The organism is Paraburkholderia sp. BGA-UO-ETr-F12, assembly GCF_059567945.1.
The window spans coordinates 1-110,078 of sequence record NZ_JCAQOZ010000060.1 but is presented as its reverse complement, the minus strand read 5'-3'; the positions used below and the strand labels follow the sequence as shown (position 1 = coordinate 110,078).

The 110,078-nt window shown below is 60.2% G+C and carries 107 protein-coding genes; 70 read left to right on the top strand and 37 right to left on the bottom strand.

What is annotated here, in order from left to right:
* Positions 1–396: 396 nt before the first annotated feature.
* The 12 genes from AC57B6_RS29175 to AC57B6_RS29120 form a co-directional block, all read right to left on the bottom strand.
* Positions 397–3,063 (bottom strand): type I restriction endonuclease, encoded by a 2,667-nt coding sequence (locus tag AC57B6_RS29175; protein WP_496422675.1) that lies wholly within the window; start codon positions 3,061–3,063, stop codon positions 397–399.
* Positions 3,064–3,403: 340 nt separating this feature from the next.
* A complete protein-coding gene (locus tag AC57B6_RS29170; RefSeq protein WP_496422674.1) occupies positions 3,404–5,344 on the bottom strand; it encodes a site-specific integrase in 1,941 nt (646 codons plus the stop codon).
* Positions 5,337–6,143, bottom strand: a complete 807-nt coding sequence (locus tag AC57B6_RS29165; RefSeq protein WP_496422673.1) for a DUF6710 family protein — start codon at positions 6,141–6,143, stop codon at positions 5,337–5,339. Before AC57B6_RS29165 ends, AC57B6_RS29170 begins: the two co-directional genes overlap by 8 nt.
* 66 nt (positions 6,144–6,209) lie before the next feature.
* Entirely contained in the window at positions 6,210–7,388 is a 1,179-nt protein-coding gene (locus tag AC57B6_RS29160; protein ID WP_496422672.1) for an AlbA family DNA-binding domain-containing protein, read from the bottom strand.
* Between the two features lie 193 nt (positions 7,389–7,581).
* The gene (locus tag AC57B6_RS29155; protein ID WP_496422671.1) at positions 7,582–7,902 is read right to left on the bottom strand and encodes a hypothetical protein; all 321 of its coding nucleotides are present in this window, start codon (positions 7,900–7,902) and stop codon (positions 7,582–7,584) included.
* Between the two features lie 112 nt (positions 7,903–8,014).
* The gene (locus AC57B6_RS29150) at positions 8,015–8,470 is read right to left on the bottom strand and encodes a hypothetical protein (protein ID WP_496422670.1); all 456 of its coding nucleotides are present in this window, start codon (positions 8,468–8,470) and stop codon (positions 8,015–8,017) included.
* 604 nt (positions 8,471–9,074) lie between these two features.
* On the bottom strand, positions 9,075–9,359 hold the full coding sequence (locus tag AC57B6_RS29145; RefSeq protein ID WP_007182872.1) for a type II toxin-antitoxin system RelE/ParE family toxin: 285 nt from the start codon (positions 9,357–9,359) through the stop codon (positions 9,075–9,077).
* Complete coding sequence (locus AC57B6_RS29140; RefSeq protein WP_007182873.1) at positions 9,356–9,634, bottom strand: hypothetical protein; 279 nt, start codon at positions 9,632–9,634, stop codon at positions 9,356–9,358. The genes AC57B6_RS29145 and AC57B6_RS29140 overlap by 4 nt, the downstream gene beginning before the upstream one ends.
* Before the next feature lie 486 nt (positions 9,635–10,120).
* Positions 10,121–11,392: a hypothetical protein gene (locus AC57B6_RS29135; RefSeq protein ID WP_496422669.1), complete on the bottom strand. Its 1,272-nt coding sequence runs from the start codon at positions 11,390–11,392 to the stop codon at positions 10,121–10,123.
* A 271-nt stretch (positions 11,393–11,663) separates the two neighbouring features.
* The gene (locus tag AC57B6_RS29130; RefSeq protein WP_496422668.1) at positions 11,664–12,692 is read right to left on the bottom strand and encodes a ParB/RepB/Spo0J family partition protein; all 1,029 of its coding nucleotides are present in this window, start codon (positions 12,690–12,692) and stop codon (positions 11,664–11,666) included.
* Entirely contained in the window at positions 12,682–13,920 is a 1,239-nt protein-coding gene (locus AC57B6_RS29125; protein WP_496422667.1) for a ParA family protein, read from the bottom strand. Before AC57B6_RS29125 ends, AC57B6_RS29130 begins: the two co-directional genes overlap by 11 nt.
* 651 nt (positions 13,921–14,571) lie before the next feature.
* Positions 14,572–14,997, bottom strand: a complete 426-nt coding sequence (locus AC57B6_RS29120) for a hypothetical protein (protein ID WP_496422666.1) — start codon at positions 14,995–14,997, stop codon at positions 14,572–14,574.
* Here AC57B6_RS29120 and AC57B6_RS29115 point away from each other — a divergent pair.
* The 8 genes from AC57B6_RS29115 (at position 14,977) to AC57B6_RS29080 (ending at position 21,090) form a co-directional block, all read left to right on the top strand.
* The gene (locus AC57B6_RS29115) at positions 14,977–15,546 is read left to right on the top strand and encodes a hypothetical protein (RefSeq protein WP_496422665.1); all 570 of its coding nucleotides are present in this window, start codon (positions 14,977–14,979) and stop codon (positions 15,544–15,546) included. The genes AC57B6_RS29120 and AC57B6_RS29115 overlap by 21 nt on opposite strands.
* 100 nt (positions 15,547–15,646) lie before the next feature.
* Positions 15,647–15,925 (top strand): ribbon-helix-helix domain-containing protein, encoded by a 279-nt coding sequence (locus tag AC57B6_RS29110; protein ID WP_007182877.1) that lies wholly within the window; start codon positions 15,647–15,649, stop codon positions 15,923–15,925.
* Entirely contained in the window at positions 15,925–16,242 is a 318-nt protein-coding gene (locus tag AC57B6_RS29105; RefSeq protein ID WP_496422664.1) for a type II toxin-antitoxin system RelE/ParE family toxin, read from the top strand. The genes AC57B6_RS29110 and AC57B6_RS29105 overlap by 1 nt, the downstream gene beginning before the upstream one ends.
* Before the next feature lie 236 nt (positions 16,243–16,478).
* On the top strand, positions 16,479–17,507 hold the full coding sequence (mnmH, locus tag AC57B6_RS29100) for a tRNA 2-selenouridine(34) synthase MnmH (RefSeq protein ID WP_007182879.1): 1,029 nt from the start codon (positions 16,479–16,481) through the stop codon (positions 17,505–17,507).
* 250 nt (positions 17,508–17,757) lie between these two features.
* Positions 17,758–18,807: a hypothetical protein gene (locus AC57B6_RS29095; RefSeq protein WP_496422663.1), complete on the top strand. Its 1,050-nt coding sequence runs from the start codon at positions 17,758–17,760 to the stop codon at positions 18,805–18,807.
* Between the two features lie 327 nt (positions 18,808–19,134).
* Entirely contained in the window at positions 19,135–19,398 is a 264-nt protein-coding gene (locus AC57B6_RS29090; protein ID WP_496422662.1) for a hypothetical protein, read from the top strand.
* A 14-nt stretch (positions 19,399–19,412) separates the two neighbouring features.
* Positions 19,413–20,132: a helix-turn-helix transcriptional regulator gene (locus AC57B6_RS29085; RefSeq protein ID WP_458038200.1), complete on the top strand. Its 720-nt coding sequence runs from the start codon at positions 19,413–19,415 to the stop codon at positions 20,130–20,132.
* Positions 20,110–21,090, top strand: coding sequence for a fatty acid desaturase (locus tag AC57B6_RS29080; protein WP_496422661.1), 981 nt, complete (start codon positions 20,110–20,112; stop codon positions 21,088–21,090). Before AC57B6_RS29085 ends, AC57B6_RS29080 begins: the two co-directional genes overlap by 23 nt.
* A 71-nt stretch (positions 21,091–21,161) precedes the next feature.
* Here the strand turns inward: AC57B6_RS29080 and AC57B6_RS29075 are convergent, their stop codons facing one another.
* Complete coding sequence (locus AC57B6_RS29075; RefSeq protein ID WP_007182883.1) at positions 21,162–21,452, bottom strand: Arc family DNA-binding protein; 291 nt, start codon at positions 21,450–21,452, stop codon at positions 21,162–21,164.
* 432 nt (positions 21,453–21,884) lie between these two features.
* Between AC57B6_RS29075 and AC57B6_RS29070 the strand changes: the two genes are divergently transcribed.
* The 11 genes from AC57B6_RS29070 (at position 21,885) to AC57B6_RS29020 (ending at position 30,955) form a co-directional block, all read left to right on the top strand.
* A complete protein-coding gene (locus tag AC57B6_RS29070; RefSeq protein ID WP_496422660.1) occupies positions 21,885–22,268 on the top strand; it encodes a mating pair formation protein in 384 nt (127 codons plus the stop codon).
* A gap of 9 nt (positions 22,269–22,277) precedes the next feature.
* Entirely contained in the window at positions 22,278–22,562 is a 285-nt protein-coding gene (locus tag AC57B6_RS29065) for a VirB3 family type IV secretion system protein (RefSeq protein ID WP_091810183.1), read from the top strand.
* Positions 22,549–25,068, top strand: a complete 2,520-nt coding sequence (locus AC57B6_RS29060; protein WP_496422659.1) for a VirB4 family type IV secretion/conjugal transfer ATPase — start codon at positions 22,549–22,551, stop codon at positions 25,066–25,068. The genes AC57B6_RS29065 and AC57B6_RS29060 overlap by 14 nt, the downstream gene beginning before the upstream one ends.
* Positions 25,069–25,324: 256 nt before the next feature.
* On the top strand, positions 25,325–25,561 hold the full coding sequence (locus tag AC57B6_RS29055) for a DUF3717 domain-containing protein (protein ID WP_496422658.1): 237 nt from the start codon (positions 25,325–25,327) through the stop codon (positions 25,559–25,561).
* A complete protein-coding gene (locus tag AC57B6_RS29050) occupies positions 25,558–26,208 on the top strand; it encodes a TrbJ/VirB5 family protein (RefSeq protein ID WP_496422657.1) in 651 nt (216 codons plus the stop codon). Before AC57B6_RS29055 ends, AC57B6_RS29050 begins: the two co-directional genes overlap by 4 nt.
* 188 nt (positions 26,209–26,396) lie before the next feature.
* Positions 26,397–26,705, top strand: a complete 309-nt coding sequence (locus AC57B6_RS29045; RefSeq protein ID WP_007182890.1) for an EexN family lipoprotein — start codon at positions 26,397–26,399, stop codon at positions 26,703–26,705.
* A gap of 118 nt (positions 26,706–26,823) precedes the next feature.
* Entirely contained in the window at positions 26,824–27,798 is a 975-nt protein-coding gene (locus AC57B6_RS29040; protein ID WP_496422656.1) for a TrbL/VirB6 family protein, read from the top strand.
* Entirely contained in the window at positions 27,792–28,499 is a 708-nt protein-coding gene (locus tag AC57B6_RS29035; protein ID WP_496422655.1) for a VirB8 family type IV secretion system protein, read from the top strand. Before AC57B6_RS29040 ends, AC57B6_RS29035 begins: the two co-directional genes overlap by 7 nt.
* A 1-nt stretch (position 28,500) precedes the next feature.
* A complete protein-coding gene (locus AC57B6_RS29030; RefSeq protein WP_496422654.1) occupies positions 28,501–28,911 on the top strand; it encodes a TrbG/VirB9 family P-type conjugative transfer protein in 411 nt (136 codons plus the stop codon).
* Between the two features lie 17 nt (positions 28,912–28,928).
* On the top strand, positions 28,929–29,705 hold the full coding sequence (locus AC57B6_RS29025; RefSeq protein ID WP_496422653.1) for a TrbG/VirB9 family P-type conjugative transfer protein: 777 nt from the start codon (positions 28,929–28,931) through the stop codon (positions 29,703–29,705).
* A complete protein-coding gene (locus AC57B6_RS29020) occupies positions 29,702–30,955 on the top strand; it encodes a TraB/TrbI/VirB10 family type IV secretion system protein (protein ID WP_496422652.1) in 1,254 nt (417 codons plus the stop codon). Before AC57B6_RS29025 ends, AC57B6_RS29020 begins: the two co-directional genes overlap by 4 nt.
* A gap of 14 nt (positions 30,956–30,969) precedes the next feature.
* Here the strand turns inward: AC57B6_RS29020 and AC57B6_RS29015 are convergent, their stop codons facing one another.
* The gene (locus AC57B6_RS29015) at positions 30,970–31,218 is read right to left on the bottom strand and encodes a hypothetical protein (protein WP_496422651.1); all 249 of its coding nucleotides are present in this window, start codon (positions 31,216–31,218) and stop codon (positions 30,970–30,972) included.
* On the opposite strand from AC57B6_RS29015, the gene virB11 reads away from it, so the two are divergent.
* The 10 genes from virB11 (at position 31,217) to AC57B6_RS28965 (ending at position 41,044) form a co-directional block, all read left to right on the top strand.
* On the top strand, positions 31,217–32,227 hold the full coding sequence (gene virB11 / locus AC57B6_RS29010) for a P-type DNA transfer ATPase VirB11 (protein WP_266261681.1): 1,011 nt from the start codon (positions 31,217–31,219) through the stop codon (positions 32,225–32,227). The genes AC57B6_RS29015 and virB11 overlap by 2 nt on opposite strands.
* A gap of 31 nt (positions 32,228–32,258) precedes the next feature.
* The gene (locus AC57B6_RS29005; protein WP_496422677.1) at positions 32,259–32,984 is read left to right on the top strand and encodes a lytic transglycosylase domain-containing protein; all 726 of its coding nucleotides are present in this window, start codon (positions 32,259–32,261) and stop codon (positions 32,982–32,984) included.
* Positions 32,974–33,321, top strand: coding sequence for a hypothetical protein (locus AC57B6_RS29000; protein ID WP_496422650.1), 348 nt, complete (start codon positions 32,974–32,976; stop codon positions 33,319–33,321). Before AC57B6_RS29005 ends, AC57B6_RS29000 begins: the two co-directional genes overlap by 11 nt.
* Positions 33,312–33,965, top strand: a complete 654-nt coding sequence (locus AC57B6_RS28995; RefSeq protein ID WP_496422649.1) for a hypothetical protein — start codon at positions 33,312–33,314, stop codon at positions 33,963–33,965. Before AC57B6_RS29000 ends, AC57B6_RS28995 begins: the two co-directional genes overlap by 10 nt.
* Before the next feature lie 222 nt (positions 33,966–34,187).
* Positions 34,188–34,787: a phospholipase D family nuclease gene (locus AC57B6_RS28990; RefSeq protein WP_496422648.1), complete on the top strand. Its 600-nt coding sequence runs from the start codon at positions 34,188–34,190 to the stop codon at positions 34,785–34,787.
* 11 nt (positions 34,788–34,798) lie between these two features.
* The gene (locus AC57B6_RS28985) at positions 34,799–36,271 is read left to right on the top strand and encodes a hypothetical protein (RefSeq protein WP_496422647.1); all 1,473 of its coding nucleotides are present in this window, start codon (positions 34,799–34,801) and stop codon (positions 36,269–36,271) included.
* A gap of 2 nt (positions 36,272–36,273) precedes the next feature.
* A complete protein-coding gene (locus tag AC57B6_RS28980) occupies positions 36,274–37,929 on the top strand; it encodes a type IV secretion system DNA-binding domain-containing protein (RefSeq protein ID WP_496422646.1) in 1,656 nt (551 codons plus the stop codon).
* Positions 37,926–38,456, top strand: coding sequence for a PH domain-containing protein (locus tag AC57B6_RS28975; RefSeq protein ID WP_496422645.1), 531 nt, complete (start codon positions 37,926–37,928; stop codon positions 38,454–38,456). The genes AC57B6_RS28980 and AC57B6_RS28975 overlap by 4 nt, the downstream gene beginning before the upstream one ends.
* 15 nt (positions 38,457–38,471) lie before the next feature.
* Positions 38,472–39,782, top strand: coding sequence for a DUF1173 domain-containing protein (locus tag AC57B6_RS28970; protein ID WP_496422644.1), 1,311 nt, complete (start codon positions 38,472–38,474; stop codon positions 39,780–39,782).
* 524 nt (positions 39,783–40,306) lie between these two features.
* Positions 40,307–41,044, top strand: a complete 738-nt coding sequence (locus AC57B6_RS28965) for a hypothetical protein (RefSeq protein WP_496422643.1) — start codon at positions 40,307–40,309, stop codon at positions 41,042–41,044.
* Between the two features lie 758 nt (positions 41,045–41,802).
* Here AC57B6_RS28965 and AC57B6_RS28960 read toward each other — a convergent pair.
* Positions 41,803–44,631: an AAA family ATPase gene (locus AC57B6_RS28960; RefSeq protein WP_496422642.1), complete on the bottom strand. Its 2,829-nt coding sequence runs from the start codon at positions 44,629–44,631 to the stop codon at positions 41,803–41,805.
* Between the two features lie 218 nt (positions 44,632–44,849).
* Between AC57B6_RS28960 and AC57B6_RS28955 the strand changes: the two genes are divergently transcribed.
* A complete protein-coding gene (locus AC57B6_RS28955; RefSeq protein ID WP_252889378.1) occupies positions 44,850–45,323 on the top strand; it encodes a conjugal transfer protein TraD in 474 nt (157 codons plus the stop codon).
* Between the two features lie 269 nt (positions 45,324–45,592).
* Here AC57B6_RS28955 and AC57B6_RS28950 read toward each other — a convergent pair whose 3' ends face one another.
* Complete coding sequence (locus AC57B6_RS28950) at positions 45,593–47,575, bottom strand: ParB/RepB/Spo0J family partition protein (protein WP_496422641.1); 1,983 nt, start codon at positions 47,573–47,575, stop codon at positions 45,593–45,595.
* Positions 47,576–47,796: 221 nt separating this feature from the next.
* Here AC57B6_RS28950 and AC57B6_RS28945 point away from each other — a divergent pair, with 221 nt between their 5' ends.
* From AC57B6_RS28945 to arsC, 9 genes are all read left to right on the top strand, one after another.
* Complete coding sequence (locus tag AC57B6_RS28945) at positions 47,797–48,210, top strand: antirestriction protein (protein WP_496422640.1); 414 nt, start codon at positions 47,797–47,799, stop codon at positions 48,208–48,210.
* A 62-nt stretch (positions 48,211–48,272) separates the two neighbouring features.
* Positions 48,273–48,593, top strand: a complete 321-nt coding sequence (locus tag AC57B6_RS28940; RefSeq protein WP_496422639.1) for a hypothetical protein — start codon at positions 48,273–48,275, stop codon at positions 48,591–48,593.
* Entirely contained in the window at positions 48,590–48,784 is a 195-nt protein-coding gene (locus AC57B6_RS28935) for a hypothetical protein (protein WP_496422638.1), read from the top strand. Before AC57B6_RS28940 ends, AC57B6_RS28935 begins: the two co-directional genes overlap by 4 nt.
* A gap of 62 nt (positions 48,785–48,846) precedes the next feature.
* Positions 48,847–49,071, top strand: coding sequence for a DUF3717 domain-containing protein (locus AC57B6_RS28930; protein ID WP_496422637.1), 225 nt, complete (start codon positions 48,847–48,849; stop codon positions 49,069–49,071).
* Positions 49,068–49,478, top strand: coding sequence for a hypothetical protein (locus tag AC57B6_RS28925; RefSeq protein WP_496422636.1), 411 nt, complete (start codon positions 49,068–49,070; stop codon positions 49,476–49,478). The genes AC57B6_RS28930 and AC57B6_RS28925 overlap by 4 nt, the downstream gene beginning before the upstream one ends.
* Before the next feature lie 346 nt (positions 49,479–49,824).
* A complete protein-coding gene (locus tag AC57B6_RS28920) occupies positions 49,825–50,364 on the top strand; it encodes a hypothetical protein (protein ID WP_496422635.1) in 540 nt (179 codons plus the stop codon).
* Positions 50,365–51,197: 833 nt separating this feature from the next.
* The gene (locus AC57B6_RS28915; protein WP_496422634.1) at positions 51,198–51,464 is read left to right on the top strand and encodes a DUF1488 family protein; all 267 of its coding nucleotides are present in this window, start codon (positions 51,198–51,200) and stop codon (positions 51,462–51,464) included.
* A 659-nt stretch (positions 51,465–52,123) separates the two neighbouring features.
* Positions 52,124–53,218 carry an ArsO family NAD(P)H-dependent flavin-containing monooxygenase gene (locus tag AC57B6_RS28910; protein WP_496422633.1) on the top strand — a complete coding sequence of 365 codons (1,095 nt, stop codon included), beginning with the start codon at positions 52,124–52,126 and terminating at the stop codon, positions 53,216–53,218.
* Entirely contained in the window at positions 53,215–53,637 is a 423-nt protein-coding gene (arsC, locus tag AC57B6_RS28905; RefSeq protein WP_496422632.1) for an arsenate reductase (glutaredoxin), read from the top strand. The genes AC57B6_RS28910 and arsC overlap by 4 nt, the downstream gene beginning before the upstream one ends.
* 92 nt (positions 53,638–53,729) lie before the next feature.
* Here arsC and moaA (AC57B6_RS28900) read toward each other — a convergent pair whose 3' ends face one another.
* The 3 genes from moaA (AC57B6_RS28900) to AC57B6_RS28890 all read right to left on the bottom strand — a co-directional run bounded on the left by moaA (AC57B6_RS28900) (position 53,730) and on the right by AC57B6_RS28890 (position 57,955).
* Entirely contained in the window at positions 53,730–54,857 is a 1,128-nt protein-coding gene (gene moaA / locus AC57B6_RS28900) for a GTP 3',8-cyclase MoaA (RefSeq protein WP_496422631.1), read from the bottom strand.
* A gap of 79 nt (positions 54,858–54,936) precedes the next feature.
* On the bottom strand, positions 54,937–57,414 hold the full coding sequence (locus AC57B6_RS28895; protein WP_496422630.1) for an arsenate reductase (azurin) large subunit: 2,478 nt from the start codon (positions 57,412–57,414) through the stop codon (positions 54,937–54,939).
* 16 nt (positions 57,415–57,430) lie between these two features.
* Positions 57,431–57,955 (bottom strand): arsenate reductase (azurin) small subunit, encoded by a 525-nt coding sequence (locus AC57B6_RS28890; protein WP_496422629.1) that lies wholly within the window; start codon positions 57,953–57,955, stop codon positions 57,431–57,433.
* Positions 57,956–58,131: 176 nt separating this feature from the next.
* Here AC57B6_RS28890 and AC57B6_RS28885 point away from each other — a divergent pair, with 176 nt between their 5' ends.
* Genes AC57B6_RS28885 through AC57B6_RS28875 form a run of 3 tightly spaced genes read left to right on the top strand, consistent with a single transcriptional unit; the run spans position 58,132 to position 61,830 of the window.
* Entirely contained in the window at positions 58,132–59,010 is an 879-nt protein-coding gene (locus tag AC57B6_RS28885) for a substrate-binding domain-containing protein (RefSeq protein ID WP_496422628.1), read from the top strand.
* A 10-nt stretch (positions 59,011–59,020) separates the two neighbouring features.
* Positions 59,021–60,478 carry a sensor histidine kinase gene (locus AC57B6_RS28880; protein WP_496422627.1) on the top strand — a complete coding sequence of 486 codons (1,458 nt, stop codon included), beginning with the start codon at positions 59,021–59,023 and terminating at the stop codon, positions 60,476–60,478.
* 14 nt (positions 60,479–60,492) lie between these two features.
* Positions 60,493–61,830, top strand: coding sequence for a sigma-54-dependent transcriptional regulator (locus tag AC57B6_RS28875; protein ID WP_496422626.1), 1,338 nt, complete (start codon positions 60,493–60,495; stop codon positions 61,828–61,830).
* Between the two features lie 613 nt (positions 61,831–62,443).
* Here AC57B6_RS28875 and pstS (AC57B6_RS28870) read toward each other — a convergent pair.
* The 4 genes from pstS (AC57B6_RS28870) to AC57B6_RS28855 all read right to left on the bottom strand — a co-directional run bounded on the left by pstS (AC57B6_RS28870) (position 62,444) and on the right by AC57B6_RS28855 (position 67,002).
* Complete coding sequence (gene pstS, locus AC57B6_RS28870; protein WP_496422625.1) at positions 62,444–63,535, bottom strand: phosphate ABC transporter substrate-binding protein PstS; 1,092 nt, start codon at positions 63,533–63,535, stop codon at positions 62,444–62,446.
* Between the two features lie 69 nt (positions 63,536–63,604).
* Positions 63,605–65,092: an MFS transporter gene (locus tag AC57B6_RS28865; RefSeq protein ID WP_496422624.1), complete on the bottom strand. Its 1,488-nt coding sequence runs from the start codon at positions 65,090–65,092 to the stop codon at positions 63,605–63,607.
* Between the two features lie 422 nt (positions 65,093–65,514).
* Positions 65,515–66,234, bottom strand: a complete 720-nt coding sequence (locus AC57B6_RS28860) for a winged helix-turn-helix domain-containing protein (protein ID WP_496422623.1) — start codon at positions 66,232–66,234, stop codon at positions 65,515–65,517.
* Between the two features lie 252 nt (positions 66,235–66,486).
* Positions 66,487–67,002, bottom strand: a complete 516-nt coding sequence (locus AC57B6_RS28855) for an arsenate reductase ArsC (protein ID WP_496422622.1) — start codon at positions 67,000–67,002, stop codon at positions 66,487–66,489.
* A 235-nt stretch (positions 67,003–67,237) separates the two neighbouring features.
* Between AC57B6_RS28855 and pstS (AC57B6_RS28850) the strand changes: the two genes are divergently transcribed.
* The 8 genes from pstS (AC57B6_RS28850) (at position 67,238) to AC57B6_RS28815 (ending at position 73,302) form a co-directional block, all read left to right on the top strand.
* Positions 67,238–68,257 carry a phosphate ABC transporter substrate-binding protein PstS gene (gene pstS, locus AC57B6_RS28850; RefSeq protein WP_496422621.1) on the top strand — a complete coding sequence of 340 codons (1,020 nt, stop codon included), beginning with the start codon at positions 67,238–67,240 and terminating at the stop codon, positions 68,255–68,257.
* A gap of 61 nt (positions 68,258–68,318) precedes the next feature.
* The gene (pstC, locus tag AC57B6_RS28845; protein ID WP_496422620.1) at positions 68,319–69,350 is read left to right on the top strand and encodes a phosphate ABC transporter permease subunit PstC; all 1,032 of its coding nucleotides are present in this window, start codon (positions 68,319–68,321) and stop codon (positions 69,348–69,350) included.
* The gene (pstA, locus tag AC57B6_RS28840) at positions 69,350–70,207 is read left to right on the top strand and encodes a phosphate ABC transporter permease PstA (RefSeq protein WP_496422619.1); all 858 of its coding nucleotides are present in this window, start codon (positions 69,350–69,352) and stop codon (positions 70,205–70,207) included. Before pstC ends, pstA begins: the two co-directional genes overlap by 1 nt.
* A gap of 1 nt (position 70,208) precedes the next feature.
* A complete protein-coding gene (gene pstB, locus AC57B6_RS28835; RefSeq protein WP_496422618.1) occupies positions 70,209–70,982 on the top strand; it encodes a phosphate ABC transporter ATP-binding protein PstB in 774 nt (257 codons plus the stop codon).
* Positions 70,983–70,992: 10 nt separating this feature from the next.
* Positions 70,993–71,706, top strand: a complete 714-nt coding sequence (gene phoU, locus AC57B6_RS28830) for a phosphate signaling complex protein PhoU (protein WP_496422617.1) — start codon at positions 70,993–70,995, stop codon at positions 71,704–71,706.
* Between the two features lie 13 nt (positions 71,707–71,719).
* Positions 71,720–72,451: a phosphate regulon transcriptional regulator PhoB gene (phoB, locus tag AC57B6_RS28825; RefSeq protein WP_496422616.1), complete on the top strand. Its 732-nt coding sequence runs from the start codon at positions 71,720–71,722 to the stop codon at positions 72,449–72,451.
* Positions 72,452–72,527: 76 nt separating this feature from the next.
* On the top strand, positions 72,528–72,818 hold the full coding sequence (locus tag AC57B6_RS28820) for a hypothetical protein (protein ID WP_496422615.1): 291 nt from the start codon (positions 72,528–72,530) through the stop codon (positions 72,816–72,818).
* An 85-nt stretch (positions 72,819–72,903) separates the two neighbouring features.
* Positions 72,904–73,302: an ArsR/SmtB family transcription factor gene (locus AC57B6_RS28815; protein WP_496422614.1), complete on the top strand. Its 399-nt coding sequence runs from the start codon at positions 72,904–72,906 to the stop codon at positions 73,300–73,302.
* Between the two features lie 155 nt (positions 73,303–73,457).
* Here the strand turns inward: AC57B6_RS28815 and AC57B6_RS28810 are convergent, their stop codons facing one another.
* Entirely contained in the window at positions 73,458–74,723 is a 1,266-nt protein-coding gene (locus AC57B6_RS28810) for a cytochrome-c peroxidase (protein ID WP_496422613.1), read from the bottom strand.
* Positions 74,724–74,997: 274 nt separating this feature from the next.
* Between AC57B6_RS28810 and AC57B6_RS28805 the strand changes: the two genes are divergently transcribed.
* On the top strand, positions 74,998–76,560 hold the full coding sequence (locus tag AC57B6_RS28805) for an acid phosphatase (RefSeq protein WP_496422612.1): 1,563 nt from the start codon (positions 74,998–75,000) through the stop codon (positions 76,558–76,560).
* 270 nt (positions 76,561–76,830) lie between these two features.
* Here the strand turns inward: AC57B6_RS28805 and AC57B6_RS28800 are convergent, their stop codons facing one another.
* The 6 genes from AC57B6_RS28800 to AC57B6_RS28775 all read right to left on the bottom strand — a co-directional run bounded on the left by AC57B6_RS28800 (position 76,831) and on the right by AC57B6_RS28775 (position 84,366).
* Positions 76,831–77,142 (bottom strand): high-potential iron-sulfur protein, encoded by a 312-nt coding sequence (locus AC57B6_RS28800; RefSeq protein WP_496422611.1) that lies wholly within the window; start codon positions 77,140–77,142, stop codon positions 76,831–76,833.
* 110 nt (positions 77,143–77,252) lie between these two features.
* Positions 77,253–78,974 carry a methyl-accepting chemotaxis protein gene (locus tag AC57B6_RS28795; protein ID WP_496422610.1) on the bottom strand — a complete coding sequence of 574 codons (1,722 nt, stop codon included), beginning with the start codon at positions 78,972–78,974 and terminating at the stop codon, positions 77,253–77,255.
* Positions 78,975–79,828: 854 nt separating this feature from the next.
* Positions 79,829–80,938 carry a GTP 3',8-cyclase MoaA gene (gene moaA / locus AC57B6_RS28790; protein WP_496422609.1) on the bottom strand — a complete coding sequence of 370 codons (1,110 nt, stop codon included), beginning with the start codon at positions 80,936–80,938 and terminating at the stop codon, positions 79,829–79,831.
* A gap of 19 nt (positions 80,939–80,957) precedes the next feature.
* On the bottom strand, positions 80,958–81,287 hold the full coding sequence (locus AC57B6_RS28785; RefSeq protein ID WP_496422608.1) for a c-type cytochrome: 330 nt from the start codon (positions 81,285–81,287) through the stop codon (positions 80,958–80,960).
* 55 nt (positions 81,288–81,342) lie between these two features.
* Positions 81,343–83,820 (bottom strand): arsenate reductase (azurin) large subunit, encoded by a 2,478-nt coding sequence (locus AC57B6_RS28780; protein ID WP_496422607.1) that lies wholly within the window; start codon positions 83,818–83,820, stop codon positions 81,343–81,345.
* Between the two features lie 12 nt (positions 83,821–83,832).
* A complete protein-coding gene (locus tag AC57B6_RS28775) occupies positions 83,833–84,366 on the bottom strand; it encodes an arsenate reductase (azurin) small subunit (RefSeq protein ID WP_496422606.1) in 534 nt (177 codons plus the stop codon).
* A 166-nt stretch (positions 84,367–84,532) separates the two neighbouring features.
* Between AC57B6_RS28775 and AC57B6_RS28770 the strand changes: the two genes are divergently transcribed.
* The 3 genes from AC57B6_RS28770 to AC57B6_RS28760 are packed head-to-tail and all read left to right on the top strand — an operon-like array spanning position 84,533 to position 88,238.
* A complete protein-coding gene (locus AC57B6_RS28770; RefSeq protein WP_496422605.1) occupies positions 84,533–85,423 on the top strand; it encodes a substrate-binding domain-containing protein in 891 nt (296 codons plus the stop codon).
* 8 nt (positions 85,424–85,431) lie between these two features.
* Complete coding sequence (locus tag AC57B6_RS28765; RefSeq protein WP_496422604.1) at positions 85,432–86,895, top strand: sensor histidine kinase; 1,464 nt, start codon at positions 85,432–85,434, stop codon at positions 86,893–86,895.
* Positions 86,892–88,238, top strand: a complete 1,347-nt coding sequence (locus AC57B6_RS28760; protein WP_496422603.1) for a sigma-54-dependent transcriptional regulator — start codon at positions 86,892–86,894, stop codon at positions 88,236–88,238. The genes AC57B6_RS28765 and AC57B6_RS28760 overlap by 4 nt, the downstream gene beginning before the upstream one ends.
* A 501-nt stretch (positions 88,239–88,739) precedes the next feature.
* On the opposite strand, the gene arsB is transcribed toward AC57B6_RS28760, so the two are convergent.
* Positions 88,740–89,813 (bottom strand): ACR3 family arsenite efflux transporter, encoded by a 1,074-nt coding sequence (gene arsB / locus AC57B6_RS28755; RefSeq protein WP_496422602.1) that lies wholly within the window; start codon positions 89,811–89,813, stop codon positions 88,740–88,742.
* Positions 89,814–89,815: 2 nt separating this feature from the next.
* The gene (locus tag AC57B6_RS28750; protein WP_496422601.1) at positions 89,816–90,331 is read right to left on the bottom strand and encodes an arsenate reductase ArsC; all 516 of its coding nucleotides are present in this window, start codon (positions 90,329–90,331) and stop codon (positions 89,816–89,818) included.
* A 239-nt stretch (positions 90,332–90,570) separates the two neighbouring features.
* Between AC57B6_RS28750 and AC57B6_RS28745 the strand changes: the two genes are divergently transcribed.
* Complete coding sequence (locus AC57B6_RS28745) at positions 90,571–90,954, top strand: ArsR/SmtB family transcription factor (protein ID WP_496422600.1); 384 nt, start codon at positions 90,571–90,573, stop codon at positions 90,952–90,954.
* Between the two features lie 166 nt (positions 90,955–91,120).
* Here the strand turns inward: AC57B6_RS28745 and AC57B6_RS28740 are convergent, their stop codons facing one another.
* The 3 genes from AC57B6_RS28740 to arsH are packed head-to-tail and all read right to left on the bottom strand — an operon-like array spanning position 91,121 to position 92,719.
* Positions 91,121–91,594, bottom strand: a complete 474-nt coding sequence (locus tag AC57B6_RS28740; RefSeq protein ID WP_496422599.1) for an ArsI/CadI family heavy metal resistance metalloenzyme — start codon at positions 91,592–91,594, stop codon at positions 91,121–91,123.
* Entirely contained in the window at positions 91,595–91,933 is a 339-nt protein-coding gene (locus tag AC57B6_RS28735) for an ArsR/SmtB family transcription factor (protein ID WP_087645399.1), read from the bottom strand.
* 9 nt (positions 91,934–91,942) lie between these two features.
* Complete coding sequence (gene arsH / locus AC57B6_RS28730) at positions 91,943–92,719, bottom strand: arsenical resistance protein ArsH (RefSeq protein ID WP_496422598.1); 777 nt, start codon at positions 92,717–92,719, stop codon at positions 91,943–91,945.
* A 155-nt stretch (positions 92,720–92,874) separates the two neighbouring features.
* Here arsH and AC57B6_RS28725 point away from each other — a divergent pair, with 155 nt between their 5' ends.
* Genes AC57B6_RS28725 through arsN2 form a run of 3 tightly spaced genes read left to right on the top strand, consistent with a single transcriptional unit; the run spans position 92,875 to position 95,311 of the window.
* Positions 92,875–93,570 carry a hypothetical protein gene (locus AC57B6_RS28725; RefSeq protein ID WP_496422597.1) on the top strand — a complete coding sequence of 232 codons (696 nt, stop codon included), beginning with the start codon at positions 92,875–92,877 and terminating at the stop codon, positions 93,568–93,570.
* A gap of 14 nt (positions 93,571–93,584) precedes the next feature.
* Positions 93,585–94,838, top strand: coding sequence for an MFS transporter (locus AC57B6_RS28720; protein WP_496422676.1), 1,254 nt, complete (start codon positions 93,585–93,587; stop codon positions 94,836–94,838).
* Between the two features lie 38 nt (positions 94,839–94,876).
* Positions 94,877–95,311 carry an arsenic resistance N-acetyltransferase ArsN2 gene (arsN2, locus tag AC57B6_RS28715; RefSeq protein ID WP_496422596.1) on the top strand — a complete coding sequence of 145 codons (435 nt, stop codon included), beginning with the start codon at positions 94,877–94,879 and terminating at the stop codon, positions 95,309–95,311.
* A gap of 454 nt (positions 95,312–95,765) precedes the next feature.
* Here arsN2 and merR read toward each other — a convergent pair whose 3' ends face one another.
* Complete coding sequence (merR, locus tag AC57B6_RS28710; RefSeq protein ID WP_496422595.1) at positions 95,766–96,200, bottom strand: mercury resistance transcriptional regulator MerR; 435 nt, start codon at positions 96,198–96,200, stop codon at positions 95,766–95,768.
* Between the two features lie 71 nt (positions 96,201–96,271).
* Here merR and merT point away from each other — a divergent pair, with 71 nt between their 5' ends.
* Genes merT through merE form a run of 6 tightly spaced genes read left to right on the top strand, consistent with a single transcriptional unit; the run spans position 96,272 to position 99,991 of the window.
* Positions 96,272–96,622 (top strand): mercuric ion transporter MerT, encoded by a 351-nt coding sequence (merT, locus tag AC57B6_RS28705; protein WP_496422594.1) that lies wholly within the window; start codon positions 96,272–96,274, stop codon positions 96,620–96,622.
* Positions 96,623–96,635: 13 nt separating this feature from the next.
* Positions 96,636–96,911 carry a mercury resistance system periplasmic binding protein MerP gene (gene merP / locus AC57B6_RS28700; protein WP_496422593.1) on the top strand — a complete coding sequence of 92 codons (276 nt, stop codon included), beginning with the start codon at positions 96,636–96,638 and terminating at the stop codon, positions 96,909–96,911.
* Positions 96,912–96,929: 18 nt separating this feature from the next.
* The gene (gene merC, locus AC57B6_RS28695) at positions 96,930–97,364 is read left to right on the top strand and encodes an organomercurial transporter MerC (RefSeq protein ID WP_496422592.1); all 435 of its coding nucleotides are present in this window, start codon (positions 96,930–96,932) and stop codon (positions 97,362–97,364) included.
* Between the two features lie 45 nt (positions 97,365–97,409).
* Positions 97,410–99,089: a mercury(II) reductase gene (merA, locus tag AC57B6_RS28690; protein ID WP_496422591.1), complete on the top strand. Its 1,680-nt coding sequence runs from the start codon at positions 97,410–97,412 to the stop codon at positions 99,087–99,089.
* A complete protein-coding gene (gene merB / locus AC57B6_RS28685; RefSeq protein ID WP_496422590.1) occupies positions 99,079–99,762 on the top strand; it encodes an organomercurial lyase MerB in 684 nt (227 codons plus the stop codon). Before merA ends, merB begins: the two co-directional genes overlap by 11 nt.
* A gap of 7 nt (positions 99,763–99,769) precedes the next feature.
* Positions 99,770–99,991: a broad-spectrum mercury transporter MerE gene (merE, locus tag AC57B6_RS28680; RefSeq protein WP_496422589.1), complete on the top strand. Its 222-nt coding sequence runs from the start codon at positions 99,770–99,772 to the stop codon at positions 99,989–99,991.
* Between the two features lie 628 nt (positions 99,992–100,619).
* Here merE and AC57B6_RS28675 read toward each other — a convergent pair.
* Complete coding sequence (locus tag AC57B6_RS28675) at positions 100,620–100,934, bottom strand: hypothetical protein (protein ID WP_496422588.1); 315 nt, start codon at positions 100,932–100,934, stop codon at positions 100,620–100,622.
* Positions 100,935–101,021: 87 nt separating this feature from the next.
* On the opposite strand from AC57B6_RS28675, the gene imuA reads away from it, so the two are divergent.
* The 6 genes from imuA (at position 101,022) to AC57B6_RS28645 (ending at position 110,031) form a co-directional block, all read left to right on the top strand.
* The gene (gene imuA, locus AC57B6_RS28670; protein ID WP_496422587.1) at positions 101,022–101,729 is read left to right on the top strand and encodes a translesion DNA synthesis-associated protein ImuA; all 708 of its coding nucleotides are present in this window, start codon (positions 101,022–101,024) and stop codon (positions 101,727–101,729) included.
* On the top strand, positions 101,659–103,128 hold the full coding sequence (locus tag AC57B6_RS28665; protein ID WP_436197485.1) for a Y-family DNA polymerase: 1,470 nt from the start codon (positions 101,659–101,661) through the stop codon (positions 103,126–103,128). Before imuA ends, AC57B6_RS28665 begins: the two co-directional genes overlap by 71 nt.
* A 6-nt stretch (positions 103,129–103,134) precedes the next feature.
* Positions 103,135–106,284 (top strand): error-prone DNA polymerase, encoded by a 3,150-nt coding sequence (locus tag AC57B6_RS28660; RefSeq protein ID WP_496422586.1) that lies wholly within the window; start codon positions 103,135–103,137, stop codon positions 106,282–106,284.
* Positions 106,285–106,330: 46 nt separating this feature from the next.
* Positions 106,331–107,290 (top strand): SOS response-associated peptidase family protein, encoded by a 960-nt coding sequence (locus AC57B6_RS28655; RefSeq protein ID WP_496422585.1) that lies wholly within the window; start codon positions 106,331–106,333, stop codon positions 107,288–107,290.
* Positions 107,291–107,853: 563 nt separating this feature from the next.
* Entirely contained in the window at positions 107,854–109,116 is a 1,263-nt protein-coding gene (locus AC57B6_RS28650) for an RES family NAD+ phosphorylase (protein WP_496422584.1), read from the top strand.
* Positions 109,117–109,323: 207 nt separating this feature from the next.
* Complete coding sequence (locus AC57B6_RS28645) at positions 109,324–110,031, top strand: hypothetical protein (protein ID WP_496422583.1); 708 nt, start codon at positions 109,324–109,326, stop codon at positions 110,029–110,031.
* The last annotated feature ends 47 nt before the right edge of the window (positions 110,032–110,078 follow it).

Genomic DNA, 110,078 nt, shown 5'->3' with positions numbered 1-110,078 from the left:
GCATTCTGCCGCAACCAGCCCTCTCTCAGCTTACTTCTTCAAGGCACGTCAAGTATTCGCTTCGCCGGGCTGGCGCCCGTACTTGACCCGCCAACCCACCCACTGAGAATTGAAAAGAGGCGGTAACAGCAGGCAGAACATCCTTCGCCGCAGGCTTTAGGAACGGTGCTCATGCGCTGGTCCAGGTCGTCCTGTGCCTTCTTCGCCTGGGGCTTCGTGTAGAGCTTGATGCTCTTGACGTCAGTGAGTTTGGGTATTTTCATGGCCGGTAACTGTGGGCAAGGTGAACACTCAAAGGAATTTCGATATCCCGGTCCATTCGTCGACGTTTGGCGGTCGCCGGGGCGAGGACTTGCCTTCTCCACCGGCAACAATTGCCCTCCGCAATCCGGTACCTTAATCGTCTGCGATATGGTCAACATAGGAGAGCGCCATCCGTCTGCGAATTGCGTCGATGCTTGTGACGGTTGCCAGGATCTTGTCCCCCACCTGCAGCAGATATTTTCTGTTGGAACCGGGCGGGTAGGTATCGTAGCGGATCAACCCCCAGACACCGGGTTCAAGTTCCACGATGACGCCATAGTCCCTGGTGCTGGTCACGATGCACTCCTGCTCTGAACCGATCGTATACTTCTGCTTTGCAGAGATCCACGGTGCCGGGACTAGCCCCTTTTCCCGCTCGTCGGTCGCAGCCCTGGCCGCAGTCAGATCGGTGAGTTCAAAGAAAGGGCTGCTGCTCAGATACGCATGGGGCAGCTGGTTGTACTTCGAGCGCATGTCCTCGAAATATTTCAGAACTTCCTGCGCGTTCTCCAGCATCGCCTCGTCCGAATACTGTGACGCGACATTGTTGATGCGGCCTGCGACCCTGCGTGCAACATCCTCGGTATCGAAGTAGGTATCCTCAGCAATCGCAGCCAGGTATGAAGTGTTCTCCAGCATCTCCAGATGCACGAACCCTGCTGGCGCCAGACGTATCAACATGTCGTCGCTGACCGAACTGATGCTGAAGTCTTCAGTCGTGATGCATTGTGCGGCAACCAGGTACTCGATTTCGCGCGTCAGCGCCTCGACCTTGATACCGAGCGGGGCCAGCGTCTCCTTCACCGTGGAAACGGGGAAATAACCGGGATGATTCGACGGACCGCTGTCGCTGAAATGTTTGTGCAACCAGCGAAGAATCGCAAGTCGCGTGAAGTAAAACGGCCGATCATCGCGCGTATCGGCCGCCAGAAGATTTTTCAGGTAGGAGAAGTCGCTATCGTAGTGTCGCCGATTCATCCTCAGCAGGACGCGACTCACGATGTCAAGCGGCAGCGTGTGCACGCCCTTTTTCTGCGTGATCTTGAAGATCTCGTCTTCACGGATGTGACCACTGGTACAGAACTCGACGAAGATTTCCAGCGCCTTCCGGATGTTTCGGCCGGTCAGCCCGACAAGCATGCGTCTGACGTATTTGTCGTGCTCGAAGATCGACGACAGGATGCTGGTGAGGTAGTAGGAAAGCTCGGACGCGCCATATTGCACCCGCATCCCGTTGGGCAGGTCATAGTCCAGAGTCCGGTTACCCTTGGATAGCTGGTTGAGCGCAAGCTGCACGCGTGTCGTCAGCACCTGGTGAAAAAGTGGCGGTTCGATGCGGAAAACAAAGTCCTTCAGCGCGGTATCGAGCGGAGGGGTGTCCCGGTAGTTATCGAACGTCTCGTCACGAAGCGGCAGCATGACCAGCGTACGGAATTCCTTCTGCATCCACTGGGCGACCTCGAACATCAGCAACTGGACTTCGCGGGTGCGCTTGTCACAGTTGTCGAGCACGGTGACGACGAGCTTGCCGCGCTCGGTGCCGCAGAATCGCGTGTACGCCTGTGCCGTCTTCTGCAAGTCGCCCTGTAGCGCAACCAGTGTTTCAGCGAGCTTCTGGTTGTAAAGCGGGGTATCGAGTCCGTACAGCTGGCCAATCCCTTTATTGAAGGCGTTGACCTCGACGGCATACAGCTTCCTGAGTGCGTCGAGGTTTTCGAAGTCGATGTCCCCGTAAGCAGTCTGGCACTCGGCAATGATCTGCTGGCGGACCCAGTTGAAGATCTCATCCTTGTTGGCCGGCGCGACGTTCATGTTGAGCCTCAGCCAGAGCGTCGTGTCCCTGAGCTCGTCCGACAGGGCAACCTCGCGCAGATGATCGATGAAGGTCGTCTTGCCGGATCCAACACTGCCGACGATGAGCAGTACCTTCTTGTCCAGATCCGTCGAATTGGCGAGCTTGCCGAGCAGTTCGGCCGGTCGGGCGGTATCGTTCAAGTCGTGCGCGTGGATCTCACTCGGCGGGCGGCTTGCCCGGATCACGCGATCGATTGGATCGACATAGCGCTCCCGGCGGCGGGAGGGCACGTACCCGTGTCGCGCGATGTAGGCTCGCTCTTCATAGGTCGAGGGATTGAAGATGTGGGAGAACTCGCTCTGAATCGCCGCGCCGAAGGAATTGTGGCCGATTTCCTCGTTCTGGACTGAGCCACCACCGAGGAGCCGGCGAGGCTTGCGAAGAACAGGGGGTCTGATGATTGCCAGCAGCTGGCGGTTGCGCTCGCTGACGGCCGTCTTTCCGGCCAGCCGCAGGATTTCTGCCAGCGCCGGCGAGTACACCGTAATATCTGCGAGCTGCGCCTTGACCTGCGGTTCAGCCTGATCAACCGGCCCGGCCCAGATCTCGGCTGCGTTGATGGCAATTACCACCTGGACGGGGTTGACGTTGGTGGGCAGCGCAGCGTTCAGTTCATTGGCGTACAATCGCGCTTCGCGGAATGCCTCGTCCAGTTCGACGCCAGGCGCCTTTGCTTCGATGACAACGTGCGGTAGACCACCAAGCACGGCCAGATAATCGGGAAAATAAAGCTTGGCGGTCGTACCCTTCCCGATCATGAAGCTTCTGATGTTTGCCTTGGTGGGCAACTCGGCGACGCTGTAGCCGAATCCATAGGGCTCGGGTGCGGTAAGCAGCGGCATGACCACTTTCTGTTCGACGTCACTCTCGTTGACCAGTGTGGCGAGATCCGGCAGTTTCAGCATGGGCTTTCCGTGTTTTCAGTGGTTAGGCACCGCTGGCCGGGGCGATCGGATAGTTGATGCGCCCCCAATACACGCAGTCTGCAGACAAGCTACTGGACAAACAAGTCCCTTGCGCAAATCTGGTCAGCGGATGTATAATCCAACGGCATACTATCTTTTCGCTCCTCACGTGTGTCTGATGTCCGTGAGGGATCCCATGAACATCCGAGGATTGACCCGTGAGCATTTAATCATGTGGCTTCGCTTAGATCAGGTGGTCTTGTCTGCACATCATTAAATAGCTAAGCGTTCCAGTTTTTCTAGAAGCCAGTCGCAATGACTGGCTTTTTTACATCTGGAGCTAGCCGGAACACGTTCCCTCGCCGTCATTGCCTGCGTAAAAGCGGGCCGCCGCCTCGAGCATGCGCTGCTGGCCAGCGCGCACGTAGATCGAAGTGGTCTGCAGCGAGGCGTGCCCAAGGATCTGCTGCACGACGTCGACCGGCATGTCGCGGGCGACGGCGCCGGTGCCGAAGGTGTGGCGGAACGCGTGCGCGGACGTGGCGGTGAGCCGCGCGATCTCCTCCGCCGGCAGGGCGCCGGCGGTTGCAAGGGTATCCGCGAGCCGGCGCAGTGCGCTGCGCACCAGCCGCGCGAGTGCATCGGCCGCGTACGGGGCCCCCTCCCCGTTGGCGCCGCCATGCCGGTCCTGTGCCGCCGGCGTGCCAGGAATCACCACAGGTGCGACCAGCGGTCCGCCCGCTCCCGCCATGTCGAAATCCCGCCCGCGATCGGTCCAGTGCACGCGCAGCGCGCGTACCGTCGCCGCGCTCACCGGCACGGTGCGCTGCCGGCGGCGCTTGCCGATCACGGTCAGGGCCCACACCGGTGCGGTCGCGGTCGAATACGGCGAGAGTCGCAGATCTTCGCGGCGGGCCGCCGCCGCTTCGGCGCGGCGCAGGCCGGAATCTCCCATCAGCAGGATGGCCGCGCGGGCGACGCGCCACTGGCGGGCCTCGTCGTTCCGCCGGTCCGCTGCATCGTCCGCCTCATGGTTTACTTCGGCCGCCCGGCAACGGACATCGAGCGCGATACGCACCGTAGTCCACAGCGGCGCCGGCAGCGCGCGTTCGACCTGCACCGCGACTTCGCGCGTCACGGTCGCCGGATCGGTCACCGCGGCCCACGGATTGCCAGCCAGATAGCGCACGTCCGTGAGCCACGCGAACGCAGCCCGCAACGTTCGCACCGCATACGCCTGGCTGCCGGCCGACAGCACACCGGTGAACGGCCGCCAGCGGCCACTCACGCGCGGACGCTTCGGGCCGGTGAACGCCGGTGCCGGATTCGCGAGGAAATCCTTGTACGCCTCGCAGTCTTCGACCGTGGTCGACGACACGGCGACACCGCGCACGATCACGGCCCACAGCACGAAGCGCTCGAGCTCACGGGTGTACGCGCGACAGGTCACCGGCCGGTCGCGATAGCGGTGCAGGTAGGCGTGGATCGCGGCGAGGTCGTGGGGCGCACGGATGAACGCAAACGCGCCCGCGCGGTTGGCGCCGCGGTTGACCGTCCCATGCGGCCCCTCTCCGCCCGACAGTTCGGCCGGCACCGCGAGCCGCTCGAACGGCGCGAGTCTCGGCGTCTCCGGCGGCCCGCCGATCACGATCGCACCGCCCGGTCCTTCGCCCCGCCCTGTACCGGGCTCCGGGACCAGCGGCCGGACGTCGACGTCGGCGTCGACGCGTGCGCCGAGGGTCATCTCGTGCCGACGTAGCCAGGCAACGATCGCACGGGCACGCAGCGGGCCGATGCGCGGCACCGAGCGCCACCAGCTGCCGCCGTGGCGGTTGCAGTAGCCGATCAGCTCACCGAGCGTCCCGATGCCCTCGGCCGTCAGGCGTTGCGCGACCAGCGGCCGGAACCACAGGCCCACGCCATGCGTCGGCGCGGGAGTGGCCACCGCCAGCTGCGCGGCCTGCTCGACCATGCGCAGCGACACGGCGGTCAGCTTCGCGCTGCCGTGCTTGCGGATGGAGGTTTTCAGGTGGTCGGCAAGCACACTGGAGCCGTTGATCAACGCGAGCCGCACCAGCTCGTCGCGCATCGTGCTCAGGTAGCGCGCCATCGCCTCGGGGGTCGCCGCGTGCGGGGCCTGCTGCGGATCGTCCGGGTCGTAATAGCGGCGCGCGATCACCACCGGTTCGATGCGCTGCACGAACGCGCGCAACGCCGCGAAGTCGGTGCGCGTATAGGTGCGCGGCGGCGCAACGGTCAGGGTCTGGAGCTGGTTAGCCATGGCCTGATGTCTCCAGCGTTTCGTCCAGTTGTTGAGCCACGTTGTGAAACGCAGGAAATCCCACCCGGATCATCAGCCGGCCAATCTCGAACACCGCTGCCGCACGTGGATCCCCGACCTCGCCGATCTTCCGGCCTGAGGCCGTCTCGAACCACGCGATGCCATCCGAGCGCACGTCCTCGAGCACGCAGCGCATGTCGCGGACCGCATTCGGCACGATCACGCCTTCGCCGGCCAGAATGCCCGCCATGATCGAATGATTGCCGCCGCCAACGGTGGCAAGGCCCCACGGCAACCAGAGGGTGACGGAATGGTTGCTGTCCTGCCGCCAGGCGCCAGTGTGGTGGCGGCCCCAAGGATCCGCGGGGTCGACTTTCGCGGCGCCGATACCGGCCACCGCGTCGACGTAGCGCCCATGATTCCATGGCCAGGGCAACACGGCGTGCCGGCCGAGATGCAGCTGGAACCGGCCGGGTGGCGTCTTCGCGCCGCGCAGGTAGCCATCCGCATAGAAGCGGTTGAGAACCGCTTCCCCAAAAAACGTTTCCAGGTTGATGTCAGGAATGGCATCAGTGCCGCGCTCGGCGACCGCCAGCAACGCTTCCGACTGGAAGGGCCGCACGATCGCATGGACCAGGTCCGCGAGGCCGCGGGGATTCTCGGCGGCGATCGCCTCGGCCGTCGCCAGCAGCTGCCGGAACCGCGCACCCGCATCGTGGCGTGAGTCAGCCTCCTGCCCTGCGGCAGTCGCTTCCTTGGGCCGGCGGATATCGACCAGCTTCCTGATCCACTTTCGCATGCAAGTCCTCGGGTGTTGACATCAAAGTCTTGTGTTTCGCGTCACAGGTGACGACCTGAAGGCGCGTCAGTCCGCCGTCGCAAAATCCGTCAGCGTGTGCGCGACACCAACCGCATTCCACAGCACGTCGAACGCGGGTCGCAGGACCGTCAGCGGATCCGCACCGAAGTCTTCAAGGTAGAGAGGCGGCGCTTCAATCGCGCCCAAGCCATGCAACGGAGCAACAAAATCTGCCCGCGTTGGCGATCGCTCGATGACGACGGTCGGTGAAACCATGCCGAAAACCCAGCTCAACATTACGTACACGGGCGGCACGACATCGAGCGTCGCGAGGGTCCGCATGATCGCCGGCAGACCCCGGCGCACAAGGGGGAGCTCATATACTTCGGGAAATAGCACCTCGCCCTGTTCGCGGTACAGGGGCGAATGCCTGAGAAGGTCCGTGTAGACCAGTTCTACCGCACCGTTGCGGAAGAGTTGCGCGAAGTCCTGACTCGCGGCCTCACGGTGCGGCAGGCAGATGAGGCCGTCGAGGTTGATCTGGACGCGGGACATGTGCGTCGTGAACCCGTCGCGCAAGGCGGGCGCGGCTTCGGCCAGCGCGTCGATGCCGTGCGTTTCGAGGCGCGTAAAGGCGGACACCGGCACGACGTGACAGACGCAGGCGGGCAGCTTGAGGCCGGCTGCAGGCTCCTGGGAGCGGACCAGGCGCGCGAGCGCATCATCCCGGAAGGCCAGCACCTGCTGGGCCAGCGACGCGCTGGCCGCGAACGCGTTGCGGATACCGTGCATGTCCAGGGGTTCCTTGCCGACCGAGGTGCGGGCGTAGAAGTGGTTGTCTTTCGTCACGCGGTGCGGCGCGCCGGGGCTAGGCGCGACGCGCAGCACCACCACATGGCCCCCATTCGCCAGTGGCACCGGGTGCGCGTGCAGACCGCCGCTCACGCGCGGCTCGAGCAGGTCGCGCAGCGCATTGGTCAGCGTAAGCAGTTCCGCGTCGAGGTTCGCGAACTGGAGCGGCACGATCCCCGCCGCGGCGCCGCCCTCCTCCAGCATACCGAGGACGAGGTCGCCGCCTAGCGAGTTCGCGAAGGCGCACACGTCCTTCGCGAGCTCGATGCGGGCGTCGCGGTCGGCGGGCCAGTTGCCCTTGTAGTCGAGCGTGCGGCTTTCGCGCACGCCGTGGTCGATCAGATCCAGGAGATCGGCTTCGGTGACGGCGTCGAGGCGGACACGTGGGATCACGGCATGGTTCCTTTGGGAGGGCAATCTCTTATTACAGGGTGCGCGTCACGTGGGGGCAACGTGAGCACCGGCACTTTCGGCTGATTCAGGCTATCGGCTACTTCGACAAGCTGTGGGGCGATCAGACGGTCGGCTGTCGTCAACGTTTGCTGGCGACCGCAGTCCGCACACGGCTTGCCGCAATCTTTCTTACTCATGGCTGTCGCGTCGCGGGTTGGAGCATGCCGGCGTCGACCAGATCATCGCGCACGGCATGCACAAATTCCGCAAAGGGCCGGTCGCCCTCGTAAAGCGCTGGCGCGTCAAACGCTGCTTCGACCTTCTTGATAGTCCACGCCTTCTGGAAGCCATCCCGCTCGCGTTCAAAGTCCTCGATCAAGGCATCGAGCTCCCGAATGATCACATCATAGGCATCAAAAGAAGGGTCGAGGTCCGCCCGGGCATTGAGCAGTCTTTCCCGGGCGCCACGGAGCGCATCGATCTTCCGCTGCGCGCGATCAGACAACCGCTTCATTGCCTCGCGCCTTCGATTGGGCCCGATCGGTCGCCAACGACCCGGCCGCCCCATACCGCTGACCGACCCATTGCCGCACCTGGTGGTGTGGAAGGCCGGTTCGTCGTGACCTTCATGGCAGGAGCCCTTGTTCTGTCAGCAACGCGTCCCAGTCCCTGACCGCCTCGTGGACGAGCGATGTTGCCGATCTTGCTGAGCCATCAGCGAGCGTGACGGTGTAGTCGACGTCAATCGGGCGGGGTTGACCGAGATGCACCGTGACATTCGTGGACGTCACATGGGCGCCAGTCCTGTCACGCTTGGTCCGGGTTAGATGCTTGGAGGCGTTGGCGAGGTCCGCGACGATGCGAAGGGACGGGTAAGCATCAACCAGCGCCGCGATCAACCTGCCGACGCCCGCGCCCGGATCGTTCTGGATCCAGTCCTTCAGGTGCCAGCAGTCCTGCATGAAGTGGTGAAGGTCATCGTCATATGCCACGGAGCTCGCGTACGGACCCGTCACGCGGGCGTATGACCGTTGCATGCGGTCATATTGGGCACGCCAGCCGGTGAGCGAAGGTGTGAGCATGGTCAGGGTTCTCCGAACGGCTAACAGTGCCGGCTGCGGTGGTATGCGCGCCCTTTCCGTTTTCCACTGGGGCCAGACCAAGGGTAAACCCTTGATAAACTGGACTGGCAGCACGACGTAACCGGCATTCCGCAGATTATAGGCATTAAACACCTGTCTGCTAATAACAATTAGCAGACAAGGCCTGCGATGGCAGAACGCCCGTTCCCGGCCGTGACGCCACCGCGACGCCCTCCCGGCGCCTCGCCCGGCTGACGTTGACCCCGCCCGGCGTGGCTGTCCCCGGCCAGCGACCGTGACGGCAGCGCGGTGTCCCTGCCTGCGGCGTCGATGCTGTGCCGCTAACCGGAGTTAGCGGCATTAACAGCGGACAGAAAAACGGTCCGCCTCAGTGGTATGAGCGCGGACCGGAGCGGAGCGGAGACGGCGGCCAGTCTGCCCGCCAGCTCCGCCCGGCGCATTGGTGCGGGAAACGCTCACACAACTAAAGTTGTGGCCAGATTTCGACAAATGTGGTGTTCATCCGCTGTCGACCGCGCGTGCGCCACCTTCGACGTTGGTTTCCGGCGCGATGGCGGTGATCGGCTCATCCGGGTCGCCCTAGCTAATCACGGATTGGCGGCCACCGGCGCGCGGTGTGAACCAGTGCCAGCACCCAGATTGTTTCGCCTTCGACCTCATACACCAGGCGATAGCTTTCGTGCAGTATCAGCTCACGCGTGCCGGCGATTTTTCCGGCGCGACCCATCAGGGGGAAGTCGGCCAGCTGCGCGACAACATCGCTGAATAGCTCGTCCATCCGGGCAGCAGCGCCCACGTTGTCGGTCGCGATGTAGTCCCACACGTCATCGCGGTCCTGTTCCGCTTCTGGCGTCCAGACGACCCTCACGCCTTGCCTGCCGCACTGGCGCGCCGGGCGGCGAACCTCGCTTCAACCTCATCATCCGGGCGGCCGCGGCCGGCACGCATCGAGGCGCGGCCGGCTTCGACCTTGCCACGCAGGAACTCATCATATTCGCGCGCCTCGCGCTGGCGCTGCACGAAATCGCGCATCAGCTCGCGCAGAACCTGCGACGCCGGCCGATGCGCGGCTTCGGCTTCGGCCATGAACTCGGCTCGTAGCTCCGGTTCGAGCTTCATGGTGAATACGGCTTCTTTCGACATGGGACAATCTCCATCAATAAATACTGACCAAGTATATACGTTTTAATTACCAGGTGCGGTCGCTGCCCTGCATGGTGTTTGACTGTTGGGCTCGTTTGCCCACGCGGATAGCCATGTCGGAATTGCCGGGCCAATCCAGATCGCTGTCAGGGTTTTCGCCACCTCTGTCAGGCGTGGCCAAATTGGCTATAACCCAAACAGCGACTATGACCCGCGACGTCGTGAGGAAGATCCGCCGCGCGACGTGGTTATGCCACAGCTGCACGAAGCCGCTGTCGGCGGCCCTGTTGCGTCAGGGCGTGGCAGGCAAAGGATGCGAGCCGGGGTTATCGTCCTTTCCGTGCGAATTCCGGCGGCGTCGCGTGCGCCGCGGCTCGCAACAAGGTTCGGCGACGAAACGGTTTCGTGTAATCGAAGGATGCGTAAATCGGCGATCGTCAAAGACTTTTTGGGGCGAACCGCCAGTTTTCAAACGATTAGCCCTACTCACACTGCACGTGCCAGCGCCGGGGAGAACCTACGCAACGCTCCTTTTAAAAGGGCCAGGTTCTCCGTGACAGCCTCGGTGGCGATGCGCGGAGCATCGACAGCCGGGAGAACCGACGAGGTCGCCCGACAGCGCGCTTGGGCAAATGCTTCGAGATCATCCGGCTGTGCTGGTCGGATCTGACCGTTCTGGAGTGCCTTCGCGAATCGCAGTTGCCATTGACCCGCCTCGCGACGTGCGACGCCCTCCTCCACGTTGTAGACCAACAGCGACAGTCCGTCAGCATCGACGACGAGCTTGCGCTCACCGACAGCGTCGACGAATGACTGACCCGCGACCTCGCGAACCAGCGACTCGGCTGCCTCTTGGTCCTCGACCGCAGCACGCGCGGCGATTTGCTCTGCGTAGCGGGTGCGGATCTGGAATGAGAAATCGGCGGTGCTGGTCAGGAGGGCGCGCAGATAGCAGATGGGCCGCTTGGCTTTCTTGAGATGCTCCCACGTTGCTTCGACAACATCAGACAGACGCTTGCCCTGCTCACGTGCTTCGCGCATCAGTTTGAAAATCAGGAAATCCCGAAAACCCAGGGACTGCAGACGCTGAAGGTCCACAGGCACCTGCCCCGGTTGTCTCTTTTGTAAAGAGGTGGGGAAAAGATTCTTATATATACCACCGTCTGCCACCTTGGCAGACCGATAGGAAAATGCTTCAGCCGCTGCAGTACCGGCTTGCTGAGCTCTGACATTGGTGCTGGATGAATCCACCGAATCAGCCTTTTTTGCTTCGACTGGCTGAACAGCCGGGATTGGCTCTGCTGCCAGCCCGAGAATGATGGCGGCACGTTCGGTCAGGTGAAGATAGGCGCGACCAAAGAGACCCGCCTGCACGTATCGGCGTTGCGGTGGCCGGTCGATCAGACCTGCGGTTTCTAGATCATCGAGGCTTCGGTAGAACGTCCGTTCCGACTGCATCGACCGTTCCGTCAGCAACTCACGTCGGGCGTAAATATGACCGTAGGGGTTAGAGGCGTCAACGGTGCGTGCAAGTGCAGCCAACACGGAGCGCGCCCGGGCAGGGATCCCATCGAGGCGCGAAGCGCGATGGACGGCCCGCAGGATGGCCCAAGGCAGGTTGACGGAATCGGAACTCAGAGCGATCGCGTTGCTGTCCTCGGTTGCCTGAGGAGCAGGGGAGGCATCGCCGTTTTCGGTTTCGGGCAAGTCCGGGCGTAACCCTACCTCGCCAGCAACGAAGTGTTGCGCGATAGACATATCCAGCGTCCATTTCGTGAAAAATGGATGGAGTACGCTTGACTGTCTGATTCGATCGGCTACACTTCGAGGTGTCAACGCTCAACCCGATTTGCCGTCGGGAAGTGCAGCCGGGCGAGTGAACAGCAAGCCCGTATTCAAAAGCCTCCAGCGCCAACTGGAGGCTTTTGTCTTTTATGCCCTGCGATCAATTCATCTTGCGATCCCTTTTTGCGTCGAGCTGAAGCCGTTCGCGAAAGATTCAAAGTTCAAAGTCATTGATTTTAAACAACTATTTTTCGGCGACCTCTGTCTGCTCCGTCTGAGTCGCCGCTGCGCGCTGCTCTAGAACTTCCTTTAGCGCCGACTGGACCGCTTGAGCTTCAGCCTCCGACTGGAACTCCAACCGCACCACATTCTTGGCCTGACGCACATCACAGTACGTGCCCCGCCCTGCCTTGATCTTGAAAGACGTCGCCGCAGGCGTCGCCTTCTGCTTCGCGGGGTCCGCGCTTGCGAACTTCACCGCCTGTGTTTCATCCAGTTCTTTGTTCGCCAGCCGCCGGGCTGCGAGCACAACCCGATCTGCCTTTCCGCTTCTGACCAAGCGCGCCAGCGCATAGCCAGAAGTCGCGCCCATGAGGGCAGGCTTCTCGTTCAGAAGGGCCAGAACTTCGGCCGGGAGATCGTCAAACGCCATCAGTGCGGAAACCATCGATTCGTTCACCCCGGCCTGCTCTGCCATCTTGGCCTGGGTCATGTCCGGGAAGCGTTGGCGGATGTCCTTGAAGCCGAGGTACTTCTCGTAGTCGGTCAGGTCCGACTGCAACAGATTCGCGTAGAACGCAGCGAGCGCTGCTTCGTCCTCGCTCGAATCGTCGTCCAGTACGCAGTCGATTTCTAGCCGACCTAGCTCCCGATAGGAGTCCGTGCGCCAGTGTCCCGAGACGATTTCAAAGCCGCCTTCGACGCGAGGCCGGATGCCAACAGGCGTGGCCAACTTGTTGTGCCGGAGGTTCTCGCGCAGTTCGACGAACGCCTCTGGCGACTTGTAACGCCGCCGGCCCGGGACTTCGTGTAGGTCGGTCAAGGGCACTTTCATCGAGCCCTTGCCACTGCGCTTGGCCGCTTCCAGTTCTGTTTGCAGTTGCTGGATCCGCTCCTGATACTCACGTGCTTCGAGACGGAAGGCGCCCAATTGCGCCGGCATGGTCGCCGCGCGCAGCGCTGCCTCGGGAGGGCGCGCCGCAGCCGCAGACTCTGCTCTGTCAGCGACCCCAGCCGTGCGCGCCATCAGGCGTTCCTTCAACTTACTCGACATTCGCTTTCTCCTTCTCCTTCAGCAACTGCGCGGCCCACGCACCTTGAATATGTCCTTCGATCTCGTCGACCATGGCATCGAACGAATCAATGGCGCGGGTGTACTGTCCCAAGGCCTGAACGTCGTAGATGGTCTTGAACTCAGCTGCTGCGTTCTTGACCACGTCCGAATCCTGAATCTCTGCCCGACCCAGCAACTCCGGGTAGGTCTGCTGAATCCATGACCGAACGACGTCGGTGGCGTCAACCCGCGGCTTCACCTTCGAGAGGAAGATGCTGATAAATGCAAATTCCTTCTGCACGTCGCGGTCGTCGGCCAAGGCTTTGAACAGATCTGCAAACTGCCGGAAAAACGACGCGCTCGAGGCGTAGTCGAGAGTCTCGGGCGGCAGCGGAACAATCAGGCCGTCGCTCGACATGAAACAGCTAGTCGCGAGGTAGGCAAGGCTCGGAGGTGTATCGATCACGATCACGTCGTACTTCTCGCGGATCGGACCCATCGCCCGTTCCAGAACCTGCCAGAACTGGTAGTTCGGATCCTTCGACTGCCGGTTCGGCAGGTAGAAATCCGCGCCAAACAGAGCAGGGCAAGCCGGGATGAAATCCAGGTTGTCCCAGTAGCTCGGAAGGATGGCGTAGTTCAGGTCCGGCTGTTCCTCGTAGACGAGCGGCATCACCGTCATTTCTTCGGTGACTTCCGGCGTCGGAACGTAGCCCATGAGCGTTGTCGACGAAGCCTGTGGATCGAGGTCGATCAGCAGGACTTTGTGACCATGAAGGGTCAGGCCCTGAGCGATTGCCACAGCGCTGGTCGTTTTGCCAACGCCGCCCTTGAAATTCCCGATGGCCATCGCGAGGCCGAGCGCCCCTTCCGGACGGCGCTTGTACGGCGCCGCGAGACGAATGAACTGCTGTGCTTCCGCGAGCGTGAACTCACGATTGCGTCCATTGCCGGTAAGGGTGCCCGTGGGATACTCTCCCTTCTTGTTACCCCGTGTACACAGGTACTGGATCTGGGTGCGCTCGATCTTGCAAAGCTTGGCCACGCGCGACGCCGTGAGCATGGGCGCCATCTTTCTGGGCCAAGGCTCTAGGAGATCGTCGCGTAGCTGCGCGAGCGTCGCCTCTGCCCGGTCAGCAATGGCGATCAGTTGGTCGATACCAATTGCCTTGCGAGGCGGCGGTAGTTCCTTAGTAACCATGAGGTACCTGCGAATTGGTGTTGTCATCGAAAACCGCGAAAATCACCAAAGTTCGATGACGCGCGATTTCGGCGAATAATAGCCGGTAAACTCGTAAACTTGAAGGTTTACTTTAGGTATTTGTTGCGAAACCAGTCACACAAGGATTCCGAGTCTCCGCGCGGGAAAGTTGGCCGAGGTTGGAAATCGCCGAACCGAAGTAATAAAAATGTAAGAAAACCGCGCGCAAGACTGGAACGTGCGCTCGCCCGATCGGATTCAAAGTTCAAAGTCGTTGATTTATTTGGGACTATTTTTTCGGAAACACCTGTCTTTAGCCGCGTTCGGTGTGCTTTCCTTGGCTCCCGCACGGGCGACTTTATGGCCGCGTCCGTCACTCTGCACTCGTCGTTCAGCTTCTCGCTCGCCCACACCATGCCGAAACACACCGGGGGCGACGCAATCACTCCTCGTTCGTGTCGTCGGTTCCCATCCGCTCGGCTTTGCAACCCCGTCAGTCGAGTTCTTACGTTTTCAATCACAAAACCCGCAACCAGTAGCTATGCATTAGCCGAATTCACCTGGCCACCGCCAATCTCCCCTTGGATCATCTTTCGCGCTGCACATTTGCACGGCGTCCCCGCGCCTGCTCTCCGTCCCCGCCCGCACTGCCGACGCTCATCACCCTTACGCTGCGGTTTACGCGCGCCGCGAACTGCTAACCGGCCGCGACGTAATCCATGCGCGTTCTATCGTAGCCTCGATGATCTCGAAGCCGCCGGCCTGATCGTCCGCCCTCCACAGAGACGCTATGGCGAGGCAGGCCTGTTTGGTCGCGCTTACCTCCACCGCACTGAACAGATTGCCCAGCTGCTCGGTCTCGTCAACGCGCCGGCCATCGCCAGCGCCCCCGAACCTGATCACCATGACGCAGTCACCCCCGAGGTCCTTTCCTTGCAGCAGCCGTCTGCCAGCGAGGCAGACGGTGCTATATATAAGCATCTTTACCCTGCTTCTTCTCAGAAGAGACAACCGGGCCAGCTCCCCAGCGACCTCGAGCGCCTTCGCCGCCTGGGATTTCATGAATTCCTGATCTTCAAACTCATGCGCGAAGCCCGCGAGCATCAGAAGCTACTTTCCGATGTGGTTGACGTTGCCTGGGACCACCTCCGCAAAGCCCAGCGTCCCATCAACTACCTGCGCGCGCTGCTGCGCTCGACCGCTGATTTCGCCTGGCAGGCTCGCAACAAACGGCAGGCTGCGGCCCGACGCCACGAAGCCGACCAGGAAGCGCTCCGGGTCGCCACCGTGGTCCAGCAGAATGCCGGCGGGATCTTCTTCGACTGTAATTCCTCGCGACGGATCAGCGTCGCCAGCGACGCCAGCATGGTCACCGCCCACGAATGCGGGGAGGCCGCACCACGCGTTAGCGCCGGAAACTGGCAGGTCAATTTCGTTGCCGCGATCGAAAGCGGACACCTCGTTCCGGCTACGACGGAGCGGGAGGCGGCATTCGAAAGCAAGCGGCAGCGGGGCAGAGAAGACCGGCAGGCGGCACCGCGTCTTCAACCCACCCACGCGATGCCGCGGATTCTCACCGAGGAGGCAGGCGAACGGCTTGCCCAGATGAAGAACTTGCTGCCTGCAACCGTTGCCGGAATTCGTGCACACTGACGCCGTGAGGGTGTGTGGGTACTTGTCGACATGCAGACGCCTTGCAGGTGTGGAAGGCAAAGTGTAGGATTAAATCCTACTCTCAGAAGGGAGACTTCCCGTGCGATCAACCCAACAATTCAGCATCACGCTGCCCAACGAAATGGCCGAGGCAGTCAGGTCCAAGGTGGCGGCTGGCGAATACGCGACGGAGAGCGAAGTGATCCGCGATGGACTCCGGGCGCTGCTCGCGCGTGACCGTGCAGTGGAAAGCTGGCTGCGCGAGCAAGTCGCGCCCGCCTACGATGCGCTAAAGGCTGACCCGTCTCGCGCCATCGGCGTCGACCAGCTGCGCGCATCGCTTGCCGCTGAACACCGCAAGGCCATCGAAAAAGCGTAATGTCCTATACCGTCGTCTTTACACCGGAAGCGCAGGAACAGCTGCTCGAGCTCTATCGCTACATTGCGGCCGCAGCCTCGCCGGTGACCGCGGAACGCTATATCAGCGCAATCATTACGTACTGCGAAGAGTTGCGGACATTTCCGCATCGGGGCAATCGCCGGGATGACATTCGCGAGGGCCTGCGCGTCACGAATTACCGCAAGAGGGTAGTCATAGCTTTCGACGTCGACGCGGAGCAGGTCTCTGTGATCGGCATTTTCTACGGCGGACAGGACTACGAGACGGTCTTGCAGGATGACACCGACGACTCCTGACTCAGCCTGCAAGGTTTTCCGCCCACGCTCCACAACAACTATATCGGCGAAGCCACTCCCGCTGTTTGTTTGAGCCGTCGAGGTGATCTAAAGAATCCTTGAAGCCACCCGATATTCGCGAGAGGCATTCAGTACACGCACATCGTCGCGGGTGCTCAATCGCTCGACGCCTTGGATCTTAACCGGTTGGCATAGAGCACATTAGTTGTACGCCAAAAACTACAGGGTAGGTGGGCATGTACCGATTCGAAGATTACGACCTTATCATCGACGCGCGCAGCGAACGCGAATACGCCGTGGATCACATCCCCGGGGCGATCAACCTACCCGTGGTCAGCAATGACGAATACGCCGAGGTCGGCACCCTGCATCGGACCGACAAAATGCGGGCCTATCTGATCGGTGTTTCCTATTCGCTGAAAAACATTTCACGTCACCTTGACACCGTAATTGCGGCCCGCCCACGTCATGGCAGGGTGCTTGTGTATTGCTTTCGCGGCGGAAAGCGCAGTCGCCTTTGGTTTGATGCTCTCGATACGATCGGCTATAAGGTGGACCGCTTGCCGGGTGGCTGGAAGGGCTATCGACGTTGGGTCAACGAGCAACTGGCAACGCAGCCACGCGAGTTCTCGTATGTGGTCCTGTCAGGTTCGACTGGTTGTGGAAAGACTCGATTGCTCGATCAACTCGAAGCCGTCGGTGCGCAGGTGTTGAATCTGGAGGCGCTCGCGTCTCACCGGGGTTCGGTCATTGGTGCGATACCTGGTACGCCGCAGCCGACGCAGAAATACTTTGATAGCCTGCTGCAACAGAAGCTTAGTACCTTCTCGCCCGGCCGCCCGGTGTGGGTGGAAGCAGAGAGCAAGAAGATTGGCAATGTACAGTTACCGCCGGCGCTGCTCGAAACAATGCATATGAAGGGCAAGCTTGTCTGCGTGAATACGCCGATGGCCCAGCGAGTCATATTGTGGCGCGAGGATTATCATCATTTCGAGCAAGATCCGGACGCCTTTGTATCGAAGCTCGCCTCTCTACGGAGCCATGTCGGAGGCAAAGAGTTTGCGATGTGGCAGGAAATGGCCAGATCACGGCAAATACCCGAGTTGTTCGAGCGGATCATGGTCGCGCACTACGATCCCGCCTATGCGCGGTCGACGCGGCGCAGTTATTCCGAACTTGCAGATGCACCAGTCATTGACTTGCAGGAACTGTCGCCTGACAGTCTCCGCGCCGTGGCGCTTGCGCTCATTCAGCGCTTCGGCTAACCGGCCCGTTCGCTGAAACTGTTTCATCGCCAATTACGCCAGCGATACGGGTGGGATAGGGCATATTTGCCACATCACTTATGCAATAAACATAGGTGTGCAGAGAAATTTCCGCCTTATAGCAGTAGGCACCTTTCTTCGTGTTTCCGTTTGTAACTGAATTGGCGGAGGCAAAGGAAGGGCGCGTATGGTCATATCTTATGAATTGATCTAATCGGGACAGATTGACTGATTGGGATTTCTTCGGAATATGACCACGACAATCGAAGACCGCATGATCTTGCTCCTGAATGAGCAGGCGCGCCTCGCGCCAGGTGAAGACGAAAGGCCAGAGGGGGCGTTGCGCAGGGCATTCGGTACTCTGCTCCCGAGGCCCGAGCCTGGCCGGGGTTACTTGGAACGGCTGACGGAATACACTCGTATTTCCGTTCAGCGCTGGCGTAAGGTGTTTCATCGTCGACAACGACCCACGCCAGACATGATCGAGGCGCTGGCACGTCTTTTCCCGCACTATGCTTTTTGGCTTGTTACGGGCATTACAGACGCGGCTAATGGCCATGTTGCACCGGATAACGCGCAAACATTTCCGGAGCGCCTGTATGCGCAGTCAGATGGCGCATCCCAGTATTTCCGCAAATCACTGGTTCTATTTCGCAGACTGTTCGAGGAGTCGGGCGTCAATCTGGAAGATGACCATCAGCGCATGTATGCGGCGGAGCGCACCAGGCCGCTCGCTCACTGGCACGACAGCCCGCTTGTCGATGCGGCTTACCGGATCTCTCAATCGAGGGAGTACTGCGAACTGCGTGAGATCTGGGAGTCCCGCGAGAAGTACCGGGCTGATGACCTGAAACGCATTTGGCCAACATCCCCTGACGATCGGCCGTGGGTTCAGCGCGCCAAGGATGCAAAGGAACAGGGGCTTTCGTTTCCCATACTCGGCGTCGATCCCCGCACAGCGCACCAGGACCACTGCGATCTTTACTACGTTCCGCGAGCGCCTTGCCCAACGCGCTTCGCATTGAGCGTTCTAAACACATCGCCGGCGGAGTTGACTGGCGAGGAGTTGGAGTGTCTGCGCACGTGGCTGAAGAAGCTGCAGGACGATGACCTGTCCGTGTTCTTTCAGTATCTCGAGCATCATGGCATCGACCGCGAGTTGATTTTCCCGTGGGAGCCCGGAACCATACGATTCGCGTGGCTCGGGATGGCCGAGTCCGAGATAGACCGGTTCGTCAATTACGTGCAAAGACTTCGTTCGAGTCGACCGCGCGATACGTATCCAGCACGGGCTGGATGAAGGCTGGCGCTGCGCTTGGGTGCATGAGGTGGCCCGGCGATTCGCCGGAGCGAAGGTGATTTCTTGGATTGGGAACTATGAGCGACTGTATTAGCATTGTGTGCCCTTCTTGTGGGGCCGATCACGGTGATGATGGATGGGAAGTTTTGCAGGAAAACGAAGTCCATCGGATGAGGTGCGAAGTCTGCCGCGCGGAATTTTTCGTCTCGATCTTCGAGTGCGAAAGATGTGTGGCAGACAATGTGATTTCGGCTCTGTCCGATCATGAAGTCAAGAATAGGACGTGTCGTGCGTGTGGACATCGCCCCGAGATCGAAGGCGAGGATTATGAAGAACCTTGTCTATGAGCGAGCTGTTAGCGCCGATGCCGAGAAGGTGGGCATTCGCCTCTATCAGGTGCCAAGCGGTTTCATTGCGGAAAGGTATCTGATTCAGGGTGACGAACTGATGCTGGTTCAGATTTTGCCGGTTTCATCAAAAGGCGAGTTTGAAAAGTTCGTGCTTTCGGACCCGCATCATTCGGTGATGCGGGCAATTTATATGGAAGTGCGAAACATTGTCTGGGCGGATGGGGTTGGTGAAGTAATCTAGACGGATCGATCGTAATGGAACTGAGCTTTGATGCCGTTATAAACGCAGCGGATGAATTGGAGTTGATACCGCTTGTTAGGGACGCGATTCGTTCGAAGGGGGCCGAATGGTTTGTGTTCGTTTCGTTGCATCCTACCGATCATTCAGCCAGCCGTTCCACCCATCGATTCTTGATCGGTTGTCGCCCTGAATGGTGTCAACTGTACAACGCGAACAGATGGTATCTGACGGACCCTTGTCTCGATTACGCACGATCGAACACGGCGCCAGTGTTGGGTTCGGAGTTGCCAGTCCGGACCGTTGGGCAAAAGCGGATGCTTGAGGTGGCCGCGGAACACGGGTTTTTCAGCACATTCCTCATTCCTGCGCACGCTAGCGAGAAAGGGCGGATTGGAGCTCTCTACCTCGGCTCGAGCACGAAGCCCGAGGAAGGTGAGCCGAAACTCAGGGAGGGGAGAGCATTTTTCCGGGCCCTGGCACTGGAGCTTCTCGATTGGTCATCGCGAGCAGTGCGAGAAGATGCGATCAGGAAATGCGGCCTTTCGCACCAGGACGTGCAGTTGATTGGATTCGTCAGATCTGGCTTCAACGCGGGTGCGATCGCCGACGAGCTGAAGGTGTCTTCCACAACTGTCTATAGGCAGTTCCAACGGATCAACGAAAAGATTGGCGTTTCGCACATTACCGCGGCGGTGCGGTTTGCAGAAGAAAATGACATCTTTACGCACCAGTAAGGGCGGGTTCTGGCTATCGACGCTATTACCAGCGACTGCGGCGGCATTGTTCTTTTACCGGCATCCCTGGCTGTTTTTGCTGCTCCTGGTTGCGGTGGTTCCGGCCGCTGACGCGCTTATCGGGCAGGACGTGGGGGGCAGAAACCAGAGGGCGAGCCAGGCGCCGATCGGGGCTGTGGTTCCGGTCACTTACATTTGCGTGTGGGGCGTCGCGGTGCTTGCTGCCGTCGAAAGAGCGATGAGCGCGAGACCGCTGGAGTTTGCCGGACTGGTGATTGCCTCCGGAGTGGTGAGTGCTTTTGCGATGGCGCACATTCATGAGGTAATGCACCGGGGCGGGCGCCGGTCCAAGTTGATCTCCGACGTAGCGCTAGCTGTCGCCGGATACCCTCACTACCGAGTCGTACATCAACTCCACCATGGTCACGTCGGAGATCCGCGATACGGCTCAACGGCCCATGTTGGCCTGTCGGTTTGGTGTCACGTCGGCCGCTCCTTTTTCTCAGCGCTGAGATCCGCTATCGCTTACGAGCTGGGCCCGGCCCGCAGTTGGAGGGAAAGCCGGCTCCTGCAGATCGTCTTGGTCAGCGTAGCGGTAGTGGCTCTTTTCGCGTGGTTTGGTGGCTGGCATGGGGCCGCCTTCTACGTCGGGCAAGGCGTAGTCTCCGTTTTCGTCGTAGAAACGGTTGGCTATCTGCAGCACTATGGCCTGTGCGGCAGTCCTGATCAATTGGAAAATCAGGTCGCGTGGGATGTTAATTTCTGGCTGTCCAACCGGTTATTCGTAAATAACGGTCTTCACACTCACCACCATCTAGAGCAGACGCGTACCTATGATCGCCTGGTTCACGCCGGGAGAGCGCTTCCTGGCGGCTATCTGCACATGTTCGGCCTGGCGTTAATTCCACCGCTCTGGTTCTCGGTCATGAACCAGAGGCTGCCAAACGCAAATGACTAGCATAAAACGCTGCCGGTAGCAAGGCTAAGTGGGCCTCTTGAATTCGTCACACCATCTGCCGGAAAGTGTCACTACGGTGTTGTCTTGGTAGTGCGCTTGCGTGCGGCAATAGCGAGCATGCGTTCGGCGAACATCGTTATCTCGTCTGGGGTCATGAGTTCGGCGAGAGACATGGTCGTGACGGTTTCACGCATTTCGTCGACATCGGTATCGTCGCGGAGGACGCTGAGCCCGGGATAGGTCGACTCCAAACGAGCGACCAGCTCAGCGTTGAGTGGGCGCCGATTCTTCGTGGCGGATTCCTTCAACTGGTAGTAGAGGGACCACGGTAGCCGGAATTGTGAGCGGTAGCTGTCTTTCATAGTGACATTTGACACTATGGTGGCGCTGGAATATAGTGACACGGTGTCACTATATAGTAGTGACAAAAAGCACTAGAGGAGAGGGAATGGGTGACATCGTTCGCTCGCAGTGTCGACTCCCCCGAGAGCTAAATGAGTGGCTCATCGAGCGGGCAAAGCAGGAGGCGCGGTCGAAAAATGCGCAGCTGGTTGTTGAGCTTCGTACTCGTCGGGCCGAACTGGAAGATGAGGCGGTCTGCAAGGGATGCGCATCGGATGCGCCGGCGTCGCCAACGTCGCGACAGGAGGAGGTGTCAGAAGGAGATTAATTTGGCTCGCATCGCGATCCGGCCAGGTTGTTGATGGCACCCGGAGAGCGATAAGAGCGGTTGATGTCGGTGCTACCAACACTGACACCAACCTAACCATTTCGCAACCCTGTGAGGACTAACTATGGCTACCGCCATTATAGGCGCGGTCACGCTCGCCCCTGCAATTCAGCACTTCTTGTTTAGCAAGTCACCCTCGCGGATGCGCTCGCAAACAAAGTCGGTGGCCACGCTGGCCCTGTTGTTCGTTGCTGCGGTGTTCCCCGAATACGCCTATGCGATGGATTACAGCACAGGCACTGGCCTGGTTCGCGATTTCGTTAGCTGGCTGTTCGTCGGCGCGGGTCCCTATGTCTTCATGGCGATTCTCGGCATCTGTGTGCTCGGGGTGCCGAAGGGTTGGATTCCGATGAAGGGTGCCGTGATCGCAGTTATCTGCTCATTTGTGTTCTTTGCGGTCCCTTCCATCGTCCGCTATGCGGCGTCGGTCGCTTCCTCGCAGATCTGAGGTGAGGTCATGCGTGAAGTACACGAAATCCCGAAAGGTATGGTGCAACCCTGGATGATATGGGGCTGCCTGGCTGAGCTGTTCCTCGGTTCGTTCGTATTGCCCGCGGTTGTCTTCATGTTCCTCAAATGGTGGCCGGTGATGCTCGCCGTGCCCTTCCTGGTCATCGGCGCCTATCTGATCACCGCGAAAGACATGTTCGCGTTCTCGGTCGCGTATCAGAGTTTTGGCGCGACGGCGAAGCCACGCAGCCTCAAATACTGGGGCGGAGCGAAGACCTATGCCCCTCGGTGACTTTCTTGATCATCATTTCGGCGCGTCGCCATTCGTTCAGCGGAGCGAGGCAGACAAAGATGATGCGGCCGATCTGCACGCATCGCGCGAACTTCCGTTCGGCCTGAACGCGTACTACAACGGTCATACGTTGCGCACGCTCGACAGCGGACTGGTGCAGATTGTGCGTCTCCAGGGGCTCTACGCTGAAATGCTGGATGACACCGGCGTCGATGCGTACAAGCATCAGCGGAACACCGCGCTGGAGTCGATCGCTGACAGCAACGTGGGCATCTACGTGTACGAGATCCGGCGCAAGGCCAACCGGTGGCCCGCCGGCAAGTATTCGAACTGGTTTCCGAATCTCCTCAATGAAAAGCTGAAGGCGCGTTTCCGGACGCGGTCGCTGTATCAGCACGAAATCTATATTGCCATCGTGCGCTACCGGCACTACAGCGGGGTAGTGGGCCGGCTCGATCGCGTATTCAATGCGTTCAATCCCTCCGGCGCCAACGACAAGCTTGAAACGGAGTCGAGGCAGGTGCGTGACCTTGAAGAGAAGGTCAACTCGCTGATGAAATCGTTGACGCACTACGCGCCTCGCCGGCTTGGTCGCGTTGAAACGGAAATCGGACCATGTTGTGAGATGGCGCGTTTCCTGCGCTATCTGCTCACCCAGGAAGACGGCCCGGTGCTGGCTGACTCATACAACCTGGCCCAGGCGATCGCGAGCTCGTATCTGCATTTCGGCCGCAACCCGATCCTGGGGAAAGATGTTTTTGAGGTCAACGGGCTCAACCATCGCCGCATCGGACAGGTGCTCGCCATGTCGCGCTGGCCCGATGGCGCTGTCGCGGGGATGGCAGACCGGTTCCAGCGGCTGCACGCCGAACTGATCGTTACGCAGAAGTTTTTCCCGATCGACAAGCTTGACGCAAGCATGGCGACGTCGACCAGCGAAGCCCGGCTGTCGCACGACCGGACGACAGCCGGCATGTCGGCGGAAATCACCGCTCTACGCATGCGGCAAGCGGCCAACAAGGCCGTGCTCGGCACGCATCACATGAGTGTCCTCGTTCACGTGCCGGTAGAAGGGCGCTCGCAGGAAGCTGCTTTGAAGGCGCTTGAGGCGCTGGACGATGCCGTGGGAAAGACGGGCGAGTGTTTCAAGAGCTGGGGCGTGAAACCTGTTGTAGAGACGACCGGAATGGAGCGCGCCGTCTGGTCTCAGATACCGGGCGCCACGAAGCGGCACAACGGCCGGGTCGGCAAGGTCGAGACGATCCAGTTTGCCGCCTTTGCATCGCTGCACAGCTTTCCACAGGGACGCTTCGACGGGAACCTTTGGGGGGAATGCCTCATCGTTTTGCCGACAGAAGGTCAGACCGGCTACTACCTCAACCTGCATGAGGAGCGTGCGGGGATGGTGCCCGCACACGGCAATTTCGGGGCGAAAACGGGGGTGGGCAAGACGTTGCTTGTTGCGATGATCACCAGCCAGGCCGATAAGTTCGAGCCCCGGGTGCACTGGTTCGACCGGGAGAACGGGAGCACCGTGTTCATGCAGGCTATGGGCGGAGCCGACATCGTACTCAGCCTGTCACGGTCCCTTGGCAATCCCTGCAAGATGCCAGACACAGAACAGAATCGCGCGATGTTACGCGAGCTGCTGCAGATGATGGCGACGTGTTACGGCTATGTGCTCACCGTCGACGACATCGAACGCATAGCAATAGCGGTCAATGACAACTTCGATAACAGCAAGACCCGGTTCGAGGACCGTCGCCTGCGCAATCTCGCGTGGCGCTTCGGAGGGAAGAATTCGGATCTGTATCGGGCGATTGCCGTGTGGCACGGCGATGGCGCGAATGCAGCGGTTTTCGATAACGAACATGACACGCTCGATGTGGCAACACACCGTCACTACCGCTATGAGATGCGGGAGCTGATGAAGGACAAGGAAGCGAAGCCGGAGCTTCCTGTCCTGCTCAACTATCTGACGCATCGTATCGAACAATCGCTCGACGGATCACCCGCAATCATCGTGTGGGATGAAGCCCAGATGCTGATCCGCAATCCGTTCTGGCAACAGAAGATCGAAACATATCGAGAGACATTCCGCCGCCGTAACTGCGCGACGCTCTTCATCACGCCGGAGCCTAGCGCGCTCTATCGACCTGTGGTGGCCGTCAAGAATCAGGCGGTGACGAGCTTCTATCTCGCCAACGACAAGGCCGATCGACGGGACTACGTCGATAACCTGGACTTTTCTCAGAGCGAGTTCGAGTTTATCGAACGTGCGGTGCCAGAGGACTACAAGGTGCTCATCAAGAAGGGCAGTGGAGTCAGTGTGCGCGCCTCGTTTGATATGTCGGACATGCCTGAGCTCGTGGCCGTGCTGTCGTCGAATGACAAGTCGGTTGAGTTGATGAATCGTGTTCGCGCCGAGTTGGACACAACGGACCCGAGCCGGTGGGTCCCGGTGTTCATGGCGCGTGCGCTATCTGAACGGACGCACAACGTTTGACTTGAGACGTGGGGTGAACCTGTGATCGGACAGATTGCAATCGGTGTACTTGGTGCTGCGAGCGTTTTCCTGTCGCAGGACCGACGCGAACACTGGCGGAGGTGGGCCTGCATCTGTGGGCTTGCAGGGCAACCTTTCTGGTTCTGGATGGCGTGGGAATCGCAGCAGTACGGCGTGCTCGCGCTTTGTTTTGTGTATGCGTGGTCGTGGGCGCGAGGCTTCAGGGTGTACTGGATGGCCAACCAAGAGCGGCGGCATGCAGTTCACGCTCGGTGAGATAGAAGGGGCGATCCGCTGGTGGCGTGTGCGCGCGTCATCGGATGCCGGGTTTGCCGGCAGCGTCGTGGGATGCGCGCTGGCGCGACTTTATGGCGAGACGATCGCTGACCATCGCGTGGTGGCGGATAACGAACTCGACGACGTGCAGCGCGATGCTTTGCGCGTCTTCGTCCGGATGTCAACCGTGCAACAGGAAGCGGAGGTGCAGAAATGAAAGGTATATCCGTAGCGGCCATCGCAATGATGGTCATGTCGACGACAGCTTTCGCAACGGGCGTCCCGGTTGGCGATGCCGGGACCTGGACAGCGCTGGCCGCGCAACTCGCTCAGCTCAAGCAGGAATACGACACGCTCAAGCAGCAATACGGCGCGGTAACCGGGTCGTACGGGCGGGGTGGGCAGGGGCTGACCGATGCAATTGACGCGTCGTCCATTGTGCCGGGCAGCTGGCAGGACGTTGTATCGCAGCAGAAGAGCGGTATCTACGGCAGCCGACAGGCGACGTACGAAAAGGTGATGAACACGATGTCACCCGATGACTTCGCGGACAAGGGTGCGGGCGCGAACTACAAGATGAGTACCGACTCGGTTCGCTCGGCACTGGCCGGCGGAGAGTCGCTGTACGACGAGGCCCAAACCCACCTGCAGAACTTCCAAAGCCTTTCGCAGCAGGTCGACACGACCCAGAACGTTAAGGACGCCGCGGATCTGCAGAACCGCATGTCGGCCGAGCTGGGGATGGCCCAGTCCGCGCAAACGAAATTGCAGGCCATCAATGCGAATCTGACCGCGAACCAGGTGAATGAAAGTAATCAGGCGACGGCGGCTCGCACGAAGTTTTTTCAGAACCTATCGAAGTGAGGGACAACATGCGACGCATCGCTTTTTACCTACTGATCGCCGGGGCCACGTGTCTCGCCGGTTGTGCGCATTCCGGCGCGATATCGAAATCGCCGTGCGCATGCGATTTTCATCTGATCGGGCAGCAGGCGTAACAGGAGCACCGTGGGCCTGCCGGCGCACGGGTGACTGAAACTGGAGACAGGCATATGACTTGGACAAGCAAACTCACTTGGTTCCTTCTTGCGGTCGCAGTCGTTGGATGCGGCGGCTTGATCGTTTACGTCGTGCATACCAGTGGCACGGGTGGCAGCACTATCGAACCCCCCGCCCAGATTGTGCCGGCGTTCGAGCCGAAGACCGAAGGTTATTACCTCGCGCATCAGGGCGAGATGAAGCAACGACTGGCTGAATGCAAGAACCACGGTATCGGGGTCGGCGCCGACACGCCGGAAGCAAGGGATTGCACGGCGGCGGCCGCAGCGCTTAACGATAGGTTCTTCGGCGCGAGTAAGTGACATGGCCGATCCGGTAGATCAATTCATCCAGACGCTGTTCGACAGCATCCCCTCGCGGACGGAAGCGTTTCTGTCGACCAACTACCCGGTGCTTGGGCACGCGGTCACGCAACCCGCGTTGTACCTCGCGATGATCTGGGTGGCGGTGAAGGTGATGCGGGTTCATTCCGGGCGCGATCCAGCGGACGTATGGCCTTTGGTGAGGATGCTGCTCACGATCATGTTCGTGTTTGCAGCATTGAACTGGGGCGGGCTGGCCGGACAAATCTTTCACTCATTCCAGGAGCTGCGTGACGACACCGTAAGTTCGCTGATGGGTGGGCAGTCGATGACGCAATATCTGGAGAACGACTACAACAAGTTTTCAGACGCATCGGGCCAGATGATGAAGCAGTCGATGCTCAATATTGGCATCGTTCTTCTCGGATTGGCTTTGCAGATCGTCAATTCAGCAATGGTCCTGATCGCACTGGTCCTGAAGGTTGGGTCCGACATGGGCTTTGCGGTCACGATGCTGCTGTTCCCATTGTTCGTGCCGACGTTGATGTGGAACAGCACGCGCGGATTCGGCATGAGCTGGTTCGCGGCAATGGCGAAGTTCGCTCTGGTCGGAATCCTGCTCGGCGTCATCGTGAAGTTCAGCTTCGATATCACCGACCAGTTTGTCTCGAAGATGGATCCCAATGCGATGACGGCCCAGGATGCCTTCGCCGCAATCATTATCGCGGGCGCGATAGCGCTTTTCATGGCCTTTACCATTCGCCCCCTGGCGTCCGCCCTGACATCGAGCGGCGCCGCCGGCAGCGGCATGGCGGACATGATCGGCGGCTTCATGATGTCCCAGATCATGTCGAAGTTTTCCGGCGGTGGGCGAGGCGGCGCCGGCGCAAATCCTGGCGCGGCGACTGCGCTGAACAGTATCAGCAACACCCAAACTGCTCACGGCAATCAGCTTGCCCGGATCGAGCGGGCTCTTTCCTCGGGCGGCGCTACGAACCCTTCAAGCATGTCGAGCCCATCGGGTGCCGGTCAGCCGGGCGGCCCAGGCGGCACAGCGCCGTCGAGCGGCACATCTGATGGAGGTCAATGGTGAACGCGATTTTCCAGAAATCTTCCAAGGTGCGTCGGGCGGCAGCGCCGGACGCACCGCTAGCCGAATCCTTTGAGGCGATTCGCTTATCCCGGAATCGCGCATATCTGCTCGCGTTGGCAGCGTGGCCGATCGCGGGTCTCGCACTGGCTTCAATGGCCTATGACAAGGCCAATCAGGAGTATGTGCCACCTGTGGTGCTGACCCTTGACAGAAACAATCACGTCGCAAAAAGCGAGATCGGCACACCTGCGGTGCTCAGCTCGAAAGATGCCGTGATCGAGAGCGAACTTGCCCGTTACGTGACGGAACGCTACACGCTCGATCGCGCGTTTCGCCAGGACCATATTGATTACGTCAGGCTGCATTCAGCATCGGACGTGGCGGACCGCTTCAATCACGAGATGGACGCGAAGAACAAGGACAACCCGTACTACGCGATCGCGGAGACGACGGTTCGCCGCGTGAAGGATCAGCGCATCCGCATTCTCGATCGTGACGACCACAAGGCGGAAGCAACTTTCACGACCTACAACGACGGGAACGGTGACACCAAGACGGTGTACTGGCATGTGCTGTTCCGCTATGACTTCGTGAAGCAGGCGCTAACGCCACAGAACCGCTACATCAACGGTACGGGTTTCATGGTAACTGGCTTCGAGCCGAACACAGAGCCGGGTGCGCCGGCTCCATCTGGAGGTTGAGATGCGAACAGCCGGGAGCGCCTTGACGGCAGTAGCGATAGCAGTTGCGTTGTCGGCCGTGGCTCACGCAGTAACAGCTGCTGATCCAGTCCTGCGGGGCACGGAAGGCAATGTGCAGCGCCTGCCGTACATGCCGGACCAGATCTACGACCTGACGGTTGCCGACAGGACCTTGCTCGCGATTGACTTTCCGCGCGACGAACACATCAAGGCCATCGCGCAGAGCACGGCACCGGTCTTTCATGTTCAACGAACGGGCGACACGCTGCAGGTGACGGCCGACAAGCCGGGCGAAAAGATGGGGCTGAATGTCACGACGACGCGCGGCACTTACCACCTGCAGATAGCGTCGATTGACGATGCACTGCAGGCCGCGCACATCGTGCATTTCGTGACGCCCTCGGCGTACTAACCAGAAGAGGGAACGACATGAAAACGATTCGCCACGGCATGCTGGCATGGTCAGTGGGTATTGCGTGCGCCTTTATGGGCGTGAATGCACAAGCCGCCAAAAATCCACGCTGCGTGATCACGGACAACCGGGTATGCCAGCTTCAGTTCGATCCGAATCAGGTCTACGAAATCACGGGCGTCTATGGTTACGCGACGACGATCGAATTCGCGCCAGGGGAAAAAATCCTCAACAGGGCGATCGGTGATTCGATCGGCTGGCAGGTCCTGAAGTTTCGCAATCATCTTGTGCTCAAGCCGGTCGAGCCTGATGCGAGAACCAATCTGACGGTCACGACCAGCAACCACGTCTATTACTTCCGCCTGTCCAGTTCGAAGAATCCGGAACGCGCGACCTATGCGGTGCGCTTCCTGTATCCGGCTGACGGAAACGATGGATGGGGCGACGATTCGGGCGGCGTCTCTGACGCATCGTATTCGCAGCCGCGCATGGTCAACAAGAATTATCAGGTGTCGGGTGACGAAAATTCGTTCGGTCTGCAGCGCGTTTTTGACGACGGGCAGTTCACTTACTTTCTGACCACGATCGGCAAGCCCAAGCCGAGCATTTATGTCGTTGACCGGGACGGCACCGAGGCGCTTGCGCCCATGCGCAGGGAAGGGCCATACCTGGTGATCGAGCAGATGGCTGACCGCTTTACGCTGCGCGATGGCGATCGCACCTTGTGTGTGAGCCGGTCGCAACAGGGTGCGGCGACACAGGCGCAGCGCTCACCCTGGGGAGGCGGAAATTGAATACGCCTGATAACCCGAATGATCTGCCTCATGACGGCGGGCAGCCAGGGGGCGAGCCGGGCGATGCAGGCGACAGCCTGAACGAGCGCCGGCGCGCAGCTGATGCGCTGCGTCAGACGTCGCTCGCGGCCGATCCGGGGCGCGGCCGGCGTCAAACCTTTTTCACGGTCGCCGGCGCGATTCTGTTCCTGCTGTGTGCCGGTGGATTCTACGCGATGAAGCATGATGCGCCGGTGCCATCGGGCAGTTCCGACAAGCCGAAGATCGACGAAGACACGGCGAAGGCGGCGCCGCTGGATGCTGGCCGGCAGAAACTTCCGGCGTCGATGGCGGCAGCTGCGTCGGCACCAGCTGCAAGCTCGGGCGTCGATCCGGACGAAGCGCGACGGGCTGCGGAGCGTCAACGTCAGGCGGCCGCAGCAGCTGAGCAGGCACGCAGAAAAGCCGAGGCAATGCACGAGGCGCGGATGAAATCAGGCATCTTTGGTTCTGACACGGGAGCGGATGGCTCAGACGATGCAGGTGCCGCTTCCGCTGATGCGCAGCAGGGTGAGGCAGGCCTGGGCCGCCGTTCTGGCGGCGACCGTCCGAATGATCCGAATTCGGCCTTTGCGCGTAGCGTTGCGAGCGCCGACGACTCCACGTCCATGGCGCAAAAGATCGACAACCTGCAATGCAAGATGGAGCCGGGGGCAATCCTCGAGGGCCACCTGGTGCCGCGCATTATCTCGGACCTGCCTGGTTCAATCACGATCATGCTGGATCGGGATGCTTATGGGGAGCAGGGCAGGATTGCGCTGCTGCCGTGGGGCACGCGCATTACAGGCAAACCGAATTCGTCTGTGCGCAAGGGGCAGGAACGAACCTTCATTGCAAGCGCCGTCGCCTTGCGTCCGGATGGCGTCAAGATCCATGTCGACTCACCGGTTGCCGATCAGCTCGGATCGGCGGGCATCGACGCCGAAGTTGATAACCACGTTGGCCAGATCCTCGGCATGAGCGCGGCGCTGTCGCTGCTCGGCGCGGGTTCGTCGACCTACGGCGTGTCGTCGTCAGACCAGAACAATTCGATGGCGATGTACCGCGCGGGGGTGCAGCAGTCGATGGCGCAGTCTTCGCAGCAGCTGCTGGGCGGCTACGTCAACATCCCGCCGACACTCAAAAACGACCAGGGCACGCGCGTGCGCATTCAGGTCGAACACGAGCTGGACTTCTCCGACTACTGCAAATCGGGCGACGGGGAGGAATGATGACAACGGATATCTCACACGTTCAATGCGAAGTCGCCGCAGGCGAACTGCGCCGCCAGCTGGACGACGCAGTTGCCGACGCGTTGCGGGCACAGATATTCAGGGACTTCGCCCGGGATGACGGACGGTATCTGATGCTCGCGCAGGCAAAGCTTAAGGCCGTTGCCCGCCAGTGTTTCGATGCGCAAGTGTGCCTCGATCGGCCGTCCGTGCAGCAGGCCGGCGCGGTGGCTCGCGCCGAACGCATCCGGGGGCGCTGACATGTCGATCGTGCCGGCATTCTTCAACCGCACCGAGTCCATCCGTCCGCTCTTTGACGACGTCGATGTCTCGGAGATCGCTGTAAATGGTCCAGGCGTTGTATGGGCCGGCCGGAAGGGTATGCGCTTCATGGAGCGGGTGGATACGCCAGTATTGACCGAAAGCACGTTACGGGACTTTGCCGAACTGGTAGCGCATCACTCCGACCAGGAGACGGATGCGAAGCGCCCGCTTCTCGCGGCCTCGATTCCCTCGGAACTGACGGGGCCGGGGAATCGCGATTTCCGTATTCAGGTTGTCCAACCCCCTGCGGTGCCGCCCGGCACGATCGCGATTGCGATCCGCAAACCGTCAACGCTTGATTTGACGATGCAGTACTACGAGGAGAGCGGTGCTTTCAGGCGAGTCAATGAACCATTGCCCGATGCGGAAGACACTGGCAGGAAGCTGGCGATGCTATACCGCGACGGCAACTGGCCAGCCTTCCTGCGGCTCGCCGTCAAGGCGAAAAAGAACATCGTTGTGAGTGCACCGACTTTTGCTGGCAAGACGGAGTTCATCAACATGCTCTTGAAAGAGATATCGCCGGCTGAGCGGATCGTGACGATTGAAGACGCGCGCGAGCTGCGCCCGCCGCAGGCCAATACGGTGAACCTGCTGTATTCGCGGGGCAATCAGGGCACGGCAAATGTGACGCCAGTTGAACTGATGGAAGCGTCGTTGCGGTTGTCGCCTGATCGCGTGATTCCGGGCGAGCTGCGTGGCGCTGAAGCATACGTCGCGCTCGAAATGCTCAATTCCGGTCACGGCGGCTGGATGACGACTCTGCACGCAACCAGCCCCGAACACATGTTCGAACGGCTTGCGCAGATGGTCATGCGCTTCGGTTCGACCTTGCAGCGTGCCGAGATTATCGACTATGCCCGCAGTCTCATCGATGTCGTGGTGCAGATGCATCGCTATGACGATGGGGTGCGGGGAATCAGCAAGGTGCTCTATGTCTCCCATTAAATCGCTCGTCGCGCCTCTGGCGCTGGGTGTGATGCTGCTGTCCGCTCAAGCGTCACAAGCGGATATGCAGGTCGCTTCCCCGCCGGTTGCAGCCTCCTTTGTCTCGCTGGCCCAGGAGTGCGCCCCTGATGTTCATCACGCGCTGTTGGGGCGCGTGGCGACAGTCGAGAGCAGCGGCAATCCGTTCGCGATCGGCGTCGTCGGCGGTCATCTTGCGCGACAGCCAAAGAACCTTCCGGAAGCGCTGGCCACCGTCAAGGCGCTCGACGCCGGCGGCTGGAATTACAGCATGGGACTGGTGCAGGTCAACGTACACAATCTGGCGCGTTACGGACAGACCACAGAGAGCATTTTCGAGCCCTGCACGAACCTAAAGACCGGTGCCGCGATTCTTAAAGCGTGCTACGCCCGCGCGAAACCGCAATTTGCGCAGGCTGATGACGCGGTACGTGCGGCGCTCTCCTGCTATTACAGCGGCGATCTGACTCGAGGCGCCGCTTATGCCCAAAAAGTTGCGGCTGCCGTCCCGGCGTCCGGTGTGCAGGGAGCGCAGCCAATCGATGTTGTTCCGGACGTTCGCCCTGCAGGTGGACCCGCGCGACGCGCGGTGGCACGGCCGGAGCGCGCCGCAAAGTCTGCGGCCAAAGACGACTGGTTCACGACCTATGGGGACGACGACGAAGACGGTCAGGCCAACGGGCAGGTGAGCGATACGCGCAAGGCAGTAAAGGCGTCTGGAGCCGTCGATGACCAGTAACCAGTTTCGCATGCTTGCTGCCGCCCTGGTGCTGGACGGCTATGCCGTCACGGCGGGCGTGGCGGCGTCGCAATGGCGGCATCACCAGCCTGGGGCCGGCGCGCAATTCGCGGCGCTCATGGTGCCTATGTCCTTTTATCTGATGGCCCGGCTGGTGCGGGAGAGCGGCGGCTGGGTCCTGCTGCCGCCCGTGCTTGCCTTGATGTGGTTGGGTGCGGTGGCTGCGTCGCCGTTCTGTTTGCTGGGTCTGGCCGTGCGCAACACGTGGAGTGCCTGGCGAACCATCAGGGTCGGGCGCAGGGCGCCTATTTTGGAAGGGGGTGGGGTATGGCGATGAAAAATGGAATCAGGCTGATGCTGGTGATGTCGGTGCTCGCTGCTGGCGGTCACGCCGGCATGGCCCGTGCCGATGACGACTACGGATGCCGCATTGTGATCTGTCTGGGCAACCCCTCATCGAATGGCGGGCCGTGGGCGCCGTCTACCTGCGGACCGGCAATGGATCATCTGATGGACGATCTCCGCCACGGCCGCGGTTGGCCGCAATGTAAGGACTCAGACATGACCGTCCGCCAGAACAACACGCCTTACGATGCGTGCCCTGCTGACACGACGGCCGCGGCGGCTGGCGCCTGGGTAGCCGAAGGACAACGCAAGGCCGGTGCCCGTCCGTACAGCGGCACGAGCGGTTTCGCACTGGTCGGAACGCCGAAGCCTTCCGTGGCGGATCTCACAAGCGGTTACGCGTATTACGGGCCGCAGGCCTGTGTAGGCAGCCAGGTCGGCGCGTATCAGGTATACGGCGATCCATCGGGCGATACGTCGGCTGTGAGCTGGCGAAACGGGCGGGACGGTGGTGAATACGACGGCGATCCAGTCACCGTCACCGTGTATGACCACATCGTCTGGCAACAGCCGCAATCGCCGAATGCGGTCGACGTGTACGAGGCCGGCCAGTTCCAGACACGAATTCATTACTAACAGGGTGGCGGGGATGACTTACGCGGCGGCGCATGGTTGGACAAAGGTTGGTCCGTATGAACTGGTTCATCCGACTGGATGGCGAATTGCCAGCTGCATTATTCAGGGTAAGCCTAGACACATTCTCTGGCACGGTGGCGAGACACAAGGAAATTTTTCTAGTGTTGACGTCGCCGTCGCGAAGCACATCGAATTATTGGGTCAGGGCCGGTGAGGGTAAAGATGCACAGACTCAATTGCCCTCTCGTATCTGCGGTCGTCACGGTGGCGCTGACGGTCACTGGCTTTCCCCTTCTGACGTACTCGAACAGTGTCCACGCTGCATGCGTAGCCCCCGACGGTCCCGCGATCGACACTGGATTTTCGCCGGAAGGTTCTGCCGAACGTCTCGTACTTAAAGCCATCTGCACGGCGCGTCATTCGATTCACCTGTCGGCGTACAGCTTCACGTCGCCAGCGATCGTCGAGGCGTTGATCGACGCGCATCGGCGCGGCGTTGACGTTGCAGTGGTTGCCGATCGGAAGAGCAACCTGGTCGAGGACCGCAGTGGTAAAGGCCGCATCGCGCTCGACCTGCTGTCGGGCGCGGGCGTCGGTGTCCGGACGATCGACGTGTATCCGATCCATCACGACAAATTCATGGTGATCGACAGTGAATCGGTCGAAACGGGCAGCTTCAATTACACGACGTCGGCGGCCAGGTACAACAGCGAAAACGCCGTTGTGATGTGGCATGTGCCGGTCGTCGCGCAGGCGTATCAGCAGCACTTTCAAAGCCGGTTTAACCAAGGGCGCCCCTGGTCCGGGCAGGCGTCGAACTGACGGAGGTTTTTATGTTTGAAGACACCGTATTGCGGTTTAGCGACAAGGAACGTCAGCAACAGCTCGCGGAGCAGGAACAGGCGCTTGCGCAGCGTCGCGCGAGCCTTGAGGCACGTCAGAAGAATCTTGCATACCGGCAGGACTGGCTTAAAAGGGAGCCGCACGCAGTTGCGCAGGCGGTCGAGCGCGGGGACCAGCAGCGCCGTGAAGACAAGCAGCTCGCGATCGATGCCAAGGCGCTCAAGACACGCTTCGGCCTGAAAGAGGGTGAACTGATCGACACGGCCGCGATGCGGGGTGCGCTCGAGCAGGCGTTAGCCGAAAAAGAAGTCGAGCAGGCACAGCGGGCCGAGCAGATTACCGATCGGGCGTCGCTTCTGTCGGGTCTGAACAAGCTGGCGTTGATCGACGCGAAGAAGACCGCCGAGATCCTGCATGCGAACAAGGATCTGAATGTGCAGCGTGAGTGGAGCCGGCAGGAAGTTGCCGACATGTTCGCGAAAGCGCAGGCGCGCGTCGACGACAAGGGCGCCACGCACACCTATCCCAAGACGCTCGATGGTTGGGCGAAATCGCTGGAATCCCGCAATCGCGAGCTGGAGCTTGCCGAGATCAAGCTCGATGCGCAGGAGCTGGCATTGCGGGCGCAGGTGCGCCGGGCGATCGAGGGGCCGGAGAAGACCTCAGCGCAGCCCGTCGCGGAGCTCGTGCAGAAGGGCGCGGAACGCTCGGTAGAGGTAGCAGCGGCCAAGGGTGCGGTAACGCCCGCGAAAGAGAGCGTCAGTATTGATACGTCTCTGGAGACATTGAAAGATCCGGCCAAATTTGCGGCGACGGTCGATACGGTCGCGAAGAGGACGGGGGTCAGTGCGGAACAGGCCAAAGCCACACTCGAAATGCTGCGTGAAACAAAAGAGGCCAACGCGGGCAGAGCGCCTGCAGCGGGGACACCTGACAAGGCCGCGATCGAAGCTGCGCGCAATGCGTTCTTCTCGCGCGGCAGTGGGAAGAGCACGGCGCCGGTCGAGAAGGTAGCAGAGAAGGCCGCGGAGAAACCGGCGGCGCAAAAGTCGAATGTCATCGAAATGGGAACCGGCAAGCGAACGCCGTCAGCTGCGCCAGTTGAGAACAGCGGCCAGACGCCGGAGGCAAAGAAGTCCGTCGACGGGGTTGCGGGTTTCAAGAAACTTGGTCGGAACAAAACGAAGGATGCCGCCGACCGGGGCGTTCCAGATGCCGGCAAGTCGGCTGATTCGGCCAAGACACAGCAGGTGGAAGGTGCCAGCGTCGTGCGCGCAGAGGCGGGACCACGTAGGAAATTTGCAGAGCTGAATGCGCATGAAAAGCTTGAGCGTCGCGCCGAGTTCTTCGGGAACCTGCGCGAGTCGGCCGGCTTTACGCGCGATGGCAAGCAGGCAGTCTCGGAGCGGGCCAAGGAGGCCGTCCGGCCGGGAAAGCAACGTGAAGGGCACGGGATCGGCTGATCATGCAAAAGCACGAAATCGTGACGATGCAGTGGACGGGCGCGGTGCTCGCGCTCGCTCTTGGCCTTTGCGTGTCCTTCACTTTGGCAGGGTATCCGCCGCTGCCGTTTCCTGCGGGGATCATTCACGGCTTCATGGCCGCCGTGCATGATCCCTTGCTTTTCTGGGGCGCGGTGCCGGGTGCGGCGCTTGCAACGGGGGCCGCATGGGCTTGCCACGAATACCTGTTCAGTGGTTTCGAGGGTTACCGGTATGCCAGGTTTATCCGTGGCACGAAGATGGAGAACCGGCACCAGCTGAGCAACCGGATCACGCGGCATAACAACCAGTACCGCAAACAGGCCGTGAAGCATGGCGATGCTCCACGCTCGCCGGTCGCGGTATGTGGCGTCGAGATGCCGACGGATCTCGAAACGCAGAACCTGATAGTCGTGGGCGCGCCAGGCTCCGGCAAGAGTCAGGCGATTAATGGATTGATCGCATCGGCACTGCGCCGCGATGACCGCATGGTGGTGGTCGATCCTAATGGGTCGCTTATGGCGCGCTTCTATTTGCCTGGCGATATCGTGATCAACCCGTACGACGCCCGGTGCGTCGGCTGGTCGCTGTTCAACGAGGTCGATCACGGCTTCGACTTCGAACGGCTCGCACATTCGGCGATTCCACCGCAGAACGGCGATCAGGCCGAAGAGTGGGCGGGCTATGCACGCGCGCTGCTCGCGGACACGATGAACAAGCTCGCCGGCGACGACATGCGCGACATGGTGACGCTCACTGATTTGCTGGTGCGCGAGCAGCGCCCAGTGTTGCAAAAGTACCTTGAGGATACGGATTCGGTGGGCTTCTTCGCGAAGGATGCGGATAGGGCGACGGCCAGCATCATCTTTACACTGAACAAGTACATCAGGCCGCTGCGTCGCATTCCTGATGGCGATTTCTCGATCCGGCGCTGGATGGGCGACGAAAACGCAGGGAACATCTGGATTACGTGGCGCGAAGATCAACGCACGGCTCTGGGCCCGACGATCCCCGTCTGGCTCGACCTGATCTACGCGATGATTCTGAGTGAGGCGCCGACGTTCGACCGGCGGCTGTGGGTGTTCAAGAACGAACTGGCATCCCTTGGCCGCCTCTACAGTTTCGAGGCTGCGGTATCGAAGGGCCGCAAGCATGGCCTGTGTGTCGTGGGGGACCTGCAGGATCTGGTTCAGTTGCATCAGCAACTGGGAGATCTACCTGCGAAAGCGACGCTCTCGTGTTTTCGCAGTCTGCTTGCGTTGGGAGGGGCCAACGCACTGACAACCAAAAACGTTGCGGAGATGATCGGCTGGCACGAAGTAGAGCGCCACCCGATCGGCGTGCAGGGCCAGTGGCGTATCAACACACGCGAGCGCAAGCGCGATCCGGAGCTCGTCGTCACGTCGTCGCAACTCTCGAATCTGCCCGACCTGAACGGTTATCTGAAATACGGCAAGGACTGGCCGCTCGCGAAAATCAGGTTCGGTGCGCGTGACTATCCGGTGCGCGTGCCTGCATACATCGAAGCGCCGCCGCTAGAGACGCAGCTGTCGATCGCGATCCCCGCGCCGGTCAATCCAGCGCCTGCGCCGGAGGGTGGCGGAACAGCCGCAATCATTATCGGCGCCATTAGATCATGACCGGGCGCACGACCAATCTCATACCGACATCTGCCCAGCCCACCGAGATTTTTCACGGCACGCCGTCGCAGGTTATCAACGTGCCGGACCTGTTTGGCACCAGCGTCGCGATCGGCGGGCTGGCCGTCGTCTTTTCATGGGCAGCCTCGAGATGGACCGTGTCTCCCGTCGTAGTTGTTGCGCCTGTGTTGGTCTGCCTGGCGCGGCTCGCGCTTGTATTCGTCGAAACGGCGCTCACGGAAATTGTGATCGACATGGAGCGGATTACTTGCCGACAGGGAATTCTGAGCCGGAAGGTTTCGAGCCTCGAGCTGTTCCGCATTCAGGATGTGATCTCGCTTCATCCGTGGTGGCAGCGCGTGTTTAACGTGGGGACGGTCGTCATCCTGACGAGCGATTCGAACAACCCGCGCTGGTGTCTGCCGGGCATGGTCAACGCGGAACAGGTGCGTAACGCGCTCAACCGCGCTGCGATCGCGCTGCGCGACTACAAGGGTATTCGGGAAGTGAATATGGGGCGGGTCTGACACGTGGAGAGCATCATGCATGAGTATCGATTTGACGATGTAATCGTCGCGGCTAATGCCGATGACCTGCAGACGTACTTGGCCGATGCGCACGGCGAGAAGATTCGCCCGCTGTGCATGTGTACGCCGGTTGGTGTCCCGATGTACGTTGCGAAGGTAGGCGAGCACTACGCGATCAAGCGCATGCCGAACACCGGTAGCGCGCACTCGCCGGATCCAGGCCGTTGTTCGTCCTACGAGCCGCCGGCGGAGCTGTCAGGCCTCGGCGAGGTCAAAGGTGAGGCTATTCAGGAGAACATCGAGGATGGCATCACGACACTCAGGCTCGATTTCAGCCTCTCGAAGACGGGTGGACGTACAGCGCCTGCACCGTCGGGCGGGGCGGCCGACACGGTGAGAACGGATGGCGCGAAGCTGACGTTGCGCGGCACGCTGCATTACCTGTGGGAAGAGGCAGCACTGAACCGCTGGTATCCGGCGATGGCCGGCAAGCGCAGCTGGTACGTGGTGCGTAAATTCCTCCTGCAGGCCGCGGCCGGCAAGGTGTCGAAAGGCGAGCCGCTTGGCAGATCGTTGTACGTGCCCGAGTCGTTTTCGACGGAACACGCAGGGGGCATCACGCAACGGCGCATCGCGCACATGGCCGAGCTGGCCACCAGCAAAAAGACGCGCAAGCTCATGATTGCGATCGGCGAGGTAAAGGAAATCACCGAGTCGCGCTACGGCTTCAAGATCGTCGCAAAGCACCTGCCGGATTTTCCGCTGATGCTTAGTGAAGATCTGCACCGCCGCCTGCAGAAGCGCTTTGTGAACGAGCTGGCGCTGTGGGACAGCATTGAAGACTCGCACCTCGTCTTCATCGCGACGTTCGGCCTGTCTTCTACCGGTATCGCGACAATCGAAACGCTGGCCGTCATGGTGGTGTCGGGCAACTGGATCCCGTTCGAGCATGCATACGACAAGCTGATGCTCGATGCGCTCACAGCACAGAAGCGCCGCTTCGTGAAGGGGCTGCGCTACAACCTGGCGGAGAACAAGCCGCTCGCGTGCGTGGTGCTGGCTGACGTGTCGCCGAAGCCTGTTGCGTTGTATGTGCAGCCGCCGGGTGTTGAGCAGGAAGACGAGGATGCGCTGTCGAGCATGATCGAGGAAAGCGACATGCCGTCGTGGATCTGGCGTGCGGGTGAGGAGATGCCAGAGCTGCCAGCGCCGACGTTGGCCCGTGCGGCAAAACCATCGACGCGCGCCGGCAATACGTTGGACGAAGTCAATGCAGCTGCGGCGGATGCATCCGGATCATCAGCGGCACAGGAGTCTGCATGGTGAGGCGAGGGTTACTGAGTCGGCTCACCGTTTTTGTTGCAACCAAAAGTCATGAGCCGCTTCGGTCGGAAGATTTCTATTTCTGTTCAGCAGGACTGCGTAGCACACGACAAAACCGAACCTACAAAAGAAAAACCCCCGCCTGGCAGCGAGGGTAGTTCTTGACGACAGCCAGCACAGGGAGAAGTGCTAGAGACATCGAATTCAGCGCGTTTCGATTCTAGCAACTCCTCACTCTGTGTCAAGCGTCGCCCGTGGGCGTCCGATCGTAAAAAATGAGTGACTGCATGAATCGACGACTAGCCAACTGGGCTGGACGGCCCATCCCCGTTCCATTCGCAATATCTGCGCCGCCCTGCCTGACAGGGCGATGCAGGCGAAAGCCGTTTCTACCCTCGGTGATCCTGATGCCACGTTAAACCCGGACCAGTTCCGGCATGTCTGGCCGATCGCACGCGCGTCGCGTTGCGGCACTCCCGCCAGGGTTGCCGAACCCGCCCCGAACCGGAGCGGGCGGACACCCGCGCGTGCTGACCGAACTGATGCACCGCCTCGGGCGCTATCTCGATGCGCCCGACGAGTGGTTGCCGAGCCTGAACCGCGCGAACGGTTCGACGCGTCAGCAACGCACCGAACGCAGCGTCGCGTGCATGCAGTTGCTGCGCGCAAGCCTCAAATACCTCGATCTGTTGACCTTGCGCGTGGGTATTCCGTCGACGGACGGTAGCATGCAGAACCTCACGCTGCCGTTCCTGGCCGAGCAGGCTGGACTTGATCAGCGGCGCGCGGAGCGTGCAATGCACGACCTGCAGAAGGCCGGGCTGACCTCGGTGCGGCCGCGCTGTGAGCGCATCAATGATGGTAACTACAGAGGACTGGCTGCGATCAAGTATTTGCCGCCGGCGCTATTCGGCGCGTTTGGCCTCGCGAAATGGCTGCGGCACGAGCGTAGCAAGGCGGCACTGCGTCAGCAGATGCGGGCGGCCGCCGACGTCAAACAGCGCCGGCGCGATGCACGTGACGAGCGCGAGCGCGCCCGTGGCCAGCTCTGGCTAGCAGGCTTGAAAAACGGCGCGGCGGAACGCGCCGACCGCTCACGGGCCGCGCCATCCGGGGCGTCCCGCGGCATGGCCGTCGATGCTGAAGCCGAGTTCGAGCGGCAGATCCAGATCCGCGCCGGCCAGATCAAACAGGCCGATCCTTCCTTGGACCACGAAACCTGTTTCAGGCTCGCGCGACAGCAGCTCGCGCCTCCGCGCCGCTAGCCCTCTCGCACGACCAGCCTAACGCGCCGCGCGAGGCACCGGCTCGTCCGGATTTCGCTGGTCAGCGGCCGCCGTGCGTCCCCTAGACTATTTCCGGCGGATTCGCGTACGCACCGCACCGCCTGAAAGGCAATTTCGCAACCCACCCGCAGAGTTATCCACAGTTGATGCAATGCCCAATCAAATAAGTGTCGGGAAAGCCGCGATTTAACTGTCGGTTCTTAATCACGGTCTCTTTTCACTACCGGCCGGTGAAAAAGCGCCTACCCTCCGGACCTACGGTCCTCCGCCCCGACGCTCCACGTCGGCCTGCGCGTGCTACGCACGCTTCTATCCAGTCCTCAGAGAGGACGGACGGAACCAAAACCGTTTATCAGGACTTCTGCGGGGCAGGCACTAAGGGCTACGCCGACCTACGGCCGCCGAATCCCTAAGTGCGCGATAAAAGATTTACGGGCGTGCCTGCGGCACACCCGTAAATCAACGCGCTCGCGTGCTCGCCTGGTTGCCCTGCAAACGTTATTGCTCACCAGGGCCCAAGAAAGTCTGCAGAACAGGAAATAATCCACCATCGCCGAAATATCCAGCGGTATTGGATATTTTTACGCCGAAGACGGCAATAAAAAAGCCCGCACCTGATTAAGTGCGGGCTATAAAACAACGCCATTCCGAGGCGGCGAAGGGGCAACGCCCAAACATAGGGCTGTGTTCAGATCAATTGGTTCATTCAACGTTGGCCGATTATCCCGATAACCAGATTAATCACCGATTTCTGGCCCGCCACGTCCGCGCGATGCCGTGCGCTCTCGCGGTGGCTTATCTCGCTCGACCGCCTGGCCAGCCGCTTCGCGCAGTTGAGCCTTGAACTCGTTGCGTCGGTCCTGACGTTCTTCTGGCGTCAGGTCGGCGAAACGCCGGGACGCGGTGGCTGGCGTCGGCGGTTGCGGGTGTCCGGCAGCTGCCGTGTCGATGCCGGCGCGTTGCGCCCGGGCCTGCGCTACTTCGTTGACAAGCGCTGCCGCCCGCTCGGCGCCGCTGAGTTCAACGAGCGCGCGCCAGGCGCGGTCATCCCGCTCGACTACGTGGCGGATCTCGCTGCGCATTCCCGGATCGAGCCGGTTCAGTCCAACACTCGCCCGCTTCAGCGCCGCGCGGTCCTTTGCGGGCACCGGCTTGCCTGCCCGGTTTGCGGCCGCCGCAGCGGAGAGGGCATCGGCATACTGCTCGACTGTACGATCGAGGGTCTTTTCGGCCCGTTGCGGCCGGGGTGCATTCGAGAATTCGACACGGCGCCGGTTCAGCGTGTGCCGGTAGCCCAGTTCCGGCCGGCGATCACGCTCCGGCTGCAGCTCATGTTGCGCGCTGAACGATTTTTCGTCGGCACGCGACAGGCTGCGCATCAGCGCTGCGCCGTCCGCGAACTCATCCCGGCCGGCCGCCACAATCAGATTTTCCTTGTGCCGGGTCATCGCGACGTAGGCCAGCTCGGCATGCATGCTCTTCGTCGCCAGCACATACGCGCGATCGACTGTCACACCCTGGCTCTTGTGGACTGTGAGCGCGTAACCGTGATCGAAGTGGCCATATCGCGCCGTGTCGACCGCGAGTCGCCGGCCGTCATCGAGGCGCACATGCAGCACGGCGCCGCCCGCTTTCCTGTCAGCCGGTGCATCGATCCGTTCGACGGTGGCCAGTGTTCCGTTCTTCACCTGCATCACGTACTCGTTCTGCAGGAACATGATGCGCTCGCCGGCGGCGATCGCGATCTGCCGGTCTTCGGCTCGCACGGTCTGTTCGGCACCCAGCTCGCCGGCGGCCCGCCGCAATTCGCGCACGCGCGCATTCAGCGCGCAACGCTCTTCGTTGGTGTGAGTCAGCAGCAGCTGGGTCTTGCCGGGACTGGCCCGGCGATCATCCTGCCACTGCGCAATCAGCTGTTCGCGCGCGTCGGCGACGGTCGAATACAGTTGTACGCCACCGCGCTCTGCATACGCGGACACGGCCGTTGGCACATCGTGCCGGGCCAGCGCCGACGTTGCTTCGCGCTGCCAGGGCTCGTCCTGCCGCTTGATCTCGGTCAGGCTTTCGAGGCGGTTTGCGGCGGCCGCCTCGCGCGACACGGCGCGGAAAGCATCGCCGGCGTCGACCGCATGCAGCTGCCACGCGTCGCCCACCAGGCGTACGCGCGCACCGGCCACCTGCGCGTGACCAAGCAGTTTTTCCATCTGCCGGGAGCCGACCATCCCGGCCTCGTCGATCACCAGAACCGTTTTTGCATCGAGCGTCACTGTGCCGCGCTCGATGCCCGAAAGCAGACTGTGCAGCGTCCGGCTCGCGATGCCCGCGTCGCGTTGCATGTCGTCGGCCGTCTTGCCCTGTAGCGCTGCGCCGATCACGCGCAGTCCGTCCGCCTCGAGCGCTTCGCGTGCGGCCGCGAGCACATAGCTTTTGCCGGTACCCGCTGCGCCATTCACGACCACCAGCTGGCCGCCACCCGCGAGCGCGACAAAAGCCGCATCCTGCCCCGCATTGAACTTTCGGGTCGCACGGAGCATTTCACGCACGGCGGCATCGCCAGCTGCTTCAGCTTCGGCGCGACTCATTGCGCGAGCACGATCGACCAGGCGCACTTCGATCGCACGCAGATCCGCCGACGTGAACCATTCGCCGTTGCGACCGGAATCCTTCAGCGCGAGCAGCTCCTTCGAATTCATCAGCCGGGCGTACACCTGCCGGAACTGCTCCGCACCATCGGTGTTGCGAAAGACGAACTGTTCGACGTCGCGCCGCGAGAAGATTGACTGATTGATGGTCAGCGCGGCGACGCCGATCGCCGGATTGATGAGCAGCCGCTGGCCATTGCGGTACGCGCGCTGTCGATTCTCTTCGAGCAATCCGGCCATCACACCACGCTCGCCCGCGTAGCGCGCGACGCCTACTTTCACGGACGGCTCCAGGTCGATACCCAGCGTCCGGTAGCTGCGATGGTCGATGCGGGCCTCGATGCCCGCCCGTGCCATAAAGTGATTGGCCGTGACGGCCCATTCTTCCCGCACGTCGCGAACAAACTGCCGGCTGCTCAGATAGCGGTCTTTTCCGGCACCGCCTTTTTCCGGTTCCTGCGCATTCCAGCGCCTGAAATATTGCCCTGGATCGCGGGCGATGCCATCGTTCACCCGTTCCGTGAACATGATGTGCGCGTGCGGCTGTTCCAGTCCGTCGCTTGCCGCCGGATTGTGGATCGCCCACGTGTACGCATGCCGCTCGCCGAGTGTGTGTTCAACGAACTCGCGCACGAGCGCGACGCGCTGTTCATCGTCCAGTTCGCGCGGAATCGAAACCTCAATTTCCGTGTACGGCCGCCCGTTTGCCCGCTCGTAGGTGTCCGCGGCCTGCCAGAAAATGCTCGCGTCGTGCGCGGCCCATGCTGGCATGTTGCCGCTCTCGGTCATCTTCAGGTCGCCGCGTTCCTCGTACCGGCCGCCGCGGGAAATGTAGGCGTAGTGATCCTCCCGCGCAATGTACTTTGCGTGTTCCCCTGCGGCGGCTTTCCCACCTGCTTTCACGCTCAAATGGTACGTTGGCATTGGCGGCCCGGCTTTCGTCTTATCATAAGCTGTTTCTATGCTAGCATAGAAACGCGGAAGCGCGCTTTGACTCGCTTTGCTCGCCAGATACTGCCGGGTCGCGCCTCCCTACTAGCTTGCTTTTGTGATTTTCATAATCCGGAATAGCCTGCAGGAAGGGGCCGAATGATCGGTCTGTGCTGTCGCTCGATGCAACGTGAATTTGATCCAGGAGAAAAATGATGGCAAAGGCCGAATGGCTCACGGAACACGTCCAGTACATCAAGGGTTTGAAGTCGCCCACCGCCACCCAATCGCTGCTGGTCGAACTGGCCGCGATTCCCAATCCGTCCGCACAGGAGTCCCGCCAGCTAGACAAGCTGGTCCGACTGGAGAAAATTAACCAGAAGGCTGACGCGATGAAGGCCGAAGCAGCCCGCATGCTGAGCGCGCGGCGCGAGGATCAGCGCAAGGCCCGCACGCGCGAACTGATCGAACTCGGCGGCATCGTTTCGATGGTTGATTTTCCGGTGGATCGCGGCACACTGACCGGCGCGCTACTGTGGGCGCTCGATCAGTTCAAGACTGAGGATGACTTGCAGCACACGCTCAAGAAACGTGGCGATGCTTTCATCGCTGAGCGCGAAAATGAGAAGAAGGCAGAGTCGCAGGCCAGCGCGGAAAGGGCTGCTGCGGAGCAAACCCCGGCGTAGTATGCGGGTGCCCAGCCGGATCGTCCCTGCGCTGCGCTCCGGGTCGGCGCTCTCCCCGCACCTGTCGGCGCGGGTCCCCGTGCGCCTCGATCGGGGCGCGCAGGCGCGCGCGATATCGCAGCGGTCTGCGTGGCTTCGGGCTTGCAGGAAAATAAAAAGCGCGTCGTGGGGAACGACGCGCCGGAGGCCTAAAAAGGGATTCTGGAAAATGAGCCGGTATCGATCAGCGCCCCGGTACAGCTTCTTCCGGGGCGCGGCGCTCGGCTCGCTCAGGCGGCTTCCTCCTCGTCTTCGTCGTCATCCCATACGACCGGCGTTTCCCGGTTCACCAGCACCTCGGGCAACCAGCGTGCATCGGCCAGCAACCGTTCTGCTGTCTCTGCCGCTGCGTCTTTCTTCAATTTCTCCAGCGGTGCCGCAGCTTCGGGGGAGAGCGCTTGCGCTACCACGTCAACGATGCGTGCTTTCGAAACGTGGTTCAGATAGCTCGTTCGCGTCGCCTTCCAGTACTGCGTCATATCGACGTTCAGCAGATTCATCAGCACGTTCACCTGGTGTGCGCCATCCGATTCGCTCACGCCGTTGACGGTCGCGGCCACGCAGAAGGCGAACAGGTTGCTCAGCACGTCTTCGCTCTGCGTCAACAGCCAGGGCAGCACATCACTGAAACGCGTCGGCAGCAGCGCGGCCCACTTTTCGCGTTCGGCCGAAATCTCTTTCCATGCCGCGCTGGCTTCCATGTCGTCCGCTGCCTGCAACAGGCGGCTGTGTGAGCATGTGGCCCGCACGTCGGCGGCATGCTGGTCGTAGACGCAGACATAGCGGTCATCGAACACAACCGGGATCAGGCGGTGCATCAGTACCGCCAGTGCGGCCACCGGGTTCCGCGCAAGTTCGATCTGGACGGCGGCGGTGCGGTGTGCCGTCAAACGCCTGCTGAGGTCTTTGCCGTGCAGCGGCTTTTCTGCTGGCGCTGGCAGTTCGTCAGCGCCCGTCAGACCTTCGCGGTGCACGCTGGTCCGGTCCTCGGGTTTGACCAGTCCGCGCTCGATTACGGCCTTGCCGTCATGGTCGAGAGTCACGAATGCACCGGCACGCGCCTTCTGGTCGTCGCTCCAGATTTCGAGGCGTTCAGCAAAGTCGTCCAGCGTCTGGGAAGCGGCGTCCGCAGCGGTTTCCAGTACGTCGCGGCGGGCGTCGTCCTCGGCTTCGTCTTCGGCGTCGTAGTACGCGTTCAGTTCCGCTGCGGCCTGTTCGCTCGCCTTCTTCAGCGCGCGAAGCTCGGTCTTTTCCTTCTTCGTGTACTCGCGCGACGCCGACGGCAACCGGCCAAAGCGGGCCATTTCGCCAAAGTCACGGCGCACGCGTGTTTCGACCCAACTCCAGCCCTCGTTGCTCAAGGTCTGCGCGACAGAAACCAGCTTTTCTGCGACCAGACGGTGCAAAAGTTCTGCGTCGGTCACATACCCGGCGTTCTGCTCGTCGCTAAAGAGGTCCCGGCGAACGTGACCGCCTGCCGCCTCATACGCGTCGAGCGTAACGAACGCAACCAGGTTGCTGTCGGACACATCGATCTCGCTGTTCGTGATCGCGTCGCGCAGCTGCGCCGGGTTGCGTTGCCACGCCTGGGCGGCGTCAAACCACAGGCGTTCCTGCAGTTCGTGATCGTCCGTCAGTGCAAGCGTGCGGATCTGTTCCAGCGTCATGCCGTCATCGCGAAAGACGTCGATCAGGCGGGGCGACACGTTCGCCAGTTTCAGGTGCCTTTGCACCTGGATTTCAGACAGCGAGAAAAGAGCCGCAATGTAGTCCACCGTACGGCCTTCATTGACCAGCAGGCGGAATGCTTCGCAGGCGTCCGCCGGATGCATCGGCTCGCGCTGCTGGTTCTCGATCAGCGACACGGCGACGGCATCGGCTTCACTAACAACCTTGACCGGTACGGGGTAGCTGTCATCGATCCTGCCAGTCGTGCGCAGCAGTTCCAGTGCGAGCAGGCGACGCTGGCCCGCACATACGCCCAGCTTGCGCTGCTTGCCGCGCGTCTTCATCTCGTGGGTGACGAGGTTTTGCATGACGCCCGCTGCGGCGATGTTCCCGGCCAGCGCCTCGATGCCGGTAGGCGCTTTGCGGCGCACGTTGTGCGGCGACTTGCATAGCAGACCGAGCGGCACGTACTCGATCTGGGTGTCGTTGCCGAAACGGCTTTCGACAACGGTTTCGGTTGCACGATTTTCAACGATTTGATCCACGGTTATCTCCGGTTATGGCCATCGCTACATGCGAGGCACACAGCCATTATACGGACAAAATGCCCTAAGTAAAGATTATATGAGTGGATGTCATTTGGAATTTTTAATTGAATAATAAAAGTGATTTAAAATGAAAATTAAAATAATCTTTTGTTAGGGCAAAATGTCACTACAATTAAGTTGTGCCTCGCATGTAGCGATGGCCATAACCGGAGATAACCGTGATTGATAATGAAACCAGAATCTCGTCAAACGTTGTTGTTGACGAGTTGCGCCTGAATTTCCTTCCTCACTACCTGGGCGCGCAATACCTCCAGGGCGAGGGGTTGGTGTACGACTGGGCCGCGCGCCTTTCGAGTGCCTACAACGGCGGTTCGTGGGACTTCTTCCAGTTGTCGAACGGCGGCTTCTATATGGCCCCTTCGAACTGCGGACGGGTGCATGTGCGGTGGCATATGAACGGCTACAGCGACATGATGGGCGCGGACGCCTTCGGCATCGTCGTCACGCTGTTTGCCCTGTGCCATCTGGCGGAAAAGTGCGGCGATGACAGCATTATCGAGCACTACCACGAACTGCGCGCCTACGCGACGCAGCACGTAGAGGCCGCGAACATTCTCCGCGCTATCGACTAATCAACCAGCCCCGGCCTGCGGGCTGGGGTCTTTCGGCCTATCTGAAAATCAGTGAGGAAGAAATGGACCTGACGCAAATTCGCCCAACCTGGCTGACCGCACTTCTGCCTTTGCTGGCCGTCTACCAGTACGGGGACCGTGAAATCGTGCGTGCTGAACTGTTCCGTATGGCGCTGTCGGCGGATGCGGCGGCGAAGACCGCCGACGCGCTGCACCGCATCGCCAACATGCTCGACCGGGATGGTCATGCGATCGACATGCACCGCGAAGAGCTTCGCGCGATCGCGCGTGCCGCGCTTTCGGAGTTTGACCGCGTACCGCCCCGGGCGCCTCTGGTAGCGGTTCACGAAGCAGTCCGCCGCGCTCGTGAGCGTGCCGCATGACGACAGAACTGAAACGGGGTTGCGAACTGAAGCGAGGCGACGTGATGCACACATGGTTCGGCAATCAGACGATTCTTGAAATGCTGCCGTACAGCGGCCCGTTCGACTTCATCTGCGGTGTGGCGAAGTTGCCGGATGCCGAAATGTCGATCGACCGGGGCGGACTCTACGAAGTGTTGTTCGCCCAATAACCTGAACCCTGAACCGCCCGCGTGCGTATGGACGCATTTGCGCGCGGGCTTCGAAGCCTGCCATGCCAACCTTTACAATTGCCGAGATTGAACAGGCGATCAATATATGGCGCAACCGCCAGACGTCAGGAGAAGACGCGGCGCTGTGTCCGAAAACGCGTCACCTTGCCGATATCTATGGCGGGATGATCTACGCACATGCAACAGCCATCGACGTGTCTTCGCTGTCTGCCGAGCAGGTGGAAGCTGTGACCACTGCCCTTTATCAACAGGAATTGCCGCTATGACCGACGAATCGAAGTTTCCCCCCGAAGTGCTCGGAGAGTTTCGCCGCGAGATGGAGGAAAGCGACGCCCACTTTAGTACCGCGCCTGCGCGGTTTTTTGAGGCATGGAAACAGGCTGTCATGCTGGCCGGTCCGGTGTATTTCGGCGATGGCACCAGAGAGGCCGTTGAGAAGGCGGAAGACAAGTGGACGCTCGCGCCCAATGGGGCGGTCATTCTCGACGCCTTCGGTGTTCTCAGCAGCGGCGAGCGCACTTTCCTTGCCGCGCTGTATTCGTTCTACAACTCGGACGATAGCGTTGTTCTGTGGGAGAAAGCAGGCATCAGGGGCTTCGCCGACCTGTCGGGGCTGGACCTTGTTCGTCGCAAGCTGATCGCGGAGCTTTTGCTGAACTACGTTGGCTGGTAACGGGCAGGCGTGTCTGTGTCCGAGGCTGACAGGCTCCGGCTCGCCAGCCCGATCGTAGACACCGGTGCCAGGGAACCCCCTTCCTGCTAAACCAGAACTTGTATTGGCCGGGAGTGTACCGCGCGCGCCTGCGCGCCCGGATCGAGGCGCACGGGGACCCGCGCCGGCAGGCGTGGGGAGAGCGCCGGCCCGTAGCGGCAGCGGAGGGACGATCCGGTGAGGCGCCGTGCGACTGTGGCCGGGGTCGTCAAGCAGCCGCAGGCTGCGTGTTTCCACCGCGGCGAAGCCGTGGGGGCTGGATCGAGGACAGAGGCACCAATGAATCGTTCAGGATCAGGAGGGCACCATGTTTCGAGTGCAGGTCTGGGATGACGACGCGAACCGCTACGTCGATGTAGTACTCAGTTTTGACCAGTGGGGGGCGGTCGGATTCAGGCACGCGCAGCCTGGCGATACGCCGGCGGAATACGACGATTCAGGGAAGGCATGGCGAGATGCAGTTGACCTGCAGGAACGATTAGGCGACGCGATCGTTACGCTGCTCGACACGTCGACGGGAGAGCGACACTTTGATGAGCGCAACCTGCCGGAGGTTGACGCTGATGCCATTGAAGCCTCGGCGGCCCCCGAAATCTGGACGGACGACTGGATCATCCAGCGTGCCGTCCGTATACGGGTGGCGAGTGCAGGCGGCGACGTGTACGAACCATGGCCGGGGTACACGCACCCGATGACTCGCGATCAGGCAGTCAAGGCGCTCGAGGAGTGCGAAGCGCGGTGGCCGGAACATGAGTTCCGCGCGCATAGATTACGGCTGGAGGAAAAGGTCGCGGCGGACGCGATCGACCGGGCGCGAAGATCCGTCCAATCCAGGAAGTACGACTAAGAGAAAAGGCGATAAAAATGACGGTTGATATTCATACACCTATTCGGGCCGAGTGCTTGCTTCCGGCGGATGAGGGCTGGGAGCGGCCCCGGGGCGCTGAAGTTCAGGAAGCGGTGCGACGTATCGGCTTGTCAGGTCGAGCGCTTGCCCGGGTGCTCGGGCTGAGTGAGCATGGCGGCCGCCAGGTCAGACGCTGGATCAGCGGAGAAACGCCCGTCCCCTATATAGCGTGGGCACTTCTCTGTGATATGGCGGGGTTGGGCACAATCTGGCGTGGCAAAACCCTTGAATTGGGGTTGAGTGGCATGGCTGAATCAGCGCCCGATGACGAATGACCGGGCGTTACGTTTTGCTGTCACCACATTGCGCGGCAAAAGAAAAGCCGGCGCACGGAAGCGCGCCGGCTGAATGTCCTGGCTACATTTCGAGGCTGGCCAGAACCTGAGAGGCTTTCAGGATACTCGAACATGCTGTCGATGCGATGCGCTGAACAGGACCGGAAAGGCACCAGATTTCCTACGTTGAACCGGTCAGTTGTTCTTATTTCGTCTGATGCATTCGCATGGCGTTGCCGTTTGGTTCGCCGGGCAGCGATCCTCATCCGCTCGCCAGACAGTTTAGGCTGGCATTCCGCAGCTGAACGCTCGTCATCAGCCGATTTCTCCGTTCTCGACTTGCCGGCCTGTTTCTTCCGGCAGGGTGATGTCGATATCCACTCCCGGGACGCTCAATGTTGGCCAGAAGCGACGAGCGCTATACAGATTTGTTGAAATTTCCGCCGGCTCGCCCTTACGATAAGGCGATACTTGGAAACAATCTGTCGAGCGTCTATCGTGGAAGCCCTTGAACTTGAACCCAGTGTTTCAACAGAAGGTGTCGTTTTTGCGCTATCACTTCGTGGTCGCGACATCGCGTGCCTCGTCACGCGTGAGACACTCGAACAGCATTTCTGGGTACAACCTGGAGCAAACGATGCACGCGTTCTCAAGGTGTTCTCCGAAGGCCGCAGGCGCATCGTGGCTTTGGCGGAACGAAAGGCACGTGCACGGCCACGCGAGTGTATCGTGTTGACCGTTGATGACTTCGACCCGAGGAAATAGCGCGCCCTGACAAGTGCGGGCGTCCAAGCGGAAAGAAGTCGAGCGACAGTGATCTCCAATCACCATGACTGTGCGGCAGCAGCATCGGCGATGACCGGGACATGACGGCGGACATCGTGGCGTCGCCGAAGGCCGCGCCACCTGACGACTTGCTCAGGTACTACGGGGAGTGCCTGCAGCACTTCGCTCCGGCGGCCCCGATACCCGGTAAGTGCGTAGTGCTTCAACGCGCTGAGAGCCAGCATTTCCCAGCCATGCGCCTAGATTTCCAATAACGCAAGTGTGACAGGCTGACACCGCGCAGCTTTCGTACGGCGTTGACGTCCATGCCTTGGTCGTATTGCCGTTGCAGCGCCGGGAGAGCTCACCGTCAAGGCCACCGCGTACCTCTATCCCATCCGCCGTTTCGTGTGGGGCATGCATCTATCTGATGCAACAACTCCATGAGCTCCTGCAACGCAACGTGCTGTTCGGCGCATGACATGCCGGTTATACGGTCACAAGGTTCTAACGCCCACTCTATCAATAGCCGTAGACGTGCGGCGGACGGCCGAGGCCGTGAGTAATGTCCGGCATGTCAGAAATCTCTGCGCATCTCGCGTACTCGTATAGAACGCGACCTATCCGGTATTATCGAAGTATTACCAGGACAGGTCTCTATGTCTAACAGCAACGCTTCAGCAGTTAATCAAATCGATGTCGCCATCATCGGCGGCGGTCAATCCGCCTTGGCTGTCGCCTATTTCCTGCGTCGCGTTGGTGTCGGCTATATCGTGCTTGACAACCAGCCAGGTCCGGGCGGCGCATGGCAGCATGCGTGGGATTCGCTCCACCTCTTCTCTCCAACGCAGTGGAGTTCGCTGCCGGGCTGGCTGATGCCGGCGACCTCAGAACAATATCCGTCGCGTGAACATGTCATCCGCTATCTCACTGAATATGAGACGCGCTACGAGATTCCGGCGCAGCGCCCAGTGCAGGTGGCGTCAGTGTCTAATCGGGGGAATGGGCTGCTGCTATCGACGGACCACGGTGAATGGCTCGCAAAAACGGTCGTCAGTGCAACGGGCACATGGGGCGCCCCTTACGTTCCAGACTACCCAGGGCGTGCGGACTTCGACGGTGAACAGGTGCACTCAGCACATTACAGGAATCCGGACGCGTTCCGTGGCAAGCGGGTTCTGGTCGTTGGAGGAGGCAACTCCGGCGCACAGCTACTCGCGGAACTGTCGCAGGTTTCTCATGTGACCTGGGTTACGTTGGAAGAGCCGACGTTTCTGCCAGACGATGTCGACGGACGCGTGCTGTTTGAGCGCGCAACGGAACGCTGGAAGGCGCGTTCGGAGGGCCGCCCGGATCCCGCGCCTACCGGTGGCCTCGGCGACGTCGTCATGGTGCCGCCCGTTCGCGAGGCACGAGAGCGCGGTGTGCTGAAGTCGGTTCGTCCTTTCGCCCGCTTCGTCAATGACGGGGTCGTCTGGGCGGATGAGACCCGCTCGCAGGTCGACGCAGTTATATGGTGCACCGGGTTCCGGCCGGCACTCGCACATCTGCGGAGCTTGGACGTCGTCAACGCCGCAGGCAAAGTCGACGTGCTAGAAGGCCGCTCAGTTGTTGAGCCCAGATTGTGGCTTGTTGGCTACGGTGAATGGTGCGGCTTCGCGTCAGCCACGCTCATTGGCGTGATGCGTAGCGCACGGTCCACCGTGACACAGATTAACGAATACCTATCTTCCCTTGCGGAGCAAACAGCATGACTGTCACGATTTACCACAATCCCGACTGCGGAACCTCGCGCAACACCCTTGCGATGATTCGCAATGCGGGCATCGAACCGACTGTTATCGAGTATCTGAAAACGCCGCCGTCTCGCGAAACGCTTGTGGACCTTATCGAGCGGTCGGGACTTAGCGTGCGTGATGTAGTGCGCCAGAAGGGCACCCCGTATGCGGACTTGGGGCTGGATGACCCACTGGTCAACGACGACCAGCTCATTGACGCTATGCTGGAGCACCCCATTCTCATCAACCGGCCGCTTGTGGTGACCGACCACGGTGTGCGGCTGTGCCGCCCCTCTGAAGTTATTCTCGACATCCTGCCCGAAGCCCGCACAGTGCCGTTCGTGAAAGAGGACGGTGAGGTTGTCGTCGACGAACATGGACATCGTGTGAAGTAGTTTGCCCATCCAGCGAAGTGGCTAACGGATGGGTCGACTGAATCATCACGTTCCACCGCTGTGATGAATGGCAGCAGAGCGGCCGTCTGCCATCAGCCGCCGATGAACGACATTTCGACTTTGGACCGGTCGTCTGCGGTGCTACTCTCACCACGTTGCTCTGAGTAGCGGTCGGCCCTCCGCTTCCATAGGTCTGCGACCAGTTGGCACAACGCTTCGTCCGTGTGGCCGTTTCGCATTGGCGCACGTATGTCCAGGCCGCGAGAGGCGAACAAACAGGTGAAGAGCCGACCGTCCGCAGACAACCGCAGCCGCGTGCAGTCGCTGCAGAACGGCTGTGAGACGCTCGAGATGACGCCGATGTTTCCTTGACCATCGGCGTAACGAAATCGAGCCGACGTGTCTGAGGGCTTGGCACGGCCAACCGGTACGAGCGGGAATACCGCGCCAATGCTGCGAACAACCTCGTACGATGGCACCACCGACTCCATGTTCCAGCCGTTGCTTGCGCCCACATCCATGAACTCGATGAAACGGACTTCCACGCCAGTTCCCCGGAAATGGCGTGCCATCGGCAGAATCTGCGTGTCGTTCACGCCGCGCTTCACCACCATGTTGACCTTGACCGGAGCGAGGCCGACACGTAGTGCAGCGTCGATTCCCTCCAGTACCGAGGCAGCAGGGAAGCCCACGCCATTCATTCGTTGAAACACAGCCTCATCTATCGAGTCGAGACTGACGGTGATGCGCTTCAATCCCGCGTCCCGCAGCGACTGCGCCTTGCGACTGAGCAGCGAACCGTTAGTCGTCAGCGTCAGGTCGACATCCTCGCCGCGAGGCGTTCGCAACGAGGCGAGTCGCTCGACAAGGAATTCAAGGTCTTTTCGCAGCAGCGGTTCCCCGCCCGTGAGTCGAATCTTTTCAACACCTAGACCAACGAACACGCGCGCAATGCGCTCGATTTCCTCGAAGCTGAGCAGTTCGCACCGGGGCAGAAACGCATAGTCCTTGCCGAACACCTCCTTCGGCATGCAGTAGACGCAACGGAAGTTGCAGCGGTCCGTAACCGAAATGCGCAGGTCTCGCAACGGGCGATGGCGTGTGTCCCGAAGTGGCAACTCAACTATCGCGGAGTCTGACGCAAACAAATCTCGCTCAGCCGGGTCAGCGGCGCTGACCTCCACGAGCGGAATGACTCGCCCCAGCGTAAATGCCTTCATCGCAGCTCCATTCCAACGTGCGGATAGCCGCCGGCTCAGAAAAAGAGAATACGGCCGGCAATGCGCCGGCCGTCGTCACCTATGTATAACGGCGACTCTTGAAGCTGACTTTTTGCTTGTAATCCTCCATCGACCCGACGCGCCGGATGTTCGCCCACGTGCCCTTGTAGTACGGAATGATATTGCGGTCCGTCCATGTGGTCGTGACGTTGTCCTGGATGCCGTTGATGTGGCCGAACACCATGAAGGTCTGGTCATGCTTCAGTTCGGCCGCCGGATAGGCCATTGCGTACGTGGACCCAAAGTCGTTGAAGACTTCGACGATATCGCCCGCGCCAATTCCGAGCCCCTGTGCATCGTCCGGGTTGATTTCGATATAGGCCATCGGGTCTCGGTCACGAACGAATTCGTTGTATTGGTCGTGGTAAACCGTTTGCCACACTTCGTTCGTACGACCGTTGTTAATCCAGAAGCGGTATTTCCCTTTCTGGTCTGCAACCAGCTTTGGCAGCCCTGGCCACGGGGAGGGCTTGAACTGCGCCTTGCCGTCTGGCGTATCGAATTTGCCGTCCATATACATCATTTCGGTGCCGACGAGCTTCCCTCCTTCCCACGCCTTCGCTGGCAACTGCACCCCGTTGTTGGCCATGACGCGCAGACGTTCGTAAGTGACCAGGTTACCGGTACTGCCACCCTGGCTATCTATCTTTTCGACGCCTGGCTGCCCGGCACGACGGAATCCATCGTTGAACGCGTCCTCTTCGGTCTTCCAGTCGAAACCGTCAAACCTTGAGGCCATCTTCGTGTTGCCGTCTTTCTGATACATGGCGCGAAGCGTGTTAGCGACGCGCGCGGCGATGAGGCAGTCTGGCATCGCGCTTCCGGGTGGGTCCATGAACCGTTCGGACAGGCGCATGCGGCGCTCACCGTTCATAGATGTCAGATTCATCTCACCCGGGTGCGTTGCGGGCAGCATGAGGTGCGCGGCCTCCTGGAGCTTCGTCGGATAGATGTTGATGCTCGTCACGAACAGACCACCTTTGCTGGTCGCGTCGTAAATCACATCGACCAGCTGCTCTGTGCTCGCACCACGTGCACCCTGCATCGCGTCTTTCACGATTTGCGAGCGACGCAGGACCACCTCGCGCAGTCCTTGCGCATTGTTGCTCGTCTGGAAGTTATTGCACGCCCACCACGTCATCATCCGTCCCTTGCCGTGGATGAGTTCCTGGTCGATGTATATCTTTGTATTGCCGGGATACGGCGGCCTCGTGTATCCCTCCTGGTGTCCGCCCATTCGCACGCAGCCCGTGCCTCGCCGTCCGACATTGTGAGTGGCCAGCGCAACGTCCAGCAGCGACGACTGAATCAGATAGTTGTCGTTGCCCCAGATGATGCCCTTTTCGTAGGTATGCATCGTTCTCGGAAGCTGGCCAGGCCCCTTCGGCTTGTACGACCATTCCGCTGCGGTCTGAATTTTCTCAACGGGTACACCTGTGATTTTGCTGCACTCGTCGAGTGACAGCTTATTGGCCTGGACAGCGGCGTCGAACCCGTTCGTATGCGCAGCAATGAAATCTTTGTCAATCCATCCCTGCTGGACCACGTAGGTAAAAATCCCGTTGAACAATGCGATGTCAGTGCCCGGCTGGATATCCAGATGCAGCACGTTGTCCTTTCCGGCTACCTGCTCGGCAATGGCAACAGTTGGCGTGCGTCGCGGGTCCACAAATACGACCTTTGTTTTCGGGAACGTCTCGCCTGCAAAGCGTTGTTTTTTCTTGTCGAGCGTCCCGCCCTGCAGGTTAGGCACCCAATGATTCAGGAAGTAGTTCGTCTGCGTTTCGTAGGAGTTCGCGCCAATTGACCAGATGACATCGGCCAGTTCGGCATCCTCATACGAATTGTTCAGCTCACCAATGCCCATCTCACGGGTAGCGTGGCACTCCGAGTTGTACGCGGGACGGTTGTGAATGCGGACCATCGGCGTCTGCAGCGCGGTGAACATCAGCTTGCCAGAACCCCACGTGTTCTCGAATCCGCCGCCCGCACCACCATGGTCGAAAGCGGAGAAGACAATACCGCTCGGGCCATCCTTGTCGAGGACCTTCTTCATTAACCCGGCATAGAGCGCCATCGCCTGGTCCCAGGTCGTATCCACCCACTGGTCGCTTAGATAGATGCGCGGTTGTCTCAGGCGCTCCTGGGTTATCCCGTCAGCCGCGTACATGTACATCGCCATCTTGCCGCCGCGCGTCGAACTCAAGCCGCTGTTCACGACGCAGCTCTTGTCCGGAACAATCATGATGGTGTGGCGCGAGCCGTCGCGGTCGGTGACCACGTTTTCCATGGCTGGCGTCATGATGAGCGAGAGTGGCGGCACCTGTTTGCGGAAATCAACACCAAGCGCATTCTGGTTGGGCGCGCGACCACCTTCCTGATTTTCTGGCCATTTGTAGACGTGGTACCCGCATCCGACGATGCAGAAATGGCAGGTCATATTGGTTCGCTGGGCCGTGACCGGCGGTAGCGCAATGCGGTCCTTATCGGTAGGCATTTTCAGCTCCTCGAACTCAAAGAACGTTGGCCTGGCGGCCGTATATCAACCCTTCCACGCCGACTGCCGACACGGTGCCTGTCTTCTCGTCATATTGAAGTCGCACGCGCGGCAGATTTTCGGTGGCCTGGCCGGCAATCATCTGTCCGGCTTTCTCTGCATCGAACATGCTGAAGTGGCAAGGGCATTTGAAAACCTTCGTCGTGGGCTCGTATATGACCGGACAGCCCATGTGGGTGCACATGGCGCTGTAGGCGACGATGTCGCCATCCGGTCCAACGCCGCCCGGTACCCGGCTGCCTAGCTTGAGTGCTGTGCAGGGCGACGCGGCATCGGGATAGGCGAACGAGACTGGCGCGTTGAGCGCCATGCCAGCGACACGGGCTACGGGTTTTCTCGGATACGGAAGTTTTGTCCTGCTTGTATCCGGTGTGTTCGCAGCAGAAACCACGTTCGGAGCAAGCGCTGACGCGGCAGTAGCCGCAATCGAGCCGCCACTGATCTTCAGAAATGTACGGCGTGCGACTTTTAAGTCTGACATGGTCTTCTCCTCGCTTGAATCTTGCTCGGGTAGTCGTTAGCATCGACTTAATGGCAAGACGTATGCCATGCGGTCAATCGTCTGCCGAGAGCCTTGCGCACTGCGGGTAGGAATTCAGCAGACCTGATGGATGCCATTACCGTCCGGTAACGGTTCGTGTTCGGGAGTGAGCCGTTATGTCACCAGTTCGTAACATCCGGCGGCGGCAGATTCTGCGGGTTGCGGTAAGCATGCCGTTCCTGTCGGCCTTCAGGTTCACTGGTGCCAGCGATAATTCAGCGGTTGCGTTTGGCACTACCGCTGTGTTTCTTGATAACGAAATCAGCCTGCTCAATCGCTGGAGTCAGGAACTCGGGAATGTGTGCAGCGCGGACGTCCGGTTTGTGCAGCGTAATAGCTATCGTGAGATTGACGACCTGCTCGCTGAAGGCCGACTTGATGTCGCCTGGGTGTGTGGCTTCCCCTACGTCACACACCTTCAGACAATGCGGTTGATGGCAATACCAGACTACGGCGGGCAGCCGCTCTATCGTTCATACCTGATTGTCCCGAGAAGCGACACACATACGACCCACATCACGCAGCTCCGCGACCGCGTATTCGCTTTCAGCGACCCCGAGTCCAACTCGGGTTTCCTCGTCCCCACGACGGAACTGATACGGGCAGGTATTCGCCCGACGCGCTTTTTCAAGAAATCGTTCTTCACGTATGCACACCGGAAGGTGGTCGACGCGGTGACCTCAGGACTTGCCGATGCCGGCGAGATTGACGGGTACGTCTACGACACCATCGAGAAGCAGTACCCGGAGCGCACGCGTGACGTGCGGGTAGCGTGGCGCTCTCCCCAGTATGGCTTTCCGCCGATTGTGGCGCGCCGGTCTCTCGACGAGGAATCGTTTCTGCGCCTCCAGCGCGCATTGGTCGGCATGAAAGAGCATCCCGACGGTCGAGCCATGCTTGGGCGATTGAACCTCGACGGCTTTGTACCTGATGATGACAAGGTGTTCGACGGCATCCGGCGTCTGGTCGCCATCCTGAATGCCGGACCGCTGTAAGGCCGCCTTTATGCTGTCCCATCTCAGCTACCGCTACAAGATTCCGCTCGCGCTGAGCGCAGTTATCCTGTTGACGGAATTGCTCGTAACGGTCGCCCTCGTGAGCGTCGCCGTTTCCGATGCCAGAAATGACCTGGAAAGCAGTGCGGAGAATCTTTGCCGCGTGCTCACGCTATCGGTTCGCGACCCCATCGTGAAGGACGACCTGTGGCGTGCTTTCGAAGTGATTCGAACGCCGGTGGCGGTCAGAGAGCCCACGAATCCGCTGAAGGAAATTGTTGTCTTTGATGCCAGGGCTCGCGTGTACGCGTCGACGTCGCCCCGGAAAGAACCAATCCAGAGCCCGCTGACGACGCTTCCGGCTCAGTTTGGGATGGTCATTTCCCACCTCCGCGGCTCTGGCGTCCCGTTCTTCTTCGACTTCCCGGGATTGTTCGCGAGCCGTGACGTTACCGCTGGTATGCCGGTGAATTCCGACGATGGGAGTCGCCTTGGCTATGTGGTGCTTGTCTATGACGCCAACACGTTCTACGACCGCGTGCGGCGGACGCTACTCAAGCTCGCGATGGCGACGGTGCCGGCATTGCTACTGCTCATACCACTGGGGTGGGTCTGGGGCGACCGGATGGCCAAGCCGCTACTTCGCCTCGCAGCGGCCATGGCTCGTGTCGGAAAGGAGCACCCGGAAAAAGTGGGGGCGGGCATTACCGCGCAAAGCAACGACGAAATAGGACAGCTGGAGCAGCAGTTTCAGACAATGCTCGGCGAACTTGCGCAAAAGCAGTCGCTGGAGCGTGAAGTCGTTGTCTCAGAAAGGCTCGCTGCCGTGGGCCGCGTTGCCGCCGGTATTGCGCATGAAATCAACAACCCGCTGGGCGGAATGCTCAACGCCATCGACACGCTGAACACGCATGGCGAACCGGATGCGCAGACCAGGAAAACGCTCGGCCTTCTGGAGCGCGGTCTTGCCCAGATCCGCGCGACTGTCGGCGCGTTGCTCTTTGAGGCGCGTCTCGACTCGCCAGCAATGAGTCTGTCGGACTGGCAGGATTTGAAGCTGTTAATAGCACCCCAGATACAGGCGAAGCAGGCCGACTTCGATTGGGAAGTCGAACTGGATGAGGCTGTGGCACTACCTGCTCACCTGGTGCGCCAGCTCGTTCTCAACCTGCTGCTCAACGCCGTGAAGGCGGTTGAGATCGGCGGGCGCGTTTCCTGTCTAGTTGTAGTCAATGGATCAGGGCTGCAAGTAACGGTATCGAACACCGGTCAGCACATATCGGGCGTCGCGATGGAGCACCTGTTCGAGCCGTTTGGGTCGGTTGCCGTGGCCGGAGGTCGGCGGTCGTACAGCCTGGGCCTGTGGGTGAGTTACCAAATCGCAACACAGCTCGGTGGCACAATTTCAGTCGACAGCGCACCGGGCCAAACGTGCTTTGCCGTGCTGTTGCCGGTTATTGCTCCGTGAATCAGGAGAACTCCATGTCGAATACGCTCATCTGTGTCGTCGAAGACGACCCCATCATGGGCGAGTCCCTAGCCGACCGCTTCCGTCTGGAAGGTTTCGACGTGGACTGGCATACGGACTGCGAATCCGCCCTGGACGCCCTGCAGCACCGGCCCTATCAGGCCGTCATCAGCGATATCCGGCTACCCGACATTTCAGGCGAAGACCTGTTTTCACGTTCAATGGCCAAGCACTCATCCATGCCGCCATTTGTGTTCATTACCGCCTACGCTTCGGTAGACATGGCGGTCTCTCTCCTGAAGAGCGGCGCTGCCGACTACATCACGAAGCCATTCGACATTGGCGCGCTTGTCGACAAGGTCAGACTCCTCACTGGAACAGGCATACCTGACCGGGCCATGCCTGCACAGAGCGAGCTGGGTGTGTCCGAAGCGATGCGGCGCCTTGCTGAACTTGTCCCGAGAGTCGCGGGTCGAGCCAGATCGATTCTGATTACTGGTGAGTCCGGTGTCGGCAAGGAAGTGCTCGCGCGGTTCATTCATCGCCATGCACCTGGCGACGCGTTCCCCTTCGTTGGCGTCAATTGCGGCGCTGTCCCCGAAACGCTTCTGGAGTCTGAGTTTTTCGGGCACGAGAGGGGCGCGTTCACCGGTGCAGAACGACAAAAGAAAGGATATTTCGAGCAGGCGGAAGGTGGCACGCTCTTTCTCGATGAGATAGGAGATTTGCCCTTGTCAATGCAGGTGAAGCTGTTGCGCGTTCTTCAGGAGCGCCGCCTCACCAGGGTCGGCGGCGAGAAGGGCTTTGAAACCACCTTCCAACTTATCTGCGCGACCAATCGGGACCTCGCCGAACTGGTCCGGGTGGGGAAGTTTCGGGAAGACCTGTTTTACCGCATCAACATCCTGCAGTTACGTGTGCCGGCGCTTCGCGACAGGCCCGACGATGTCCTGTGGCTTGCACACCGCTTCGTACGCGATATCGCCGGCCGGCTCGGCGAGCCGACGAAGCTGTTTCATCCGTCTGCCGAGGCACGACTCGCGACATATGGCTGGCCCGGGAATGTACGGGAGTTGCAGAATCGGCTTGAACGGGCCTGCATCGTCTGCTCCCGCAACATGCTTTTCTCCTCCGATATTTTCGAGGAAGACGGGTCTCAGGCCGCAGCAGCGCTGGACATGGACGCTCCACTGGACGGCTACATGACTGCATGCGAAAACGCGTTCATTCGCGCTGCGCTGCTGCAGCATCAGGGGCACATTTCCGAGACCGCCCACGCCCTCGGCATTTCGAGGAAGAGCCTGTGGGAAAAGATGCGCAAGCATGCGATTGCAGCCGAGCCCCTTCATTGAAACGCCGCGAAGAGGCGTTGCCGGGCAACGGGAATACATCGATGGAATCTGTGGTTTGAGGCGCAGTGGAAAGGATATACAAAAAAATCGAACCATTCCACTGCGCCTCAAACTTCACGACCTGCGTCACATCATGACGACCCCGCCGAAAAGCGTGGCGATTCACAAGCGAAGTACCAGGCGACCATTGCGCGGCCTTCCACCGACGCCCTTGCGAACGGTTTCATCGCCGTCTGGGAGGCAAAAACAATCTGGTTAGAGGCCGGTCGCCGTTTGCGGGGTCCGCCGGACGGACGGCTCACGCGAGCCGTCGACGACAAGCCTGGCCGTTCCCAGACAAGGCGCCACCACGAAGTACGCTTCGCCGAGCGGCGGGTCATGCGCACTGCGGCAAGCAATGGCATCAAGCTTACGGAGCAGGTATCCGGCGACTTCGAGGTCTTTCTCCAAACAGGCCTGTTCAAAGGCCTGTCGCGCGTCCTCGTGAAGCGCGGATTGGATGGTGCCTGCGTTACGGGAAACGGATAGCTCGGCGATGCCGTCCGGATGCCATCCACCTTGACCGCGACGCAGCGACGTATCCGGGTTGTCGTGCCACGCCGCAAAGAGTCGGCTATCTGATCGACTGAATTTGCGCCTGGCTCAGCTCCCACGTATGCGGCGGCAGCGGAATGAAGTGCACCGCATCGAGGTACGCTTCGTTGGTCTCCGACGGCACGATCGACCAGAGCAGGAATCTGCGTAGTGCGGCAGCGGTCGTGGCATCAGGCTGCTTTGTCGACACCACCGCATACTCGTAATTGACAAGTGGATAGGCACCTGACGCCGGCGCGAAAACGAGGCTCAGACGTTCGTCCGATGGCGTGCGGGGACCGAGGGAAGCGGCGCCGGCGGTGATTGTATCCTTGGTGGGCAGCACAAATTCACCGGCTCCATTCCTGAGCGCCGCGGTGCCGAGTTGCGCGGCGCTCAGTTTGTCGGCGAAGCTCACGCCGACGTAGCCGATCGACCACGGCGTCGTCTGCAACGCCTGCACCACGCCCGCGTTGCCCACGGCGGACACGCTAGCCGGCACGCTGGGCCATGCGATGGTCGAGCCGTATCCCCTGTCGCTTTCCCAGTTGGGTGTTGAGAACGACAGGAACTGGGTGAACACGAAAGTATCGCCAGAGCCTTCGGCCCGACGGATTGGTACGATCGCATGATGCGGCAATGCCACGCCAGGGTTGAGCACCGCGATCTGCGGCGCGTCCCAGTTGCGAATCACGCCCTTGTAGATTCCGGCCAGCGCCGGGCCGTCCAGCTTGAGATGCATCGCATTGAGGCCGGGCAGATTGTAATTGACCGTCAGCGCCGCGATGGCGAGCGGTACATTGATGATCTGCGGGTGTTGTGCCATCTCTGCATCGGACATATAGGCGTCAGACGCGCCGATCCGCACCTTGCCCGCCAGCACTTGCTGGATGCCTGCCCCCGAGCCGGTCGCGGCCACGGTAATCCGTACGCCGGGGTGCGACTTGGTATAGGCATCGACCCAGGTCGTGAATAGCGGATAGAGCAGGGTCGAGCCGGTTTCGTTCAAGGTGAGATCTTGCGCATAGGTCAATGTGCTCGTCATCAAGGTGAGCGCGGCAATGCACAGCGGCGCGGCCACGCGTTGTCCCCATCTCGCGAGCAATACGTAAGTTTTACGGCGAGCAGTCATGCATGTCTCCATCACGGTAAGCGGATGCCATCTCTGGAGCGAGGGCAACAGGGTGGTGTCTCAATACGTTTAGCGTCCAATCTCGTCAAGGCTCACCCCCGTCGTCTCGATGCGGAATAGCCACGTCACCACTGCGCCGAGAATCGATGTGGCCACGAGGATGTAGAGCAGCGGGCCGGTACCGATACCTGTCAGCAGAATCGGGAACAGGAAGGCAGTCGCCACCGCGCCGATCTTGCCGACCGCGGCGGCAAACCCCGCACCTGTGCCGCGAATAGCGGTCGGGAACACTTCACCAGCGAGCAGATAGGTCTGCGCGTTGGGCCCCAGGTTGGTCATGAAGTTGAACAGCATGAAGCCCGCGAAGATGATGACGGTCTTGGCGGAGCCTTCGACGCCAACAGAGAACGAAGCGAGCAGCAAGCCCGCCGCGCAGCCGATAAAGCCGACCACTTGCAGCCAGATCCGTCCGACCCGGTCCGCGAGGATGACCGCGAAAATGATGCCGACGATCAGCAGCATCGTGATCAGGGCCGCACCTTTGGCGGCGAGGATGTCGTTGAGGATCAGATCGCTGACGCTGCGCACATGATCAGGCTTGCTGCCGAATGCCGCGGCGAGGATCGTGGGCGTGAAAATACCAATCCCATAGGTGCCGAGATCCTGCAGGAACCACGGGATCGAGGCAAGAATCGTGGCGCGCAGGTTGCGCTTTGCGAACAGCGCAAAAAAACTTTTCTTGCCGCCATGGCCGCTGGCGGCACTGTCGATTTCACGCGACAGCGCGATGCTGGTCGGATACTGCGGCGTACGAACCAGCAGGCGTTTCGCGGCGGCTTCCGCGCGATCCACCGCGCCGCGAATGTGCAGCCAGCTCGGGCTTTCAGTAATGAAGAAGCGGCCGATCGTTACTGCCAGTGCGGGGATGATCGCCGTGCCGTACATCCAGCGCCACGCGTCGAGAGTCGGGACCGTCGACAGGACGAAGAAGCCCACCGCCGTACCGCCCAGAGCACCCAGCGCCTGGAAGCCGAACGCTGCCAGCACCAGTTTGCCGCGGGCGCTACTCGGAATGCTTTCGGAGATGATCATGTGCGCGGTCGGGTAGTCGCAGCCGAGCGCCACGCCGAGTCCGAACAGGCAGATCACGAGTGAGGTGAAGTTGGTGCAAAGTACCAGCAGCACCAGAAACGCGACGAAGATGATCATCTCGACAATGAACATCCGCTTGCGCCCGAAGTAGTCCGACATGCCGCCCAGACCCACCGCGCCGACAAGAATGCCCATCAGGCTGGCGGCGCTGATGAGGCCGTTCTGTGCCGCACCGATACCGAAATCACGCGAGATCAGCGGAAGCGCCACCCCCGTCATGAATACGACGAATCCTTCGAAGAACTTTCCGGCTGCCGCCAGCGACCAGATGCGCCATTGCATGGCAGTCATCGGCACCGACGGAAGATGCGTTCCGTCGGGCCACATGGGGCGTTCGTCAATGTACTGCTGGACTGACTTCACATCGGCGCGCCGCAAACCCTCGGAATCGGCCACATCATGCATAACTTGCTCCTTGTGGAACTGCCACTAGTGCACCGGCGATGGAGAGCAGCTCGTCATCAGGCTATACAGGCGTGTGTCGCCACGCGTCATGCGTCAACAGGCAGCGCACGAATCTGGAATCTGGCTAATGCAATGCCGGCAGGCCGGTGACTAAATCGATGCCTTGGCATGGAGTTGCCTAGCCAGACCGGCATGGTGCCGCATGCGGGTGTCACTCGGATGAAACAAACCGGTAGCAGTCGCCCACTGGCCTGTCCTGGTGAATCTGCTCGCCGATAGTGTTCTCAGCGCATGGCGGGGCGCAGGCTCGGCAATGCGGACGCGTCCCCAAGAGGGCGCCTGCTTGCTCGCCGCGACTGCGGTGATCCTGCTGTTCGGTCATGCGTGCTCGATGACAATATTGATCAGCGACAACGGCGATATCAGCCGCTCAGGACATATCGATTAGCTACAAAGCGATATCCGAAGCCTCGGACTACCTCAATCATGGCTTCACAGCCAACTGGAGTGAGGGATTTTCGAAGCCGTTTAATGTAGGTGTTTAACGATTTCTCGGTGACGAAAGCCCGGCCATTCAACGCCTGCTCGATCAACTCCGCCCTGGTAAAGGCACGATCCGGATGGGTCATCAGAAAATACAACAGGCTCAACTCGGTTGGGCCGACCGCCAGACGGACTTTCTCGCCACCGCGGATCGCGAAGACTTGCCGTGCAGCCGGCTCGACGCTCAGGCTACCGAAGCTGACAGCATTGTCGGTTAGCCGCGGCAGTTGCTGCAGGCGCAATATGGCACCAACCCCAGCGAGCAGCGCGTCGCGTTCGCGCGGCCTTGTTACGTATCCGCAGGCACCGTCGATCGGGTCCGTCAGTCGACGGTGATTTTCATCGAAGTTTCCCAACATGATCAGAGGAATGTCTCTGGCATTGCGATGCACGCGCAACTGGTTGGCAAGCACAGCGCCCGACTGAGCTGAAAGCATCCAGTTCAGCAAAATGAGATCAGGCAGCAGGGTCGACATCAATCGATTCGCGTCGTATACGTCATACGCTATCGTCGGACAATGTCCCGCTCGCCTCAGGTGCGTCGCGATCATTTCAGCGGTCGTTGGGTCACTTTCGACGACGAGGATATTCGAAGGCATCGAGCAGTCGTGGTAGAAATCGTTACACAGGTGCGCGGAGCACTCACCTCAAAATCGGGCAAAGGCGTTGCCCTTGACCGCCAGGCTAGAGCCACCCTTGCAGCTTTTGTATATCCGCAGATCGCAGAAGCGGTTCATCTCCGATCTGCAGGGCCAGATGTCGTGTTTCGGCGAACACATTCAACTTGCTCAAGCCGATGCCACCGGGCTCGCGCCGGGCCCCCTTCGCGACCGCTTGACTGCCTGCCATCGTTACTCTCCTTTGTCGCGCAGCGCGGTGCCAATGCTCTGCATTTCCCGCTGCACAGCGAGGCGGTCGAGCTTCTCGAACGGCAGGTTGACGAACAGCTCGATGCGCTTGCGCATCTGCACGAATGCCTCCAGAAACGCCCTCCGTTTCTCCTCGTCCGTGCCCTCTACGGAACCCGGGTCTGGCACACCCCAATGAGCATTTGCCGGATGGCCGGGCCAGATCGGGCAGACCTCTCCAGCCGCGTTGTCGCAGACCGTGAAAATGAAGTCGATCTGCGGCGACCCGTCTTCGGCAAATTCGTCCCAGCTCTTGCTGCGTAACCCGCCTATGGGGATGCTGTTTGAGCGCAGCAGGTCGAGCGCTAACGGATTGGGCGCCGCTCCAGGGGCACTGCCGGCGCTGTGGGCAATAAAACGGTCGCCTGCCATTGCATTCAACATGGCCTCGGCAAGGATCGAGCGCGCGGAATTGTGTGTGCAAAGGAAAAGCACGTTGTATTTACGATGGTCACCCACGAAACCCTCCTATGTGCCGTTGCAGAGATGACGCCTGTTATATCCATATCTCCAATATAATGAAGACGTTTAACACTGACAAGCCTTCATTCCGGAGCACAACGCCAAGCGTCACAAAAATTTCACGAACGCCAACTCTTGTCACCGGATTGTCACGAACTATACTTAGCATCCCGACAGTCGTAACGCATCTAGTTTCATAGAGATGATCTTTAATCTACTGAGGATGACCAAGATGAACAAGCGGTTCGTGCAACGTCTGACGGGTGCTGTGGTTGCTGCAACCTTCGTGGTTGCCGCGCACGCGGCAGAGATTACGGGCGCAGGCTCCACCTTCGTGTATCCCATTCTGTCGAAGTGGTCTTCTGACTACAACCAGGCGTCGGGTAACAAGGTCAACTACCAGTCCATCGGCTCCGGCGGCGGAATTGCGCAGATCAAGGCCGCAACGGTGGATTTTGGTGCGAGTGACATGCCGATGTCCGTGGAAGACCTGAATGCCAAGGGCATGGGGCAATTCCCGTCAGTCGTTGGTGGTGTTGTGCCGGTTGTGAACATCGAAGGCGTGGCCCCGGGCAAGATTCGCTTTACTGGCCCGCTCCTTGCCGACATTTATCTGGGCAAAATCAAGAAGTGGAATGACCCGGCCATCGTTAAGGTCAACCCGGGCCTGAAGCTGCCTGACGCGAGCATCACGGTGGTGCATCGCTCCGATGGCTCGGGCACCACGTTCAACTGGGTCAATTACCTGTCGAAGGTCAGCCCGGAATGGAAAAGCAAGGTCGGCGAAGGTACCTCCGTTGCGTGGCCGACCGGTGTGGGTGGAAAGGGTAACGAAGGTGTTGCCGCATACGTAAACCGTCTGAAGAATTCCGTCGGTTACGTTGAGTACGCGTATGTGCTGCAAAACAAGATGACGTACGGCTCAATCCAGAACAAGGCAGGCAACTTCGTGGAGCCGAACGCCAAATCGTTCCAGGCCGCTGCCGCGACTGCTGACTGGACCAAGGCGCAGGACTTCGATCTCGTCATGACCGATGCCGCCGGGCCGGATGCGTATCCGGTCACCGCCACGACGTTCATCATCATGTACAAGCAGCCGAAGAATGCCGCCCAGTCGAAGGCGACCGTCGACTTCTTCAAGTGGGCGCTGGAAAAGGGCCAATCGCAAGCTCAGTCGCTTGATTATGTCCCCTTGCCGGATGCCCTGGTCAAGCAGATCGAGTCCTACTGGTCGAACAATTTCAAGTTCTGATTGTCCGCAATCCACAGCGGTGCGGCGACTGTTCGCCGCACCGCCATCGCGAGAGAAGCATATGCCAACCACGGCTGAAGACCTGGCGAAAGGAGTATCCGGCGAGCGCCGCAAGGGTGCCACGCTCGGGACAGAACTGACATTCCGGGAGCGCAGGCGGTGGCTACCGGACGAACTGGCCGACCGGATGTTCTGGTTTGCTTCCGCCGGCGCCGCTATCGTTGTTCTGATCATTCTGTCAGGTGCCGCACTGTCCATGTTGTGGGGTGGACGCCTGGCATTTCAGACGTTCGGCTGGCACTTCCTGGTCAGCACCGATTGGGACGCGGTGGCTCACAAGTTTGGCGCGTTGATTCCAATTTACGGCACGCTGGTAAGTTCATTTCTTGCGTTGCTGGTTGCCGTACCCATCAGCTTTGGCATCGCAATGTTCCTCACGGAGATCGCGCCACGCTGGATGAAAGGCCCGGTCAGCACAGCGATCGAATTGCTCGCTGCTATCCCGAGCATCATCTACGGCATGTGGGGGCTGTTCGTTTTTGCCCCCGTGTTGGCCGACCACGTCGAGCCGTGGCTTATCGATAACCTCGGTAACGCGTGGCTCATTGGCCCGCTGTTTTCTGGCGCACCCATAGGGTTGGGGATGCTGCCCGCTGGCCTCATCCTCGGCATCATGATTATTCCGTTCATCACGGCAGTGATGCGCGACGTATTCTCGGCCACGCCACAGATGCTCAAGGAGTCGGCTTTCGCACTCGGTGCGACGCGATGGGAGGTAATTCGCAAGGTCGTTCTGCCCTACACCCGGTCCGCCGTCATCGGTGCCATCTTCCTGGGACTGGGGCGCGCGCTCGGCGAAACGATGGCAGTGACCTTTGTGCTAGGCAATGCGCATGACCTGAGCGTTTCGTTGCTCGACCCGAGCAACTCGATCGCGGCAACGCTTGCCAACGAATTCACGGAAGCCGACTCGTCCATCTACCTGTCCTCGCTGATCGCCCTCGGCTTTGTCCTCTTCGTTGTCACGTTCATCGTGCTCGCATTCGCGAAGCTGCTGCTGTTGCGACTCAACCGCATGGAAGGAGCAAAGTAATGGAAGGCTTCGATATGGGGAAGTTCAGGCGCCGCCGCATGGCGAATAACGTCGTGTTTGTGCTGTCGGTGTTGTCGACACTTTTTGGTCTGTTCTGGCTGTTCTGGATTCTCGCTACCACTGTTATCAACGGTTTTGGGGCGTTAGGCCCCAGCCTCTTCACCCAGATGACGCCTCCGCCTGGACAGCAAGGTGGCCTGCTAAACGCCCTATATGGCAGTTTCCTGATGATTGGCATTGCCTCGGTCATCGGGGTGCCCCTGGGTCTGCTCGCCGGCGTCTACCTGGCCGAATATGCGCGAAAAACCCGCCTGGGTGCAGTCGTCCGCTTCGTCAACGACATCCTGCTGAGCGCCCCCTCGATCGTCATTGGTCTGTTCACCTACGAGCTCATCGTCCGGCCGATGGGACACTTTTCCGGCTGGGCCGGTGCGGTTGCATTGGCCATCATCATGCTGCCTGTTGTCATCCGCACCACTGACGAGATGCTTCAGCTCATCCCGGACAGCATGAGAGAGGCCGCATTGTCGCTCGGCATTCCTCGGTGGAAAATCAGTTCCCGCATCCTGCTGAAAGCCGCGAGCGCCGGCATCGTGACAGGTGCCCTGCTTGCGGTCGCGCGTATTAGTGGAGAAACGGCACCGCTGCTGTTCACGGCACTGAATAACCAGTACTGGTCGACCACGCCGACTGGACCTCTCGCCAACATCCCGGTTGTCATCTTCCAGTATGCGATGAGCCCGTACGAAGCCTGGCACACGCTCGCGTGGGCAGGTGCGTTCCTGATGACTGTCTTCGTGCTGGCATTGGCCATCCTGTCCCGCAGCTTCTTCAATCGCGCTCATGCCTCCAGTTAAGATGCCATCCGCCCGAACGACCAAAGCGCGCATCAGTGTGCGCGGACTGAACTTCCACTACGGCCGCCGTCAGGCACTGTACGACGTCAATGTCGATTTTCCGGACCGCGAAGTGACTGCCATCATCGGCGGATCCGGTTGTGGCAAGTCGACCCTGCTGCGTGTACTGAACCGGATGTACTCGATATATCCGGATCAGACTGCGACCGGTACCGTTGAACTCGACGGAAAGAACATTCTGGAGCCGCGCTTTAAACTGAACGAATTACGGTTGAAGGTCGGGATGGTCTTTCAGAAGCCGACGCCTTTCACAATGTCGATTTACGACAACGTCGCACTGGCCATCACACATCACGAAGATCTGTCTCGCAGTGAACTCGACGAACGGGTTGAGTTTGCCCTGCGCCAGGCGGCGCTCTGGGACGAGGTCAGGGACAAGCTCGACCAGAGCGCGCTTGCGCTCTCGGGCGGACAGCAGCAGCGCCTGTGCATTGCCCGCGCGCTTGCCATCGATCCTGAAGTGTTGCTGCTGGATGAGCCAACATCCGCGCTGGACCCGATTGCCACAGGCAAGATTGAGGATCTCCTGCACACATTGCGCAAGCACTACACGGTGGTTATCGTGACGCACAACATGCAGCAGGCGGCACGCGTTTCCGAGCACACGGCCTTCATGCACCTGGGCAAACTCGTGGAGTTCGGCGCTACCGAACAGATTTTCTCGAAGCCCAAAGAAAAGGCTACCGAGGATTACATTACCGGCCGCTTCGGCTGAGGAGGCGCACATGCCGGATAAACATCTCTCCAGCCAGTTCGATGCAGACCTCAATCTGCTTTCCAGCAGGCTGCTCGAAATGGGCGGACTGGTGGAGTCGCAGATTGCGCGGGCAATGGTGGCACTGAACACGTTCGATCTCACCATTGTCGAGCAGGTCATGGAGGACGAACACCGGCTCAACGCGATGGAAATTGAGATTGATGAGGAACTTAGCAACATCATCGCCCGTCGCCAGCCGGCCGCCCGCGACCTGCGGCTTCTGATGGCAGTCTCGAAGAGCATTACCAACCTCGAACGCGCCGGCGATGAGGCCAGGAAGATAGCAAAGCGGACGCGCCGCATCGCCCAGGACAGCGGCTCGCGGACCATCAATATCGCTGAAATCAAGCTCGCCGGCGAGATGGCCTCGCATATGCTTCGCAGGGCGCTTGATGCATTCGCGCGGCTCGATACCGTTGCAGCGGCGCAGATTGTGCAGGATGACCAGGCGATCGATGAGGAGTTTCGTGCCTTCGTGCGAAAGCTTGTGACCTACATGATGGAAGATCCCCGCAGCATCTCGGTGGGTCTCGACTACCTGTTTGTTGCGAAGGCCATCGAGCGCATCGGTGACCACGCCACAAACATCGCCGAATTTATCGTCTATGTCGTCAAGGGTACCGACGTCCGTCACGTGTCCCGGGAGCAGCTCGAGCGGGAAGCCCTGGGTACGGACGATTAACGGAGGAGATGAGATGCCCGCCAGCGTTCTGATTGTTGAAGATGAGCCGGCCATTGCCGAGTTGCTAGCCATCAACATAAAACACGCGGGGTACCATCCGCTGCAGGCGCGCGGCGTTGATGCCGCCAATGCGCTGGTGGCAGAGATACTCCCCGACCTCATCGTGCTGGACTGGATGCTGCCCGGCACATCTGGTCTGGTATTCCTTCGCAAACTGCGTTCGGACTCACGTACGAAGGAAGTGCCGGTCATCATGCTGACCGCGCGCAACGAAGAGCAGGACCTTGTGGACGGGCTCGAGGCTGGAGCCGACGACTACATGGCCAAGCCATTCTCGCCAAAAGAACTGGTCGCGCGCATCAAGGCAGTTCTGCGCCGACGGGCGCCGCAGCTCACTAACGACGCCGTGACGATAAACGGCCTCACACTCGACCCCTCTACTCGCCGGGTCTGTGTGAAAGAAAGCGGTGTAGAACAGCAGGTGCATCTCGGACCGACCGAGTTCAAGCTTCTGCATTTCTTTCTCACGCACCCGGAACGCGTCCACAGTCGATCCGTTGTTCTCGACCAGGTCTGGGGCGACCACGTTTTTATCGAGGAGCGAACGATTGACGTGCACATCAAGCGTCTCCGGTCGTCCCTGAAGCCGTTCGGCTATGACTCGATGTTCGAGACGGTGCGTGGCAGCGGCTACCGGCTGACCAGATTCTCCCCCCCGCCCCAGCGTGCCGTGAAAGCCGCGTAGACTGGGTAACCGGACGGTGGCGCAGCGCCGATGCTGGCGTGCGAAAACCTTCCATTCAGAGTGGGACGCTGAGCAAATGAAAGTGTTCAGGCATCGCGAGCACACGGGCAGCACGCATCCGTCCAATGGGAATCCCACTGCTTCGAGCGCCGCGCCCACCTTGAGTTCACACGAAAAGCATTACCTGGTGTGGGGTGTGCTGCGGCTCTCGCTCGGGCTCATGCAAATGATCTTCGCGGCCGCGGCAATTCTGAATTTGATTTTCGTCGGACTCACAGGGGCGGTGCTCGCTTATGCCGCAGTTTCGACGGTTGCCACACTGGCTAGCAGAATGCTGTTTCGCGGCCGCAGTAGACCTCCACGATAGCGACCGGCTCATGGACAGTCGCACGGGTCGATGCGGCGATACCTCGTGGCGCCGCGATGTACCCTGGCCGTAAACACTCCGTCGTATGGCAGTCATCCCAGTCGGGTTAAAATCCTCGGCTGATCCTGACTATACCGGCATCATGAAGGAAAAAGACGCTATCAAAGCCCTGTCCGCGCTGGCGCAGCCGACGCGACTGGGTATTTTTCGACTGCTCGTAAGTGCTGGCCCGAACGGCCTGAGCGTGGGTGTGATCCAGGCTGAGCTGGAGCTGGCTACTGCGACCCTGTCTTTTCATCTGAAAGAACTGACCCACGCAGGTCTCGTCACGTCCCGCCAGGAGGGGCGATTTGTGTACTACTCGCCTGAAATCGGACACGCCAACGAGCTGATAGGCTTCCTGACCGACAACTGTTGCCAGGGGGTGGATTCGACTGCCTGCGCGCCCAGCAGGAAAGTGAAGTGCTGGCCGGTGACGGCCTGACCGGAATGCGCGCCCGCTGACGACCATGCTTTCGTCTGCGATCGGTGCGATCCGGTGCCCTCTTCTGCCAGCCCACACGCGCTTTTGCGAACGAGCTCCGGGCGCCGGTATATTCTCGCAACAGCCGCGTCTACCCCCGGCGGATGAAGGGCCGTTCAGTTCGCGGGTGGCTCATAGCCGTCGGTGAGGGTGTTGAGGAACGAAACGACATCCCTGATCTCGGCCTCATCTAGTGCCGGCTTCTCGCCGCGTTTGCGATCGAACGGTGGATCCGTGTTCAGGTTCGCCCAGTAGCGCTTCGGCAGATCGTCAAATTTCTGTACCGCGCCCTTCGAGACCGGATAGAACTTCTCCGGATTCGTATCGCGCTCGGCGTAGAAGCGCACCACCTGCTCCAGCGAGTGGTAAATCCCGTTGTGGAAGAATGTCTTGCGCAGCGCGACATTCCGAAGCGAGGGCGTGCGGAACACGCCACAATATTCATCGCGGCCCTTCAAATCGGTCCGCTCTGGACCGCATGCACCCAGGTCGTAGAATTTCGGATCCCTGTTGACTGCCAGCGTGCGGTTGCGTGGTACACCAATTGCAATGAGCCCAAAATCACTGAACTGGGGGGGCGAACCATCCTTTGCTCGCTTGCTGATGTGGCAGGACGCACAATTGCCCTTGCGCTCGTCGTTAAACAACTCCAGGCCGTGTAACTCTGCGGTGTTCAACGTGATCTTCCCCGCGATGTACGCATCGAACTTGCTTGTGTACGGGTAGAACTTCTGCGGCGCCTGTTCGAATGTCTCCAGAGCAAGCAGTACGGACTGGAACGCCTTGTCGTCACTATTAAAGATATTCGCGCCGAAAGCCTGACGGAATGCATCTGCGTATGGCGCCGCCTTTACCGCGGCCACAACCCTTGCCGGCGAGCTACCCATCTCGAACGACGACAGCAGGGGCATGCGCGCCTGGTCCGCCCCGTGATCGACCCGCCCATCCCACGTCAATCCTCCGGTCGGACCGGCATCAACACTTTCGTCTCCTTCGTCGTCCGAGTCATGGAAGTGCTCGGTGAACTGGGGGACCGACTGCAGGTACTTGAGAGAAGGTACAGCGCGCATTCCGGGACGATTCATGTCGCTGCCACCCAGTTGTACTGACAAGGCGTTTGGTGGTCCAAACGCATGAGTCGGACTGTGGCATGACGCGCAGGCAAGCTTGCCCGAGCCGGACAAAGATGGATCAAAGAATATCTTTTCACCAACAGCCGTCATTGCTTTGACAGCGGCAAAGACCTCGGCGCGCGACTGCCCTTGCGCCGCCTGGCTCACAGGAACTGCGGCGACCGGAGCGGGTTGCGAAGCAGTCTCTCCGACGTGCGAATCGCAACCATTAAGCATGACTACACCGAGCGCACCAACAAGAACAACCATTCGTTTTAGAGGCCCTGCGACCCGGTCTTTGGATCGGGTAGAAACTGACGGTCGGTCCGCGGTAAATGGTGGCATGAGTTGGATTGATATTGAAGAGAAGACCTCGCAGCTTATGGCGGTTCGATGACCGCTCAGTGACGCTTGCATGAGCGCACTCCTCCTGGTGTGCCTGGTTTCATCGCCGTGTCAGACAAACTTGCGACACTGATCGGGCCGAGAAGAGTGTTTGTGGCATCGCTCAAAACTTCGGTCCCCTACAAAAAGAGAGAATCTGATGAAAACGAAACTCGTGTACGCGGTGCCGATTGCGGCATTGATCGCAGCAGGTCTGTTTGCTTGCGGCGGCAATGTCAGCACTCAGCCGGACATCTCATCGGTGAAGAACATCGTCGTTATCTATGCGGAAAATCGCAGCTTCGACAACCTGTACGGTAACTTCCCGGGTGCAAACGGTCTGCAGAACGTGACGACGGCCAACGCGCAGCAACTTGACCGTAACGGTACTGCCCTTGCCACGCTACCCCCGATCTGGAACGGCCTGACTGGTACCGGCGTGACGCCGGCGGTAACGCAGGCAATGACAGTAAATTTGCCGAACTCGCCGTTCGCGATCAACGATCCGGCAGGATTTAACACGTCCCTGTCAATCACGACGCGCGACCTGTATCACCGGTTCTATGAGAATCAGATGCAGATCGACAGCGGAAAGAACGACAAGTTTGCGGCGTGGGCCGATTCCGGCGGGCTCGTGATGGGGCACTACAACACCAGTGCTGACACGCTGCCGCTCTACAAGATCGCACAGCAATACACGCTTGCCGATAACTTCTTCATGGGTGCATTTGGCGGCTCGTTCCTGAACCACCAGTGGCTGATATGCGCGTGCACGCCTGTCTATCCGAACGCCGACAAGAGTCCGGCAGCGAGTTCGATCTCGGCCGTCAATGCAGATGGCGTTTCGTTGACGGTTGCATCGAACTCACCAGCATCGGCGCTAACCGGGATTCCCAAGTTTGTTAATTCGGGCAACCTGACCCCGGACTTTTATGCGATTAACACGATGCAACCGCCGTATCAGCCAAGCGGTAACAATCCGGCTGCTGGTGGCGCCCCTACCCTCGCCGATCCGAGCATCCCGACAACACTTCCTCCGCAGACGCAACAACACATTGGCGATCTGCTGAACAACGCGGGCATTACATGGGCATGGTATGCCGGGTCATGGAATGCAGCACTCGCCAGCAGCACCGTCATTTACGGGTCGACGAACTCTGTCCCGAACTTCCAGCCGCATCACCAGCCGTTTAACTATTTTGCAGATCTCGCGCCAGGAACCGCCAATCGCACCCAGCATCTGCTGGACGGTGGCACGAACGGCGCAGCGTTCATTAGTGCAATTGACGCCGGAACCCTGCCGCAGGTTACGTTCTACAAGCCACAAGGCAACCAGAACGAACATCCGGGCTACACCGACGTCACAACAGGCGACACGCATATCGCCGACGTGATTGCGCATCTGCAGAAGAGTCCGCAGTGGAACAACATGGTCGTGATCGTCACTTACGATGAAAATGGCGGGTTCTGGGATCATGTGGCTCCGCCAAAAGGCGATCGCTGGGGCCCAAGCACGCGCATCCCCGCGATCATCATTTCACCCTTTGCGAAGAAGGGTTTTGTTGATCACACGCAGTACGACACGACCTCGATCCTGCGCTTCATCACTCGCCGGTTCTCGTTGCCGAACCTGCCGGGTCTGACGTCGCGCAACGCGGCACTTGCCGCGGCCGGGAGCAAGCCAATGGGCGATCTGACGAACGCGTTGACCTTCTCGCAATAGCCGACTTGAGCTTTCGGACCAAGGGCAGCTTCGGCTGCCTTTTTTCGTGCGCAGGCGCCGTTGCCCAAACATGTAGGCCAATCGTCCCCCGGCGCGAGGGTTTTACTCCCTTGCGCTTCCAGTCGGTGAGCAGGCGGGCGCACAGAGACAGGACTCTTACCCAGATTGTCGGGACGCGAGGGACCCGTCAATTTCGGCACCTCGCCCACCAGGCGCTTCAAGGTCCGAGCGTCGCTGCAGTGAGCACACACGACATGCCCGGAACGCTCGTCATGCCTTCTTGGCGAAGGCGCTGCACCAGCCTTTGGCACTCACCTGCTTGCCGCCGAAGATCGTGCAGGGCGCCATCGCGTCGCCAGCCTTTCCCTGGAAAAACTGGCACTTCGCGCAGACTTGCCCTGCCTGGAACTGGGGATACTTCGCCAGGTCGACCTTGCTTGCGTCGGTCCTGTATCCAAGCGCGAGTGCATTGGTGTCAGATTCCTGGACCGGCGCAGTGTCTGCTGACGCACGGCCAGACAGCACTATCGACGACGTGATTCCCACGGCGCTGATCATAAAACTACGACGGGATTTTTTCATCGTCTCACTCCGGGTTAGCTTTCACTCCGTACGCGCCGCGAAAGGAGAACGCTGTACCAGCCAACAGGCTTTACGCTCGCTACGCCTCGCGTATCCAGCAGTCCGATCGCTCAGAACGTTTGCCAACCTGCCCCGGCAGGGCCAGATAGCCCCGCGTTGCGCATGTCAGCGACATCAGTTGCCGTTTTTCGGGGCAGTCGAGCCGCTGGCGTGCCCCGAGGACCGGAATCCGGAACCATGTTACGGCGCTCCCTTTGGAGGGTCGCCACACGCGATTCCGACGGCTCCGTGTCGAAAACCTTGAATGCAGAAACCGCGTCCTTCAGCGCCGTTGCCTGTTCTTCCAGTGCATGCGCTGCGGCGGCCGCCTGTTCCACTAGCGCGGCATTTTCCTGCGTCACCTGGTCCATCTGGCAGACGGCCTGATTTACCTGCTCAATTCCACGGCTCTGCTCCTCCGACGCGACAGCAATCTCACTGATGATATTGGAGACTTGCTTGATGGCCACCCGCACCTGTCCAATCGTGGTCCCGACGTCTGTCGCCTGCTTTGAACCGTCCTGGATCATCGCCACCGACGAGCCGATCAGGTCCTTGATTTCCTTCGCCGCTGCAGCCGAGCGTTGCGCCAGACTGCGAACCTCACTGGCGACCACGGCGAAACCTCGCCCTTGCTCGCCCGCCCGGGCGGCTTCCACGGCGGCATTCAGAGCAAGGATGTTGGTCTGGAACGCGATGCCTTCAATCACCCCGGTAATTTCGGATATCTTGCTCGAGCTGCCGCTGATTTGCCCGATCGTCGCGACCATAGCCTGAACCACATCATTGCCATTATCGGCCATCTCAGTGGCGCGCACGGCGAGCGCGTTGGCGTGTCGTGCATTGTCCGTGTTCTGTTTCACAGTCTCCGTCAGTTGCGTCATGCTGGACGCTGTCTGTTCCAGCGACGCCGCCTGTTCTTCGGTGCGGGCCGAAAGATCCGAATTGCCGCTCGCGATCTCCTTCGAGGCTACGGACACCGAGTCGGTCGAACGTCGAACAGAAGTCATGACTTCCACCACGCGCGAGATCAGAGCGTTGAACGCTGTGGCCGTATGTCCGACTTCATCCATCGCACTTACCTGCGCACGCTGGGTGAGATCCAATGAACCACTGGTTTCCTGCAGGGTCATCTGCATGCCACGCAGGCTTCGGCGGATATGAACAAGCACTCTGAATGCCGCAATCCCGGCGACCAATAAAGTCAACCCGATCCCGGCGCAGAGCGTCAGCATAGAGCGCAGATAGGCAGCCCCATTTTCGCTTCGCAGGCCTTTTGCAAGCATCATGTTGTAGTCCATCTGCGCTGCAAGGCCAGCGCGTAATTTCTTGCTCGCTGTGTCCAACACGCCCTCGCCAAAGAGCATTTTCTTTGAAGCATCCATGTCGCCGGAACGGGACGTGTCCATGAACTTCAGCGTGGCCGCCTCGTAGTCGGCGAGGTTGGCCCTGTTCGCATCCGAAAATGCCTTTTCCTTGTCGTCGGACAAGCCGCTCGCAGCGTATTTTTCAACAAGATCGTTCAGGGTTCGTTTTCTTTCCGAGACGACGTCTTCGATTCTGGATTTTCCAGCAGGATCGGGAGTCATCGCATGACGATACAGATATATCCGGATATCGGTCAGGCTGGCAGTGATCGAATCGAGGTTGGCGATCGCGGGGAGTACGTTGCTGTAAATATCCTCGAAGCGTGATTGCGATCGATGTAGCTGCCACATCCCGTACCCACCGGAAGCCAATAGAGAAACCGCGAAGAGAGTCAAGGTCAACGCCAGTCGGGACACTATGCTCATGGTTACCCCTTACGGATCAGTTTGTCCAGGTGCTTTGGGCGGTCTGAATTTCAGCAAAAGCATAGGCTCGCCCTATCTGCGACATTACGGCATCGACCGCAATTTCTTGAGGGGTCCAGAATGAATGCCGGACGTCGCGATTTCCTGACCCCCGATCCGGGATGTTCTTTGGGGATCGACCGTACGGTGCGCGATCGCTGTGTCAGGTCGCGTTCCCGTTCGAAAGGGCAGCTGGAAAGCGACCGTCCCCTAAACCACGAATGAACCGGTATTCGAAGGCTACTGCTGCACGTCGCAGAAGCATAAAGTCGTACCTGCTACGCGGCACAAACGCCAAACGTGCAGGTGCTACCCAACCTGCCCTCGACGGGGTTACCCGTCATTGCCGCGCGCGTGCTCCATGTTTGTACTACGTGCCGTCTGGTGGCGGTTGGCGGCTCCTGATGCGGCTTCCGGACGCCTCAATCTCATTGGCCGTGTCGTGTGCGGCGGCGGTTATCTGCTTGAACAGCCTCTTCAGTCTGACGACCTCCGCGGCCTGTCCCGCCTGTGGGATGGCTGTCATCCCACAGGAAAGCTCCTGCGCGCAGTCTATGAGTAACTGCAGACGTGCAGCGTACGGGCCGAACCCGCTGGTAATCTTCGTCAGGTCAGAAGTCTCTACGCACCTCGCAAAGTGGCGTCGACTACAACATATTTAGTATTATGGAAGTATTGCCTACCTGATTCGACATGTCCAACAGCAATTAACGCAGCCATGCATCAAGGGCCATCCTGAAAGATGTTGTCATCGTCCGCAGTGGCCAATCGGCGCTAGCGGCGGCCTATTTTTCTGGCGGGGACCGGCGCGAACGTCATCCGCCTAGCACGGACATCTCGGCACGGCGCCGGACGGTCGCGTCGCCGGCACCGCTCCGTAATTCAGAGTAGCGGTCGCTCCGTCGGCTCCAGAGACCTCGAAGCGCTTCCCCAAGATCCGTCGCGTCGCTACCACCCCGCAGGACCGAGCGCAAATCAAAGCCGTCAGCACCGAACAGGCAGGTGAAAAGCCGCCCATCCGCAGTTAGCCGAAGCCGGCTGCAATCGGCGCAGAAAGGCTCGGTCACGCTTGAAATAAAGCCGACGCGACCTGCGCCATCCGCAAAATCGTACACACGCGAAGTGACCGACCCTGGCCGGGAGCCGGATCGCACGAATGGAAATACGCCGCCGATGCGCCGCACAAGCTCATCCGATGGCACGACGTCACGCAGCTCCCAGTGGTTCGTGCTGCCAACGTCCATGTACTCGATGAAGCGGGGTGTGACACCTGTACCCTTGAAATGCCTGACGATCGGAATCACTTCGTCCTCGTTGACACCCCGTCTTACAACAGTATTAACCTTGACAGGTGAGAATCCGAGCGTCCTCGCGAACTCGATTCCGTCGAGCACGTCGCGCACGTCCATCGAAGATCCACTCATCGCGCTGAACGCCTCCTGACTGATGGCGTCCAGACTGACGGTGATGCGGGTCATACCCGCGTCGCGCAGGGCAGCCGCCTTTTGCCGCAGCAACGACCCATTTGTGGTCAGGGTTACGTCGAGCGGGAGGCCATCGCGGGTCCGCAATCGCGTCAACTGGCCGACCAGCACCTCGATTCCCTTCCGGAGCAAAGGTTCACCGCCAGTCAGCCGAATCTTCTCCACTCCCTGCTCGGTAGCCGCACGTGCCACCTGCACTATTTCCTCGAAAGACAGCATCTGATTCCGAGGCAGATACGGATAGTCCTTGCCAAAGACTTCCGTCGGCATGCAGTACGTGCAGCGAAAATTGCACCGGTCCGTCAGCGAAATACGTAAATCCCGCAATGGCCGGGACAACCTGTCCACCACCGGGCCGCTAACCGCCTGACCCGCGGGTGTCGGACGCCTCCCCGTAGCAGCTGCGAATATCGGAATGATGCGATGCGTGGGCGATAGCATGGTGGCTATTCCTCGCCGGTCACTGGGTGGGCGCACCGGCCAGCACCCAGTTGAGCACGATTGTCAGGTCCGCGTCGTTAATCCCCGCATTGGGCGGCATTGGAACGGGTCCCCACACCCCGGAGCCACCACCTTTGACCTTCTTCATCAATATGGCCATCGCCGACGCGTCCCCTTTATATTTCTGGGCAACGTCGTGATACGCCGGACCGACCACCTTGTGGTCAACGGCATGGCAGCTAAAGCACATGTTCTTGCTGGCAATGCCTTGCGCCCTGGCTGCATCGACATCTGCGTATGCATGGGTCACGGCAAACATCATCAGACAGGCGGTGATCAATCGTTTCATTGAATGGTCCTTAATTGAATATGCGCCGCGCACGAATGCGCGGCAACGTCCGGTGTCAAGCAAACCGCCGGCTCTTGAAGCTCACGGTCCGCTTGTAGTCGTCCATACTTCCAACCCGGCGCAGATTGGCCCAGGTACCCTTGTAATAGGGGATGACATTACGGTCCGTCCAGTCGGTGGTCACGTCACCCTGAATGCCATTGACGTAGCCGAACATCATGAACGTCTGATTGCGCTTTATTTCCTTCGCGGGGTACGCCATCGCGTACGTCGACCCGAAATCATTGAACACTTCGACGATGTCGCCAGCCGCGAGGCTCAGTTCAGCGGCGTCGTCGGGATTCACTTCGATGTACGCCATCGGATATCGTGCCCGGATAAACTCGTTGTACTGGTCGTGGAACGCGGTCTGCCAGACCTCATTGTTCCGCCCATTGTTGATCCAGAAGCGATACTTATCCTTTTGCTGCTCGACAGTCTTCGGCAACCCGTTCCACGGCGCGGGCTTGAACTGCGCCTTGCCGTCAGGTGTGTCGAACTTCGAGTCGGTGTATAGCATTTCCGTACCGACCAGCTTCCCACCGCTATACGACTGCACCGGAAGTTGCACGCCATTGTTGCCCGCCGCACGCAGCCGCTCGTACGAGACGAGATTGCCTGTCGAACCGCCCTGGCTGTCTATTTTCCCGGCGCCAGGCTGACCCGCCTGGCGAAAACCGTCGTTGAAGGCGTCCTCCTCAGTCTTCCAGTCGAACCCACTGAAGCGTGCGGTCATTGCCGCGTTGCCTTCCGCCTGGTACATCGACCTGAGCGTATTCGCGATCCGGGCAACGATGAGAGAATCGGCCATCGCGCTGCCGGGCGGGTCCATGAATTTCTGCGAGAGCCGGATGCGGCGCTCACCGTTCATCGAGGTCAGATTCGTTTCTCCGGGATGTGCTCCAGGCAGCATCAGGTGAGCCGCTTCTGCAAGCTTCGTCGGATAGAGATTCACCGAAGTAACGAACAGGCCACCTTTACTGGTGGCGTCAAAGATGACATCGACCAGCTGGGCATCCGTCGCACCTTTCGCCTTTTGCATGGCATCCTTGACGATCTGGGAGCGGCGCAGGACCGCCTCACGAAGCGCCTCGGCGTTGTTACTGGTCTGGAAGTTGTTGCATGCCCACCAGGTCATCATGCGACCCTTCCCGTGGATAAGCGCCTGGTCGATATAAATTTTCGAATCGCCTGGATACGGAGGCCGGGCATATCCCTCCTGATGGCCACCCATACGCACAACGCCGGTACCCCGACGTCCGACGTTATGCGTAGCAAGGACCAGGTCGACGAGGGAAGACTGAATCAGGTAATTGTCGTTGCCCCAGATGATGCCCTTTTCATAGGCGTGCATTGTGCGTGGTAACTGGCCCGCGGCCTTCGGCCTGTACGCCCACTCGGCGGCCGTGCGAAGCTTGTCCACGGACACACCGGTAACCTTGCTTGCCTCATCGAGTGACATCCGGTTGGTCTTCACCGCATCATCGAAGCCGTTCGTATGCTGGCTGATGAAGTCCCGGTCAATCCATCCCTGCTGGACAACGTAAGTGAAAAGGCCGTTAAAGAGCGCGACGTCGGTGCCGGGCTGGATGTCGAGATGTAGAACATTGCCCGCGCCGGCGACCTGCTCGGCGATTGCAATCGTTGGCGTGCGTCGAGGGTCAACGAAGATGATTCTCGTCGCCGGCGTAGCTTCTCCAGGAAAGCGCTGCTTCTTCTTGTCGGCAGTGCCGCCCTGCAGATTCGGAACCCAGTGGTTCAGGAAGTAATTCGTCTGGGTTTCATACGCGTTGTTACCGATGGCCATAAGGACGTCTGCCAGCTCCGCGTCCTCATACGAGTTGTTGAGCTCGCCGATACCCATTTCGCGCGTCGCATGACACTCCGAGTTATACGCCGGGCGATTGTGGATACGGACCATCGGCGTTTGCAGCGCGGTGAACATCAGCTTGCCGGTCGCCCATGTGTTTTCGAATCCCCCTCCTCCCCCGCCGTGATCGAATGCCGAAAAGACGAGCCCGCTGGGGCCGTCCTTGTCCAGGACGCGCTTCGTCAGGCCCGCGTAAATCGCCATCGCGCGGTCCCAGTCGGTGTCCACCCACTGATCACCGACGTACAGACGCGGGTTCCTTAACCGATCGCGTGTGAGGCCGTCAGCGTTGTACATGTAGCTCGCCATCTTTCCGCCGCGCGTTGAGCTGAGGCCACTGTTCACAACGCACTCTTTGTCCGGCACGATCATGATGCGGTGACGGCTGCCGTCACGGTCTTCAACGACGTTCGTCATGGCTGGCGTCAACGTGACGGCAAGCGGTGGAAGCTGTTTCGTGTAGTCGAGCCCGAGCGCATTCTGCGAGGGGGCACGCCCGCCTTCCATGTTTTCTGGCCACTTGAACACGTTGTAGCCGCAGCCCACGATGCAGAAGTGGCACGTCATGTTCGTGCGCTGCGCGTTTGCTGGCGGCAGCGTGATGCGATCGTTCTGGTTATCCATGTCGTCCCCTGACTACAGTACGTTGGCCTGACGGCCATACAGCATGCCGTCTACGCCCGTTGCCGAAATCCTTCCACTCTTCTCGTCATAACTGAGCCGGATGCGAGGCAGGTTCTCGGTAGCCTGACCTGCGATCATCTGCCCGGACTTCTCCGCATCGAACATGCTGTAGTGGCATCCGCACTTGAAGGTATTCGTACCGGCGTCAAACGCGACCGGGCACCCCATGTGCGTGCACATCATGCTGTAGGCGACGATATCGTGATCGGGACCCACTCCCCCCGGTGCCGGTACGCCGAGCTTCACTGCGACACAAGGAGACGTGGCATCCGGATAGCTGAAGACCAGCGGGGTGCCTTGCGGAAGCTGGCTGGCACTGGCAACAGCTTTGGGCAGGTAGGGCAAGAGTGTATGGCTCGTTTCCGGGGCTGGGACTGGGCCCACGGAAGCTGCGCCAGCGGGCCTGACGATCACCGCCGCAGTTGCTGCGACGCTAGTTCCGCCGACCTTCAGGAAGGTGCGCCGACTGATCACTTCTTTTGACATATGGTCTCCTTGATACGGGCGTGGGCAACCGTTACTATTCGGCAGCAGTAGGCAAGCTCCATGCCAAATTGACCAGAACGCCGTGCAAGGCCAGAATGAACGATTCCATGCCGCCAGAGACGTGGGAATGAGTTCCGGGCCGGTAACGGCAAAAGGGGACGGGGATATGTCGGAGTTACCGTTCAGTAACGGGAGACGCAGAATACTTCGTGCGGCCGGCGCCGGTCTCGCGGTTGCGGCGTTAAGAACGGCACGCGCCGACGATGCTGCATCGCCACGAAAGATCCTGTTTGGTACAACGCCAGTTTTTCTGGACAACCAGGAACGGCTGCTGGCGAAATGGCGTGCGCGCCTTGAGGCGCAGCTCGGCAACGAAGTTCGCTTTATTCAGCGAGGCAGCTACGGAGAAATCACCGAAATGCTGCTGGCGGACCAGCTTGACGTTGCCTGGATCTGCGGCTATCCGTACGTTACACATGCGGACCGCATGAAGCTGCTCGCAGTGCCTCAATATCAGGGTAAGCCTCTGTATCGGTCGTATCTGCTGGTCCCGGCCTCGAACACGACAACGACGAGTATCACCGAGCTCAGGAATACCGTCTTCGCCTATAGCGACCCGCAGTCGAACTCAGGTTATCTGGTGCCCCGAACCGAGCTCATCAGGCACGGTCTCGACCCCCGGCGCTTCTTCGGAAAGGCATTCTTCACGTTCGCCCATCGCAAGGTTGTCGAAGCCGTCACATCGGGTCTTGCTTCGGCAGGCGAAATTGATGGCTATATTTTTGACACACTGACCAGGCAGGTGCCGGACGCCGTTCTGGGCGTGAGAGTCGCGTGGAGATCTCCGCAGTACGGGTTTCCCCCCATCGTTGCCCGCCGCAGTCTGTCTACCGAGACGTTTGCACGGTTGCAGGGGTCGTTACTCGGAATGGCGGATGACGCCGCAGGTCGTGGTCTGCTCAACCGCCTCAACGTCGACAGATTCGTCATCGGCGACGATGCGCTGTTCGACGACATTCGCGATCTCGTGAAACTGTCAGATACGATACCGGCGTGAGTCACACCATGCTGGAGAACATCAGCTATCGTTACAAGATCCCAGTCGCGTTGACGCTGGCTATCCTGCTGACCGAGTTTGCGGTAACAGTCATGCTCGTCGCGTTCACGTTGGCGGACACCCGTCGCAACGTTGAGAGTGGCGCTCGCAGTCTGGCCAACGTGACAGCGCTGTCCGTGCGTGACTCGATGGTTCGGGACGACCTGTTCCACGTCTTTGAGGTGATCCGCGCGCCGGTAGCCTCAAAAGAGCTTGTCAATCCGCTGAAGGAACTGATTGTCTTCGACGCCAACGGACGCGTATACGCCGCAAGCGACCCGACCTACTACGCGACGCTATCTCCGGCTTCGAAGTTCGGTCATTCCATCACCGCGGCCATTCGGTCTATCAGGGCGAATCCGCAAACCTTCTATTTCAGCTTTCCCACAGTCCTCGCAACGGAAGATATCGTGGCCGCCCACGCGATCACCGCTGAGGACGGGAGCCCGCTTGGTTTCGTCGCAGTCACCTACGACACGCAGAAGCTTCGCGACGGCATTGCAACGTTGATGCGACGAATGATCCTACTGAACGTCGCCAGCATGCTGGTGCTGCTTCCTTTCGGATGGTGGTGGGGCAAGCGCATGGCGGAGCCGCTGCATATGCTCAGCCTTGCCATGGCCCGTGTGCATAAGGATGATCCTGAGGCGCTCAAACAGGAGGTCTCGGCTCAGGGGCGTGATGAAATCGGGCGCCTGTCGGCAAGCTTCCGCGAGATGCTCGATGACCTCGCCGAGAAGCAGCAACTGGAGCGCGACATGGTGGTGTCCGAGCGGCTTGCAGCGGTCGGGCGCGTCGCAGCGGGTATCGTGCATGAAATCAATAACCCGTTGGGCGGCATGATTAACGCCGTAGACACCCTTGTCACCCACGGCACACCAGACGGTCTGACCAACCGGACACTTGGGCTGCTTAAGCGCGGGCTCGGACAGATCCGCGCCACCGTCGGCGCACTGCTCTTCGAAGCACGCCTCGATTCTCCTGTCGCGCGACCGGCGGACTGGGATGATCTGAACATTCTTGTCCAACCGCAACTGGCGTCAAAGCAGATCAGGCTTGAATGGTCGGTTCCCGCTCACGAGATCGCCGTCCCGTCTCATCTGGTCCGGCAGCTCGTGCTGAATCTCCTGCTCAACGCGATCAAGGCCGCCGAGGTGGGTGGCTCGGTCCGCTGCACTGCCACGCTCACCCTGTCCACGCTGCAGGTAGTCGTCTCGAACACGGGGGAGCATATTCCGGACGATGTTGTGAATCATCTGTTCGAGCCACACTGGCCAAGTCAGAAGGCCCAGGGCGTGAAGAGTTATGGTCTGGGACTATGGGTTAGCTACCAGATTGTGACGCAATTGAACGGCACGATATCGGTAAGCAGTCAACCGGGCGAAACGGCCTTTGAAGTCGTACTGCCCATTCAATCAGGAGACACGCCGTGAGCGATTCATTGATATGCCTCGTGGAAGACGACCCCATCATGGGCGAATCGATGGTCGAGCGGTTGCAACTGGAAGGTTTTGGCGTTGACTGGCACACCGGCGCCGCTGCGGCATACGCGGCCATTCCGGAGAAGCGTTATGCAGTCGTTGTCAGCGACGTACGCTTGCCAGATTTTTCGGGTGACGACCTGTACACCAGACTCGCTGCCTCGATGCATAGCGTGCCGCCATTTGTTCTCGTCACAGCGTATGCATCAATCGACAAGGCGGTGTCAATGCTCAAGGCAGGCGTTGCTGACTATATTACCAAGCCGTTCGATATCGCCGAACTGATTCAGAAGATACACGTACTCGCGGCATCACACATACCGGACGAGGCGCTTCCGGCTCATGGTCCGCTTGGCGCATCGACGGCAATGCGCAAGCTGGCCGACGTGGTACCTAAAATCGCGAAACGCGCATCGTCCATTCTCATAAGCGGCGAATCGGGATCGGGGAAAGAAGTGCTCGCCAGGCATGTCCACAAGGTGGCCGCTAGCGGACACAACGAGCCGTTCATCGCCGTGAACTGCGGCGCTGTTCCAGAGACTCTGATGGAGGCGGAATTTTTTGGGTTTGAGAGAGGCGCATTTACAGGCGCCGACCGGCAGAAGAAGGGATTCTTCGAACTCGCGGACGGGGGCACGCTGTTTCTTGACGAGATTGGCGATTTGCCGCTCGCGATGCAGGTCAAGCTGTTGCGTGTCCTGCAGGAGAAACGCGTACGGCGTCTAGGCGCCGAGTACGACATCGCATGCAATTTCAGGCTTGTGTGCGCGACGCACAGTGATCTGCATGAGCTCATCGCCGCGCGGCGGTTTCGGGAAGATCTGTTTTATCGGGTGAACGTCGTGACGTTGCGCGTCCCTGCGCTGCGCGAGCGTATCGACGATATCCTCTGGATTGCCTACCATTTTCTCAATTCGTATGGAGAGGCTAACCATGAGACCCCGAAAGAACTGCATCCCGCTACCGAAGCTGCGCTCGTGTCTTTCAATTGGCCAGGCAATGTGCGGGAGTTGCAAAATCGGCTCGAGCGTGCCTGTCTGATGTCGAACAGCCGCGTCATCATGCCGGCTGACATCTTTGTCGACCACGCCACGTACGAAGAGCAGGATTCCCCAACTGCGGATGTACCGACGCTGTCTGCGTATCTGGACCGGTGCGAAACCCTCTACATCAGGAATGCCCTGGTTCAGCATCATGGGCGAATCACAGAGACCGCTACTGCACTGGGCATATCACGCAAGAGCCTGTGGGAGCGAATGCGTCGGCACCGGATTGCTGGACAGGACGCAATGTAGGTTGGTACCGACACGTACACCATGGACAGGAGGCCGTTGACTGCCCGCCCTTCGCGACGGCAAGCATCCCCGTCGACTCGATGAACTCGCCTGTTTCGTTGCTACGCTTCGCCTTTCCATATCCGTTGGTCTGCACTTCAAGACCATGTTTATATTCGGATAACTTAGCATCTAACCTGCACGGGGCGCGAAATCAAGCGCCGATGCGCGACATTCGATCTTCGGCTGCTGAGGTTTGGCGCTAGTCTCGTCACGCTGCTCTGAATAGCGGTCGGCGCACCGCGTCCGCTGGCCAGCGACCAGCCGGCGCATGCTTCATCGCGAAGGAGCACATTGGAGAACTGGACCGGCAGATTCTGGCGCTGGCGGCCATGAAGGAGACACTGGAGCATCCGCTTTCGCGCTGCTGAGGCGACTCACGGCCCCAATGTCTGATCCTCGATGGCTGCTCAAACAGAATTCTGGAAAGGCCGCCTCCGGAATCGAAGGCGGCTCGACCGGTCACGAAGTACGCTGATACCAGTGACGGGAAGCGTTGACCACCTTCACCACGACGAGCATCACCGGCACCTCGATGAGCACGCCCACCACGGTGGCCAGCGCGGCGCCCGATTTCAGGCCGAACAGGCTGATCGCCGTCGCCACCGCCAGTTCGAAGAAGTTGGACGCGCCAATCAGGCAGGACGGGGCAGCAACGTCGTGCGCCACGCCAAGCTTCCGGTTCGCCAGGTAAGCGAGCGAGCTATTGACGACCACCTGAATCAGGATCGGGACGGCCAGCAGCAGAATGACCAGCGGCTGGGCAATGATCTGCTCGCCCTGGAAGGCAAACAGCAGTACCAGCGTCAGCAGCAGCGCCGCGATGGAGAACGGTCCAATCTTTGCCAGCGCGCGCTGGAAATGCTGCTCGCCCTTGCGCAGCAGAATCGCGCGAAGAATCTGCGCAATGATGACCGGGATGACGATGTACAGCACCACTGAGGTCAGCAGCGTGTCCCACGGCACCGTGATGTTCGAGATGCCCAGCAGCAGGCCCACGACCGGCGCGAACGCGAACACCATGATCAGGTCATTGAGCGCGACCTGCGAGAGCGTGAAATACGGGTCACCTTTCGTGAGCTGGCTCCAGACGAAGACCATCGCGGTGCACGGTGCCGCCGCCAGCAGGATCAGTCCGGCGACATAGCTGTCCAGCTGGTCGGCGGGCAGCAGCGAGGCGAACGCATGCCGCACAAAGACCCACGCCAGGAACGCCATGGTGAATGGTTTTACGGCCCAGTTGATGACCAGCGTCACCCCGATGCCCTTCACCTGGCTGCGTACCCTACCCAGCGACGCAAAGTCGATGCGCAGCAGCATCGGGATAATCATCACCCAGATGAGCACGCCCACCGGCAGGTTGACGTGAGCCACCTCCAGGGTGGATACCGTATGAACAGTACCGGGTAGCAGCTTTCCAAGGATGATGCCGGCCACAATGCAAAGCGCGACCCAGACCGATAGATATCGTTCGAAGAAACCAATGCCACCGGGCTCGCGCCGGGCCGCCTTCGCGACCGTTTGACTGCCTGCCATCGTTACTCTCCTTTCTCGCGCAGCGAGGTGCCTATGCTCTGCATCTCCTTCTGTACGGCGATACGGTCGAGTTTTTCGAACGGCAGGTTCGTAAAGAGCTCGATGCGCTTTTTCATCTGCACGTAGGCCTGCAGGAATGCCTTGCGCTTGTCGTCGTCCGAGCCTTCGGCCGTCGACGGGTCAGGCACGCCCCAATGTGCTTTCGCAGGGTGACCCGGCCAAATCGGGCAGACCTCTCCCGCTGCGTTGTCGCAGACGGTGAAAATGAAGTCGATCTGCGGCGCGCCGTCTTCGGCGAATTCGTCCCAGCTCTTGCTGCGCAAGCCCTGTGTCTGAATGCCTTGTGAACCAAGAAGGTCGAGCGCGAACGGGTTGGGCGCCGTACCGGGATGACTGCCTGCGCTGTAACCCACGAAACGGTCGCCAGCGAGTTCGTTGAGCGCTGCTTCTGCGAGGATCGAACGCGCAGAGTTGTGGGTACAAAGGAAGAGGACGTTGTATTTGCGATGTTCGGTCACGAGATTCTCCAGTCCGATACCGGACGGTGGCATGGTTACATATCAACGTTTCCAATATAATCGAAACGAGTTGGTTCGGCAAGCTGCCTGCCCTTTCATCTGCGGGTTTCCGGTTGTTCGGCGCGTGCGCAAGTCAGGGGTAGAAAGACACGATGGTCCACCTTGCCGCGCAACGGTTTCATGAAAACTCCTGAAAATGCTCCCGAAAAATCCCTTTTGATTGCCGCGATGCAACCTCCATGGCGGTAAAATCACAAGCTGATCTCAATCACTTTCGCATCATGACGGAAAAAGACGCCATCAAAGCCTTGTCCGCGTTGGCCCAGCCCACGCGTCTCGGTGTTTTTCGCCTGCTTGTGACCGCCGGCCCGGAGGGGCTGAGCGTGGGTGTTATCCAGGAGCAACTGGACCTTGCGAGCGCGACACTGTCTTTCCATTTGAAAGAGTTAACGCATGCCGGTCTTGTCACATCGCGCCAGGAAGGCCGCTTCGTGTACTACGCGCCGGAAATTGAGCGAATGAACGAGCTCGTCGGGTTCCTCACCGACAATTGCTGTCAGGGCGTGGAGTCAGCCGACTGCAAGCCGAGAAAGAAAGTGAAGTGCAAGCCTGTACCGGCATAACCGTGGCTTGATGCCGCAACCCGGTTCTGAAACCTGCATCATCGGATGCGGCAGCTCGACGTCCGCGGGCACCCGGTTCCATCTCGAGTAAGGCCCGGGCGAAGCGGGAAGAGAATTCCGACTGCGGCGGCCGCCATGGGCGGCCGTCTGTTTTAATGCGGCAGATTCAGCCACAGCCGACTTTTTTCTCAATCACAGCCGGAATCGAGGTAACCGGAGCACAGCACGCTCCGCCCGCTTCGGAAGAGGCCGTCTCCCGGCTGTCCGCACCGAACATGGGGATGCCACCGAGGGTGTGGTACGTTTCCCACGGTACACCGGCTGGGTCCTGTGTCCAGTACTTGTTCGAGCTGGCGTAGCAGCACTGGGCGCCAGGCTGGTCCTGTACGGCGACGCTTCCGGCGACGACCTGCTCGCGAAGAGCGGTCAGCTCCTCATCACTGTCGACCTGAAAGCCCAGGTGATTGACACCTGCTTCGCCGCCACGCGCCGATATGGCGAAGTTCACGCGCGGGTCCTCAAGCATCCACTTTGCGTAATCGTCTTTCAGCACGGTGGGCGTTGCGCCGAACATGCTGCTGTAAAACCGCACGCTTTCGTCGAGTTTCGGGACAATAACGTGCACGTGAAATCGCTTCATTTACGCCTCCGTTTCGTTGGTCGCGCAGCCGCATTGCTCCGCTTGCTCCGCCGCGCAGCAGTTTTCCATCAGGAAATCCATTAACGTCTGCATGTGGTCATAGCTGGCGCAGTAGATGATGAACCTGCCCTGACTCTTGCCCTCAATGAGCTCCGCGTGTGCAAGCTCCTTCAGGTGGAATGACAGCGTCGGCGCAGGGAGGCCCAGCTTTTCGGCAATAGCACCCGGACTCATACCCGAACGTCCGGCGGTGACCAGAAGTCGGAAGACCGCGAGACGGGTCTCGTGCGCAAGCGCCGCTAGCGCCTTGACTGCAAGCTTCGAATCCAGGGTTGCCATTACAGTCCTTTATTGGTTACTCGCCTTCGCTTCCTGAGGGGAATAGTCGGCAATTGCACGAGACGCGAGGTCGGTTGCCGGGTCGAGCGGACGCTCTTCCTTCACGCGTTCGCTGTAACGGTCAACGAGATACTCGGCACGGCCGCGCAGCAGTAGCGTGAACTTCACGAGCTCCTCCATCACGTCGACCAACCGGTCGTAGTACGACGACGGTTTCATCCGGCCGTCCTCTTCGAACTCTTCAAAAGCCTTGGCAACAGACGACTGGTTGGGGATGGTGAACATGCGCATCCATCGTCCGAGCTGACGCAGTTGATTGACTGAGTTGAACGACTGCGAGCCGCCACTCACTTGCATGACGGCGAGCGTGCGCCCCTGCGTCGGCCGGATACCGCCGCTGACCAGTGGCAGATGGTCAATCTGTGTCTTTATCAGACCGGTGATGGTGCCGTGGCGCTCCGGGCTACACCAGACGTGTCCTTCCGACCAAAGGGACAGCTCGAGCAGCTCTTTCACTTTCGGATGGTTCTTCACATCAACATCGTCGGCATGCGGCAGACCACGCGGGTCAAAAATCCGCGTTTCAGCGCCGAACGTCTGCAGCAGGCGTGCGGCCTCTTCAACGAGCAGACGCGAGTACGAACGCTCACGAAGCGAGCCGTAGAGCAGCAGTATCCGCACTGGCGGTTGGTCTTCCATTCCAAGACGCGCGGCGATGTCAGTGTCGAAAAAATCTGGTTTGGCGGCCGGGAATGTCTGGTCGCCCTTGATTGCGTGAACTGTCATTTCATTACCCTGCAATTTGATACTTCCAAGTATATGGAGGCATTTGGTGCATTCAAGCGGCTTTGCTCCGCCCCACGAGCACCAACCCTCACTCGTTACTTGCATTCTACAACATTTCCGGTATTCTGGAAATGTGAAATCTTTGGAGAGATGCCATGAACGGCGATGACCGGGTTTCGTCTGAATGGCTCCTGCCGGCATCGGGAGGGTGGCAATGCGGCTCCGCGCAGGGACTCATCCTCTTGGCCGCACATGAGCGCGCAGATGTTTGCCAACACGAAACGAAGGATGGGGGCACTGAGTCTGCGTCCGGGAGCTCGGCACTAGCAGCCGGCCTGTCGTCGGCGTTTCAGCGGGAAACTGGCTACGCTGCGTCGGCCATTGCGCTGACGGCTGCCGTCGACGAGAACCTTGCGATAGCGCGTTTCCTCGCTGCAGGCGGCTCTTCTGCCGCGGTGCTGGTGATGAATGCGGAAGCGCTCGGCCGTTGGCGTCCACCATGCGACTGGGAAACACCCCTGATGCGAGTCCGCAATCGTCTGGCTGACGAGGGTTTGAAATTCTTCGTCGCATTGACAACGCAGGGTCAGAAAAGCGGAATGGCGGCAATGCTCCGACGGGCGCGATTGCAATTTGTCGCGCGACGCGTTGAGCATTTCTGCAATCGGGAGGGTATCGGCTTTTTAGGTACCGTCAACGAAGCGCCGAGCCTGATCGCCATGCCTCGGATAGGTCCTGAGGCCGAGCGCCTTGCCGTCGCTTTGGCGCAGAGGCTCGCCTCGGCGACTTTCTTCTGTTGCGACGCGTTTCGCACCGGCATCGTCCCTAACCTGAGCAGGTTGAGAGGCTGAACAAATTGAGCACGATGTCGAGTCGAACCGAGAACGCCAGCGGAGACAACGCGCCGGCAGACAGCCAGGACCGACTGGTTACATGGGCCCTGGCGCTGGCGCAGCTGGTCTCATGGGGCTCCGTCTACTACTCATTCTCCCTGCTGGTAGTACCGATGGAACAGTCCATGGGGTGGAGCCGGACAGCCACGAACGCTGCACTTTCCGTTGGGCTCTTGGTCTCCGGGTTCGCTGCCTATCCCATCGGCCGCTGGATTGACCACGGACTCGGGCGCCGGGTGATGGCCGTCGGCTCGGTTATCGCGGCGGCGATGCTGCTGCTCTGGGCCGACGCGCAGTCGCTGACGGCACTCTTCGTCGCGTGGATAGGTCTCGGCATCTCCATGGCGGCCACGTTCTACGACCCGGTCTTCGCCGTTGTGACACATCGTTATCCGCGAAGCTTCCGCACCAAAATCACACTCATCACGCTGGTCGCAGGGTTTGCCAGCACGGTCTTCATACCGCTGACCCAGGTACTGGTCGGCTCGGTCGGGTGGCGCACATCGCTTGTTGTGCTTGCGGCATTGAACCTGATTATCTGCCTGCCTGTCCATGTGCTGGCAATTCGCTCCTCGCGCGCGGACCCGGGCTCCCGGCCAACCAGTGGTGCAGTAAAGCTGGCCAACGACGCAGCCACACGTCGCGCGCTCCGCTCTCCGGTTTTCTGGGCGCTCGCGGTGTGCTTCACGGCCTACTACGCGACGTTCGCGGCACTCACATTCCATCTGGTGCCGCTCATGGTCGAGCGCGGTGTATCGAACGCAGTGCTGGTCACAACCATGGCGCTCATCGGTCCAGCTCAGGTCGCCGCTCGTGCGGTGTGGTTCACGTTCGGCCGGACTGTCCACGTCAGTACCGTGGGCATCATCGTCGTGACGCTTTTCCCGCTGTCGACCATTGTCCTCATAAGCGCTGGACATGCGGCGGTGCTGCTGTGGTTGTTTGCGCTCTGCTACGGCGCTGCAAACGGGATGATGACAATCCTGCGCGGCACAATTGTCCAGGACCTGATGTGGACTGAAGGATATGGCGCGGTCAGCGGTATGCTTTCCTTCCCGTCAAACGTCGCGAAGGGCATAGCGCCGATCGCCGCAGCCAGCATCTGGAGCTTCACGCACGGATACGTGGCCGTCGAATGGACGGTGTTTCTCGTCTCGATAGTGTCAGCAATCGCGTTCTTTGTGGCCGTTCGGGTGAGCCGCCACGCGGCGACCAGCGTAGCCTGATACTTCCTTTGTCATAGACCAGCATTGATACATTTGCCATGAAGATACGTGCCGCACGAAGTGATGACCTCGATGAGATCAGAACATTGCTCGCCGAGAACGAACTGCCGGTCGCTGATGTGGGTGCAGCCTTGCTCGTGGACTTCCTGGTCGCAGAAGACGCCAGCGGCAGGATTGTTGGCAGTGTGGGTCTTGAGCGGGTTGGAACGGATGCGCTGTTGCGGTCATTGGCGGTTGTGCAAACTTCGCGCAATGCGGGGCTGGGAGCTCGCCTGCTGGCTCACGCGGAAAACCTGGCGCGCGCGTCCGGCATATCGGAGTTGTGGTTGCTTACAACGACGGCTGCGGGTTTTTTCCCGCGGGCCGGATATGTAGCGGTGAATCGGGGCAGCGCGTCCTCTGGACTGCAGGCGAGTACGCAGTTTGCGCAACTCTGTCCGGCGAGTGCCGTATGCATGATGAAGACGTTGTAAAGTCTGTTGGCCATGCGGCTTGCGGGACGTCTGGCCCCGAAAGAAACTCTCCGCAGTTCCAAGGCGCGCACGCGCTGACCTACGGTTTGCCTTCGAGTGTAGACGGGGTCAACAGTGATCGCACGTCGACCTGCTGGCCCTGGAGCATAAGCAGCCGCGCTTGGAGCACTGTGTCTTCGGGAACTAGCTTCACGCACATCGCCGATGTTGGAGCAGTGACATTCGCCCCTGCATAGGTTGCCGCGGACCGACGCCAGCGAGGTACTAGCCGTGGTTATCGACCCACGCACGTGCCCAGCCTAGTCCGGCGAACTGAGCCTCTTCTTCCGTATCAAAAACACCGAGCACCCCGGAGGCTTCAACCATCTTTGTATCGCGGGTGATGGTTCCGCTGCCTGCGTATTGGGGTGCCCTCAAGAAACGGATTTTTTCGTACGGTAAGGCCGAATGTCCCTTACACGGCGCCGGTGTCACGCGCTTCTTCACCTCGCTGCAATGAGGCGATCAACGGACACGACACGTTACCGCTGCGCGAATGGCACGCGCACACGAGCTGGGTCAGCACGGCCTCCATCCGCTGGAGATCGGCGAGCTTGTCCTGTATGGCCCTGAGCTTGTGTTCGGCGAGACTGCTCGCCTCGTCGCAATGCGTCCCATCCTCCAGTTTCAGCAGGTCCGCGATTTCGTCGAGGCTGAAGCCCAACCGCTGGGCCGATTTGACGAACCGCACCCGCGTCACGTCCGCCGCGCCGTAGCGGCGAATGCTGCCGTACGGCCTCTCCGGCTCGAGCAGCAGGTCCTTGCGCTGATAGAACCGGATCGTCTCCACGTTGACGCCGGCCGCCTTCGCGAAGGCGCCGATGGTCAGACTTTCGCTACCGTTTTCCATACCGCTTGACTCCGTACATAGGTACGGAAGTAACGTTACGCTACTCATCGGAAATCCGGAAGGACAAGCGTATGGCGGAACCACAGAAAGGACGCGGCGTGCTCGCTGCCGGCGGACTGGCCGCGATCCTTGCGTCGACCTGCTGCCTCGGGCCGCTGGTGCTCGTCGCGCTGGGTGTCAGCGGCGCCTGGATCGGCAACCTGACTTTGCTCGAACCCTTGCGGCCGGTTTTCATCGGCGCCGCGCTGGTGGCGCTGTTCTTCGCCGGACGGCGCATCTTCCGGCCCGCTGCGGCGTGCAGGCCCGGCGAGGCGTGCGCGATTCCACAGGTGCGCGCCGCGTACAAGCTCATCTTCTGGATCGTGGTCTTGCTAGTACTGATCGCGCTCGGTTTCCCTTACGTACTGCCCTTGTTCTATTGACCAGGAGTTCGTCATGAAAAAACTGCTTGCTGCACTCGTTGTTGCTGTCGTCACTGTCCCGGTCTGGGCGGCGCCACAGACCGTCAAGTTGTCGGTGCCTGGCATGACCTGCGCGGCCTGCCCGGTCACGGTCAAACACGCGCTGTCCAAAGTTGCGGGCGTCGAAAAAACGGATGTCCGTTTCGAGCAAAGGGAAGCCATCGTGACGTTCGATGACAGCAAGACCAATGTCCAGGCGCTGACCAGGGCCACTGAGGACGCGGGCTATCCGTCGTCCGTCAAACCCTGAAACTACGGAGGTATTGCCATGTCGTTCGTCACGCGCGTGGCCGATAAGGCCGGTTTGCTCGGCAGCATCGTGTCGGCGATGGGCTGTGCGAGCTGCTTTCCCGCGATCGCCAGTCTGGGCGCCACCATTGGGCTGGGCTTCCTGAGCCAGTATGAAGGGTTGTTCATCCGCATCCTGCTACCGGCCTTCGCCGGCGTAGCGCTGTTCGCCAATGCGGTCGGCTGGCTCAATCATCGGCAGTGGCGCCGCACCGTGCCCGGCCTGATCGGCCCGCTGCTGGTGTTGGCAGCCGTGTTTGTGATGCGGGCCTATGGCGACCGCAGCGGCTGGCTGCTCTATCCCGGTCTCGCCATCATGCTGGCGACATCGCTCTGGGACCTGTTCTCCCCGGCCCAGCGCGTCTGTACCACCGATTCGTGTGATCCGGGCACGGCCGACGTGCGCAAAGGTTGAGTAGTGACGCATCTAACCCAGTCCATGAAAGAACGGAGCAAGCCCATGATGACCTTGAAGATCGACGGGATGACCTGCGCTTCCTGCGCTGAGCACGTCAGACAGGCGCTGGAAAAGGTGCCCGGCGTGCGCTCGGCAGCGGTCTCCTGGCCCGAAGCGCTGGCCGATGTGACGGTCGATGAAGGAGTCGGCAACGACACGCTGGCTGCCGCAGTGACGACAGCTGGCTACCACGCGAGGGTTGCCGACGTGCCGCACCAATCCGCAGGCCTGCTGGACAGGGTGCCCGGCTGGGCAGGAGCTGGTGGGAAGCGTAGTGGCGATGATGGCGCGCTACGGGTCGCCGTGATCGGCAGTGGCGGCGCTGCGATGGCGGCTGCGCTGAAGGCCGCCGAAAACGGCGCACAGGTAACACTTATTGAGCGCGGCACCCTCGGCGGCACGTGCGTGAACGTCGGGTGCGTGCCGTCCAAGATCATGATCCGTGCCGCCCATGTCGCGCATCTGCGGCAGGTAAGCCCCTTCGATGCGGGGATCAGCGCCGTGGCGCCGGTGATCGACCGGCCGCACCTGCTCGCCCAGCAGCAGGCGCGCGTGGACGAGCTGCGCCACGCCAAATACGAAAACATTCTCGACACCAGCCCGAACATAAATGTTTTGCACGGCGAGGCGCGCTTCACGGGGAGCCGTACGCTCACGGTCACGCTGACCGCCGGCGGCGAACGCACGGTGTCGTTCGATCGCTGCCTGATTGCCACGGGCGCAACTGCCGCGGTGCCGCCGATTCCGGGCCTGAAGGAAACGCCGTACTGGACCTCGACCGAGGCGCTGGCGAGCGATACGATTCCCGCACGACTGGCCGTGATCGGCTCGTCAGTGGTGGCTGTGGAGCTGGCCCAGGCCTTTGCACGGCTGGGCAGTCATGTCATCGTCCTGGCCCGTCACACACTGCTCTACCAGGAGGACCCGGCGATCGGCCAAAACGTGACGGCGGCCTTTCGCGCCGAGGGCATCGAGGTGCTGGAACAGACCCAGGCGAGCCACGTGTCGTACGCTGATGGCAAGTTTGTCCTCACCACGAACCACGGCGAGGTGCGGGCCGACCAGCTGCTGGTGGCAACGGGCCGAGCCCCGAACACCGGCAGTCTGAGTCTGGCAAGTGCCAGCGTGCAGCTCGACGGGCACGGCGCCGTCGTGATCGACGCCGGCATGCGCACGAGCGCACCGGACATTTATGGGGCGGGCGACTGTACGAATCAACCGCAGTTCGTCTATGTCGCGGCGGCGGCCGGTACGCGCGCGGCGATCAACATGACCGGTGGCGATGCGCGGCTGAATCTCGATACGATGCCGGCAGTCGTCTTCACTGAGCCACAGGTTGCGACGGTCGGCTACAGCGAGGCGCAGGCGCACCAGGCGGGCATCGAGACCGACAGTCGCACACTGACGCTCGATAACGTCCCGCGCGCACTGGTGAACTTCGACACGCACGGCTTCATCAAGCTGGTGGCGGAAGCCCGCAGCGGCCGGCTCATCGGCGTGCAGGCGGTGGCGCCCGAGGCGGGCGAAATCATCCAGACGGCCGCGATCGCGATCCGCGCAAGGATGACCGTGCAGGACCTCGCTGACCAGCTGTTCCCGTACCTGACGATGGTCGAGGGGCTCAAGCTCGCCGCGCAGACCTTCTCGAAGGATGTGAAGCAGCTCTCGTGCTGTGCCGGATAACCTGCGGGGGACGACGATGAACCTTGCCCGCTACACGGCCGAACTGGTCGAGCGCCTGACGATGGCCAACCAGTTTGAAGGTTTTGCAGATCTCTTTGTTGTACTGCTGCGTGAACTCAGCAAAGGGGCGCCGGTTTCTCCCGCCGCGCTGGCTCCGGCCATGGACTGGCCCGTCGGGCGTGTGACCGCTGCACTCGAACAGGCGGTCAGCACCCAATGGGACGACGATGGCAACGTCGTCGGCTACGGTTTGACGTTGCGTGAGACCCCGCACACTTTCGAAGTCGGCGGCCGACGCCTGTACACGTGGTGCGCCTTCGACACCTTATTCTTCCCGGCGCTGATCAATCGGACGGCCCACGTGGTTTCGCGTTGTGCGGCCACTGGCGTGCCGGTCTCGCTTACGGTCACGCCCAACGAGATACAGGGAGTCGAACCGGCCGGTGCGGCTGTATCGCTGCTACTCCCACAGGCCACGGCCGATATCCGCGCTGCGTTCTGTTGCCACGTGCATTTCTTTGCCTCTGTCGCCACGGGTCAGCAGTGGGCCGCGACGCACCAGGGCATCGAAATCGTGAGCGTCCGGGACGCCTTCTCCGTGGGCCGCGAGCGTGCCGAGCGACTGTTGCGGGCCACCTGTCTGCGAAACGCGGGGAGCGCAGACCGTGAGTAACTCCGCCATGCCGCGTTCCCCTCACAGCTCCGGCTGGCGCGCCTGGCTCTGGGGTGCGCTCGCTGCGCTCACCTGCCCATGCCATCTGCCGATCATGCTGCTGGCGCTATCCGGCACCGCGGCCGGAGCACTCGTCAGCCAGCATAAGGGCATCGCTGTGGGCGTGCTGCTGGCGTTATTTGCCTTGTCGCTCACACGGGCGCTGCACGCGTTCCGGTCACCTCGCTGATATGCGCATCGGTGCCCTCAGTCCCGCGTCGGTGTCAGGCTGAGGCATATCTCAACTGGACGTCAGGCCCGGGACGCAAACGTCGTCAAGTTAAAGTCTGCCTCGAAATTATCTGACGCCAGTTGCCCAACCTCTAAGGCTTCAATCTGACGATTTCGGCCTTACCGTACGAAAAAATCCGTTTCTTGAGGGCACCCCGTATTGCTCAGGTGAAAGGACGCCCTCTTCCTGAAGTATGGCGTGACCGAAGATGCGGTATCCGTTGTAGCTTCCCGATTCCATCAGCGCGCAACCTCAACATACGAGTCGTGAGCATCAACACGCAGTACATTTCCCTCGGGCGTGATCAGACGGGGGATTTCCGATACGTCAGGAGTAATACGTCGCGTACCTGCACCGGCAGCTCCCGGCTTCGCGGCGAGCCTGATGGCGGTGGTCGGCGTGCGGTGCGCCCGTGTTTTTAACAAATGGGGTACACGCCGCTTGTGTGGAAGCGACTTCGGTACGCCCGCTCCCTGAAGCAATCCGCCTCGAGCTTCGGGCGGATTCCAGATTTCTATGTAGCGCTCACCTGCAAACGCGTGCGAAGTACAAGTCAGTAAAAGCAACCCGCATCCAACCAGTTTCACTATCGTTTCTCCTTGGCGATGCGATTCAATCTGTCGCTGCAGGATACCTCCCCTCCGACGCACGACCCGTCGCAACCGTCACAGTAGTGGCGGTCGCGCACGGTACCGTCAACACGCCAGACATCCATTTCCACCGGACTAGCGGTACCCACCGAGCGGCCATTTTCGCATGCAAAGAACGTTAGCTCGCCGGCTCGGCCGCGACGAATGGCTTCATCGATTTCCTGCTCGCCAAACGCGGCCTTCATGTCGGCGACAAACGCCGCAATTTCTGGCATCGGATGGCTGACGGGTTTGCGAGCTCGCATATCCATGAAGCTTCTCCCGAAAAAAGTACCTGTTCGCCGCTACGAATTTCCGTGTAGGATACTGTACATCCATACAGGTATTTGCGCAATTCAATGACTGTCCCGTCCCCCATTCCGGAAGCAATACACCCATCCTTGTGGCGGGCGTCGCAGCTTGCGCGCGGTCGTGGCAGGACTGTCGATACCGGCTACGCGGCGCTTTCGGCAGAGCTGCCCGGCGGCGGATGGCCAATCGGCATGCTCATCGACCTGCTGGTCCAGCAGGCCGGCGTGGGAGAGATGCGGTTGCTTCGGCCTGCGCTCAGCGCACTGGGTAAACGGCCAGTTGCGATGATTCAGCCGCCACACGTTCCGAACGGTCTTGGTCTCGAGTACATCGGTCTTTCCCCGGAACAGCTGCTGCAGATTCGCGCCGCAAAGACGGCCGACGCATTGTGGTCAGCCGAGCAGATCCTGCGTGCCGGAAGCTGCGGCGCGCTCCTGTTCTGGACGCAGTACGTCCAGACGTCTTCTCTGCGGCGGCTACATCTGGCCGCGCAGTCTTCGGAGACGCTTTTTTTCATGGTTCGTCCCCTGGCGGCCGCGCAGGATGCGTCCCCTGCCGTTTTACGACTGGCGCTCAGGCCAGAACGCGACGGTCTGACCGTCGATATTGCGAAGCGACGAGGTCCAGCACGCGCGGAACCTCTGTCGATCCCACTTCAACCAACCCCTGTCCTGTTTTCGCACCATGCGCGTATTTCTCGCCGTCCACTTGCCCCGGTTGCAACTCGAGGTCTTCCGACCAAAGTGGCTGCCTGAGCCCGCACATGGCTGCGTGGTCCTGGACAGGGACAAGGTGCTCATCGCAGACGGGGTAGCCAGGTCTGCGGGCGTGCGGGTTGGCATGAAACGCGGCGGTGTGCTGACGCTCGCGCCGGAGGTGGAAATGTACGAACGCGATCCGCGCCGTGAATATGGAGCGCAGCGGGAAGTGGCGATCGCGCTCATGAAATTCTCGCCAGATGTCGCCATGCTCGACGAGGCTGTCGTGGTGGTCGACATCGGTGCGAGCCTGCGTCTGTTCGGCGGTCTGCTTGCGGTGTGCCGTCAGGCAAAAGCGATACTCGAAGCTATCGGACTGACCGCACGGATAAGCGCTGCACCGACTGGTCAAGGTGCATGGTTGCTCGCGAAGCACCGGAACCGACGCGTACTCAAGGTCGACTCGCTTGAACGGCAACTGTCCGCATTGCCGTTGCTGTCGGTGCCGGAAGTTCGACCGTTTGCTGACTGGTTCATGGGACTGGGTTGCGAAACGATCGCCGATGTCCGGCGGCTGCCGCGCGCGGGACTGCAGCGCCGTTGCGGCGAACATCTCCTTGATTCTCTGGACCGGGCTTTTGGCACGGCGCCTGAACTTTTTGACTGGCTGGAACTGCCCCCGACGTTCTCCGCCCGCATTGAAATGCCCGACCGCATCGAGCATGCGGAAGCAGCGCTCTTTGGCGCGCATCGTCTCGTCGTCCAGCTATGTGGCTGGCTGTGCGCAAAACAGCTGGCCCTCACAGGCGCGACCCTCCTGCTGGAGCACGAGCGCGGACGGCAGGCAATTGAGCCGACCGCGATCGAGATTGCGCTCGGCGAGCCAACGTGGCGAGAGGAACATCTCGTTCGGCTCATCAGGGAGCGCCTTGGACGGATCGAGCTGACTGCACCGGTCATTGCGTTACGGCTCGATGCGTCCAGCGTGCAACCTGCAGTGCCGGCATCGGACACGCTATTTCCGGAACCCGGCGGCACAGCCGAGGACCACACCCGTCTTGTCGAATTGCTGGTTGCTCGACTCGGCGAAGAAAACGTACTCCGGCCTGCGCCAACCGCGGATTACCGACCTGAGGTTGCCAATCGATGGGTGCCTGTCGCAAGTGCGTCGAAAAGCACAGTGCTGCCTGAAGGACTTCCACGACCCACATGGCTTCTGGCAAAGCCGGTGCGGCTGCTCATGCGCAAACACCGGCCGTTTTACGGCTCGCCACTGCGCATGGTGTCTCCGGGCGAGCGCATTGAGGCCGGGTGGTTTGATGGCGAACTGGTGACGCGCGACTACTTCGTCGCCCAGGGCGAAGACCAGAGCTGCTTCTGGATATACCGCGAGCGCGTCAGCAGTCGCGACGCGGAAGAAGACCAGCGGTGGTTCCTGCATGGCCTGTTCGGATGACACGCCATGGACGCCACCTTTTCCACCCTGCCGGCTTATGCCGAGCTGTTCTGCTTTTCCAACTTCACTTTTCTGCACGGCGCCTCCCATGCGGAAGAACTGGCTGAGCGCGCGGAGCAACTGGGCTATTCAGCGCTGGCCGTCACCGACGAGTGCTCGCTGGCTGGCGTCGTGCGCGCACACGTTGCAGCGAAGCAGGCAAAGCTGCCGTTTATCGTGGGGTCCTACTTCCGTCTGGTGAACGCTGACGGATCACCCGCGTTCGGGCTGATTCTCCTCGCCAGAAACCGCGAGGGATACGGCAACCTGTCCGAGCTGATTACGCTGGCCCGTACGCGCGCTCCGAAGGGTGAGTACCGCCTGACGCCGCAGGACCTGTCGCGGCCCGACAGGGAGAACCGGCACCTGCGCGGCCTGCCCGACTGCCTCGCCATTCTCGTACCGGACTTTCCGGCGAAAGAAGACGTGCTGGCAGCACAGGTCGAATGGCTCGATGATACGTTCACGGGCCGCGCCTGGGTGGGACTTGTGCTGCACCAGCGTGCGATGGATGACATCCATCGGGGTTCGGTTGAGTTTGTCGCGCGGAATCAGGACGTCCCGGTTGTCGCGCTCGGCAACGTCGTCATGCATGTGCGCTCGCGAAAGCCGCTGCAGGACACCATGACCGCGATCCGCGTTCGCAGGCCGGTGCATGAGTGCGGCTATGACCTGACACAGAATGCCGAGCAGCACCTGCGCTCCAGACTGCGGCTCGCTAACCTGTACCCCGACGACGCACTTGCCGCAACCGTTGATATTGCAAGCCGCTGCACTTTCTCGCTGGATGAACTGCGCTACGAGTATCCGGACGAACTCGTTCCAGCCGGCTTCACCCCTGCCGCCTATCTGCGGCAGGAAACGTACATCGGCGCACAACGACGCTTTCCGTCGGGTATTCCGCATAAGGTGCAGGAACAGATTGAGCATGAGCTTGAACTGATAGCGGACCTCCAGTACGAACCTTACTTCCTCACGGTGTACGACATCGTGCGCTTTGCACGTAGCCAGAGCATCCTCTGCCAGGGGCGCGGCTCCGCGGCTAACTCTGCCGTCTGCTATTGCCTCGGCGTCACCGAGGTGGACCCGGCTCGTGGCAACATGCTATTTGAGCGCTTCATCTCCAAGGAGCGTGGCGAGCCGCCGGACATCGATGTCGACTTTGAGCACCAGCGGCGCGAAGAAGTCATCCAGTACATCTATCGCAAGTACGGCCGCGACCGCGCAGCAATCGCGGCGGCGGTCTCAACCTATCGACCGCGCGGTGCGCTGCGTGAAACGGGCAAGGCGCTCGGCGTTGATCCCCAGATCGTTGACGTCGTTGCAAAGTCGCATCACTGGTTTGATACGAGTCAGGATCTGCTTGCGCGATTCAGGGAATCCGGCCTTGACCCTGAAAAGCCGCTTATTCAGGCGTGGGCGAAGCTCGCATCGCAATTGCTTGGCTTCCCGCGGCACCTCTCCCAGCACTCGGGTGGTTTTGTCATCAGTCGCGGCAAGCTGACGCGTCTCGTGCCTGTCGAGAATGCCGCCATGGAGGACCGGTCGGTCATCGAGTGGGACAAGGACGACCTTGAGGCGCTCGGCCTGCTGAAAATCGACGTCCTTGCGCTCGGCATGCTCTCGGCCATCCGGCGCGCGCTTGATATTGTGTCGGAGCAGCGCGGCGAGCGTTTCGAAATGCAGGACATCCCTGCGGAGGACCCGCAGACCTACGAGATGATTTCGGCGGCAGACACAGTCGGCGTGTTCCAGATCGAATCGCGTGCCCAGATGAGCATGCTGCCGCGGATGCAGCCCCGGACTTTCTATGACCTCGTGATCGAGGTGGCGATCGTCCGCCCAGGTCCGATTCAGGGCGGCGCCGTGCATCCCTACCTGCAGCGACGCCAGGGATTCGAGCCGGTCTCCTATCCCAGCGACGCGCTGAAAACCGCGCTTGGACGAACCCTCGGCGTGCCGATCTTTCAGGAGCAGGTCATGCAGGTCGCGATTCTGGCGGCCGGCTTTACCGCCGGCGAAGCCGACCAGCTGCGCCGCGCGATGGCCGCCTGGAAACGTAAAGGCGGACTGGAAAAACATTACGACCGGATCGTTCATGGCATGCAGGAGCGCGGCTACGACCTCGCTTTCGCCGAATCCATCTTCGAACAGATCAAGGGCTTCGGTGAATACGGTTTTCCGGAGAGTCACGCGGCCAGTTTTGCATTGCTTGTGTACGCAAGCAGCTGGTTGAAGTGCCACGAGCCGGAGGCGTTTCTGGCGGCCATGCTGAATTCACAGCCGATGGGCTTCTACTCGCCGTCGCAGCTCGTGCAGGACGCACAACGCCACGGTGTCAAGGTTCTGCCCGTTGACGTGACAATCAGTAGCTGGGACTCGGCACTGGTAAATCTGCAAGGCGCCGGAAGGCCGGCCGTCCGACTCGGCATGTCGCTACTGCGTGGCATGAAAGACGGCGCGGCGGAACGCATCGAGAACGCGCGCGCGGTTCGGCCCTTTGAAAGCGTCAACGACCTTGCACGCCGCGCGCAACTGGATCGCAAGGATCTTCATGTGCTGGCCGATGCCAATGCGCTCGCCTCCCTTGCCGGCAATCGCCGAGAAGCGCTGTGGCAATCCGTTGCGGCGGTACCCGACAAGGACATGCTCGCGACAGCGGCCGTTCAGGATGAGACTCCAGCCCTCGGTGCGCCCACTGAGGCCAACGACATCGTTGCCGATTACCGCTCAGTGGGCTTGACGCTTGGCCGACACCCACTTGAGCTGCTCAGGCCACAACTACTCGCGAAGAGGCTGATGCCCGCTTCGACGCTGCGCACCTATCGCGATGGGCGACTCGCCCGTGGCTGCGGACTTGTCACCGTGCGTCAGCGTCCGGGCACGGCCAAGGGTGTGATGTTCGTGACGCTCGAGGACGAGACCGGTAACGTGAACGTGATCGTGTGGCCTAGTCTGCTTGAAAAACAGCGACAGGAAGCGCTAGGTGCGTCACTGCTTGCCGTCTATGGTACGTGGCAATGCCAGGGGGAGGTACGACACCTGGTTGCACAACGACTGGTCGACATGTCACACCTGCTCGGCTCACTCGTCACGTCGACGCGAAACTTCCATTAGGATCCGGCGTACCATAATGGCGCACCTTTCTTCAGGGAGAGCAACCATGTGCTATTCAGCCCAGATCCAGGCGGACTACCGCAAGTACGTCAGGATGTTTGGCGCGCACATGAGCATCCGGGAGTTCGCGCAGCTGTACTGGGAGCGCGCCGAGGGCAGCAATGTCAGGATTCCGAAGGCGATGGACGCCGCGTTCTCGGCTCCCCAGACCGACGAGGAACGGCGGATCAAGGAAGCGATCGACCGGTTCAACGTCGAGCAGGCGACCAGGCTCGAGCAGGAATTGTTCAAACAGCGCGCGCGACTCGCCGACGCGGAACGCACCCTTCAGGGCAAAACGACGAAGGCCGCCACCGAAAGCAAACGGATCGCAACCAGCAAGATCGAGTCGACGCTGCGCGGGCTTGACGATCTCCGGCGCACCGAGCCGAAAGACCGCGATTCGCGAATTTTCCCCGGTAACTATGCTCCGGTGATGATCATGGAAGGCGGCAAGCGCGTCATCAAGCCAATGCGATATCACTGTCGCCCGGCTGGCAAGCCTGCGTTCTACGACAAGAAATATCCCGGACTCTACAATGCCAGGCTAGACAACCTAGAAGGCTTCTGGAAGGGAGTTTTTGGGTATTCGCACGGACTTATCGTCGCGAATGCCTTCTATGAAAACGTGAAACGACATCGCCTTGAAGGGCGAGATCTCGCGGAAGGCGAACTGGAGGAAAACGTGGTCCTGGAGTTCAAGCCGCGGTCCGCTCTGGACATGCTCGTCGCCTGCCTGTGGTCACACTGGCAAAGCCCCGGCGAGCCTGATCTGCTCTCCTTCGCGGCCATCACCGATGAGCCGCCCCCTGAAGTTGCCGCTGCGGGTCATGATCGCTGCATCATTCCCATCAAGCCGGAGCATATTGACGCGTGGCTCAATCCCGATCCACGTGATCTTGCGGCACAGTACGCGATCCTCGACGACCGCCATCGCCCTTACTACGGACATCGTATGGCGGCCTGAACCGGGACGGATCGTTGAAAGGATCGGAACGCCCACAGCCCGGGGACGGTTTGCAGTGCTGCCGTCCTCTTCGGTACGCAAAGAGCTTTCGCACTCGGAGATCGGCCTGTTGTGAGTGTTCAACCCGTGGCAGCCAGCGGCGCGTCCGCGCGATAGCAATGGATTTGCATTAACGCAACTTTCTTGGCCTTCTCGCGGATTGATTAACAGGCTGGTCTGAGAGTCCGCACATCCGTCGCGCCGCAGGCCGGTGTGTTGCCAATGCGCAATGGCATTTTTCCGAGGTATTCGACACACCCGGAAAACCGATCGAGCGAGTACTATCGAGCATCGCTGTGTTGAAATGAGTCACTTGTCGTCAGCTACGGGTACAAGGGGGCGCCCACGAGTATCCCTCTTCTCGATGAACCGGATTGGCTGACCGTTCGGCAGCGTCTCGCCGCGCGCTGCGACACGCTGCTCAAGCTCATCCAGGAGCTTGTGCCAATAATTCTGCACGCGACCAACGTAGATTGGATGATCTTTGGTGGAGCGAATCGGGTCTCCCTCACGCTGGAGAGTACGTGGAACATGCGATTTGTAGTGACTGCGCGAGCGATCCCCACCTGAAGAGGATCATCGAGGAGCAGGAGCATACTTGCGAATGCTCGGTTTGCGGCTCAACCGACAATCCAGCGATCACCGTGAGTGAGCTGGGCAAGGTCATAGAGCCGATAATGCGCGAGCACTTCTGCCTAGGTCCCCAGGTCATGAAGTTTGGTGAAGACGACAAGGATTGGTGGGAGCAAGAAGGTGAGCCGATGTCGTGGGCGGTGCAGCAGGTCCTCGGCGAATACTTTGACTTCGAGGACGAAATCGTCCAGGCGGTCATAGACGCTGAAGACGTGTGGCCGCCGGACGGGGACGAGCCTTACTGGGACAACACGACGCTTTACGTCGAGACCAATGTTCAGGTCGGGCACTACTACGCAGAATGGAGATACACGCTCGACGAGCTGAAGCACGGGAGGCGCTTCTTCAGCCCTGCAGCGCAGACTCTCTTCAAGAGACTGTTCGAAGGGGTTGAACACCTCAAGGTATGGACGGGAAAGCGGTCCCGCCCGGTGGTCTACAACCTTCCTGCCGACACTGAACTATACAGAGCGCGGGTCTGCAATTCGCGGGGACTCGTCAACGACATCTACGCCGATCCATTCAAACACGTTGGTCCGCCCCCCAAAGAAGTCGCGCGCGCTGGTCGCATGAACGCGGAAGGCGTGCCGGTGTTCTATTGCGCACTGGACCGGGAGACTTGCTTGGCCGAGATGAGGCCAGCGTTGAAGAATGAAGTTGCGGTGATCAAAGTAAGAACCTCGAAACCACTGCGGATGTTGGACTTCTCGCGCTTGGAGCAAGCTCGGGGCGGGAAAACGCTGAGCTACCTTCAGCCCGACTTCACTCAAGAGGTGGAAAAATCAGCTTTCCTACGGCGATTGCACGCGCTCATTTCACAGCCTATCGTCCCCGGACATGAAGCCGATTACCTGATCACCCAAACCATGGCGGAATATCTCGCCTGCGTCCACGCTGACCCGTTCGACGGGATCTTGTTCGCGTCGGCGCAAAGGGCGAAAGGGCTGAACGTCGTCCTGTTTGCCGAGCCAACACCGCTCACTGATTCGTCTGCGGAGGCGTTCGGGGTGGAATATCTTGAAGGTACCGTAAAACTGTATTCCACCGAAGCTATCAAATACACGCATGTTGAAATTCCTGTGACTGTCGATCCAGACGGTCACATATATCTGCACGTCGACTATGGCGGCGTCGATGATGACTGGGATGGCTAACGACAGTTCCGGCTCTCGCAACCAGTCGAAGCAACAACGTATTATGCTGCGCAGTCATCGCGACCACGGCATTTTGGCGCCTTTGCGACGGCAACTACCCGAGACCGTCTCAGTCCCTCTGCTGCGCTGCGATAGCTACTCGAAGGGCGTCGCCATTTGCGAACGCTACATGACCACGAATTTTGCGAAAATTTAGATGGGGAAGAAATGACCAATGCAGCGCCGTGGCTGAAAGCGATGGAAAATGGAGGGCTTGGGGAAGCTCGCGCCAAGGCCTTTTTGATGGATCGATTTTGGGTACTTGAGCGGTCAGTGGATGTCGATGGCGCCGACTACCTCGTCCAACGAAGGCTCACGGCTAAAAACTTCATGGACCGTGAGCCGCCTCGTCTTGGCATCGTGCAAGTGAAGTTCATACAGGACGGTAATACTTCAATATCGATCGATAAGTCCTACGTCTGCGATCCGAGTGGTCACCCTTACGGCGAATTTTTCCTGCTCGTGTTCTCGGGCCGCGAGGACCATGAAAGAAGCTATTTGCTCTCGTCCGCCGACATCGTGCGTGAGTTCAGCGAAAGCGTCGATGGCGAACGCACGATGCTTCGCATGAAGGGATCCAAGCTCGCGGCAACGAGCAACAATGAAGTATTGCAAAAGAAGCGCGCACTGAACCGCATTGAACACGCCTTAGTCAACGCCGATTTCATGTCAAACCGGCGGTTCCTTGGTGTAACAAACTACATCGAAATTAGCCCGGACCACATCGATGAAGATTTTCTCGTACCGCTGGACAACAACTACGGCGATATTCGCGACGCATTCTTCAACGAGAAGAAAAAACTGCCTCTTTTCAATTCTCAGTGGGTGGGTTGGCGGGTCAAGTACGGGCGCCAGCCCGGCGAAGCGAATACTTGACGTGCCTTGAAGAAGTAAGCTGAGAGAGGGCTGGTTGCGGCAGAATG

Bases quoted from the DNA above. Each gene is read 5' to 3' on its own strand.
- merC (WP_496422592.1), top strand. From the start codon at position 96,930: ATGTCGTTCGTCACGCGCGTGGCCGATAAGGCCGGTTTGCTCGGCAGC.
- AC57B6_RS28820 (WP_496422615.1), top strand. From the start codon at position 72,528: ATGAAAGTGTTCAGGCATCGCGAGCACACGGGCAGCACGCATCCGTCC.
- arsB (WP_496422602.1), bottom strand. From the start codon at position 89,813: ATGGCAGGCAGTCAAACGGTCGCGAAGGCGGCCCGGCGCGAGCCCGGT.
- AC57B6_RS28990 (WP_496422648.1), top strand. From the start codon at position 34,188: ATGCACAGACTCAATTGCCCTCTCGTATCTGCGGTCGTCACGGTGGCG.
- AC57B6_RS29155 (WP_496422671.1), bottom strand. From the start codon at position 7,902: ATGAAGCGGTTGTCTGATCGCGCGCAGCGGAAGATCGATGCGCTCCGT.
- AC57B6_RS28930 (WP_496422637.1), top strand. From the start codon at position 48,847: ATGCCAACCTTTACAATTGCCGAGATTGAACAGGCGATCAATATATGG.
- AC57B6_RS28860 (WP_496422623.1), bottom strand. From the start codon at position 66,234: ATGCCTTCGAATATCCTCGTCGTCGAAAGTGACCCAACGACCGCTGAA.
- AC57B6_RS28785 (WP_496422608.1), bottom strand. From the start codon at position 81,287: ATGAAACGATTGATCACCGCCTGTCTGATGATGTTTGCCGTGACCCAT.
- AC57B6_RS29005 (WP_496422677.1), top strand. From the start codon at position 32,259: ATGCTGCTGTCCGCTCAAGCGTCACAAGCGGATATGCAGGTCGCTTCC.
- mnmH (WP_007182879.1), top strand. From the start codon at position 16,479: ATGTACCGATTCGAAGATTACGACCTTATCATCGACGCGCGCAGCGAA.
- AC57B6_RS28910 (WP_496422633.1), top strand. From the start codon at position 52,124: ATGTCTAACAGCAACGCTTCAGCAGTTAATCAAATCGATGTCGCCATC.
- AC57B6_RS28895 (WP_496422630.1), bottom strand. From the start codon at position 57,414: ATGCCTACCGATAAGGACCGCATTGCGCTACCGCCGGTCACGGCCCAG.
- AC57B6_RS28780 (WP_496422607.1), bottom strand. From the start codon at position 83,820: ATGGATAACCAGAACGATCGCATCACGCTGCCGCCAGCAAACGCGCAG.
- AC57B6_RS28975 (WP_496422645.1), top strand. From the start codon at position 37,926: ATGACCGGGCGCACGACCAATCTCATACCGACATCTGCCCAGCCCACC.
- AC57B6_RS28995 (WP_496422649.1), top strand. From the start codon at position 33,312: ATGGCGATGAAAAATGGAATCAGGCTGATGCTGGTGATGTCGGTGCTC.
- AC57B6_RS29140 (WP_007182873.1), bottom strand. From the start codon at position 9,634: ATGTCGAAAGAAGCCGTATTCACCATGAAGCTCGAACCGGAGCTACGA.
- AC57B6_RS28770 (WP_496422605.1), top strand. From the start codon at position 84,533: ATGTCGGAGTTACCGTTCAGTAACGGGAGACGCAGAATACTTCGTGCG.
- AC57B6_RS28955 (WP_252889378.1), top strand. From the start codon at position 44,850: ATGATGGCAAAGGCCGAATGGCTCACGGAACACGTCCAGTACATCAAG.
- AC57B6_RS28735 (WP_087645399.1), bottom strand. From the start codon at position 91,933: ATGGCAACCCTGGATTCGAAGCTTGCAGTCAAGGCGCTAGCGGCGCTT.
- moaA (WP_496422631.1), bottom strand. From the start codon at position 54,857: ATGAAGGCATTTACGCTGGGGCGAGTCATTCCGCTCGTGGAGGTCAGC.
- moaA (WP_496422609.1), bottom strand. From the start codon at position 80,938: ATGCTATCGCCCACGCATCGCATCATTCCGATATTCGCAGCTGCTACG.
- AC57B6_RS28795 (WP_496422610.1), bottom strand. From the start codon at position 78,974: ATGAGCATAGTGTCCCGACTGGCGTTGACCTTGACTCTCTTCGCGGTT.
- AC57B6_RS29050 (WP_496422657.1), top strand. From the start codon at position 25,558: ATGAAAGGTATATCCGTAGCGGCCATCGCAATGATGGTCATGTCGACG.
- AC57B6_RS28645 (WP_496422583.1), top strand. From the start codon at position 109,324: ATGACCAATGCAGCGCCGTGGCTGAAAGCGATGGAAAATGGAGGGCTT.
- phoB (WP_496422616.1), top strand. From the start codon at position 71,720: ATGCCCGCCAGCGTTCTGATTGTTGAAGATGAGCCGGCCATTGCCGAG.
- AC57B6_RS29000 (WP_496422650.1), top strand. From the start codon at position 32,974: ATGACCAGTAACCAGTTTCGCATGCTTGCTGCCGCCCTGGTGCTGGAC.
- AC57B6_RS29075 (WP_007182883.1), bottom strand. From the start codon at position 21,452: ATGAAAGACAGCTACCGCTCACAATTCCGGCTACCGTGGTCCCTCTAC.
- AC57B6_RS29065 (WP_091810183.1), top strand. From the start codon at position 22,278: ATGCGTGAAGTACACGAAATCCCGAAAGGTATGGTGCAACCCTGGATG.
- AC57B6_RS29045 (WP_007182890.1), top strand. From the start codon at position 26,397: ATGACTTGGACAAGCAAACTCACTTGGTTCCTTCTTGCGGTCGCAGTC.
- AC57B6_RS29105 (WP_496422664.1), top strand. From the start codon at position 15,925: ATGTCCTATACCGTCGTCTTTACACCGGAAGCGCAGGAACAGCTGCTC.
- pstB (WP_496422618.1), top strand. From the start codon at position 70,209: ATGCCATCCGCCCGAACGACCAAAGCGCGCATCAGTGTGCGCGGACTG.
- AC57B6_RS29115 (WP_496422665.1), top strand. From the start codon at position 14,977: ATGCGCGAAGCCCGCGAGCATCAGAAGCTACTTTCCGATGTGGTTGAC.
- AC57B6_RS28725 (WP_496422597.1), top strand. From the start codon at position 92,875: ATGAACGGCGATGACCGGGTTTCGTCTGAATGGCTCCTGCCGGCATCG.
- AC57B6_RS28875 (WP_496422626.1), top strand. From the start codon at position 60,493: ATGTCGAATACGCTCATCTGTGTCGTCGAAGACGACCCCATCATGGGC.
- AC57B6_RS28660 (WP_496422586.1), top strand. From the start codon at position 103,135: ATGGACGCCACCTTTTCCACCCTGCCGGCTTATGCCGAGCTGTTCTGC.
- merE (WP_496422589.1), top strand. From the start codon at position 99,770: ATGCCGCGTTCCCCTCACAGCTCCGGCTGGCGCGCCTGGCTCTGGGGT.
- AC57B6_RS29095 (WP_496422663.1), top strand. From the start codon at position 17,758: ATGACCACGACAATCGAAGACCGCATGATCTTGCTCCTGAATGAGCAG.
- AC57B6_RS28810 (WP_496422613.1), bottom strand. From the start codon at position 74,723: ATGGTTGTTCTTGTTGGTGCGCTCGGTGTAGTCATGCTTAATGGTTGC.
- AC57B6_RS29070 (WP_496422660.1), top strand. From the start codon at position 21,885: ATGGCTACCGCCATTATAGGCGCGGTCACGCTCGCCCCTGCAATTCAG.
- AC57B6_RS28960 (WP_496422642.1), bottom strand. From the start codon at position 44,631: ATGCCAACGTACCATTTGAGCGTGAAAGCAGGTGGGAAAGCCGCCGCA.
- AC57B6_RS28890 (WP_496422629.1), bottom strand. From the start codon at position 57,955: ATGTCAGACTTAAAAGTCGCACGCCGTACATTTCTGAAGATCAGTGGC.
- AC57B6_RS28970 (WP_496422644.1), top strand. From the start codon at position 38,472: ATGCATGAGTATCGATTTGACGATGTAATCGTCGCGGCTAATGCCGAT.
- AC57B6_RS28885 (WP_496422628.1), top strand. From the start codon at position 58,132: ATGTCACCAGTTCGTAACATCCGGCGGCGGCAGATTCTGCGGGTTGCG.
- AC57B6_RS28880 (WP_496422627.1), top strand. From the start codon at position 59,021: ATGCTGTCCCATCTCAGCTACCGCTACAAGATTCCGCTCGCGCTGAGC.
- AC57B6_RS28935 (WP_496422638.1), top strand. From the start codon at position 48,590: ATGACGACAGAACTGAAACGGGGTTGCGAACTGAAGCGAGGCGACGTG.
- AC57B6_RS29170 (WP_496422674.1), bottom strand. From the start codon at position 5,344: ATGGCTAACCAGCTCCAGACCCTGACCGTTGCGCCGCCGCGCACCTAT.
- AC57B6_RS28925 (WP_496422636.1), top strand. From the start codon at position 49,068: ATGACCGACGAATCGAAGTTTCCCCCCGAAGTGCTCGGAGAGTTTCGC.
- AC57B6_RS29130 (WP_496422668.1), bottom strand. From the start codon at position 12,692: ATGTCGAGTAAGTTGAAGGAACGCCTGATGGCGCGCACGGCTGGGGTC.
- AC57B6_RS28665 (WP_436197485.1), top strand. From the start codon at position 101,659: ATGCGCGTATTTCTCGCCGTCCACTTGCCCCGGTTGCAACTCGAGGTC.
- AC57B6_RS29120 (WP_496422666.1), bottom strand. From the start codon at position 14,997: ATGCTCGCGGGCTTCGCGCATGAGTTTGAAGATCAGGAATTCATGAAA.
- AC57B6_RS28800 (WP_496422611.1), bottom strand. From the start codon at position 77,142: ATGAAAAAATCCCGTCGTAGTTTTATGATCAGCGCCGTGGGAATCACG.
- AC57B6_RS29030 (WP_496422654.1), top strand. From the start codon at position 28,501: ATGCGAACAGCCGGGAGCGCCTTGACGGCAGTAGCGATAGCAGTTGCG.
- AC57B6_RS28940 (WP_496422639.1), top strand. From the start codon at position 48,273: ATGGACCTGACGCAAATTCGCCCAACCTGGCTGACCGCACTTCTGCCT.
- AC57B6_RS29175 (WP_496422675.1), bottom strand. From the start codon at position 3,063: ATGCTGAAACTGCCGGATCTCGCCACACTGGTCAACGAGAGTGACGTC.
- AC57B6_RS29135 (WP_496422669.1), bottom strand. From the start codon at position 11,392: ATGTCTATCGCGCAACACTTCGTTGCTGGCGAGGTAGGGTTACGCCCG.
- AC57B6_RS28745 (WP_496422600.1), top strand. From the start codon at position 90,571: ATGGCGGTAAAATCACAAGCTGATCTCAATCACTTTCGCATCATGACG.
- AC57B6_RS29125 (WP_496422667.1), bottom strand. From the start codon at position 13,920: ATGACAACACCAATTCGCAGGTACCTCATGGTTACTAAGGAACTACCG.
- AC57B6_RS29035 (WP_496422655.1), top strand. From the start codon at position 27,792: ATGGTGAACGCGATTTTCCAGAAATCTTCCAAGGTGCGTCGGGCGGCA.
- AC57B6_RS28805 (WP_496422612.1), top strand. From the start codon at position 74,998: ATGAAAACGAAACTCGTGTACGCGGTGCCGATTGCGGCATTGATCGCA.
- merR (WP_496422595.1), bottom strand. From the start codon at position 96,200: ATGGAAAACGGTAGCGAAAGTCTGACCATCGGCGCCTTCGCGAAGGCG.
- AC57B6_RS29060 (WP_496422659.1), top strand. From the start codon at position 22,549: ATGCCCCTCGGTGACTTTCTTGATCATCATTTCGGCGCGTCGCCATTC.
- merA (WP_496422591.1), top strand. From the start codon at position 97,410: ATGATGACCTTGAAGATCGACGGGATGACCTGCGCTTCCTGCGCTGAG.
- arsN2 (WP_496422596.1), top strand. From the start codon at position 94,877: ATGAAGATACGTGCCGCACGAAGTGATGACCTCGATGAGATCAGAACA.
- AC57B6_RS29165 (WP_496422673.1), bottom strand. From the start codon at position 6,143: ATGCGAAAGTGGATCAGGAAGCTGGTCGATATCCGCCGGCCCAAGGAA.
- AC57B6_RS29085 (WP_458038200.1), top strand. From the start codon at position 19,413: ATGGAACTGAGCTTTGATGCCGTTATAAACGCAGCGGATGAATTGGAG.
- AC57B6_RS28765 (WP_496422604.1), top strand. From the start codon at position 85,432: ATGCTGGAGAACATCAGCTATCGTTACAAGATCCCAGTCGCGTTGACG.
- AC57B6_RS29015 (WP_496422651.1), bottom strand. From the start codon at position 31,218: ATGTCAGCGCCCCCGGATGCGTTCGGCGCGAGCCACCGCGCCGGCCTG.
- pstS (WP_496422625.1), bottom strand. From the start codon at position 63,535: ATGACTGCTCGCCGTAAAACTTACGTATTGCTCGCGAGATGGGGACAA.
- pstA (WP_496422619.1), top strand. From the start codon at position 69,350: ATGGAAGGCTTCGATATGGGGAAGTTCAGGCGCCGCCGCATGGCGAAT.
- AC57B6_RS28720 (WP_496422676.1), top strand. From the start codon at position 93,585: ATGTCGAGTCGAACCGAGAACGCCAGCGGAGACAACGCGCCGGCAGAC.
- AC57B6_RS29090 (WP_496422662.1), top strand. From the start codon at position 19,135: ATGAAGAACCTTGTCTATGAGCGAGCTGTTAGCGCCGATGCCGAGAAG.
- AC57B6_RS29055 (WP_496422658.1), top strand. From the start codon at position 25,325: ATGCAGTTCACGCTCGGTGAGATAGAAGGGGCGATCCGCTGGTGGCGT.
- pstC (WP_496422620.1), top strand. From the start codon at position 68,319: ATGCCAACCACGGCTGAAGACCTGGCGAAAGGAGTATCCGGCGAGCGC.
- imuA (WP_496422587.1), top strand. From the start codon at position 101,022: ATGACTGTCCCGTCCCCCATTCCGGAAGCAATACACCCATCCTTGTGG.
- AC57B6_RS28655 (WP_496422585.1), top strand. From the start codon at position 106,331: ATGTGCTATTCAGCCCAGATCCAGGCGGACTACCGCAAGTACGTCAGG.
- phoU (WP_496422617.1), top strand. From the start codon at position 70,993: ATGCCGGATAAACATCTCTCCAGCCAGTTCGATGCAGACCTCAATCTG.
- AC57B6_RS28865 (WP_496422624.1), bottom strand. From the start codon at position 65,092: ATGCATGATGTGGCCGATTCCGAGGGTTTGCGGCGCGCCGATGTGAAG.
- AC57B6_RS28980 (WP_496422646.1), top strand. From the start codon at position 36,274: ATGCAAAAGCACGAAATCGTGACGATGCAGTGGACGGGCGCGGTGCTC.
- AC57B6_RS28815 (WP_496422614.1), top strand. From the start codon at position 72,904: ATGGCAGTCATCCCAGTCGGGTTAAAATCCTCGGCTGATCCTGACTAT.
- AC57B6_RS28740 (WP_496422599.1), bottom strand. From the start codon at position 91,594: ATGAAGCGATTTCACGTGCACGTTATTGTCCCGAAACTCGACGAAAGC.
- AC57B6_RS28675 (WP_496422588.1), bottom strand. From the start codon at position 100,934: ATGGATATGCGAGCTCGCAAACCCGTCAGCCATCCGATGCCAGAAATT.
- AC57B6_RS29080 (WP_496422661.1), top strand. From the start codon at position 20,110: ATGACATCTTTACGCACCAGTAAGGGCGGGTTCTGGCTATCGACGCTA.
- virB11 (WP_266261681.1), top strand. From the start codon at position 31,217: ATGTCGATCGTGCCGGCATTCTTCAACCGCACCGAGTCCATCCGTCCG.
- AC57B6_RS28775 (WP_496422606.1), bottom strand. From the start codon at position 84,366: ATGTCAAAAGAAGTGATCAGTCGGCGCACCTTCCTGAAGGTCGGCGGA.
- AC57B6_RS28920 (WP_496422635.1), top strand. From the start codon at position 49,825: ATGTTTCGAGTGCAGGTCTGGGATGACGACGCGAACCGCTACGTCGAT.
- pstS (WP_496422621.1), top strand. From the start codon at position 67,238: ATGAACAAGCGGTTCGTGCAACGTCTGACGGGTGCTGTGGTTGCTGCA.
- AC57B6_RS29150 (WP_496422670.1), bottom strand. From the start codon at position 8,470: ATGCTCACACCTTCGCTCACCGGCTGGCGTGCCCAATATGACCGCATG.
- AC57B6_RS28985 (WP_496422647.1), top strand. From the start codon at position 34,799: ATGTTTGAAGACACCGTATTGCGGTTTAGCGACAAGGAACGTCAGCAA.
- arsH (WP_496422598.1), bottom strand. From the start codon at position 92,719: ATGACAGTTCACGCAATCAAGGGCGACCAGACATTCCCGGCCGCCAAA.
- arsC (WP_496422632.1), top strand. From the start codon at position 53,215: ATGACTGTCACGATTTACCACAATCCCGACTGCGGAACCTCGCGCAAC.
- merT (WP_496422594.1), top strand. From the start codon at position 96,272: ATGGCGGAACCACAGAAAGGACGCGGCGTGCTCGCTGCCGGCGGACTG.
- AC57B6_RS29025 (WP_496422653.1), top strand. From the start codon at position 28,929: ATGAAAACGATTCGCCACGGCATGCTGGCATGGTCAGTGGGTATTGCG.
- merP (WP_496422593.1), top strand. From the start codon at position 96,636: ATGAAAAAACTGCTTGCTGCACTCGTTGTTGCTGTCGTCACTGTCCCG.